The following is a 111,816-nucleotide window of genomic DNA, read 5'->3' as shown; positions in this document are numbered from 1 at the left end:
ACGCCGTCAGCGATGCGCGGACGATGCTGCGGCGCAACCTCAAGCACGCGCTGCGCTACCCCTCCATGACGATCTCGGTCGTCGTCATGCCCGTCATGATGCTGCTCCTCTTCAACTACGTCTTCGGCGGCGCCCTGGGCACCGGCATCGGCGGGGTGCCCAAGGGCGACGTCGACTACATCGACTACGTCGCGCCCGGCATCATCCTGATGGCCGCGACCTCCGGGGCCGTGGCCACCGCGGTCAGCGTCTGCGTCGACATGACCGAGGGCATCGTCAACCGCTTCCGCACCATGGCGATCTCCCGCGCCTCGTTCCTGACCGGGCACGTCGTCGGCAGCGTCATCCAGACGATGGTCAGCATCACGTTCGTCGTCGGCGTCGCGCTGCTCATCGGCTTCCGGCCGGACGCCACGCCCGTCGAGTGGCTCGCGGCCGCCGGCCTCCTGACGCTGCTCACCCTGGCGTTCACCTGGCTGTCCGCCGCGATCGGCCTGGTGGCCAAGAACCCCGAGACCGCCAGCAACATCCCCCTGCCGCTGACGTTCCTGCCCTTCCTCGGCAGCGCCGTCGTGCCGCCGGAGTCGATGCCCACCGGGCTGCGCTGGTTCGCCGAGTACCAGCCCTTCACCCCCGTCATCGAGACCCTGCGCGGGCTGCTGACGGGCACGGAGATCGGCAACAGCGGCATCGCCGCCCTCGCCTGGTGCCTGGGCCTGACCCTGGTCGGCTACCTGTGGGCGCGCGCGGCCTTCCGCCGCGGCACCCGGTAACCCCCCGTTCCGGCCGCACGACCACCGGCACTTCCACTCGCACTCCGCACTCTGCACCCGGAGGACCACTTCCATGGAACGCGAACTGCCCGGCGTCCAGCCCCTGTCGGCGCTGCCGACCACCCGCCCCGCGGGCTGCCCCTTCGACCCGCCGGCCGAGCTGGCCGCGCTGCGCGAACAGCAACCGCTGATACGGATGCGCTACCCGGACGGGCACCTGGGCTGGCTCGCCACCGGCTACGCCACGGTCCGCGCGATCCTGGCCGACTCCCGCTTCAGCTCGCGGTACGAGCTCATGCACCTCCCGGTCGAGGTGCCCGGCGTGCCCGAAGGCGGCCTGCCCGCGGCGCCCGTAGGGGACATGACGGGGATGGACGCCCCCGAGCACACCCGCTACCGGAAGCTGCTCGCCGGCAAGTTCACCGTCCGCCGGATGCGGGCCCTCACCGAACGCCTCGAAGAGATCACGGCCGACCACCTGGACGCCATGGAGCGCCGGGGCCCGTCGGCCGACCTGGTGGAGGCGTTCGCCCAGCCGATCCCCGCGCTGATGATCTGTGAACTCCTCGGGGTGCCCTACGCCGACCGCGAGCTCTTCCAGCGGCACACGACGACGCTGACCGACATGCGCTCCTCGGAAGAGGAGAGGTACGCCGCCATGGCCGGGCTGCAGGAGTACCTGCACAAGCTGGTGGCGGCCAAGCGGGCCGAGCCCACCGACGACATGCTCAGCGATCTGACCACGAGCGACCTCACCGAGGAGGAACTCGCAGGCCTCGGCGGCTTCCTGCTGGGCGCCGGCCTCGACACCACCGCCAACATGATCGCGCACGGCGCCTTCGCCCTGCTGCGCAACCCGGACCAGCTCGCCGCCCTGCGCGGCGAACCGGACCTCGCCGACCAGGCGGTGGAGGAGCTGCTGCGCTATCTGACCATCGCCCACACCGGTCTGAAGACGGCCCTGGAGGACGTCGAGCTGGACGGCCACCTGATCAAGGCCGGTGAGAGCGTCACCCTCTCCCTCCAGGCCGCCAACCGCGACCCGCTCCGCTTCCCCGGCCCCGACGCCCTCGACCTGCGCCGCAAGGCCACCGGGCACCTGGGCTTCGGCCACGGGATCCACCAGTGCCTGGGGCAGCAGCTGGCGCGCGTCGAGATGCGGGTCGCCCTGCCGGCGCTCTTCGCCCGCTTCCCGGCGCTGCGCCTGGCCGTGGCGCCCGAGGAGGTGCCGCTGCGCACGCACTCGAACATCTACGGGGTGCACAGCCTCCCGGTCACCTGGGACGCGGCGTGAGCGCGGCATGAAGCAGCCCCAGGCCACACGGGGGGCCTGGGGCTTTCGCGTACCGCGAATCAGCCGGTCAGAAGACGACGGCCGACAGCGGCGGGATGTCCGGGGTGCCCTGCCAGAAGCGGAACAGCTCCCGGCCCCAGTACGTGTCCCACGCCGTCACGTCGAGGAACCGCAGCACCGAGTCGATCATGTCGAAGAACGCGTGGTTGACCTCGGGGATCCACAGGAAGCCGAAGACGGCCAGTATCCCGAACGGCGCGAACGGCTCCACCTGGCGCCGCACCTTGTACGACAGCCACGGCTCGATCACCCCGTAGCCGTCCAGGCCCGGGACCGGCAGGAAGTTGAGGATCGCGGCGGTCACCTGGAGCTGGGCCATGAAGCCGAGCGCGTAGCGGAAGTGGTCCGGGACGCCGTCCATCGCGCCGAGCCAGAACGGGGCGGTGACGACCACGGCGAACGCGGCGTTCGTCAGCGGGCCCGCTGCCGAGATCATGCTGTGCTTCCAGCGGCCGCGGATGCGGTGCCGCTCGATGAAGACCGCACCGCCGGGCAGGCCGATCCCGCCCATGATCACGAAGATGACGGGCAGGACGATGCTCAGCAGCGCGTGCGTGTACTTCAGCGGATCCAGCGTCAGATAGCCCTTGGCGCCCACCGTGAGGTCGCCGCCGTGCAGGGCGGTGCGCGCGTGCGCGTACTCGTGCAGGCACAGCGAGACGACCCAGCCGGAGACGACGAAGAGGAAGACGGCGAAGCCGGGGCTCGCCGAGAAGTCCGTCCACACCGCCCACATGGAGACGCCCATGATGGCGACGAGGGCGAGGAAGACGGGACTCACGCGCCGTTCGCCGCGGGTCGCTGTCGGCATAGCTTCTGCTCCTGTGAGGTGGGGCGGTCCCGCCGCGGGCCGGCCCGGAGGGCGGCTGCGGCGGACGTACCGGGTGACGGTACTTCCTCCACCCTCCCGGCCCGTAACCCGGCCGGTACGGGCCCGGGGGAGAATGGGGCCGTGCGTTACGGCATCCTCGGCACCACCCAGGCCCACACCGGCGACGGCCGGCCCGCCGCCCTCGGCGGCGCCCGGCTGCGCGCCCTGCTCGCCGCGCTCGCCCTCCACCCGGGGCGCGTCCGCACCGCCGAGGCGCTGATCGGCGAGGTCTGGGGCGACGAGCCGCCCGCCGACGCGGCGGGCGCGCTGCAGGCCCTCGTGGGCCGGCTCCGGCGGGCCGTGGGGCACGACGCCGTGGCCTCGGCGGCCGGCGGCTACCGGCTCTGCGCCGAGCCCGGGGACGTCGACCTGTACCGCTTCCAGCAGCTCGCCGACGAGGGGGCGCGGGCCCTGGCCGACGGCGACCCCGCCAAGGCCGCCGGCCTGCTCGGCGCCGGCCTCGCGCTGTGGCGCGGGCCCGTCCTCGCCGACCTCCCGGGCCGGGCGGCCCTCGCCGTCCGCTACGAGGCGCGCCACCTGGACGCCCGCCGTACGCAGCTGTCCGCCGCGGTCGCCCTCGGCCGGTCGGAACAGATCCTTCCGGAGCTCTCCGCGCTGTGCGAGGCGCATCCGCTCGACGAGCCCCTGCACGCCGTGCGCCTGCGCGCCCTGCGGGCGGCGGGGCGCCCCGCGGAGGCGCTCGCCGCGTACGCGGACATCGCCAGCGACCTGGCCGGCCGCCTGGGCACGGACCCGGGCCCGGAACTCCGCGCCCTCCACGCAGAGCTCCTGAACCCGGAGCGGGGCATACGACCTGGCACCCGGCGCGGCGCCGCACCGCCACAGGGCACGCCGCCCGGCGCCCGGCACCCGTTCCCCGCCCCGAACGGCGCCGCACCGCCGCAGGGCTCGCCCTACGCACCCGCCGGGCTCGCGCCGGACGGCTCTGCCGATTCCCAGGACGCGCCCTACCCGGCGGACCGCCCCGCCGCGCACGGCACCGCCGGGACTGCGCAGGGCACACCGCGCCATCTCCCCGGATCCGCGCCGGGCGGCACCCCGGACCACCCCCAGGGCACGCCCGGCCCGCTCCCCGGCCCTGCCACGCACGGCACCCCGGCACCGCACAACGGAGCCGCGCCGGACAACACCGTGGCGCCACATGGCCGGCCGTACCCGTCCGCCGCACCGACCGCCGACGGCCCCGCGCCGCCGCACAGCACGCCCTACCCGCCCGGCGCCCCCGCCGCGCACGGCACCGCAACCCCGCACAACGGAGCCGCGCCGGACAGTTCCGTGGCGCCTGACCGGTCGTACCCGCCCACCACGCCGGCCCCGGGCGGCACCACGTCGCCGCACAACCCGCCCGCCTATCCGCCCGGCGCCCCCACCGCGCACGGCACCGTGGCGCAGCAGGGCCACCCGTACCCGCCCGCCGCCCCGGCGGCCGGCGGCACCGTGCTGTCGCCCGGGCACGGCCATGACGCCCACGGCGCTCCCGTCCCGCCCCACGCCGGAGGCGGCACCGGCACCACGCCCCCGCCCGGCAACCTCCGTGTCCGGCTGACCTCCTTCGTCGGGCGGGAGGACGACATCGCGTCCATCGGCGGCGACCTGCACGCGCACCGCCTGGTCACGCTCCTCGGCCCCGGCGGGGCCGGGAAGACCCGTCTGTCGCTGGAGGCCGCCGAGGCCGCCGCCGCGAACGGCGGCGGGTGGGCCGACGGCGTGTGGTTCGCCGAGCTCGCGCCCGTCGACGATCCGGCCACCGTGCCCGAGGCGGTGCTGACCGCGCTCGGCGGCCGCGAGACCGTGGTGCGGACCACCGCCGACGGGCTGCGGGCCGCCGGCGACGCCACCGCGACGGACCCGCTGGCGCGGCTGGCCGAGCACTGCGCACCGCGCCGCATGCTGCTCGTCCTCGACAACTGCGAGCACGTGGTCGACGCCGCGGCCCGCCTCGCCGAGACGCTCCTGGCCCACTGCCCGGGCGTCACCGTGCTCGCCACCAGCCGCGAGCCCCTCGGCGTGCCCGGCGAGGCGGTGCGGCCGGTGGAGCCGCTGCCCGACACCGTCGCGCTGCGGCTGCTGGCCGACCGCGGCGCCGCGGCCCGCCCCGGCTTCCGCATCGAGGACGACCCGGAGGCGTGTGCCGAGATCTGCCGCCGCCTGGACGGGCTGCCGCTGGCCATCGAGCTCGCCGCCGCCCGGCTGCGGCTGCTCGGCCCGCGCACCCTGGCCGACCGCCTGGACGACCGCTTCCGGCTGCTGACCTCCGGCAGCCGCACCGTCCTGCCGCGCCAGCAGACGCTGCGCGCCGTCGTGGACTGGTCGTGGGACCTGCTCGACGGCCCCGAGCGGGCCGTGCTGCGCCGCCTGTCGGTCTTCTCCGGCGGCTGTGACCTGGCGGCGGCCGAAGCGGTGTGCTCCGACGGCCCGGACGTGGCCGCCGCGCATGCCGCCGACGCCGTCGGGGCCCGCGACGTCGCCGCCCTGCTCGGCTCGCTCGTCGACAAATCCCTCGTGGTGGCCGAGCCCGCGGCGGGCGGCGAGATGCGCTACCGGCTGCTGGAGACCGTCGGGGAGTACGCCGCCGAGCGGCTGGACGAGGCGGGCGAGCGGGCGGGCGCCGAGCACCGCCACCTGCTGGCCTACCGCGAGCTGGCCCGCACCGCGGACCCCCTGCTGCGCGGCCCCGCGCAGGGCTTCTGGCTGGAGCAGCTGGAGCTGGAGCACGACAACCTGCGCACGGCCCTGCGGCACGCCGTCGCGGCGCGGGACGAGCAGGAGGCGCTGTGCCTGGTGCTGTCCCTCGGCTGGTTCTGGCAGCTCAGGGAGCACCGCGCGGACGCCTCGCACTGGGCGGAGGCGGTGGGCGCGCTGGGCCCCGACCCGTTCGCCGGGCCGGTCGCCCCGGTCCCGCCGCTGTACGTCTCCTGCACGGAGCAGCCGCCGCCGATGACGCCCGAGGTGCTGGCGGAGGCGCGGCGCGGGGTCCACCTGACGCGGCTGGTCAGCATCACGGACATGGCGCTGGTCCAGTCGCCGGAGATGCAGAGCAGACTGCGCACCATCGCCGCGGCCTACGCCGACGGGCCGCCGCAGACCTGCCGCGTGCCGGGCTACATCGTCTTCTTCGCCATCCTCATGACCGGCGATTTCGAGACGCTCTACCGGACCTTGGACGCGATCGTCACGCGCTGCCGCGAGCTGGGGTACACGTGGGAGCTCGGCCACGCGCTGCAGCTGCGCTCCAAGATATTCAACGACCACCCCGGCGGGCTGGACCAGGCCACCGCAGACGCGCAGGAGAGCGTGGAGGTCTTCCGGCGGCTCGGGGACTCCTGGGGCGTGGCCGAGGGGCTGACGGGCCTGGGCGAGGCGCACGAGCGGCGCGGGCAGTTCGACCTGGCGGCCGAGGCCTACCGGGAGGCCGTCGAGCAGGTCCGTGAGCTCGGCTCGACCGGGCAGCTGCCGGCGCTGCGCGCCCGGCTGGCCGGGGCCCTGGTCGAGGCGGGGACGGTCGGCGACGAGGAGGGCGAGCAGATGCTCCGCGACGCCATCGCGGAAGCCGAGCAGGGCAATACGGATGCCGCGGTCTTCGGCAGGCTGCAGCTCGGCGTGCGGATCGCCCGCACCGGGCGCACGGCCGAGGCCCGGGAGATCTTCGAGGAGCTGGTGACGGACTTCGGCATCCGCTCGGTGGTGATGTTCGAGGCCCTGATGTGCGGTCAGATGGCCTGGCTGGACACACTGGAGGGCCGCCCGGCGGACGCCTTGCCGAGGCTGCGGAAGGCCCTGGCGATGGCCGACGACCCGCTGTCGACGCTTGCGGTGCCGCAGCTGCCGATGACACACCTGGTATTCGCCGCCTTCGCCCACGCCGAGCTGGCCGGCGGGCCGTCCGGCGAGGAGCACGCGCTGCGCGCGGCCCGGCTGCTCGGCGCGGCCGAGGGCCTGCGCCCGGCCGACTTCCCGGTGGCGTCGGTGGAACGCGAGGTGTACGAGCGCACGGGGGCCGGAGCGCGGGAGGCGCTCGGCGACGCCGCGTACGAGCGCGCGTACGCCGAGGGCGGCGGCCTCACTCTGAAGGAGGCCACCGCCCTCGTATGACGCGGACACCGGCCCGGCTCAGGTCTTCTTGCGGAACTTCGAGACGGCCAGCGGTGCGGTCACGAGCGTGATGGCGGCGGCCCAGGCCAGCGTCATCCACAGCGAGTGGGCCACGGGGCCGCCCCGCAGCAGGTGGCGTACGGCGTCGGCGAGGTTGGACAGCGGGTTGTACTTCGTGAAGGCCTCCAGCCAGCCCGGCATGTTGGCCGTCGGCGCGAAGATCGAGCTGCCGAACTGCAGCGGCATCAGGACGATCATCGCCATGCCCTGGACGGCCTGTGCCGTCTTCATGGTGAGCCCCAGCAGGATGAAGATCCACATCAGGGAGGCGCCGAAGACCATGGCCAGGGCGACCGCGGCCAGCAGGTGCAGCGGGGAGGTGCTGACGGAGAAGCCGAGCGCGAAGCCCATGCCCAGCAGGATGGTCGTGGCGACGAGCATCCGGCCGACCTCGACCACGATCTTCGCGACGAGGACGGAGGACCGGGCTATCGGCATGGTGCGGAAGCGGTCCATCACCCCCTTCTTGAAGTCGTCGTTGACGCCGACGCCGACGGCCATCGCGATGTTCATGCCCTGCATGGCCATCAGGCCGGGCACCAGGTAGTTGAGGTACTCCTGCTCGTGGCCCTTGCCGGCCATCGAGCCGCCGAAGACGTAGGTGAAGAGCAGGATGAAGATGATCGGCATGATCACGGCGTCGAACATCGACTCCGGGTCCGCCTTGATCTGCAGGGCGTTGCGCCGCGCGAGGGCGCCGATGTGCCGCAGGTTGGCCCGCAGGCCGATGCGGCCCTCGCGGGCGGGCGCCGCCGCCGCGGGCGCGCTGACCGTAGCCGCGCTCATGCGGCGACCTCCTGGAGTGCGTCGGTGTCGGTGTCGGCGCCGTCCTGCTGCGGGGCGGACGCCTTCTGGCCGGTGACGGCGAGGAAGACCTCGTCGAGGCTCGGCAGGTGGGTGGAGATGCCGGAGATCGCGAAGCCGCGCGAGCCCAGCAGGCCGACCACGGCGGTCAGCTGCTCGTCGCTGATGATCGGGACGTTGACCGTGCCCTCGGCCTCGTCGGCGGTGGCGCCGGCGATCCCGTCGAGCCGGGCCTGGGCCAGCGCGCCGACCATGCGGGGCACCTCGGCGCGGTCCGCAGGACGGATCTGCAGGGTGCGCCCGCCGACCTTCGCCTTCAGCTCGTCGACCCGGCCGCCCGCGATGACCTGGCCGCGGTCGATGACCGTGAGCTCGTGGGCGAGCTGCTCGGCCTCCTCCATGTACTGCGTGGTGAGCAGGACGGTGGCGCCCTCGGAGACCATCCGCCGGACCTCCTCCCACACCTCGTTGCGGGTGCGGGGGTCGAGACCGGTGGTGGGCTCGTCCAGATAGAGCACGGACGGCTGGCCGATCATGGAAGCGGCGAGGTCGAGCCGGCGGCGCATACCGCCGGAGTACTGCCCGGCGGGGCGCTTGGCGGCCTCGGTGAGGGAGAAGCGCTCCAGCATCTCCTCGCCGCGGCGGCGGGCCTCCTTGCGGGAGAGATCCAGCAGCCGGCCGATCATGTACAGGTTCTCGAAGCCGGACAGCTTCTCGTCCACCGAGGCGTACTGGCCGGTCAGGCCGATCACGCGGCGCAGCTGGCGAGGCTGGGCCACCACGTCGTACCCCCCGACGCGGGCGGTGCCGGCGTCCGGCCGGAGCAGCGTGGACAGGCAGCGCACGAGGGTGGTCTTGCCGGCGCCGTTGGGCCCGAGCACGCCGAGGACGGTGCCCTCGCGCACGTCCAGATCGATGCCGTCGAGCGCCTTGGTGGCGCCGAAGTGCTTGACGAGGCCACGGACTTCTACGGCGTTCCCGCCGCTGCCCGCCCCCCGTGAGGTGTCGTTTCGCGTCATGCCCACCACGGTGCCAGGTGCCACTGACAATCCGCCTACAGGTCACCGACAGCTTGCTGTCGGTGACCTGTAGGCGGCAGGCGTCTTGCCAACGGAACCGCCCGCCCTCAGGCAGCCCGCCGACCCACGAGAGCCGCGGCAACCTCCCGCCGCGACGGCGCGCAACCCGCGCGGCGGCTACCGGCGGCACCGGACCGGCCCACAGCCGGGCTCGGCACCGCCGAACAGCACCATGGGAGCTGAGCACCGCCGCGGCGGAAGGAAGGCGCGGCACAACCCAATGCCCGCGGCGGAAGGAAAGCGCGGCGCAGCCCCGCCGCGGGCATTACTCGCCACCACGGCGGAGAAAAAGACCCGCCGCAACGGCGCGCAACCCACGCGGCGGAGCCCGGCGGCGCCGGACCGGCCCACAGCCGGGCTCGGCACCGCCGAACAGCACCATCGAGGCTGAGCACCGCCGCGGCGGAAGGAAGGCGCGGCGAGCCCGGCAGGCACCCCGCGCCGCGATGGCGACGGGGCCCCACGCCTAGTGGAAGGCGTGCTCCTCGGCCGGGTACGCGCCGTCCACCACATCCTCGGCGAAAGCCCGTGCCGCATCGCCGAGAACGTCCCGCAGCTGTGCGTACTGCTTGACGAAGCGCGGTACGCGGCCGGACGTCATGCCGGCCATGTCCGTCCACACGAGGACCTGCGCGTCGCACTGCGAGCCCGCGCCGATGCCGACCGTCGGGATGTGCAGGGTGCGGGTGACCTCGGCGGCCAGTTCGGCCGGGACGAGCTCCAGGACGACGGAGAAGGCGCCCGCGTCCTGCACGGCCTTGGCGTCGCGCAGCAGCTGCTGCGCGGCCTCCTCGCCGCGGCCCTGGACCGTGTAGCCGCCGAAGGCGTTGACGGACTGGGGGGTGAGGCCGATGTGGGCCATCACCGGGATGCCGGCCTCGACCAGCAGCTTGATCTGCTCGGCGGACCGCTCGCCGCCCTCCAGCTTGACCGCGCCCGCGCCCGTCTCCTTGATCAGCCGCGTGGCACTGCGCAGCGCCTGGACCGGGCCTTCCTGGTAGGAGCCGAACGGCAGGTCGGCGACGATCATGGCGCGCTTGGTGCCGCGGACGACCGCGGCGGAGAGGACGGCGATCTCGTCCATGGTGACGGGCACGGTGGACTCGTAGCCGAGGTGGCAGTTGCCCATCGAGTCGCCGACGAGCAGGACGGGGATGCCGGCCTCGTCGAAGACGGAGGCGGTCATCGCGTCGTACGCGGTGAGCATGGGCCACTTCTCGCCGCGCGCCTTGGCGGCGGCGATGTCGCGGACGGTGATGCGCCGGGAGCCCTTGCCTCCGTACAGCGCCTTGGGGTCGCGGCTGCTGTCGGGGCTGTTCGGGACATGCGTCGTCGTCATGGCGGTGCTCCTGTTGATGTGTCGTCTCGAGGCGCCCTGACGGCGTCCCCGGATCACCTCCATGCTGACACGCCCGCTCCGGGCAGGGAAGGGACCCCCACGCACACCTGTTCGTCGGACCGGAGTAAAGGTTTTCCAATACGAGACGGGTTCGTATCGGAAAAGATCTAGGCTGGCGGGCATGACCCCCGATCCCTCCGGCGCCCCGGGCGCCGCACCGCACCGCAAGGTCCCGGAAGCGGTGCACCGCAGACGCTGGGCGATCCTGGCGGTGCTGCTGTTCAGCCTGCTCATCGTCGTGCTGGACAACTCGATCCTGAACGTGGCGATGAAGACGATCGCCACCCCCGCTCCCACCGGCCTCGGCGCCACCCAGAGCCAGCTGGAGTGGGCCATCAACTCCTACACGCTGGTCTTCGCCGGGATACTGTTCACGGCCGGCCTGCTGGGCGACCGGCTGGGCCGCAAGAAGGTCCTGCTCTTCGGCATGGTCGTCTTCGGCGCCGGCTCCGTGCTCTCCGCCTTCTCCGGTTCGCCCACCGAGCTCATCGCCTTCCGCGCGGTCATGGGCTTCGGCGGCGCGTTCGTGATGCCCGCGACCCTCGCGATCATCGTGAACGTCTTCGAGCGCGAGGAGCAGCCCAAGGCCATCGGCATCTGGGCGGGCGCCGTGGGCCTCGCCGTGGCCATAGGGCCGATCACCGGCGGCGTCCTGCTCGACCACTTCTGGTGGGGTTCGGTCTTCCTGGTGAACGTGCCCATCGTGATCACCGCCCTGATCGCGATGTCCGTGCTCGTCCCCGACTCCAAGGACCCGCGGCCGGGCCGCCTCGACCCGGTCGGCGTGGTGCTCTCCGTCGTGGGCCTGGTCCTGCTGGTCTACGGCATCATCAAGGGCGGCCAGCTGGCCGACTTCACCGACCCCGAGGTCTTCGGCACGGCCGGCGGCGGCCTGCTCGTCCTGGCCCTCTTCGTCCTGCACGAGCGGCGCTCGGACCACCCCTCGCTCGACGTGCGCTGGTTCCGCAACCCTGCTTTCTCCGCCGCCGTCTCCTCCATCGCGCTGGTCTTCTTCGCGCTGATGGGCGTCACGTTCATGACCGTCTTCTACACGCAGAGCGTGCGCGGCTTCACCCCGCTGCAGAGCGGGCTGCTGATGCTGCCGCTCGCGGCCGCCCACATGTTCTTCGCCGTGCGCGTCCGCCGCGTCGTCGAGAAGCTCGGCGTGCGCATCGTGTGCACGGGCGGCATGGTGATGGTCGCGGCGACCATGGCCGGTTTCCTGCTGCTGGACCGGGACACCCCGGTCTGGGTGCTGGAGGTGCTGCTGTTCTTCCAGGGCGCCTCGATGGCGCACATCATGCCGCCCGCCACCGTCTCGATCATGCAGTCGCTGCCGCGCGACAAGGCCGGCTCGGGCTCCGCCGTGAACAACACCTTCCGGCAGGTCGGCGGCGCGCTCGGCATCGCCGTGCTCGGCTCCGTCCTGTCCACCGCCTACCGCGACGGCATCTCCGCCCGGCTCGACGCCCTCCCCGGCCTGACGGACGAGGCACGGCACGCGGCGGGCGAGTCCGTCGAGGCCACCCTGACCGCCGCCGCGAAGCTCGGCCCGGAGGGCAGGGCGCTCGTGGGGCCCGCCCACGACGCCTTCGTCCACGCCATGCACGTCACCGTCCTCGGCGCCAGCGCCTCGGCCCTGGTCGGCGCGGTGGTCGTCGCGCTCTTCCTGCCCAGGCGCGCGGCCGCCCGCAAGGAGCCCGGCGCGGCGCGCCCGGACGGCCAGAAGGAACAGGCGGGAGCCGGCGCATGACCCTCCCCGAAGCGGCCACCACGCCTGAGGCGGCCACCACGTCCGAAGCGGCCGCTCCCGAGCGCCGCGGCCGGCCCCGTAACGCCGCCCTCGACACCGCCGTCGTCGAGACCGTCCTGGGCCTGCTCGAAGAGGGCGTGACCCTCGGCGAGCTGTCGATGGAGCGCATCGCGCGCGAGGCGGGCGTCGGCAAGGCCACGGTCTACCGCCGCTGGCCCGGCAAGGAGGCGCTGATGCTCGACGTCATGCGCTCCCTGGAGCACGCCGCCCCCGAGCTCGCCGGGGAGTCCGTACGGGACGACCTGGTGACGCTGCTGGAGACGCTGCGCCGGCGCGGGCTGGCCAAGCGCTCCTCCGCCGTCCTGCGCACGGTCCTCGCCCAGGTCAAGGCCCATCCCGAGCTCTGGCAGGAGTACCACGACAAGGTCGTCAGGGCCCGCCGCGAGGCGGTCCACGCCGTCCTGCGGCGCGGCATGGCCACCGGCGAGATCCGCTCCGACCTGGACGTCGAGCTGATGGGCGATCTCATCGTCAGCCCCATGCTGTCGCGGGCCATGTTCCACGAGCGGGCGGAGCTGCCGGAGGACCTCCCGGGGAAGATCGTCGACACGGTCCTGGAGGGCGTGCGCCCCCGCTGACCGCCGCGCCGCGCCCCTCCCCGCCCCGGAATCCAGCGAATATGCCCGTTGTGTCACAGCACGCCCCGAGAGGCCCCTCGCCCGGAACCTCCCTCCGCCGGGCCGTCGTCCTTCCCACCGACACCCCCTCCAGGGGTGCCACGCCAGAAGCGGAAGCGGCGCATGCCGCACCCACCGGATGATCACCTATCGTCTGGTGGGCGGGGCCGCAGCGGATGAAGAGTTGAGGACGACGGATGGCGCAGGCGTACATGCAGGAGACGGGCCGAGACGGATCCGGTCCGGAGGGGACCGGATCCGGGGCCCGGCGCCTCATGGACCGGTGGCGGGACCGCGACGTCTGGCGGCGCGGCTTGGTGCTCGCCGCCCTCGCGGTCCTGCTCGGCCTGCTGATGCTCCTGCACACCCAGCTGCCCAACCGGGTCGGCAACCTCGGCAGCCTGACGGAGACCTTCCTGCCCTGGCTGGGCCTGGGTATCCCCGTCCTGCTCGTCCTGGCGCTCGTGCGCCGCTCGGCGACCGCGCTGATCGCGCTGCTGCTCCCCGTGGTCACCTGGGTGAACCTCTTCGGCGGCCTGCTCAGCGACAAGACCGGCAAGGGCGGCAACTTCACGGTGGCCACCCACAACGTGAACGCCGAGAACCCCGACCCCGCCGCCACCGCCCGGGCCGTGGCCGCCTCCGGGGCGGACGTGGTGGCCCTGGAGGAGCTCACCAACGCCTCGCGCTACGAGAAGGCGCTGGCGGGCTCGTACAAGTACCACTCCGTGCAGGGCACGGTCGGCATATGGAGCAAGTACCCCCTGGAGCTGGTCCAGCCCGTCGACATCCGGCTCGGCTGGGTGCGCGCCCTGCGCGCCACCGTCCGCACCCCCCAGGGCCCCGTCGCCGTCTACGTCGCCCACATGCCGTCGGTGCGCGTGAAGTTCAACGCGGGCTTCACCGCCGGGCAGCGCGACCGCAGCGCCGAGGCGCTCGGCCGGGCGATCGCGCAGGAGCCCGAGAGGCGCGTCGTCCTCCTCGGTGACCTCAACGGCACCATGAACGACCGCTCGCTGGCCCCGATCACCTCCCAGCTGCGCTCCGCCCAGGGCGCCGCGGGCGACGGCTTCGGCTTCAGCTGGCCGGCGAGCTTCCCCATGGCCCGCATCGACCAGATCATGGTGCGCGGCATGGACCCGGTCTCGGCGTGGACGCTGCCGGCGACGAAGAGCGACCACCTGCCGATCGCGGCCCGCGTCAAGATCTGAGCTTCCCCCTCCCGTCCCCCCGGCCGGGGAGCGGCTACCTCATGAGCCACTCCCTGGCCAGCAGCATGACCTCCTGACGGCTGCGGCCCCCGTGGTCGGCGGCGATGAAGCGGGTGCCGATCCGCGACGAGAAGGTGAGCAGGGCGCGCACCTCGACCTCGTCCTCGTCGGCGCAGAACGCGCGGTACAGCGAGCGCAGGTAGTCCATGCGCCGGTTGTCGACCCGCCGGAGCCGCTCCGCGACGGCCTCGTCCCGCCGGGCCCAGTCGCGGACCGCGAGCTCGGCCGCCACGCTGATCACCGACCCGTCGGAGGCGGCCGCGACGATCGCGAACAGCCGCGCCAGCCGCGCCCGGGCGTCTCCCCCGCCGCCCTCGGCCTGCTCGATCACCGCCTCCGTGACCTCGCGCTCCCAGGTGTCGAGCATCTCCGCGAGCAGCGCGTCCCGGTTGCGGAAGTAGCCGTAGAAGCCACCCTTGCTGACGCCGAGCGCCTGCGCCAGCGGCTCGATCCGGACGGCCTCGGGGCCGCCCGCCGCGAGCGCCCGCAGCCCCTCCTCGATCCACTTCTCTCGGGGCGTGCGAATGGCGCCCATGACTGTGTCTCCCCTCACGCGACCCCCGTCTATACGGCACCGTATAAACGGGTCTACCTTCGATCTATACGGCATCGTATAGATCGTATGGATGGGGGAACGGCCATGAGGCTGCCGAGCACCGCACACACCTCCCGACCCTGGCGGATCCACGAGATCGCGCACGACTTCCGCCTGGAGGACGTCTGGGCCCTGCCGACCCCGGGCGGCCCGGACGACCTCGCGCACCTGGTGAAGCAGGTCTCGACCGGGCAGGGGGCCTACGTCGACACCCGCGTGGGGCGCACGCTCTTCGCGCTCCGCTGGAAGCTCGGAGCGCTGTTCGGCTGGGACAAGCCCGGCACCGGCGTGGGCGAGCGGGAGGCCGGGCTGCGGGACCGGCTGCCCGCAGACCTCCGCGAGGGCCCCCGCGGACCCGACTTCCGCAAGTTCACCTCCGTCTACCAGACGCACGACGAGTGGGCGGCCGAGATGTCCAACGAGACCTGCCGGGGGGTGATGCACCTCGGCTGGGTCCCGGACGGGAACGGGGGCTACCACGCCCAGATGGCGGTCCTGGTGAAGCCGAACGGCCTGTTCGGCGCCGTGTACATGGCGGGCATCAAGGCCTTCCGGTACGTGGGGGTGTATCCGGCGCTGCTCCGGATGATCGGACGCGAGTGGGAGGCGAACGCCGGCGAGAGGAACGCGGCCGGAGGCGGCGGGACCGGACGCGGCGAGGCCTGACGCAACGGGGCCTGAGGAGCGCGGCCGGTCGCGGCGGGGCCATCCCGTAGGCTGGACGGCTTGCCCCGCACGCCCGTCCGAAAGGCCCCCTCCTCATGCCCCTGGCTCTGCTGGCGCTTGCCGTCTCCGCCTTCGGCATAGGGACGACCGAGTTCGTGATGATGGGCCTCCTGCCCAACGTCGCCGACGACCTGGGGACCTCCGTCCCCACCGCCGGCTACCTGGTCTCCGCCTACGCCCTCGGCGTCGTCGTCGGCGCCCCGCTGCTCACCGCCCTCGGCTCGCGCATCCCCCGCAAGCGGATGCTGATCCTGCTCATGGGCGTCTTCACCCTCGGGAACCTGGCCTCGGCGCTCGCCCCCACCTTCGGGACGCTCATCGCGGGCCGGGTCCTGGCCGGGCTGCCGCACGGCGCGTTCTTCGGTGTGGGCTCCGTCGTCGCCGCCCGCCTCGCGGGAGAGGGGCGGCAGGCCCGGGCCGTCGCCATGATGTTCCTCGGCCTGACGGTCGCCAACATCATCGGCGTCCCCGCGGCCACCCTCCTGGGACAGCACCTGGGCTGGCGCGCGACGTTCCTCGTCGTGGCCGCGATCGGCCTCGCGGCGATGGCCGCGCTCGCCCGCCTGATCCCCGAGCTGCCGCGCGAGCAGGGCGCGGGGCTGGGGCGCGAACTGCGCGCGCTCGGCGGCCGCCAGGTGCTGCTCGGCCTGCTGACCACGGTCTTCGGCTTCGCGGGCGTCTTCGCCGTCTACAGCTACCTCTCGGCGATGGCGGTCGAGGTCACCGGCTTCTCGGAGACCTCGGTCACCTTCGTACTGGCACTGTTCGGCACCGGCATGACCCTGGGCGTCCTGGCCGCCGGTCCCCTCACGGACCGCGCCCTGCGCCCCACGCTCTACGGGGCGCTGGCCGGGCTCGCGGCGGTCCTCGTCGTCTTCGACTTCACGGTGCACGTGAAGTGGGCGGCGCTGGTGACGGTCGTCCTGCTCGGCGCGGCCGGCTCCATGACCAGCACCCCGCTCCAAATGCTGATCATGAACAAGGCCAAGGCCGCACCGACCCTCGCCGCGGCCTCCAACCACTCCGCGTTCAACCTCGCGAACGCGGGCGGCGCCTGGCTCGGCGGCGTCGCCATCGCGGCAGGCTGGGGCTGGACGTCCCCCACGCTGGTCGGCGCGGCCCTCGCCGCGGCGGGCCTGCTGTGCGCGGTGGTGTCGGGCGCGCTGGACCGCGACGGCGGGGAGCCGTCGAAGGTGGTCGCGTCGGGCGACGCCGCCGCGGGCGACGCGGACCGGGCGCCGACGGCGGACCGGGTGTCGTAGCCGCCCGGGCCCGGCTGGTGGCGGGTCGTTGCTCTGCCGTCGGCGAATCTGCCAGGGGCAGAGAAGGCTGTGACGGGGGCGCCGACGGCCGGAGAGTGGTGGGACCACGCCGCCACCGGGCCAAGGAGGCTCCATGTCACCACTCGTCCTCGCACCGCACGCCAGCGACGGGGAGGCGTCCCCGACCCGCTTCGACGATCACCTCGCCTCGCTGCTCCTCACGCAGCGCATCGTCTTCCTCGGCACCGAAGTCAACGAGGTCTCCGCCAACCGCGTCTGCGCGCAGCTGCTCCTCCTCTCCGCCGAGGACCCCCGTACGGACATCGCCCTCTACATCAACAGCCCCGGCGGCTCGGTGACGGCCGGGCTGGCGATCTACGACACGATGCGGCTCATCCCCAACGACGTCTCCACCCTCGCCATGGGATTCGCCGCCAGCATGGGGCAGTTCCTCCTCACCGTCGGCACGGCGGGAAAGCGCTACGCCCTGCCCAACGCGCGGATCATGATGCACCAGCCCTCCGCCGGGATCGGCGGCACCGCCGCCGACATCGCCATCCAGGCAGAAAACCTCGAGTTCACGAAGAAGGCCGTCGAGCGCCTCACCGCCGCGCACACCGGCCAGTCCGAGGAGACCATCTCCCGCGACGGCGACCGCGACCGGTGGTTCACGGCCGAGCAGGCCAAGGAATACGGAATGATCGACCGCGTCGTGGAGTCCCTGGAGGACGTCCGCCCGGCCGGTACGAAGCGACGGATCGGACTCTGACGACATGAGCCAGTACACCATTCCGACGGTCGTCGAGCGCACCCCGAACGGCGAGCGGGCCTACGACGTCTTCAGCCGGCTGCTCTCCGAGCGCATCATCTTCCTCGGCACGGAGATCGACGACGGCGTCGCCAACGTCGTCATCGCCCAGCTCCTGCACCTCGAATCCTCCAGCCCGGACACCGAGATCGCCCTGTACATCAACTCCCCGGGCGGATCCTTCACTTCCCTCATGGCCATCTACGACACGATGACCTTCGTCCGCGCCCCCATCTCGACCTTCTGCGTCGGCCAGGCCGCCTCCACCGCGGCCGTGCTCCTCGCCGGAGGCGACCCGGGGCGGCGCTTCGTCCTCGAACACGCGCGGATCCTGCTGGGGCAGCCGGCGAGCGGCGGCCGACAGGGCACGGTCTCGGACCTCACCCTCCAGGCCAAGGAGATGCTCCGCATCCGCTCGGAGGTGGAAGAAGTCCTGTCCCGGCACACGGGCCACGACGTCGCGTCCCTCCGCGCCGACATGGACCGCGACAAGGTCTTCACGGCGCATGAGGCGGTGGCGTACGGGCTCGCCGACGCGGTCCTCAGCCGCAGGGAGCTGGCAGCTGCCGCCTGAGGGGGAGGGCTGTGATGGTGACGGGCGGCCGCGCTACGGGGGTGGGCGGCCGCCCTGCCGATGCGGCGGTCACGCCGCCAGGCGTACTTCACCCTGCCGCGGGGGCGCGCCCCGCCGGGCCGACGTTACGTGAGTTACGCGAGTTACGTGAGTGCGGCTCGCGAGACGGATGAGCTCCGCCTGAACCAGGGCGAGGAGCTCGGCCAGACTGAGGCCGAGGGCCTTGGCGGCGGCCGCGAGCACTTCGGAGGAGGCCTCCTTGCGCCCGCGCTCCACCTCGGAGAGATAGGGCATGGAGATCCGCCCGGCGTCGGCCACGTCCTTGAGCGTCCGCTTCTGAGCAAGCCGCTCACGACGCAGGACGTCCCCGACGATGTTCCGCCAGAGGGGTTCGGTGGCGGTGGCGGGGCACAGGGGGATAACGCGGGCGGCGGCCGCGGCTGTCTTCGACGCTTGGCTGGTCACCACTTCAGCCTAGAACGACGGCAACGGTCCGAAGGTGTTGAGCCGTTCTGCCGCCCGCGAAATCCCAGTGGGGCCGGACGCGCTACCCGCGGCTGCCGGAGGCGAGCTGGAGCTTGAGTTCATCGAGGCTCGCCACGGTGGATCGATCGGCAACGGTGGCGCAGGCACGGCTGTCGGTGAGTACGGCGTTGTCGACGTTGGCACAGGCCGGGCCCGAATTGCCGAGACTTTCGGCGGCATTGGTGGTGACACCGGCGGAGCCGAGGCTTTCGAAGGCGATGGTGCCGACACCGGTGGAGCTGATCGTGCCGACGCCCAGGGCAAGGGCCCAGCGTGGGATGACATCGAACATCATCGGGCGGGCGGCGGCCTCACCCTGACGGGCATTGCCGTCCGCCGCCACAGCTTGCGCGGAAGCGGCGGGGCCGACTGCAAGCAGGGTCAGCAGGGCGGTGGTGGTGAAGGCGCGGAAGACACGACGCAAGGCAGGTCCTCTCCGGCGGTAGGCGGGCAGGCGGCGCACGCACGTGAGGCCCTGCGGGCCAGCGGATCCGTCGTGAGACTTCCCCATCCCCCGAATGGGCTAAGCGTCACCTCACCCGAACGTGTCCCCCAGCACCCGTGTACGACTCGCCGCCCTGCCGTGCCTGTTCTGACCCGCAGTCAACCCACGGATGTAAAGACAACGAACTGGGCCCACGCGACGGCCGGAACGGCTAGCGCGGGGCCCTGCGGGCGCTTCGAGTCCCGCACGTGGACGGTGTGGGGGTGCGTGGCCACTTCAACACAATCTCCGGCCGCGCCACCGCTGTAACTCGACTTGAGCCATATGAGTTCGGTGCTCATAGTTCCTCTGCCAACTCCTTGATGAATCGTGCGGTTTCCTCGGGGCTGAGAGCATGGCGAGCGATCATTGTGTGCCGCTGGATAAGGGCAGCGACCTTCTCCGAGTTCGAGTGCATCGAACTGGTCGTCTGACCCTCCTCGTAGGCGAAATGCTCGTGTTCAGGCGTCTGCACCAGTACGAACGGCCCGTCGAGCCCCGGATGCGACGCGTTGAACGTCACGGCCTGGACGACGATGTTTCGCCGCTCACCCATCTCCAGCAAGTGCAGGAGCTGCCTCTTGTGCGCCTGGGGGGAGCCGAGCGTATTGCGCAGTGCAGGCTCCCCAATGAGGAAGGTGAACGCTTTGGTCTGGGTGGCGAGTACCGCTTGTCGATCCAGCCGGGCCTTAACTCGCTCCTCGACCGTCGCGTCGTCCACCGGCGGCCAATGCGAGCTGAACAGCGTGCGCATGGTCTCCTCCGTCTGGAGCAGACCCGGAATGAGCAGAGGCTGATAGGAGTGAAGGGCGACCGCCGCGGCCTCGTGGCGCACGAAGTCCCGGGCGTAGGGGGCCGTCCGATCCGGCTGCAGGTAGTCCTGCGTCGCGATCAGCTTCCCCCGCGCTCCGCACATCTCGTCCGCCACCCGGAGCAGCTGCGGCGTCGGCTTCCGACGCCCTTGCTCCATCGACTTCACCGTCTCCTCCCCGTACCCCGCCTCACGCCCCAGTTCCTCGCGGGTGACTCCCGCCTCCGTCCTCCACAGCTTGACCTGGTTGCCGCAGAGCCGCCATGCCATCGGCGGCTGAGAGAGCACACTGTCGTTCACGGTTCCCCGCCCTTCCCGTAAGTCGTCCGTATCAACGGACGCTACGGCGGACAAGCCCCGTACAAGCCGGGTTCGAACCCGCATCCCACGTGTGAGTGAACGACCCCGGACGGAGTCAGGCAGCCAGGCCCAAAGACCGGACCAGCTGCGCGAGTTCCTCGCGGAAGAGCTTGTCCGGGCTCAGCATCTGCGTGCGCAGGTGGCCGTAGATCTCCAGGCAGAGCAGGCCGTGCAGGTGTCCCCAGATGCGGAGCGCGAGCGCCACCGCCGCCGGGGGGAGGTCCGGGAAGGCCGGGCGGATCTTGCTGAGGAGGCCGGGGTCGAAGTCGGACCACTGGAAGTCCTCGGAGGCCGGGGAGGCCTGGGATGCCTTCGGCCAAGCCACGGCCGCCAGCGCCGTGAGCCCCGTGCAGACGCGCTGCGCAGCATCGGGGGCCGCGCCGCCTTCGGGGGCCTGGTAGCCGGGGACGGGGTCGCCGTAGATGAGGCGGAACCCGGCGGGGTTGGCGAGGGCCCAGTTACGGAAGGCGTGCGCCCAGGCCCGGATGCGGCCGGCCGGATCGTCCGCCGCGGCAGCGGCCCACGCGGCGTCGACGGCGTCGGCGAGCGCGGTGTACACGTCGTCGATGAGCGCCGTGACCAGGTCGTCGCGGGTGGCGAAGTAGCCGTAGATGGCGTTGGCGGTCATGCCCATCTCGCGGGCGATGGCCCGCAGGGTGATGGCGTCCGGGCCGCCCGAGGCCATCAGCCGCAGTGCCACGTCCTTGATTTCGGCCGTCGTCTCGGCCCGCAGCCGCTCGCGCCGCCCTCTGGTCCTCGTCTCCGCCACCCCGTCACTCTACAGCGGTCACTGGATTGATTGCCGTATCGAAACTTCACACCGTATAGTTTCGACACCGCGTCACTCAGAGACGCATTCCAAAGGGGGAGAACCATGCACATCGGAGTCATAGGAGCTACCGGCACCATCGGCAGCCGAGTCGTCACCGAAGCGCTCGGCCGGGGCCATGTCGTCACGGCGTTCAGCCGCGACGCCTCGCGGATCGAGGAGAGCCGCCCGAACGTGACGTGGGCGAGCGTCGACGTCCTCGACGCGGCGAGCATCGCCGCCGTCCTGCCCGGTCTGGACGTGCTGATCAGCGGCTTCCAGCCGGGCAACGCCGCCAAGGACATGGCGGACACCCTCCAGCGCTCCATCGCCGACCCCACCGTCCACACCACCGCCGCCCGGGCACTGCTCAAGGCCCTGGAGAGCCACCCCAGGACGCGGCTGATCGTGATCGGCGGCGCCGGGAGCCTGGAGGTGGAGCCCGGCGTGGCGCTCGCGGACTCCGGCGAGCACCTGTACCGGACGCTCGACGAGGTCGGGCTGCCCAGGGAGTACGCGGCCGCCGTGCGCGGAGCCCGGGACGGCCTGAACGTCCTGCGGACGTCGAACCGCCTCTGGACCTACTTCAGCCCGGCCGAGGACATCGCCCCCGGCGAGCGAACCGGCCGGTTCCGGATCGGCGGAGACCAGGCAGTGCGGGATGCCGACGGGCGCAGCCGGGTCTCGGCGGAGGACGCCGCGGTCGCCCTGATCGACGAGGTGGAGCTGCCCCGCTTCGTGCAGCGCCGCTTCACCATCGGATACTGATTCCCTCATACGCGCCCCGCTCATATGGGTGAGAACCCCCGTAACTCCCCCTTCCACTCCCGCCCTTGCGCGAAGCTCGGCGTATGGACGCCGTACGGGTCGCGCTGTTGCGGGAAGTGCTCGCCGGGACCGAGTGGTTGCAGGACACGCGCCGGTTCGCCGGGGCGCTGCGCGCCTCCGTGGCGCGGCGGCACGGGGGGCTGCTGCTCGTGGGGACCGAGGCGTACGAGCCCTGGCATCTGGCGGCGCATCTGGATGACGAGGCCGCGTGGTCGGGGCTGCCGGAGCTGTCGCCGACGCTCGTGCGGCACCGGGTCCCGCCGGGCGTCCCGGCCCACTTGTCGGTCGGGCTGGGCCGCCTGGAGGCGGCGCGGCGGGGCGAGACGCTGCTGGTGGTGACGGCGGACGAGGCGGGCGAGGGGTTGCTGGAGCGGGTGCACGACGCCCGGCGGGGCGGGGCGACGGTGCTGTCCCTGGACGGGGCTCCGGAGGGCGCGGGCTCCGAGATGTCGGCGCTCGCCCACGACCGGCTCGCCGTGCCCGCGCCGCCGCCGACGTCCTGCGTCTCGACGACCACTGAGCTCGACCTCGACACCGTGCAGCACCTGGTGAGCGCGGCCGCCGGGGAGAACGGGCTGCCCGCGCCGCGCGGCGGGCGGCGGCGGTTCCGGGACCGGCTGGCGCGGCTCGCGGACCAGTTGGCGGCGCCGCCTCCGCCGCGCTGGTAGGCGCGGGCGGGGCCGGATCCGGAAGTCCGCACTCGAAGGTCCGCGTTCGAAAAAGCGTTTGCTCCCGATCTTCCGCTTATGGACCATGGTCTCCCGTGACTGCGCAAGACCCCCCTTCCCCCTCCCCTGCCCCGGAACCCTCTTCCGGACGGCTCCGCGCCCTGCTGCCCGATCTGACGCCCTGGCGCTCCTCCCGTGACTTCCGCCGTATGTGGGTGGCGGGTCTGGTCACCGTCTTCGGTACCTTCCTGACCTTCATCGCGGTGCCCCTGCAGCTCAAGGAGCTGACCGGGTCCGCGCTCGCAGTCGGTGCGGTCGGGGCCGTCGAGCTGGTGCCGCTGGTGATCTTCGGGCTGTACGGAGGAGCGCTCGCCGACGCCCTCGACCGGCGGAAGCTGATCCTGTGGACGGAGGCCGGTCTCGGCGTCCTCTCCGGGCTCCTGCTGCTCAACACCCTCCTGCCGCACCCGATGATCTGGCCGCTGTACGTGGTGGCAGCGCTGGTCAGTGCGCTGAGCGGGATCCAGCGGCCGGCGCTGCAGGCGATCGTGCCGCGCATCGTCGCGCACGAGCAGCTGCCCGCGGCCGTGGCGCTGAACTCGATGCGCTGGCAGATCGGCGCCATCGCCGGCCCGTCGCTGGCCGGTGTGATCACCGCTTACGCGGGCCTGCAGTGGGCGTACGCGCTGGACGTCGTCTCGTATGCGGTCTCCGCGCTGCTGCTGCTCGGGCTGGCCCCGTCCCCCGCCGCGCACGAGGCGGACAAGCCGTCGCTGCGCGGCATCCTGGAGGGCGCGCAGTACGCGTGGAGCCGTAAGGACCTGCTCGGCACGTACGCGATCGACATGGCGGCGATGCTGTTCGCCTTCCCGACCGCGATCTTCCCGTTCCTGGCGGACGATCTGGACGCGCCCTGGGCGCTGGGCCTGATGTACGCGGCGGGCGCGGTGGGCTCCCTGGCGGTGAGCCTGACCAGCGGCTGGGTGTCGCGGGTGCACCGGCACGGCCGGATGGTGGTCTACGCGGCGCTGGGCTGGGGCGCGGCGATGGCCGTCGCGGGCTGGCTGGGGAACGTGTGGCTGGTGCTGCTGTTCCTGGCCGTGGCGGGCGGCTGCGACATGGTGAGCGGCCTGTTCCGTTCGGCGATCTGGGACCAGACGATCCCGGACGAGCTGCGGGGCCGGCTGGCGGGGATCGAGATGCTGTCGTACTCGGTGGGCCCGCAGCTGGGGCAGGTCCGTGCGGGCGGCATGGCCTCCCTGACGAACGTGCGTGCCTCGGTGTGGGCCGGCGGCCTGGCGTGTGTGGCGTCCGTGGGCCTGCTGGCGCTGTCGCTGCCGAAGCTGCTGGCCTACGACCAGCGGACGGACGAGCACGCGGTGCGGATGCGGCGTGTGAAGGCTGCCGCGGACGAAGTGGCCGAGGCCGCCTAGGCACCGCCGGTCACGCCGGTGGGGGCTTAGCGCCGTCGCGGCGGGAGTGAAAGGCGAGGCCTTTCAACCGCACTGCGTTCCTTGCCGTAGGCAAGGAGTTCCCGCCGCGACGGCGCGCAACCCCCACCAGGGGGATCGGCGGTGCCGGACCGGCCTCAGCCGGTCTTCGGGCCCTCGCCGCCGGCGCCGGCATCGTCGTTCCAGCGCGGATCGGTCCGCCATTCCTCGTTCCGCTCGCGCGCCGTCTCCATCGCGTGCGAGGCCTCCTCGCGCGTGCCGTACGGCCCCAGCCGGTCCGCGGCCCGGCACTGCGGGCCCTCCTCCACCACGCCGTGCTCCAGGCAGTAGTACCACTCGCCCGGCTTGCCGGCCGTCCGCTTCTTGAACAGTGGCATCGGGACCTCCCTCACATCCGTCGTCTCGCCCACATGGTCCCCGATGAGCGCTGGCTACACTCGCTGACATGTCTGGCCAGTCGCTTCTCGCCCCGGGGACCCTGTCCCCCACCCGCCCCGTCCCCGCCTCCATCGCGCGGCCCGAGTACGTCGGGAAGGACGCTCCCACCCCGTACTCCGGCCCGGAGATCCAGGACGAGGGGACGATCGAGCGGATGCGCATCGCGGGCCGCATCGCCGCGCAGGCGATGGAGGAGGCGGCCAAGCTGATCGCGCCGGGCGTGACCACGGACGAGCTGGACCGCGTCGCGCACGAGTACATGTGCGACCACGGCGCCTACCCGTCGACGCTCGGCTACCGCGGCTTCCCGAAGTCGCTGTGCGCGTCGGTCAACGAGGTCATCTGCCACGGCATCCCCGACTCGACCGTCCTGCGCGACGGCGACATCGTGAACCTCGACGTGACGGCGTTCATCGGCGGCGTGCACGGCGACAACAACGCCACCTACCTGTGCGGCGACGTGGACGAGGAGTCGCGCCTGCTGGTGGAGCGGACGCGCGAGGCCCTCAACCGCGCGATCAAGGCGGTCAAGCCGGGCCGCCGGATCAACGTCATCGGCCGGGTGATCGAGTCGTACGCCAAGCGCTTCGGCTACGGCGTCGTCCGCGACTTCACGGGCCACGGCATCAATTCCTCGTTCCACTCCGGCCTGATCGTCCCCCACTACGACAGCCCGCACCACGACACCCTGATCCAGCCCGGCATGACGTTCACGATCGAGCCGATGCTGACGCTCGGGACGTACGAGTACGACATGTGGGAGGACGGCTGGACGGTCGTCACGAAGGACCGGAAGCGGACGGCGCAGTTCGAGCACACGCTGGTGGTGACGGACACGGGTGCGGAGATCCTCACTCTTCCGTAAGCCTGCGGGGCGGCCGTCCGGGCGCTAACGTTTTTACCGACGGGACGTCGGGAACTCATTGACTTAGGTAAACCTAAGTAGCAAGAATGGCTTCCCGACGCCACGCCCGTCCCTCGGTCACCCGGAGGTCCGCCTTGGACGCGCCCGCCACCACGCCGTTCTCCACGCTCATCCGCACCGCCTCGCACGAGCAGCACACGCAGGCGGAGAACTCGTCGTTCATGAGCGACATGCTCGGCGGCCGCCTCGGCGTCGACGCCTACCGGCGCTACACCGAACAGCTCTGGTTCGTCTACCGCGCCCTGGAGGCGGCCTCCCCGGGCCTCGCGGGCGACCCCGTCGCCGGGCCCTTCATCCGCCCCGAGCTGGCCCGCACCGCCGAGCTGGAGCGCGACCTGGCCCACCTGGGCGGCCCGGACTGGCACAGCGGCCTTACGCCCCTCCCCGCGACCGCGCAGTACGCGGCCCGGATCGAGGAGTGCGCGCGCGACTGGCCCGCGGGCTACGTCGCCCACCACTACACGCGCTACCTGGGCGACCTCTCCGGCGGCCAGATCATCCGCGGCACCGCCGAGAAGACCTGGGGCTTCGCCCGCAAGGGCGATGGCGTCCGCTTCTACGTCTTCGAGGCCATAGCCAACCCGGCCGCCTTCAAGCGCGAGTACCGCGAGCTGCTGGACGCCCTGCCGGTGGACGATCTGGAGAAGCAGCGCGTGGTCGACGAGTGCAAGCGCGCGTTCGCGCTGAACACGGCGGTCTTCCAGGCGCTGGGGCGGGAGTTCCCGCTGAGTGCGTAGCGCGCACGCGTGTGCGCGCGTGCGCGTGCCGGCCGGGGCGGCCGCCCCGGCCGGGCCGTGCTCCCCGCCGGGGCGGCGGGGAGCACGGTCCTTCTGCGTTCAGGCCTCTGCCATCAGGCCCCTGCGATCAGCCCCGGGCCCCGCCGCGGCGGCGGGCGGCGAAGACGGCGCCGCCGCCCACGAGCACGAGCGCTCCGGCTGCGCCGAGCAGGGGGCCGGCCGGGGTGTTGGCCCCGGTGCTGGCGAGGGAGGCGGTGCTGAGGCTGCCGCCGGTGGAATCGCCGCCGGTGGTGGAGCCGCCACCGGTCGTCCCCGCACCGCCGGTGGTGGAACCGCCGGTCGTGGAACCGCCGCCGGTGGAGCCGGCATCCGAGCCGCTGCCACTGCTGCCACTGCCGGAGCCCTGGGAGCCGGAACCGGAACCCGTGCTGATGCCGGTCTCCGGGCCCGAAGGAGCCTGGTCCGTCGGGAGCTTCGCGTTCTTGTCGACAGCGACCCTGACCGTCACCGGGGCAACGGGTTCACCCTTCTCGTAGTTCATGAAGACCTTCGCCCCCTCTTCGGTGAGCGCGCCCGGGAGGGCCCAGAGGGTGACGATGCCGTCCTTGGCCTTGAGGGCGTCTGCGGTGAGCTGCAGCTCGGCGAGGGACACCCCCTGGGTGGTCTTCATCTCGCCGGACTGCATGTCCTTGGTGCTGACATCCGCGCTGAGCTTGCCGCTCTTGTCGGCCGTCTTCGCCGTCACCTTGAAGTTGCTGAACTTCACGTCCAGCTGCCCCTTGTGGCCCGTGAAGCGCACCGAGCCGGTGAAGCCGGCGTCGAGGGCGCCCGCCGTGGCGTCGTACGAGCCCTTGCCCTTGACGAAGCGGAAGTTGTCGCCGGACTTCTGCGCCTCGTCCCCGAGCTCCGTCTTGCCGCCGGTGGCCGGCTTAGCGATGTAGTCGCGGAAGCGCTTCTTCATGCCCCAGTCGAGGTTGCCGTCGACGATGACCTTGCCGGTCTTGTCCTCCGTCTGGGAGCCCTGACCGGACGTCGACCCCTGGCCCGACGACGATCCCTGGCCCGACGATGAACCCTGACCCGACGATGAACCCTGACCCGCCGACGAGCCCTCGCCCGCCGTCGAACCCTGACCCGAAGACGACCCCTGGCCCGACGTCGAGCCCTGAGACGAACCCTGACCCGACGTCGAACCTTGAGACGAACCCTGACCCGCCGACGCGCCCCCGCCCGACGTCGAGCCCTCACCGGGGGTTTCCTTCACGGAGAGCGTGACCGGGTCGAGGTCCTCGCCCTCCTTGTAGTACGGGTTCTCCCCGTCGCTGAAGACCTTCGCGCCCTCTGCCGTGATCTTCGCCGGTATCTTCGCGTAGGTCTTCACGCCGTCCGCGCCGTCGGCAGGCTTGACGCCCGACAGGTCGAGCGCAGCGATCGGCACGTCGTCCCGGGTCCCCTCGGGCGTCGTGACGTCCGCAGTGATACTGCCCTTCTTGCCGCCGCTCTGCGCGTCGGTGGAGAGCTTCAGGTCGGCGAGCTTGATGTCGAGTGTCCACCCCCCGTCCTTCTTGGGGTAGGCGAAGAAGTGCACGCTGCCCTTGAAGGTGGTGGCGATGGCCTGCGAGGAGGGGTCCTGGGTGCCCTCACCGCCGGTGAAGGTGAAGACGCCGTTCTTCTCCGGCTGCTCGGCTCCGTCCTCGACCTTGGTCTCGCCACGGGCGATCGGCTTCGTGAGGTGATCCCGGAAGGCTTCCTTCACGCCCCACTCCAGCGTGCCTTCCTTGAGCACCGTCTTCGACGCCCCGTCGGTCTTGGCCGGGGTGTCGGCCGCAAGCGCAGGCACGGTCAGCGCCGTGGCGCCGAGCACGGTCGCCGTGGCGAGCGCGGCAAGCGCCCGGCGTGAGGTGGCGGTCATCGTCAGTTGTCTCCTTGAGAGATGAGAAGAGGCCGCGCCGGCCGCGCCGTGTGAGGGGTGCGCCGCGGCCGGCGCGGAGTCGGGTGGTCTCAGTCGGCGGACCGGCGGCGGCGCAGGACGACGACGGCGGCCGCGGCCACCACGACGACGCCCGCGGCACCCGCGGCGACCGGGAGCACCGGGAAGGACGAGGAAGAGGAGGCATCGGTTGCACCGTTTGCGGCCACCTTGCGGCCGGAAGCCGCCTCTTGACCCGCACTCGGCAGCGGCGCCGGGGCCTTGCCCAGGTCCGGCAGCGACGGCAGCTTCGCCTGCGCGCCGAGGGGGACCGCGAGGGAGACCGGGTCCATCTCCGTGCCCTCCCGGTACATGTCGCCGAAGGCCTTCGCGCCGTCGGCCGTGAGGGTGGCCGGGGCCTCGGTGACGGCGGCGAGGCCGTCCTTCTCCTTCAGCCCGGAGGCGTCGAAGGTGACGAGCGGAACGTTTTTCTGCGGGCTTCCGCCGTTGCCGCTCACGTCGGCGGCGAGCGTTCCCTTACGGTCCTTCGCCGTCACCTTGACCGCGCTCAGGGTCAGGTCGAGGTGCTTGCCGGTGAAGCGGAGGGCGCCGGTGAACGCGGCGTCGAGGGTGCCCGCCTCCGCGTCGTACGTGCCCTTTCCGTCCGGGAAGCGGAAGAGTGCGCCGCCGTCCTGGGCGCCGTCGGTCAGCTTCCAGGAGCCCTGGGAGACGGGCCCGGTGACGTATTCGCGGAAGGTGCGGCGCACGCCCCAGTCGACGGCCGCGCCGGTGAAGCCGCCCTTGGGGGCGTCCTTCTTCTCCGGATCCGGCGCGCCGGAGGGCTGTGCGCCGGAGGACGGCGCTCCGGAGGCCGGCGCACCGCTCGTCGCCGCCAGGACGTCCGCCGACAGGGCGACCGGGTCCAGCGCCGTGCCCGCCGCGTAGTAGCCCGCGAAGCCCTTCGCGCCGTCGGCCGTGAGCGTCGCGGGGACGTCGGCCAGCGTCACGGCCGTCCCGGCGCCCCGCATGTTCACGCCCTTCAGGTCGAGCGCGGCGAGCGGCACCTGTGCCGCCTGCGTGACCGCGCCCGTGCCCTTGGCCTTGCTGGTCATGTCGGCGTAGAGGGTGCCGCTCCCGTTCTTGATGCGGACGGTGGGGCGGCTGAGGGTGAGGTCGAGTTCGTACGAGCCGTCGGGCTTCTTGTGGCCGGTGAAGTGCACGCCGCCCGAGAAGCCGGCCTCGAAGGCTCCGCTCCCCGCCTCGTAGCCGCCCTTGGCGGAGTGGAAGCGGAACCGGCTGCCGTCGATCGTGGCGGCCCCGCCCCGCAGCTCCCAGCCGCCCTGGGCGACGGGGCCGGTGACGTAGCTCTGGAAGGAGGACTTGACGCCCCAGTCCAGGCGGCCGCCGGAGACCGTCCGCGCCGCGCCGGCCTCTCCGTCCGCGCGGGCGACCGCCCCGGGCGCCCACCCCGCCAGCACCGCCGCCAGCAGGGCGACGACGGGGGCGCGGGCGGGTCTGGGCGGCGGCAGCATCGAAAGGGCCCCTTCCGGGCGGGACAGCGCGGAACAGCAGGCATCGCAAGACATCGCAAGACACCGCGCTATAGCGACTTAGGTAAGGCTAACCTAAGCTACGTCCCATCAGGTCGGAAACCCCCGGCCGGAGCGAAAGGCGGAACAGTGCTTCAACGGCAGTCGGCGGGCCCTCCGGTAGCTACCCCGCGCCGCACCGGCGTACGCGCCGCACTGCTCACTTGGCTCACTTTGATCGCCCTGGCCCTCACCGGCTGTGGCTCCTCGGACAGTTCGAGCAGCACAACCGCCGCGAAAAAGACGGACAAGGCGCCGGCCGCCGACCGTATCGAGCCACTCCCCGACACGCCGAAGGCCCAACTGCCCGCCACCGTACGGTCCGCGGACGGCCACGACGTCACCGTCCGCAGCGCGGACCGGATCGTTCCGCTCACCGGGGCGCTGTCCGAGATCGTCTTCAGCCTCGGCCTCGGCGAGCGGGTCGTCGCCCGCGACGTCACCGCCACCTTCGAGCAGGCGGCGAAGCTGCCCGTGGTCACCCGCGCCCACGACGTCTCGGCCGAGAGCGTCCTTTCGCTCAAGCCCACGCTCGTCCTGGCGGAGACCACGACCGGGCCCGCCGAGGCCGTCGACCAGATCCGCGCCGCCGGGATCCCCCTCGTCGTCCTCGACCCGGCCAGGAAGCTCGCCGACATCGGGCCGCGCACCGCCAAGGTGGCCGCCGCCCTCGGTGTCCGCGGCGCGGGGGACGAGCTCAACCGCCGTACGCAGCAGCGCCTGGAGAAGGCCGCGGAGGCCGTCCCGCACGACGGCGGGAAGAGCGGCAAGAGCGGCAAGGACGGCAGGAAGCCGCGCGTCGCCTTCCTCTACCTGCGCGGCTCGGCCTCCGTCTACCTCCTCGGCGGGGCCGGGTCCGGCGCGGACTCGCTCATCGAGGCGGCGGGCGGCGTGGACGCGGGCAAGGAGTCCGGTCTGAAGAAGGACTTCACGCCCCTCACCAGCGAGGCCCTCGCCAAAGCCGCGCCCGACGTCATCCTCGTGATGAGCAAGGGGCTCGCGTCCGTCGGCGGCGTGGACGGCCTGGTGAAGATCCCGGGCGTCGGGCAGACCCCGGCCGGACTGGACCGCCGCGTCGCCTCCGTGGACGACGGCGTCCTGCTGAACTTCGGCCCCCGCACCGACACCGTCCTCGCCTCCCTCATCGAGCAGATCCACGGCGGGAAGCGACCGTGACCCTCCTGCGCACCACGCCCTCCTCCGCACCCGCAGCCGGACCGCCCGGCGGCGGGCAACGGCCGCGCCGCCGCCGCACCACCGCCCTCCTCGCCGCCGGCATGGCCGCGGCCCTGCTCCTCGCCTGCCTGCTCTCCGCCGGGCTCGGCGCGTACGACATCCCCCTCGGCGACGTCGTGGGCTCCCTGCTGCACCGGGCGGGGCTCGGCGGGGCGGAGCTGGACCGCGTTCCCGAGAGCGTGCTGTGGAACGTACGGCTGCCGCGGGTGGCCCTGGCCCTGCTCGTCGGGGCGTCGCTGGGGTGCGCGGGGGCTCTGATGCAGGGCGTGTTCGGCAATCCGCTCGCCGAACCCGGCGTCATCGGCATCTCCATGGGCTCGGCGGTCGGCGCGGTCGCCGCGATCTCCCTGGGGCTGAACTTCCTCGGCAACTGGACGATCACCGCCTGCGCGTTCGCGGCCGGGCTCGTGACCGTCCTGCTCGTCTACGCACTCTCGCGCTCGGGCGGCCGTACGGAGGTGGTCACGCTCATCCTCACCGGCATCGCGGTGAACGCGTTCGGGAGCGCGCTCGTCGGCCTCGGCGTCTTCCTCGCCGACAACGCCCAGGTCACCCAGATCACCTTCTGGCAGCTGGGCTCGCTCGCGCAGGCGACCTGGCCGAAGGTGCTCGCCGTCCTGCCGTGCGCCCTGGCCGGCCTGGCCGTCGCGCCGCTGTACGGGCGGAAGCTGGACCTCCTCGCCCTCGGCGAACGGCCCGCGCGCCACCTGGGCGTGGACGTCGAACGGCTGCGCCTGACGCTGGTGCTGGTGGTCGCGCTGCTGACGGCGGCGGCGGTGGCCGTGGCGGGGGTCATCACGTTCGTGGGCCTGCTGGTGCCGCACGTGCTGCGGATGGCGGCGGGTCCGGGGCACCGGTTCCTGGTGCCGGGCAGTGCGCTGGGCGGGGCGCTGGTCCTGGTCGCCGCCGACCTCGCGGCCCGCACGGCGGCCCAGCCGGCGGAGCTGCCCCTGGGCGTCCTGACGGCCCTGTTCGGCAGCCCGTTCTTCTTCTGGCTGCTCAGGCGGACCCGGCGGAAGCAGGGGGGATGGGCGTGATCACGCAACTGCTCCGCGGGCGCGGGCGGAAGCGCCGCCTCCCCCTCCCCTCCCCCCTCGGCACCGTCCGCGCCGAGGCCCGGGCCCTGCACGTGCGCCTCGGCGGCCGCACCGTTCTCGACGGGGTCGATCTTCAGGTCGCCGCCGGTGAAGTCCTCGCGCTCGTCGGCCCCAACGGCGCGGGCAAGTCCACGCTCCTGGCCGCGCTCGCCCGCGACCTGCCCGCCGGGTCCGGCGAGGTCCGGATCGACGGCGAGCCCGCCGCCGCCTGGACGGCCGCCGAACTCGCCGTGCGCCGGGCCGTGCTGCCGCAGTCGGCGCAGCTGTCGTTCCCGTTCCCGGTCGAGGAGGTCGTCCGGATGGGGCGCGCGCCCTGGGCCGGGACCCCGGCCGAGGACGAGGACGACGCGGCCGTCCGCGCCGCCATGGCCGCCGCCGAGGTGACCGGATTCGCCTCCCGCCCGTTCGCCGCGCTCTCCGGCGGCGAGCGCGCGAGGGTCGCCCTGGCGCGCGTGCTCGCGCAGCGCACCCCGCTCCTGCTGCTCGACGAGCCGACCGCCGCGCTGGACCTGCGCCACCAGGAACTGGTGCTGCGGATCTGCCGGGAGCGGGCTGCGGCCGGGGACGCGGTGGCGGTCGTCCTGCACGATCTCGGCCTCGCGGGCGCGTACGCGGACCGGGTGGCGGTCCTGCACGGGGGGCGGATCGCGGCGGAGGGGCCGCCGGCGCGCGTCTTCGAAGCGGAGTCGCTCAGTCGCGTGTATGCGCAGCCGATCGAGGTTATTGATCATCCGCGCACCGGTGAACCTTTGGTGATCCCGAGGCGCGCGGTACGAGATTTTGCCTCGTGAGAGCAGAATCACGCACCCTCCTGGGAACAGGGTAGGCAAGCCTCAGATAAGTTAGGGCGGCCTTATCCGGACAGCCGATTTTCGGCCACACGGTTTATGGCATGAATGCCCTTTCCGTCCTCTCCGAGCACGCCTGGAGCCCCTATGCGCGCCCTCCGCTCCTCCGCCGTCGCCGCCGTCGCCGCGGCCGCGGCCCTGACCGCCGTGTCCGGCTGCGCCGAGAAGTCGGACGGCAAGGACTCCGATGCGATCAAGGTGACCGCCTCCGACGACAAGTGCGAGGTCTCGAAGACCTCGTTCCCCGCCGGTCACATAAAGATCAACATCGAGAACACGGGCTCCAAGATCACCGAGGTGTACGTATACGCCGCGGGCGACCGGATCGTGACGGAGCGGGAGAACATCGGCCCGAAGACCAAGGCCGAGATCACCGCGACGATCAAGAAGGCCGGGGATTACGAAATAGCCTGCAAGCCCGGGATGAAGGGCGACGGCATCCGCCAGAAGATCACCGTCACGGGCGACGGCAAGGCGGAGAAGGCCAACCCCGAGCTGGACAAGGCGGTCGCCGAGTACCGCAAGTACGTCCAGCAGCAGGCCGACGAGACGATCCCGGCGGCGCAGAAGTTCGCCGACGCGGTCAAGAGCGGCGACGTCGACGAGGCGAAGAAGCTCTACGCGGTCTCCCGCATCGGCTGGGAGCGCACCGAGCCGGTCGCGGAGTCCTTCGGTGACATCGACCCGAAGGTCGACGTCCGCGAGGACGGCCTGGAGAAGGACCAGAAGTGGACCGGCTGGCACAAGCTGGAGAAGTCGCTCTGGGACGAGAAGAAGATCGACGAGGACGACAAGAAGCTGGCCGACCAGCTGATGACGGACCTCAAGGACTGGCAGAAGCGCGTCGGCACCGCCGAGATCACCCCGACCAGCATGGCCAACGGCGCCAAGGAGCTGCTCGACGAGGTCGCGACCGGCAAGGTCACCGGCGAGGAGGAGCGCTACAGCCACACCGACCTCGTCGACTTCCAGGCCAACGTCGAGGGCGCCGAGAAGTCCTACGAGCTGCTGAAGCCCGTCGCCGCCAAGAGTGACGCCGCGCTCGCCAAGGAGCTCGACAAGCAGTTCGGCGAGCTGAAGAAGCTGCTCGGCGAGTACCGCGACGGCGACACCTTCAAGGCGTACGACGGCGTCGGCAAGGAGGACCGCAAGAAGCTGTCCGACGCCGTGAACGCCCTCGCGGAGCCCCTGTCCAAGCTCGCCGGCGCGGTCGCGAAGTAACAGGGGACTTCCGATGACGGACAAGACGATCAAGACGAACGAGGCCGACGGCAACAGCACCGCCGCCGGCACCACGGACTCCCCGGAGACCGCGCAGGCCTCCGCGAAGCCCTCGCGCCGCTCCGTCCTCGGCTGGGGCGGCGCGGGCCTCGCGCTCGGCGCCGCGGCCGCGGGCGGCACCGCCGCCGCGCTGCGCATCGGCGAGGACGCCGCCCCGGCCGCCTCGGCCGGGGACGCCGTGCCCTTCCACGGCGCCCACCAGGCCGGCATCGCCACCCCCGTCCAGGACCGGCTGCACTTCGCCGCCTTCGACGTGACGACGACCGACCGGGCCGCGCTGGTCAAGGTGCTCCAGGAGTGGACGGCCGCCGCCGCGCGGATGACCGCGGGCCACGAGGTGGGCGAGGGCGCCGTCCCCGGCAACGACGAGCTGCCGCCGGACGACACCGGCGAGGCCCTCGGCCTCAAGCCGTCCCGGCTGACCCTCACCTTCGGCATCGGCCCCGGCCTGTTCGAGAAGGACGGCAAGGACCGCTTCGGCATCAAGGACCGCCGCCCGAAGGCCCTGATCGACCTGCCGGCCTTCCCCGGCGACAACCTCGACGCGGCCCGCAGCGGCGGCGACCTGTGCGTCCAGGCCTGCGCCGACGACCCGCAGGTCGCGGTGCACGCGATCCGCAACCTGGCCCGTATCGGCATGGGCAAGGTCGCCATCCGCTGGTCGCAGCTCGGCTTCGGCAAGACGTCCTCGACGACGCCGGACGCCCAGACGCCGCGCAACATGATGGGCTTCAAGGACGGCACCCGGAACATCGCCGGCACCGAGACCGACCGCCTCGACAAGCACGTCTGGGTCGGCGAGAAGGACGGCCCGGCCTGGATGACGGGCGGCTCGTACCTGGTCGCGCGGCGCATCCGGATGCACGTCGAGACCTGGGACCGCACCTCGCTCGCCGAGCAGGAGGACGTCTTCGGCCGCGACAAGTCCGAGGGCGCGCCCGTCGGCAAGGAGCGCGAGCGCGACGAGCCGCTGCTGAAGGCCATGAAGCCCGACGCGCACGTGCGCCTCGCCCACCCCGACAGCAACAACGGCGTGACGATCCTGCGCCGCGGCTACTCCTTCACGGACGGCACCGACGGACTGGGCCGGCTGGACGCCGGGCTGTTCTTCATCGCATACCAGAAGGACGTCCGGGACGGCTTCGTGCCGCTGCAGATGAACCTGGCGCGCAACGACGCCCTCAACGAGTACATCCAGCACGTGGGTTCGGCGGTCTTCGCCGTGCCGCCGGGCGTCCGTGACAAGGGCGACTGGTGGGGCAAGGCCCTGTTCGCGTGACCCGACCGTCCTTCCCGAACGGAGGTGCCGCGTGTTCGGCAACTACCTGATCGGCCTGCGCGAGGGCCTGGAGGCCAGCCTGGTCGTGTGCATCCTCGTCGCCTACCTGGTCAAGACGGAGCGCCGGGACGCCCTGCGCCCGGTCTGGGCCGGCATCGCCGTGGCCGTGCTGCTGAGCATGGGCTTCGGCGCGCTGCTCCAGTACGGCTCGCAGACGATGACCTTCGAGGCCCAGGAGATGCTCGGCGGCTCGCTGTCGGTCATCGCCGTCGGTCTGGTGACGTGGATGGTCTTCTGGATGCGGCGCACCGCGCGGCACCTGAAGAAGGAGCTGCACGGCAAGCTGGACGCCGCGCTCGCGATGGGCACGACCGCGCTGGTCGTCACCGCGTTCCTGGCCGTGGGCCGGGAGGGCCTGGAGACCGCGCTGTTCATCTGGACGGCCGTGCAGGCCACCGACGACGGCGTCCGGCCGCTGGTCGGCGCGCTGCTCGGGCTGCTCACGGCCGTCGTGCTGGGCTGGCTGTTCTACCGCGGCGCGCTGAAGATCAACCTGGCGAAGTTCTTCACGTGGACCGGCGCCATGCTGATCGTCGTCGCGGCGGGCGTGCTCGCCTACGGCTTCCACGACCTGCAGGAGGCCGACGTCCTGCCGGGCCTGGGGAACAAGGCCTTCGACATCAGCGAGCAGATCCCGGTCGACAGCTGGTACGGCACCCTGCTCAAGGGCGTCTTCAACTTCCAGCCGGACCCGACGTGGCTGCAGGTGGCGGTGTGGGCGCTGTATCTGGTCCCCACCCTCCTGGTGTTCTTCGCCCCCGGTAGGGTGGCGCCGAACCGAGCAGCCACCAAGGAGTCGAAGCCCGATGAGACGACGGCGGGCCGGCAGACCGCCGCGCACGACGCAGGCGGCCGTGACGGCGGCGGCGCTGCTGCTGACGGCGACCGGGTGCATGACGGTGCACGGGGAACGGGAGATCATCCCGTCGGTGGGCAAGGCTGAGGCCGCCAAGGTCCTCAAGACCTTCACCGACGGCTACAACGAGGGTTACCGCAAGCTCGACCCGGGCGTCATCGCCCGGGTCGAGACCGGTGCCCTGGCCGAGATAGGCAAGGCCGACCTGGCGGCGCAGAGCGTCCAGACGCCGGGCGGCAACCCGCAGTACCCCTCCCTCGTCCTCGACGACGCCCGCTTCACGATCCCCAAGCAGGCCGGCTGGCCGAAGTTCTTCCTCGCCGACACCCGCAGCAACCGCGACGGCAACCGCTGGCTCGTGGTCTTCACGCGGTACGGGGTGAAGGAGCCGTGGAAGGCGGCCTACCTCTCGATCGTCAATCCGGGCAAGGTCCCGGAGTTCACGACGGACAAGGACGGCTTCGCGGAGGCCGTCCCGGCGGCCGGGGGCAAGGGCCACGGCCTGCTGGCCGACCCCGGCAAGGTGAGCACCGTCTACACCGAATTCCTGCGCACCGGCGAGGGCAGGGACTTCGTGCCGGGGCCGCGGACCACGGGGCTGCGGGAGGAGCGCGACAAGGTGCGCCGGACGGCCACCTTCTGGACGGAGTTCATCGACACCCCCGAGAAGGCGCCCGCCTTCACCGCCCCGGCGCTGCGGGTCAAGGGCGGAGGTGCGCTGGTGTTCTTCACCGCGCACCACCGGGAGAAGCGGACGATGGCCCAGGGGCTGCGGCCGGCGGTCACCGATCCGCGGACGAAGGCGCTGCTGAAGGGCGAGCTCAAGCGCTCGGTGACGTACACACGGGTCTCGGAGGCGGCGGTCGAGGTGCCTCCGCGGGGCGCGGACGGCGGGATGATCAACTTCCTCAACCGGATCGACACGATGACGGCCGCGCAAGGCGAATAGCAGGGCGGACAGCAGGCCGAACAGCGGGACGCGCAGCAGGCGGTCCGGGGTGAACGGCAGGCGGTCCGGGGCGGGTCAGCGGCCGATCGGCCAGGCCGCCTCGTGGTCCGGGCGGCCGCCCGCGTACTGGGCGCAGGCGTCGGTGAGGGTCTCCAGGAGCGTCAGCGGATCCGGCAGCGGCCGCTCGGGGCCCTGCAGCCAGGCCACGCCGGACTCCTCCGGCAGCCGCGAGGGCGGCAGCAGCACATAGCTCCCCCGGCAGTGCCAGCGCAGGCCCGGGTGCTCGTCCATCGTCTCGGGATGGCAGTCGAGCTCGCAGGGCCACCACTCGTCCTCGTCGTCCGGGGTGCCGCGGGTGGCGGTGAAGAAGAGCATGCGGTCGGGGGCGACGGTGGCCACGGGCCCCGTCTCGACCCCGGCCTTCTGCAGCCGCTCCAGGGCCTGCCGGCCGGCGTCCAGGGGGACGTCGAGCACATCGTGCGCAATGCCGGTGGCGGTGACGAAATTGGCCTCCGGCTGGCTGCGCAGCCACGCCGTGACCTTCTCGGCGTCGGTGGTGGCGAGGGTCTGCCAGGCGAAGGAGACGGGGTGGCGGCCGGGGGTGGGACAGCCGATGCGCTCACAGGAACAGCCGTACCCGGACGGGTGCGCGGCCGGAGCCAGCGGGAAGCCCGCGGCTGCCGCGGCCAGGAGCAGTTCCTCGCGGGCGGCCTCGGATGCCGCGCCCGTGCCCGTACCGCCGCCCGCTCCGCTCCTGGGACGGCGCAGCCACTGGGAGAACCTGCTCTTGCGTTCCATCTATCCCCTCACTTCGACCGCGGTCTGCGGTCAATGCTGCCACCATCCTGCGCCTGGTGTGACCGTCGGACGTATCCAGGGGGTGTGAGACCGGCCGCTCGCGCGGGCGGGGCCATCTATCCGGCCCGCCGTCCCGGCCGGTCCCGGGCCTGCGCCGGACGGGTCACGGGCGCGGCGTGAGGCCGCGCAGGGTGAGGTCGACGACGGTGTCGGCGTAGGCGTGGGTGAGCGGCAGGGTGCGGGTCTGCCAGCGGTGGAAGAGCGGGCCGACCAGCAGTTCGAGGGCGATGCGGAGGTCGATGTCCGGGTCGACCTGGCCGGCCTCCTGGGCGGCGCGCAACCGTCGGACGTACGACTGGAGCTGGGGTTCGAGGACCTTCTCGGTGAGGGCGCGGCCGAGCTCGGGATCGTTGGCGGTCTCGGCGGTCAGGGCGCGGGTGGGGGCGTCGAGGCGCTCGTTGTTGAGGTCGTCGACGGTGGCCCGCAGCACGGTCTTCAGGTCGGCGGCGATGTCGCCGGTGTCGGGGAGCTCGATGGAGGCGGGGTCGATGCCCTCGGGGACGCAGGCCTCGAAGAGGACGGCCGCCTTGGAGGGCCACCAGCGGTAGATGGTCTGCTTGCCGACGCCGGCGCGGGCGGCGATGGCCTCGATGGTGAGCTTCGCGAAGCCGTTCTCGCCGACGAGCTCCAGGGCGGCGTCGAGGATCGCGCGGCGCGAGCGCTCGCTGCGGCGGGAGGCGTCGGGGGCCTTGGGGGACGACGAGGACGGCGAGGGCGACGAGGACGGCGAGGGCGACGAGGACGGGGGCGGGGCGTCGGTCATGGCGGCATCCTAGCGAGGCATGGAGCGAGACGTATCGTCTTGACAAGACGCATCGTCTCGTTAGATGCTTCCGGTCATGCGAGACGCGGCGTCTCGCCCAACGAAGGGAGAACCCCATGAGCCGGAGCGGATCAGGCGGCATGCTCGGAGTCGGCGGCACCCGCAGCAACCTCTCCCGCAGCGCCCTGCGCGGCGGCGGCCGGGGCGGGCGCGCGGGAGGCGGCGGCGACGCGGCGGCCCAGAAGCGGGAACTGCTGCGGAAGTTGCGGGAAGGGCGAAGCGGAACCACCGGCGCGTGAGTGAGCCAGCGGTAAACCACCCGTACGGTTCATGCGCCAAAGCCCGTGGAGCGTGGACGATTTGGGCACGCACGACGATCCCGTACGTGCCCAACACCACCGTGAGGAGCACTCCTTGCGTAGTACAGCTCCACGCGCAGCCACTCCGCGGCGCTACCTGATGTGCCCCCCGGCCCACTTCCGGGTCACCTACTCCATCAACCCCTGGATGGATCCGGCCAAGCCGGTCGACATCCCGCTCGCACTCGCGCAGTGGGAGGACCTCAGGGACCGCTATCTGGCCCTCGGGCACACCGTCGAGGAGCTTGAGCCCCGGCCCGGGCTGCCCGACATGGTCTTCGCCGCCAACGGCGCGACCGTCGTGGACGGCCGGGTGCTCGGCGCGCGCTTCGCCCATCCCGAGCGGGCCGCCGAGGCCGCGGTCCACGCGGCCTGGTTCCGGGAGCAGGGCTACGCCGACGTGCTCGAACCCGAGCACATCAACGAGGGCGAGGGCGACTTCGCCGTCACCGCCTCCTGGCTGCTCGCCGGGCGCGGCTTCCGCAGCAGCCCGCTCTCCCACCCCGAGGCACAGGAGTTCTTCGGCCGCCCGGTGATCGGCCTGGACCTGGTCGACCCGCGCTACTACCACCTGGACACGGCGCTGTGCGTCCTCGACGACGGCACCGGCGGCACCGATGGATCCGGCGGATCCGACGGCGAGATCATGTACTACCCCGGCGCGTTCTCGGCCGGCAGCCGGGAAGTGCTGAGACGGCTGTTCCCCGACGCCCTGATCGCGAGCGAGGAGGACGCCGCGGCCCTCGGCCTCAACGCCGTGTCCGACGGGCGGCACGTCGTGCTGCCGCAGGCGGCGGTGGGGCTCTTCGAGCCCCTGCGCGCGCGGGGGTACGAGCCGATCGGGATGGACCTCGGCGAGCTGCTCAAGGGCGGCGGCAGCGTGAAGTGCTGCACGCAGGAGCTACGCGGCTAGCGCCGTAGCTCCTGCGTCGTGGTTCCGCGCCGGGGGAAGGTCCGCGGCCGGCAGAGCACCCGGGTCACACCCCGGCCGGAGGCCACTCGTCGCCCCAAGCGGCGTCGCGAGCCGCCTTGTACGCACCGCCGTGGCGCTTGGTCACCGTCTCACGGGTCAGGCCGTCCTCGGCCGTGCAGAGCTCGAGGAGGACCTGGCCCTTGCGGATCTGGGGCTTGCGCACGATGCGCGCGGGCGCGTCCTGCGGCACGTCGCCCCGTACCGCCGCCACGTACGAGAACTTCTCGTCCTCGTACGCCAGTGAGCCGCCCTTGACCTGCCGGTGCAGCGAGGAGCGGCTCACCCGGGCCGAGAAGTGGCACCAGTCCGTGCCCGGCTCTATGGGGCACGCCGCGCTGTGCGGGCAGGGTGCCACGACGCGGAAACCGGCCGCGATCAGGCGGTCGCGCGCCTCGATGATCCGCAGGTAGCCGTCGGGCGTGCCCGGCTCGACGATCACGACGGCCTGCGCGGTGCGGGCGGCTTCCTCCACGATCGCGGCGCGGGCCGCGTCCGTGAGCTCCTTCAGCACGTACGAGACGGTGACGAGGTCCGTGCCCTCCGGCACCTTCAGGCCGTCGCCGATGATCCCCCGCTCCCAGCGGGCCGCGCGCAGGGCCGGGTCGGAGGCCTCCCCGGCGAGTTCGGCACCGAGCGCGAGGGCGGGTGCGGCCCAGTCCAGGACCGTCGTCTCCCGGTCCTCGCCCTCCCAGGCGGAGGCCACGGCCCACGTCGCCGCGCCCGTGCCGCCGCCCACGTCCACGTGCGAGGCGGGGGTGAAGGACGGCAGCCGGTCCCGGAACGCCGCCAGCGCGGACCGCACGGCCTCGAAGGTGGCCGGCATGCGGTAGGCGGCGTACGCGGCCACGTCGGAACGGTCGCGCAGCACCGGGGCGTCGGTCGGGGTCAGGCCCCGGTAGTTGGCGATCAGCCGGTCGACGGCCTGGGCGGCCTGCCTGGGCGGCAGCCCGTCGAGAAGCCCGGCGAGCGCGGTACGCAGTTCCTCGCCGGACCGGAGGGAATGGGGGACGTGCATTTGACGAATTCTATGCGGGCACGCGCGGGCACGCCTGCGGCTGCCCCACGGCGACCCCGGCAGGTCCGGCACCGCCGGGCCGCGCCGTCGTGGTGGCTCACCGTTGCGGCGGATGCGCTGAGGCTGCCTCGGCAGATCTTTCCGCCGCGACGGCGAAAAGCCACGACGCACGTGCCCGGCGGTGCCGAACCGGGAGGCGGCCGCGGGCCGGTACGGCCGTGGGGCGGGCACCGCCGGGCCGCACCGTCGTGGCCGCTCGCCGTCGCGGCGGAAGGGTCTGCCGGGCGGCAGCCTCGTACGAGACCGGCGGTGCCGGACCGGGAGACGGCCGGGGCCCGGTGCGAGCGCGGCCGTGGTCAGGGCGCGGGCGGCGCAGCGTCCCGCCCGGCATACCCCGCCGGCAGGCTCAACCGTGGCGCTGCCACGGGCGGCACAAGCCCAGGAAGCACGCCGCCGAGGCGACCGCGCACACCAGCTGCACCACCGCCATCGGCACCGCCGTGCCCTCCCCCGCGATGCCCACGAGCGGGGAGACGAGCGCGCCCAGCAGGAACGTGGACGTGCCCAGCAGGGCCGAGGCGGAGCCCGCCGCGTCGCGGGAGCGCATCAGGGCCTGGGCGTTGGTGTTGGGCATGGCCAGGCCCATCGCGGACATCAGCACGAACAGCCCGGCCGCGATCGGCGCGAGGCCCGCCTTGCCGAAGACGCCGGAGGCCATCAGCAGCAGGGCCACGGCGGCCAGGGCGATCACCGCGAGGCCGACGGCGAGGGCCTTGTCGAGGCTGACGCGGCCGACCAGCAGCTTGCCGTTGATCTGGCCGACCAGCACGAGGCCGACCGAGTTGAGGCCGAAGAGCAGGCTGAAGGTCTGCGGGGAGGCCCCGTAGATGTCCTGGACGACGAACGGCGACGCCGAGATGTAGGCGAAGAGCGCGGCGAAGGCGAAGCCGCCCGCGAGCATGTAGCCGGTGAAGACCCGGTCGGCGAGCAGGCTACCCATCGTGCGCAGGGCCGCGCCGAGGCCGCCGGCCTGGCGCCGTTCCGGCGGCAGGGTCTCGTGCAGGAAGCGCCAGACGGCGAGGGTGAGCAGCAGTCCGACGGCGGTGAGGACGACGAAGACGCCCCGCCAGTCGGTCAGGCGCAGGATCTGGCCGCCGATGAGCGGTGCGACGACGGGGGCCACGCCGGAGATCAGCATGAGCGTGGAGAAGAAGCGGGCCATGGCCACGCCGTCGTAGAGGTCGCGCACGACCGCCCGGGCGATGACGATGCCGGCGGCGCCGGCGAGGCCCTGCACCAGGCGGAAGCCGATCAGCAGCCCGGCGGTGGGGGCCAGCGCGCAGACGGCGGTGGCCACGACGTAGACGGCCATGCCGGCGAGGAGGGGGCGGCGGCGCCCCCACTTGTCGCTCATGGGGCCGACGACGAGCTGGCCGAGCGCCATGCCCAGGAGGCACGCGGTGAGGGTGAGCTGGACGGTCGCGGCGGGGCTGTGGAGCGCGCCGGTGACCTCCGGCAGGGCCGGGAGGTACATGTCCATGGAGAGCGGTGGCAGCGCGGTCAGGCCGCCGAGGACGAGGGTGACGATCAGGCCCGTGGCGCGGGCGGCACGGGCCCCGGGTATGCCGGGGCCCGCGGGCCGGGGTTCGGCAGGCCGGGCGGGCTGCTGCTGCTCGGCCGTGTCCTGGCCGGGGTCCGTCATGCGTCGCGCTCCGTGGCTCATGGTTGTCGTCTGTTCAACCATGGTGTCATGACCGCGACCGATAGGTGGGCCTTACATGTTATTCGGGGGGCGGGTGTGACGGGATGCACTGACGGCCTCGGAAGGCATCACCAAGGCATCACCAGGCATCACCAGGCATCACCAGGCATCACCAAGGCATTCACGCCTCCCGCAGCCCCGGCGCACCCGCCTCCGAGAGGAACGACGCGGCGGTCGAGACCGGCGCGCCCGGCGTCGTGACGCCGGACACCGTCCGGAGGTCGCCCCGTACGCGCTCCGGGTCGAGCGAGACGACGACGTACCCGCGCCGGGCGTCGTAGTACTTCAGGTGCGGGTTGGCCGCGAGCGTCGTCTCCCAGTCCTCGGGGTGCTCCTGCCCGTCGAAACCGCTGGAGACGGAGGTGCCGAGGAACTCCACGCCGAGCGTGGCGGAGTCCGGGTCGTCGAAGTCCTTCTTCACGTCGAACGCGCAGTGCGTGTGGTCGTCGCCGGTGAGGACCACGAGGTTCCGGACACCGGCCTGCTCGGCGCCGGCCAGGACGCGGGCGCGCGAGGCCGGGTAGCCGTCCCAGGTGTCCATGCTGACCCGGGAGGGCTCGTCGGAGTTCTCCTTGCGCTGGGAGAAGCACACCTGCTGGGCGACGACGTTCCAGGTGGCGGTGGAGGCGCGGAAGCCGTCGAGGAGCCAGCGTTCCTGCTCCTCGCCGGTGATCGTGCGGGCCGGGTCCTGCGACTCGGGTCCGGGTATGTGCCAGCCGTCCCCGTAGGCCTGGTCGGAGCGGTACTGGCGGGTGTCGAGGAGGTCGAACTGCGCGAGCCGGCCGTACGCGAAGCGCCGGTAGAGGCGCATGTCCGGCCCGGCGGGCCGCTGGGGCCGGCGCAGCGGCATGTTCTCCCAGTAGGCGCGGTAGGCGGCGGCGCGGCGGGCACGGAAGAGGTCGACGGGGTCGTTGTGCTGGGAGATGTCGCCCGCGTAGTTGTTCTCGACCTCGTGGTCGTCCCAGGTGAGGTACCAGGGGTGGGCGGCGTGCGCGGCCTGGAGCTCGGGGTCGGACTTGTAGAGGGCGTACCGCTGGCGGTAGTCCTCCAGGGTGACCGTCCAGTGGTCGTAGAACGCCGGCAGCGGGTCCGGGTAGTTCCGGGCGCCCGCCCGGGCGTCGATGGCGTTCTCGTAGATGTAGTCGCCGACGAAGAAGACGGCGTCGAGGTCTTCGCGCGCGAGGTGGCCGAGGGCGGTGTAGTACCCCTCGTCGTACTGCTGGCACGAGAGCAGGCCGAAGCGGGCCGCGGCGACGGCCGCGTCGGCCCGGGGCGCGGTGCGGGTGCGGCCCGCGGGACTGATCCACCGCTCGGCGCGGAAGCGGTACCAGTAGACCCGGTCGGGTTCGAGGCCGCGCAGGTCCAGGTGCACGGTGTGGTTGTCGGCGGCCGGTGCGGCGGCCGTGCCGCTCTGCACGACGCGGCGGAAGGTGTCGTCCTCGGAGAGCTCCCACTGGACGGCGATGCTGCCCTCGGCGGGCAGGCCGTTGCCCGGCTCGTGGGGCCGGGGAGCCAGCCGTGTCCACAGCACGACGGAGTCCGGCAGCGGGTCGCCGGAGGCCACTCCGAGGGTGAAGGGGTTTTCGGAGAGGGGGGTCATGCCGTTCAGATTGCGCGCGGCTGGGGCGGCTGTGAAGAGTCGCGTCACGGCCTTCGCCGGCAGTTGCTCCCCACCGGCTCCGCACCCGCTCCATACCCGCCCGAACGGCTCGTTCCAGGTGTACCGTCCCAGCAGGCGAGGCCGACACCACGGGGGAGGTGGCGCGGTGAGCCACGACGGAGAGCCTCCACCACCACAACCGCCCGAGAACCGCTTCTGGTCCCACGTGTGGAAGTACTGGGTGACCGCAGGCCTGGCCGTGGTGCTGGCGGCGGTCCTTCCGGTGCTGTTCAAGGCGGGGCCCTTCGAGGCGGACGAGGCGGGCGGGCGGGATCCGGCGCCCGCGCCGCCGCCGGCCGCGAGCCCGTCCCTCACGAGACCGCCGGCCGCCGGCCCGCCGGGACCGGCGGATCCGGCGAGCCCCACCGTTCCGGGCTCGCTCCCCCGGCCGGGCACGCCCTCACCGGCCCGGACCCCGTCCTCGCCCGCGGTGTCCGCACGGGTCGTCAGCGTCCTCACCCAGGGGGCGGTCACCCCGGCGGTCACCAAGGTCCAGGTGAACGTGACCTTCAAGGGGCTCAAGGGCAGGACGGCCACCATCAGGTGGCACACCTACAACGACGTCACCAAGCAGAGCATGAGCGGCGACAGCGAGCTCGGCTCCCCGGTCCTGGCCTGGGACAGCACGGACTGGCACCCGACGTTCCTCGTCCCGACGCCGTCGGTGCGCTGGCAGCTGCAGGTCACGGCGTACGGCCCGGACGGCAGGCAACTGGCCACGAATCACTCGAATTTCACGTTCGCGGTGTAGCAAAACCCGGGAGTCGACCAGAAAGTACTTGCCATGTTGGAAAGTACTTGCCATCGTATCCATGCAACGGACAACGGACACGAGGCGACCGACGGAGGCTCATATGCCCGGTTACGAAGCGACCGCCGCGGCGACGGCACTGGCCCGGGCGCAGGCCCTGGATTCCACGGTGCGCAGCGGCTCCCGGTGGTTCGTCCGCTACCAGTGGCTGTTCGGCTGCGCGGCCGCGGTGGCCGTACTCGCCTGCGGCCTGATCGACGGACCGGCGGGCGCGATCGTCTTCGCCGTGCTCTGGGTGGCGGCGGTGACGACCCTGGCCGTCTGGGCGAACCGGCAGCCCGTCAGCCGGCACGGGCTCGGCCGCCGGCACCACGTGATGATCGCCGCCTGGGGCCTGCTCCACGCCGCCGTGATCACGCCGGGCACCATCTGGTTCCGGGGCGATCTCGCGTGGTGGGTGCCCGGGGCCGTCGTCGTCGCCCTGCCCGGGCTGGTCGGCGCCTGGCGGGAGGGGCGGCGGTGACGGCGAGCCATCCGCGGCACGGCCTGGACGAGGTGATCCACGCGCCGGTGCGGTTCTCCATCACGGCGACCCTGGCCGCCGCCGACAAGGCCGAGTTCGCGTTCGTGCGCGACACCGTCGAAGTGAGCGACTCGGTGCTGTCGAAGCAGGTCGCCACGCTGGAGAAGGCGGGCTACGTCAAGGTCACCAAGGGGTACGTGGGCAAGCGGCCGCGCACGTGGCTCGCCCTGACCGCCGAGGGCCGGGCCGCGTTCGCCGCGCACTGTGCGGCGCTGCGGGCGATCGCGGGCGGGCAGGCGGGCGATCGCGAGCACGTAGCCGGCGGGTAGCAGGCAGACGGCGGAGGCGATCCGTCAGGCAGGGGCCGCACCGGACCGCAGCCGCGCCGCCCCGCGGGCCAGTTCCGCCACCCGGCCCCAGTCGCGGCGGGCGAGGGCGTCCGGGGGGAGCATCCAGGAGCCGCCCACGCAGCCGACGTTCGGCAGGGCCAGGTAGGCCGGGGCCGTCTCCGGGCCGATGCCGCCGGTGGGGCAGAAGCGGGCCCCGGGGAGCGGGGAGGCCAGGGAGCGCAGGTACGGCGCGCCGCCCGCCGCCTGGGCGGGGAAGAACTTCATCTCGCGCACCCCGTGTTCCAGCAGGGCCATGACCTCCGAGACCGTCGAGACGCCCGGCAGGAACGGAAGCCCCGTCTCCCGCAGCGCCTCCAGCAGCGGATCCGTCCAGCCGGGGCTGACCAGGAAGCGGGCCCCGGCGCGGACCGCCGCCCGCGCGAGGGCGGGGGAAAGGACGGTCCCGGCGCCCACGACCGCCTCCGGCACCTCCGCGGCGACGGCCCGTATCGCATCGAGCGCGGCGTCCGTCCGCAGCGTCACCTCGATCGCCGGCAGCCCGCCCGCGACGAGCGCGCGGGCGAGGGGTACGGCGTCGGAGGCCTCGGAGAGGACGGCGACGGGGAGGACGGGGGCGAGGCCGAGGACGGAGGCGGGCGCCGGGACGGGCGCGGCGGCGGTCACGAGGCCATCCTGCGCACCACCGCCACCTAACGCAACGATCGTTGCACTATGTGCAACAAGAGGTCCGGCGAGGGGTCCTCAGAGCTCGGTCACCACCACGTCGAGCGCCCACGGCTTGCCGCCCTTCGCGGGAGCCCCGCCCTCCACCGCGTACCCGAGGTCGCGCAGCGCCTCCGCGAGCTCCGCGGGCCCGGCCGGCTCCGCGCCCGCCGTCAGCAGGTCCCGGACCAGCCGGCCCTTGGTGGCCTTGTTGAAGTGGCTCACGACGGACCGCTTCTCGACCCCGTCCACGATCTTCGACTGCAGCACCCGGACCGTCGCCGTCCGCTCCGCGAGCGCGCCCTTCGGCTTCCACGCGGAGGCGTACGCCGCCGACCTGAGGTCGAGCACCATGCCGTCACCCGCCTCCTGCGGCAGGTGGTCGTCCATGACGCCGCGCCAGTACGTGCCCAGCGCGCCCAGCCCCGGCAGCTTCACGCCCATCGAGCAGCGGTACGACGGGATCGCGTCACCGACCCGGACCGCGCCCCACAGCCCCGAGAAGACCAGCAGCGAGCGCTCCGCCCGCTCCCGCGCCGCGGCGTCCAGCGAGGCCAGGCCGAGCGCGTCGTAGAGGACGCCCGTGTAGATCTCGCCCGCGGGGCGGGTGCCGGCCGTCCGCAGCGCCGCGTTCTTCGCGATCTCGCCCCGCAGCCCCGGGGACAGGCCGAGCACCTCCGCGGCCTTGTCCTCGTCGCCCGAGCAGAGCTCCACCAGCTCCGTCAGCACGGTCTCCCGCGCCCCCGCCAGCCCCGGCAGCGACAGCGCGCCGGCCTCCAGCACGGCCCCGGCGCCGGATCCGACGGCGGCGGCCTTCCCTTCGGACGGCGGCAACAGCACGAGCACGGTGTCTTCTCCCATCGGTACGGATGCGTGCGGGTCGATCCGGACGAGCCTAACGCCGCGCCCGGCGCCGCACGCCACGCTCGCCGTGCCCCGCGCCCGCACCGGAAATACGCTCGTCCCATGCCCCGCCGCAAGATGCACGTGACCGACGCGGACGGCAGTCCCCTGCGGGCCGCGCTGCGCCGGCTGCGCGAGGACACCGGGGTGACCGAGGAATTCCCGGCCGACGCCCTCGCGGAGGCCGAGCAGGCCGCGCGCCGTCCCCGCCTCCCGGCGTACGACGCCACCGAGCTGCCGCTCTTCACCGTCGACCCGCCCGGCTCGATGGACCTCGACCAGGCCATGCACCTGGAGCGGCGCGACGGCGGGGGCTTCCGCGTGTACTACGCGATCGCCGACGTGGCCGCCTTCGTCCGCCCCGGCCAGGCCCTGGACGCCGAGGCGCACCGCCGTGTGATGACCCTCTACTACCCCGACGGGCGCGTTCCGCTCCACCCCGCCGTCCTCGGCGAGGGCGCGGCCAGCCTGCTCCCCGACCACAGCCGGCCCGCCCTGCTGTGGCGCTTCGACCTCGACGCGGACGGCCGGGTCGAGGCGACGGACCTGCGGCGCGCGCTCGTGCGCAGCCGGGCCCGGCTCGACTACGCGGCCGTCCAGCACGCCCTGGACTCCGGCACGGCCGAGGAGTCGCTGTGCCTGCTGCGCGAGGCCGGGATGCGGCGCGAGGCGCTGGAGCGCGCCCGGGGCGGGATCTCGCTCAACGTCCCCGAGCAGGAGATCGTGCACCGCGGCAACCGCTACGCGCTCGCCTACCGCACTCCCCTGCCCGCGGAGGGCTGGAACGCCCAGATATCCCTGATGACGGGCATGGCCGCGGCCGGCCTGATGCTGCGCGCGGGCACCGGCATCCTGCGCACGCTGCCCACCGCGCCCGAGCGGGCCGTCGACCGGCTGCGGCGCGTGGCCCGCGCCCTCGGCGTCACCTGGCCGGAGGACATGCCGTACGCGGTCGTCATCCGCGCGCTCGACCCCTCCCACACCCAGCACGCGGCCTTCCTCCAGGAGTGCACGGCGCTGCTGCGCGGCGCGGGCTACACCGTCTTCGACCGCGAGCGGCCCACGGAGCGCCCGGTACCCGCCGACCCCGGCCACGCCGCCCTCGCCGCCCCGTACGCGCACTGCACCGCTCCCCTGCGCCGCCTGGTCGACCGCTACACCGGCGAGCTGTGCCTGGCCGCCGCCGCGGGCACCGACCCGCCCGAGTGGGTACGGGCCGCGCTCGACGCCCTGCCCGGCGAGATGGAGACGGGGGCGCGGCGCGCGGCCCAGGTCGAGCGGGAGTGCGTGGACCTGGTCGAGGCGGCGCTGCTGCGCGACCGGATCGGGCAGGTCTTCGACGCGTACGTGGTGGACGTGCAGGAGGACCGCCCGACCGCGGGCACGGTCCACCTCTACGAGCCGGCGGTGGTCGGCCACGTCGAGGGCGACGGCGACGGGCCGCCGCTGCCCCTCGGGCACCGCATGCGCGTGCGGGTGATCGAGGCGGACCCGGGCCGCGACAAGGTGTGGTTCGCCCCGGCCTAGCCGGGAGCGGCGGTGACGGGCTCCGGGTTCCCGGGGCGATCGTGGCAGCCCCCGCCAGGTAGCATGGTCGGCACGGCGGACGAGCCGGCCGGGCGGCCGCGTGGGATCTTCGGATCCCCCGAGGAACGTCCGGGCTCCATACGGCAGGGTGGTGGGTAACGCCCACCCGGGGTGACCCGCGGGACAGTGCCACAGAAAACAGACCGCCGGGAGCCGCGAGGCTTCCGGTAAGGGTGAAACGGTGGTGTAAGAGACCACCAGCGCCTGAGGTGACTCAGGCGGCTAGGTAAACCCCACCCGGAGCAAGGTCAAGAGGGGCCGCTTCACGGCGGCCCTGCGCGGACGATCGAGGGCTGCCCGCCCGAGTCCGCGGGTAGACCGCTTGAGCCTGCCGGCAACGGCAGGCCTAGATGGATGGCCGCCTCCCCGAGGACCGCAAGGGCCTCGGGAGACAGAACCCGGCTTACAGGCCGACTCGTCCGCCGCCTGTCTTGCACGAGCCCCTCCGGCCGCCTGCCGATGCGCAGGCGGCCGGAGGGGCTCTTGTGCTTACCGGTGCTTCCGGCGCTTACCGGCGCTTCCGGTGCTTACCGGGTCAGAGCCAGCCGTTCTGCCGGGCCGCGCGGACGGCCTCCATGCGGTTGCGGGTCTGGGTCTTGCCGATGGCCGCCGACAGGTAGTTGCGGACCGTCGCGGGCGACAGGTGGACCTTCGCCGCGATGTCGGCCACCGTCGCCCCGTCGACCGCCGCCGCGAGGACGTCGCGCTCGCGCTGGGTCAGGGGGTTGGGGCCCGCGCTGAGGGCGGCGGCGGCCAGGGCCGGGTCGATGACGCGCTCTCCGGCCAGGACCCGCCGGATCGCCGCGGCCAGGTCCTCGACCGGGCCGTCCTTGACGAGGAAGCCCGCCGCTCCGGCCTCCATCGCGCGGCGCAGGTAGCCGGGGCGGCCGAAGGTGGTGAGGATCAGCACCTGGCAGCCGGGCATCCGGGCGCGCAGGTCGGCGGCGGCGTCCAGGCCGCTGCGGCCGGGCAGTTCGATGTCGAGGAGCGCGACGTCCGGCTTCGTCTCCAGGGCCTTGGGGACGATCGCGTCGCCGTCGCCGACCTGGGCGACGATCTCTATGTCCTCCTCCAGCCCGAGCAGCAGCGCGAGCGCACCTCGCATCATTCCCTGGTCCTCGGCGAGGAGCAGCTTGATCATGAGCGGTGGTCCTCCTCGGACTCCGAGTCCACGGGCAGTTCGGCCACGAGCCGGAAGCCCTTGCGCCCGTCCGGGCCGGCCGTCAGGTGGCCGCCGGCGGCGGCCAGCCGCTCGGTCAGGCCCTTGAGGCCGTTCCCGGGCGAGGCGGGGGCCGCGTCCGAGCCTACGCCGCCGCCGTTGTCGGTGATCTCCAGGCGTACCTGGTCGGTCTCGCCGCGCACTTCGACCGTGCAGCGGCCGGCGCCGCTGTGCCGGACGACGTTCGTGACGCCCTCCCGTACGACCCAGCCCAGCAGGGCCGCGCTCTGCGGCGGCAGCGGGGGCCCGGACTGGCGGATGTCCGGGGTGATGCCGGAGGCCTCCAGGAGGGAGCGGGCGCGGTCGAGTTCGGTGGTGAGGGTGGACTCGCGGTAGCCGGTGACGGCCTCGCGGATCTCGGTGAGGGCCTGCCGGCCCACGGCCTCGATGTCGGCCGCCTGCCCGATCGCGGCGTCCAGGTTGCGCGGGGCGAGCCGGCGCACCGCCTCCGCCTTGACGACGATGACGGACATGGTGTGGCCGAGCAGGTCGTGCAGGTCGCGCGAGAACCGCAGCCGCTCCCGCTCCACGGCGCTGCGGGCCAGTTCCTCGCGGGTGGCGCGCAGTTGGGCCACGGTCTCGAAGAGGCTGAGGATCGCGGCGGTGACGAAGCCGGAGAGCAGGGTCCCGTAGGCGACGGTCAGGGATTCCGACGGGCCGCCCCGGAAGCTCGCGATCACCCCGGCCGAGCCGGCGAGGGCGAGGACGATGACGCCCAGCCGGCGCCCGCTCTCGGTCAGCCCGCGCCGCAGCACGATGCCGGTGGCCAGCGACAGGAGCGGGAAGCACAGCAGCCAGTCGCCGCCGTAACCGATGGTCAGCGCGTACGTGGCGACGGCCATGCCGATGAGCGAGAGGAGCGGGACGCGGGTCCCCCGGTACCGCTGGTCGAGCCCGGTGAAGACCGTGAGGATGTACAGGGCGGCGAAGGCCACCACGCCCACCCAGCCGAGCCAGGGCAGCGGCACCTCGCCCCGGAGCAGCTCCTGGACGTCCCCGGTGAGCATGAAGAGCCAGGGCAGGAAGGCGAACTTCCCCGGTGGCTTGTGCCGCTCCAGCTCGGACTTGCGGCCGGCCCAGCGGCCCGCTTTGCGGCCCGCCTTGAACCCGGTCTTGCGCTCGGTCTTGCTTTCGCTCATGTTCAGAACTCTAGGGAACGCGGCTCTGAGCTGGGCAGATGCAAGTGTGGGCGACCACCCGTGACATTTGTCCCGGACCCGGCTATACAGGGGGTTCCATCGGATCGGCTAGAACGCGTTCTAGGAAGGTTCCCGATGCCCATCGACGTACGCCGGGCCGTCGCCGCCGCCCCTCGCAGCACCTCCCTGACCTGGGATCACAAAGACGTCCTGCTCTACCACCTCGGCATCGGCGCGGGCACCCCCGCCACGGACCCGGACGAGCTCCGGTACACCCTGGAGAGCCGGCTCCACGTCCTCCCGAGCTTCGCCACCGTCGCCGGCGGAGGCACCGCGCAGGCCGGCGGCCTCGCCGCCCCCGGCATCGACATCGACCTCGCCGCGGTGCTGCACGGCGGCCAGTCCCTCGACGTGCACCGCCCGCTCCCGGTCCGCGGCTCCGTCACCCTCACCTCGCGCGTCGCCGCCGTCCACGACAAGGGCAAGGCGGCCGTCATCGTGCTGCGCTCGGAGGCCGCGGACGCCGAGGGGCCGCTGTGGACGGGCGAGAGCGAGATCTTCGTCAAGGGCGAGGGCGGCTTCGGCGGCGAGCGCGGCGCCTCCACCCGCCTGGAGGCGCCCGTCCGCGCCCCCGACGCCGTCGTGGAGCGCCCCGTCCGCGAGGACCAGGCGCTCCTCTACCGCCTCTCCGGCGACTGGAACCCCCTGCACGCCGACCCCGAGTTCGCCAAGCTCGCGGGCTACGACCGGCCGATCCTGCACGGCCTGTGCTCGTACGGCATCACCCTCAAGGCCGTCGTCGACACCGCCCTCGGCGGGGACGTCACCCGCGTCCGCGCGTACCGCACCCGCTTCGCCGGCGTCGTCTACCCCGGCGAGACGCTGCGCGTGCGGATGTGGCGGGAGACCCCGGCGCCCGGCCGGATCCAGGTCTCCGTCAGCGCCGTGGAGCGCGACGACGCGCCCGTCCTCGCGGACACGGTCGTCACGCACGGGTGAGCCTCCGGCCGGTCCGGCGGACATCCGCCCGGTGCGGGCCCGCACGGCACCGCCGATAAGCCGCACGGCACTGCCGATAATCCGCACGGCACCGTCGATAAGCCGCGTCGCGCCCGCCCGCCGCCGCGGCGGCGGGGAGCCCGGCGGATTCCGCAGCCACCGCAACCGACACGCACGACGCGTCGGAAACCGCGTCAAAGGAGTGGTCATGCGCGCAGCCGTACAGCACGAGACAGGACGGCCCCGGCTCGAAGTCCGCGACGACGTCGAGGCGGTGGGCTTCGGCCCCGGCAAGGTCCGGCTGCGCATGCGGGCCACCGGGCTCTGCCACTCCGACCTCTCCGCCATGAGCGGGGTGCTCCCCCAGCTCGTGCCCTTCGTCCCCGGGCACGAGGGGGCCGGCGAAGTCGTCGAGGTGGGCGAGGGCGTCGCCGGACTGCAGCCCGGCGACCGCGTCCTGGTCTGCTGGCTGCCGCCCTGCGGCGGCTGTCCCGCCTGCAAGCGCGGGCAGAGCCAGCTGTGCCTGGCGAGCCTCATGGAGGCCGGCACCCCCAACTTCCGCCTGGGCGGCGCCGACCTCTTCGGCTTCGCCGGCACCGGCACCTTCGCCGAGGAGGCCGTCGTCGGCGCGGGCTGCGCCGTGCCCATCCCCGACGACCTGCCCTACGACATCGCCGCCCTCATCGGCTGCGGCGTCACCACCGGCCTCGGCGCCGCCCTCAACACCGCCGACGTCACCGCCGGTTCCTCGGTGGCCGTCATCGGCTGCGGCGGCGTCGGGATCTGCGCGATCCAGGGCGCGCGGGCCGCGGGCGCCGCGCAGATCGTCGCCGTCGACCCGGTCGCCTCCCGGCGCGAGGCCGGCCTGCGCTTCGGCGCGACCGAGGCCGTACCGCCCGAGGCGCTCGCCGACGCCCGGGCGCGCGTCACCGGCGGCGAGGGCTTCGACTACGCCTTCGAGGTCGTCGGCACCTCCGCCACCGCCCGGGCCGCGTACGACGCGACGCGGCGCGGCGGCACGCTCTGCGTCGTCGGGGCCGGGGCCATGGACGACCTCTTCCAGATCAACATGTTCGAGCTGTTCTTCGACGAGAAGAGGATCCTGCCGTCCCTGTACGGCGGCGGGGACGTCCTGCGCTCGTACGAACGGGCCATCGCCCTGTGGCGGGCCGGCCGCATCGACCTCGCGGGCCTGATCACGCACCGCGTCCCGCTGTCCGGCGTCAACGACGCCCTGGAACAGATGCGGACGGGCGAGGCGCTGCGCACGTGCATCGAGATCTGAGACGAGTCCGGGATGAGTCCTGAGATGAGAGGGGTGTGACGCGGCATGTTGTCCTTGCGCGGCAGGACCGCGATCGTCACCGGCGCGGGGCGCGGCCTCGGCCGGGCCGAGGCCCTCGAACTGGCCCGGCTCGGCGCGCACGTCGTCGTCAACGACTACGGGCAGCCCGGCGCCGACGGCTCCGGCGAGGCGTCGGCCGCGCCTGCCGAGGCCGTCGCCGCAGAGATCCGGGCGGCGGGCGGGCTCGCCACCGCCCACGTCGGCGACGTCGCCGACTTCGAGACCGCCCGCGACCTCGTCCGGCTCGCCGTCGCGGCCGGCGGCGGCTCGCTCGACGTCCTGGTCAACAACGCGGGCATCCTGCGCGACCGGATGGTCTTCTCCATGGCCGAGGACGAGTGGGACGCCGTGATCCGCGTCCACCTCAAGGGCCACTTCAACACCGTGCGCTTCGCCTCCGCGCACTGGCGGGAGCGGGCGAAGGCCTCCGGGCGGCCGGTGTACGGACGGATCGTCAACACCTCCTCCGAGGCGTTCCTCATCGGCTCCCCCGGACAGCCCAACTACGCGGCGGCCAAGGGCGGCATCGTCGGCCTCACCACCTCCACGGCGGAGGCCCTGCGCAAGTACGGGGTCACGGTGAACGCCATCTGCCCGCGGGCCCGCACCCGGATGACCGAGCGGATCTTCGCCGGGGTCGGCACGCCGGCGGACGGGGGAACCGACCCGCTGGCCCCCGGGCACGTCGCGCCGCTGGTCGGCTATCTCGCCGCGCCGGCGGCGGCGGGGGTGACCGGGCAGGTGCTCCTCGTGCACGGCGGCATGGTCGCGGTCATGGAGCGGCCGAAGGTCGCGGCGCGGTTCGATACGGCCAAGGACGTGTTCACCGTCGAGGAGCTGGACGGGCTCCTCACCCCGCACTTCGCCGGGCGGCCGCCCGGGGAGACGTTCGCCGCGCCGGAGGTGTGGCAGCTGGGGCCCGGCTGACGGGGCGTCGGGCCCCGGAAACGCCTCGGGCGCCGGGGGTGTCCGCTTGAGCGGGACCACCCGGCGCCCGAGGGCTGACCGGAATCGCGTCGACGACGCCGGTCAGTGGCCTTCCGGCGTACGGCGGTGCTTGCCGTGGGCAGGGGCGCTGTTGTCTTCGGGGGAAGCCGGACCACGGTGCCTGCCGGAGCCGGCGGCTGCGGCCTGGGACGCCTCAAGGGGGCGTGCCTCGGTCGTGTCGGTTCGGGCGTCGGGCATGGGGAAAGTCACTCCGTCGGATGGGGATGCGTGGCTTGCGCGTAGGGGGCTGCCACGGCAGTGGCGCACGGTGTCGGCGGACGCCGACACGCCCTCCGCGCACGGCCGTCCGGCTCACGACGGTGACCGTCCGGTACAGCTGCGCAACCCCCGCCCGGATTCTAACGGGACCTTGATCGCCCGGGCCACCCGGCCGGACCGCGAGTCGGCGGCCGCTCAGGTGCGGTGCTCCCTCCCCAGCGGGGCCTGCTGCAGGGGCACGGGCCGGGGCGGCACGCCCCCCTGCCCCCCGCCCGCGGAGGCCGCCACGGACCAGGCCCCGGGCATACCGGCCCCGGGAAGCCCGGTAGGAGGCACGGCGGTCCAGACGGAGGCGGGCGACTCCGCCCGCACCGCCTGCGGGGCCGCCTGCGGGGCCGCCTGCGGGGCCGCCTGCGGAGCCGCCTGCGGAGCCGCCTGCGGCGGGCCGGGCGGGGGCCCTTCGTGGGGGCGCTCCAGAAGGGGAGGGGCCGCCTGCGGCGGGCAGGGCGCCTGATGCGGCTGCGCCTGCGGCGGGGCGGGGCGGGGCACTTCCTGCAGGAGCGACTGCAGCTGCGGCCCGCCCGCAGACGCGGACTCCGGCACCGACCGGGCCGATTGCGGCCCCGAGCGCGGCACTTCCTCCAGCAACGACGGCACCACGGAAGCCGCCGGCTCCGCCGGACGGGGCACTTCCTGCAGCAACGGCTGCCCGGCCGGGAGAGGTGCCTCCTGCTGCGGCACGGCGGGCTCCGCCGGACGGGACGCCTCCTGCAGGGGGAGCGCCTGCGGCTGCACCGAGCGGGGCACCTCGTGCAGCAATGGCTGCGACACCCGCTGCGGCGCCGGGGAGGCCTCGTGCCCCGGCACCGAACGCGGCACTTCCTGCAACAGCGGCACCTGCACCTGCGGCGCGATGGGCGCCGTCGGCTCCGCCGGGCGGGCTGCTTCCTGCAGGAGGGGCGCCTGCGGCTGTACCGAGCGGGGCACCTCGTGCAGCAACGGCTGCACCACCCGCTGCGGCGCTACGGAGGTCCCGTACCCCGGCACCGAACGCGGCACTTCCTGCAGCAGTGGTGTCTGCAGCTGCGGTCCACCCGGAGCCGCCGGCTCCGGCCGGGGTGGCTGTGGCGGTACGAGGCGGGGGACTTCCCTCAGCAACGGCTGGGACGCGGGCGCCGCCTGCGAAGGCGGCTGCTCCGGCGCCGGGCGAGGCGCCTGCAGGAGCGGCCCCTGCGGCTGCCGCCCCATCGCCGGCGGCGGCTGGGTCCGGTGTTCCGGCCCGGAGGGCTGCCCGGGCTCCGGCCCGGAGGGCGACGGCGGCCGCTGTTCCGGCGCGGTGCGCGGCCCGCCGGGGGCCGCGTCCCGCGCCGCACCGCGCCCGCCGGTATCCCGTGTCTCCCCCCGCTCCCCTTCCGGCAGCCGCAGCCGCGCCAGCCCGCACCGCACGTACGGCGTGACGAACGGCAGCCGGAGCTCGCCGCCGGTGGTCCACAGGCCCGCGCCGACCAGCCAGCCGGCCGGTGCGGGGAACTGCTGCAGCTGACGGCCCGACGGGCGCCACACCCCCACCCAGCTGCCGGTCGCGCCCTCGACCCGGAAGGCCACGGCGCATCCTTCGGGCGTGAGCTCCTGCCCGGGCTGGGCGGCGAACGGGGTGAGCACCGCGCCCGCGGGCCGCAGGCATTCCGGGAAGCGCACGGGCCGCGCGGAGCCGAGCACGCCCCACCCGAGGCGGTCCTGGCCGGGGGCGTCCGACCGGACGAGCAGGAGACCGCTGTAGGGGTCGGCGAGCAGCAGCCGGTCGTTGCTCTCCTCGGTGATCTGCAGCAGCGGGCTGGTCTCACCGCCGCGCTCCAGGTCGACGACGACGGTCTTGGTGCGGCCGTCCAGCTCGCGGTCGAGGGCCAGGAGCCGGCCCGTCCGGTCGAGCCAGGCGCCGCCCGCGCAGCTGCCCGGCACCTCCACGACCCGCTCGGGCCCGAAGGAGCCGCCGTGCAGCCGCCACAGCGCGGTGGTGCGCTCGGCGTGCACGAGCCCGTAGGCGGTGGCGCCGCCCGGCGCGGGGGGCAGCAGGGTCAGCCGGGCGCACTCGACGGCGCCGACGGACACCTCCCCGGTGCCGGGGCCGGTGGGGTAGAGCAGCGAGAGCGTGTGCCGCTCGGCGACCCGGCGGCGGATGAGGACGCGCCCGTCGGCGAGCGGCTGCACCTCGCTGTCGGGCTCCTCGGGCTGGCTGCCGGGCAGCGGCACGGCGTACGGCTCGGGGCCGTCGAGCGTCCAGCGCTCGGGGAACCAGCCGCCCGTGCCGCCGTCGAGGGCCAGCCGGGCGGCGTACGAGCCGTTCGCCGTGACCGTGAACGCCGCGCGTCTCATGTCCATCGAGCCACTCCGCGGGGTGCTCTGTGGAGTGCTCTGGGGGGCACAGACCGTCATGAGAAACGTCACCTCCGGCACTGAACGTAGTTATCGCACTTCCAGCCGAACAATGAGAGTCGGCCCGCTTCACGCGTAAGGGTGGCTCTTGTCCGATTCGCCTGAGGAGTGCACGGAGGCTGTGCTTCACACGTTTCGCACCGTCACGTAAGGTAAGGCGTGCCTAAGTAGTCGCGGGGGGTGGCTGAAAAGGCCCCCTTGACCACCCGCCGGCCCCGACGGCCGGCCGGACCGACATGGAGTACGTGATGTCCCTTCGCCGCCGCGGCACCGCCGCAGTCGCCCTGTCCGTAGCCGCCGCGCTCTCCCTCGCGGCCTGCGGATCGTCGGGGGACGGCAAGGACGAGGCGGGCAAGGACGGCGGCAGCGGCTCCAAGGCCGTGGCGCAGGGCGGCAAGGACTTCGGCAAGGCCGCCGAGGAGACGGCGAAGATGGGCACGGACGCCGCGCCCGGTCAGTTCCCGCGCACCGTCAGGCACGCCCTCGGCACGACCGAGCTCAAGGAGCGCCCGAAGCGCGTCGTCGTCCTCGACGTCGGCGAGCTCGACAACGTGGTCTCGCTCGGCATCCAGCCGGTCGGCTGGGCCCCCAGCGAGGGCAGCCAGGAGCTCCCGGAGTACCTGAAGAAGGACGCCGGCGACCCGAAGAACGTCGGCACGATCAACAACCTCAACCTCGAGGCCATCAACGAGCTCCACCCGGACCTGATCCTCGGCAGCAAGCTGCGCGCGGAGAAGAACTACAAGGACCTCGCCAAGATCGCCCCGACCGTCTTCTCCGTCCGCCCGGGCTTCACGTGGAAGGAGAACTACCTCCTCAACGCGGCCGCGCTCGACAAGACCGCCGAGGCGAAGAAGAACCTCGACGCGTACGCCGCCAAGGCGAAGAAGCTCGGCGAGGACCTCGGCGGGAACAAGCCCACGATCTCGATGGTCCGCTACCTGCCGCAGTTCACGCGCCTGTACGCCGGCCAGTCCTTCATCGGCACCATCCTCAAGGACGCCGGCCTGCCGCGCCCGAAGAACCAGCAGGCCGACAAGCTCGCCGTGGAGATCGGCCCGGAGCAGATCGACCAGGCCGACGCCGACTGGATCTTCACCGGCGTCTACGGCTCCCCGGACAAGACCAAGCGCGACGCCGCCGAGGGCAACCCGCTGTGGAAGAGCCTGAAGGCGGTCAAGGACGGCCACGCCAAGGACGTCAAGGACGAGACCTGGTACCTGGGCCTGGGCGTCACGGCCGCGAACAGCGTCCTCGACGACCTCCGGGGCTTCCTCGTGAAGTAGCCGGTCCCCGGCACGGCCGTCGCCGACTCCTGGCCCGGCCGTGCCGGGCGCCCGGCACGGCCGTCGCCGAGCGATGGCCGCGCGGGCACGGCGGACAGGTAGCCTTTCCTCCGTGCCCGCACTGTCTGAAGTCATCGCCGCCCTCGACGCCCTCTGGCCCCCCGAGCGGGCCGAGCAGTGGGATGCCGTCGGCACGGTCTGCGGCGACCCCGACGCCCCGGTCACCCGGGTCCTGTTCGCGGTCGACCCCGTCCAGGAGGTCGTCGAGGAGGCCGTGGAGCTCGGCGCGAACCTCCTGGTCACGCACCACCCGCTCTATCTGCGCGGAACGACGACCGTCGCGGCCTCGACCTTCAAGGGCCGCGCCGTGCACACCCTGATCAAGAACGACATCGCGCTGCACGTCGCGCACACCAACGCCGACCGCGCCGACCCCGGCGTCTCCGACGCCCTCGCCGGCGCGCTCGACCTGCGCGTCACCGGCCCGCTCGTCCCCGACCCGGACGACCCCGCGGGCCGCCGCGGCCTCGGTCGCGTCTGCGAGGTCGACCCGCCCATGAATCTGGCCGAATTCGCCGAGCACGCCGCCAAGCGGCTGCCCGCCACGGCCCAGGGCATCCGCGTCGCAGGCGACCCCACGCGCACCATCCGCACGGTGGCGGTCTGCGGCGGCTCCGGCGACTCCCTCTTCGATGCGGTGCGGGCCGCCGGCGTGGACGCCTACGTCACCGCCGACCTGCGCCACCACCCGGCGTCCGAGGCCCAGCAGCACAGCCCGCTGGCGCTCGTCGACGCGGCGCACTGGGCCACCGAGTGGCCCTGGGCCGAGCAGGCGGCCGCCCAGCTGGACGAGATCTCCGACCGGCACGGCTGGGGCCTGCGCACCCACGTCTCGAAAACCGTCACCGACCCCTGGACCGCCCACGCGGCGTCCGCCTTCTCCGCCTCCTAGCCTTCTTACGACAATCACCCCAGGAGCCCCCAACTGAACGCCGCGCCCGCCGACCAGATCCGCCTCCTCGACCTCCAGGCGCTGGACACCCGCCTCGGTCAGCTCGCCCACAAGCGGTCGAGCCTGCCCGAGCACGCCGAGATCGCCTCCCTCGAGGCCGACCTCACCCAGCACCGCGACCTCCTCGTCGCCGCGCAGACCGAGGAGAGCGACACCGCCCGCGAGCAGACCAAGGCCGAGCAGGACGTCGACCAGGTCCGCCAGCGCGCCGCCCGTGACCAGCAGCGCCTGGACACCGGCGTCGGCATGTCCGCGAAGGACCTGGAGAACCTGCAGCGCGAGGTGGCCTCCCTCGCCAAGCGCCAGGGCGACCTGGAGGACGTCGTCCTCGAGGTCATGGAGCGCCGCGAGTCCGCGCAGGAGCGCGTCACCGAGCTGACCGGCCGCGTCGAGTCCGTCCAGGCCAAGGTCGGCGACGCCGTCGCGCGCCGCGACGCCGCCGTCGCCGAGATCGACGCCGAGGCCGCCTCGGTCACCAAGGAGCGCGAGATCGTCGCCGCCTCCGTCCCGGCCGATCTGCTGAAGCTCTACGACCGCCTGCGGGAGAAGCAGGGCGGCATCGGCGCGGCGCGCCTGAACCAGCGCCGCTGCGAGGGCTGCCGCCTGGAGCTGGACATCACCGAGCTCAACGAGGTCCGCGCCGCCGCCGCCGACCAGGTCGTCCGCTGCGAGAACTGCAGCCGCATCCTGGTCCGCACCTCCGAGTCCGGCCTGTAAGCCCCGTGGCCCCTCGCTTCATCGTCGAGGCGGACGGCGGTTCCCGGGGCAACCCGGGCCCCGCCGGCTACGGCGCCGTCGTGCTGGACGCGGCGACCGGCGAGGCGCTCGCCGAGGCCGCCGAGTACATCGGCACGGCCACGAACAACGTCGCCGAGTACCGGGGGCTCATCGCCGGCCTGGAGGCCGCGAAGGCTCTCGACGCCGACGCCGGGATCCTGGTCCGGATGGACTCCAAGCTCGTCGTGGAGCAGATGTCGGGCCGCTGGAAGATCAAGCACCCGGACATGCGGCCGCTCGCCGCCCGGGCGCGGGCGCTCTTCCCCGCGGGACAGGTCGCCTACGAGTGGATCCCGCGCGAGCAGAACAAGCACGCGGACCGGCTCGCGAACGAGGCCATGGACGCGGGCAAGGCGGGCCGTCAGTGGGATGCGGGCGCCTCCGCGGCGGCGTTCGCAGAGCGTACGGCCGCGCGCACGGCCCCGCGCGCAACGGAGCCCGTGGCGGAGCCGCTGGAAGAGCCGCTGGAGGAGCCCAAGCCCGCTCCCGTCGGCTGGGCCGCCCCCGCCGACCTCGGGGCGCCGACCACCTTCGTGCTGCTGCGGCACGGTGAGACGGCCCTCACTCCGCAGAAGCGATTCTCCGGCAGTGGCGGCAGCGACCCGGAGCTCTCGCCCGTAGGCCTTCACCAGGCCGAGCGCGCGGGCGCCGCACTCGCCGCGCGCGGCACGATCCAGGCGGTCGTCTCCTCGCCCATGCGGCGCTGCCGCGAGACGGCGGACGCCGTGGCCGCGCGCCTGGGCCTGGAGGTGCGCGTCGAGGAGGGCCTGCGCGAGGCCGACTTCGGCGCCTGGGAGGGGCTGACCTTCGCGGAGGTCCGCGAGCGCCACCCCGCCGACCTCGACGCCTGGCTCGCCTCCTCCAAGGCGGCCCCGACCGGCGGCGGCGAGAGCTTCGCGGCGGTCGCCCGCCGCGTGTCCCTCACGCGGGACAAGCTCCTCGCCCGGTACGCGGGCCGTACGGTCCTGCTGGTCACGCACGTGACGCCGGTGAAGACGCTCGTACGACTGGCCCTCGGCGCCCCGCCGGAGTCCCTGTTCCGCATGGAGCTGTCGGCGGCGTCGGTGTCGGCCGTCGCCTACTACGCGGACGGCAACGCGTCGCTGAGACTGCTCAACGACACGTCACACCTGCGGTAGGCGGCCGGGAACCGGCCGGGCTGCCGTAGGGCGGTTCCGCACCGGGCACGGGCACGGGCACGGGCATCACGCCCCCATAAGGGGCGCGGGGAACTGCGCGACCAGCCACGAACGACCCGCAGCCGACGACGGCACCCCAGCGAGGCACTCAGTCCGCCGCCCGCAGGGCCATCGCCGACTCCAGCGCGGCAACGGCCGCAACCCGTTGCCGCTCCCGCTCCTCGATGTCCTGCGCGCTCTCCCCCGTGGCCGCGACCCGCGGGCACCGAGGGCACTGCCACCGGTCGGGGGCGCCGAGCGGCGGCGGGGTCATGGCCACCTTGCAGTGGGGGCAGTTCACGGTCACTCCTTCGACATGGCCGCACGACGCGCAGACCCACACGGGCCCCTCCGCGTCCTGCTGCCTCCACGCGGTCCTCAGGCACTGCGCGCATCCGGTCGTGACGATCCCGGCCCGGCTCATGACAGGCGGCTCCGGGGTGGTGTCCGCGTACTCGATGATCCGCGCCCTGACCCGGTCGTCCGTGGTGTTGGCCATCCGGAGCAGGTGTGCGACGCGTGAGCGTGCTTCGTCAACGAAATCGTTCATGGCGGCAGCAGGCTATGGCGCCGGGGACCGTGCCCGGGGCCTGCAGCGCGCACGATCACCCTTGCGAGTGCCTCGTCCTATTGTTCGACGCTCACTTGAAGGGCACGTTGACACACGCCAGCCGCGCGCCCGCCATGCCCGCCCGGCCCTTGGCCGTCTCGGTGGCGTGCTCGTGGATGACGACGGAGCGGGCCTCGCCGGGGCGGAAGCGCCAGGCGACCGTGGAGGACGACGCGCCGTCACCCCGCCGGTCGGTGGTGAAGTCCAGCCAGACCTCGTTGCGCGGATTGGCGTACGCGGGGTCGGTCGAGGGCTGCTTGGGGTCCTTGACCTGCTGGTAGTGCGCACCCGAGTTCTCGGGGCGGGTGCCGCACGGGTTCGTGTGGACGTGGGCGCCGAACGTGCGTCCCGGCTGGAGGCCGTGCAGGCTCAGGCGGATGTGCGTGCCGTGCCGGCCGGTGCGCTCCACGACGGAGACGTGCGCGCCCGGCGGGACGGCGGCCTGGTCGAACGTCACAGCGCGCAGCACGTCGCCCGTGGGGTCCGCGAAGACGGCCCTCACGTCGGCCCCTTGGCAGTGGGCTCCGCCCATGGGCGGCACGACGGCCATCGAAGCGGCGAGCAGCGTTACGGCGAAGGACATCTTCCGCCCCTTTCAGCGGCTTCAGCAGCGGCTTCCCGAGAGTCCCCCGTACGTTCTTCCCAGCGTTCTCCCCGGCGTCCTCCCCACGGTATCGACCCCTCGCGCACCGCGCGCGGCGGACCGTGAGGACAATGAGCCGACCACCGCGTACCCCAGGAGGACGACACCATGCCCCCCAAGCCCGAGATACTCGCCGCCTTCGAGGCGGCCAAGGGGTTCATGCCGCTCGACGAGGGGCTCGCCCTCCACGCCGCCGCGGAGGAGGCCGCACGGCTCGCGCTGCCGCTGCTCGAAGTGGGGACGTACTGCGGCCGGTCGACGATCCTGCTGGCCGCCGCCGCGCGCGAGGCGGGGGTCACGGCCGTCACGGTGGACCACCACCGGGGCAGCGAGGAGCAGCAGCCGGGCTGGGAGTACCACGACGCGTCGCTCGTCGACGAGGCCGTGGGCCGGATGGACACGCTGCCCGCGTTCCGGCGCACGCTGCATCAGGCGGGGCTGGAGGAGCACGTGGTGGCGATCGTGGGGCGGTCGCCGCTGGCGGCCTCGCTCTGGGCGGCGCCGCTGGGGCTGGTGTTCATCGACGGCGGGCACACCGACGAGCACGCCACGGCGGACTACGAGGGCTGGGTGCCGCACCTCGCCCCGGGCGGGCTGCTGGTCATCCACGACGTCTTCCCCGACCCGGCCGACGGCGGCCAGGCGCCGTACCGCGTGTACCGCAGGGCACTGGAGTCCGGGGAGTTCACCGAAGTGTCGGTGACGCGCTCGCTGCGGGTGCTGCGGCGCGTACCGGTTGCGGCGTAGGCCCCCTGCGCGGCGGAGCGGCGGCGTAGCATCGCCGGGTGTCCAAAGGCAGCTTTCCCCGTGTGACCCGCCGTCCGGGCGGCATCCGTAGGCCCGTCGTCGTCGCGGTGGCGGCCCTGGTGCCGGCCGGCCTCGCGGGCTGGCTGCTGTGGGACGCGGAGGCGGACGGCGGGAAGAAGGCCCCGGTGGCCGCCGCGTCGTCGGCCTCGCCGGGCGGGTCGCCCTCGTCGCAGGCCCCGTCCCGGCAGCCGTCGCCGTCGGACGGCAAGCCTTCGGCGTCCGGGCCGTCCGCTCCCGGGTCGCCCGCTCCGGGGTCGCCCGCGCCGCCGAGCGCGTCGCCCGCCGCGGCCGACGACGGGCCGCTGCCGGACGGCCCCCTCAAGGGCAAGGTGGTCCTGGTCGATCCCGGCCACAACATCCGCAACAGCGAGCACACCACCGAGATCAACCGCTCCGTCGACATCGGCACCGGCCGCAAGGAGTGCGACACCACCGGGACGTCCACGGACGCCGGTTACGCCGAGGCCACGTTCAGCCTCGACGTCGCCCACCGGATCCGGACGCTCCTGCGGGCGCAGGGCGCCAAGGTGGTGTTCACGCACGACGGCGAGCGCCCGTACGGCCCGTGCGTGGACGAGCGGGCCGCGATCGGCAACCAGGCGCACGCCGACGCCGCCGTCTCGGTGCACGCCGACGGCTCGGCCGTCGGCAACCGCGGCTTCCATGTGATCCTGCCCGCTTCCGTCAAGGGGGGCCGCGCGGACACCTCGCCCATCGTCGGCCCGTCGAAGGACCTCGGGGTGCGCATCGCGGGCCACTTCGTGCGGAGCACCGGCAGCGCCCCGTCCAACTACATCGGCGGCGGCACGGGCCTGGACACCCGGGGCGACCTCGGCGGGCTCAACCTCTCCACCGTTCCCAAGGTGTTCATCGAGTGCGGCAACATGCGCGATCCCCAGGACGCCGCGTTGCTGACGGACGGTGCATGGCGGCAGAAGGCGGCGCAAGGGATCGCCGACGGCATCACGGACTTCCTGGACGGGTAGGGCTCCGCGGGCGGTAACGGGCCGTAGCGGCGCCCGCGGGCCGCGCGCTTGTCACGAGGCAGATACGAAGAGGACGCCCCGGCCGTGCAGGCGATAGGTTCACCCGTACGATGGGGGGCCACCCCCGCGCCCCCGCATGCTCGCGTGCCGGCGACAGCGACGTTAATGATCACACTGACAAAGGACTTTAGGTGAACATCCGCTCCCTCACTCGAGGCGACGGCGTGGTGATCGGAGCAGCGGTGTTGCTGTTCATCGCCTCGTTCCTGAGCTTCTACTCGTACGACTGCGCGGGGTCGGTCTGCCCCGCGGGGCCGAACGGCTGGAAGGCCGCTCTCTTCCCCGTCCTGCCGTCGATCTTCCTCGCCGGGATCATCGCCGCCGGGCTCGTCGTCGCCGCGCGCTTCCAGCCCGAGGGCCGCAAGCTCATGGGCCTGGAGCTCGGCCAGTGGGGCACCGCGTTCGCCGTGTTCGCCGCGTGGTCCTCGCTGTGGACGATCATCGGTGGCGCCCCGGGCGTGTCCCCGGGCGTCGGCCAGATCCTCGGCCTCCTCGGCAACGCGGCCCTGGCCGCGGCGGCGCTGCTCACCCCGCGCGTCCCGGCCCTGAAGGCCCCGCTGGTGAGCGCCCCGGGCCCGCAGGCCCCGTCCCCCTACGGCGCCGGCCCGAACCCGGGCTACGGCTACCCGGGCCCGGGCGGTGCCCAGCCGGGTGCCGCCGGTCCGTACGGCGCCCAGGCCCAGCAGCCCTTCGGCGCGCAGCCGGGCCAGCCGGACGCGAGCCTGGGCGGTGCCGCCGCGGCGCCGCAGCCGGCCGCCGGCCAGGCCGCGGCCGCCCCGGCCGGGGACTTCGCCCCGTTCTGGTTCGCGGTGCCGGTGCCCCGCCCGCTGTACGGCGAGGACGGTTCGCCGACGCAGATCGCCGAGCTCGCGCCCGGCACCTGGTACCTCGCGGTGGAGCAGCGCGGCCAGGCCCTCGTCGCCCAGACGCAGGACGGCCGCCGCGGCGTCCTGCAGGACACGACGGGGATCCAGCGCGGCTGACCGCAGTCGCCTGTGCACGATGACGGCCCGCCGGGACTTCCCGGCGGGCCGTCGCCTTTTCCGGCGGGCTTGCCGGCGGGCTTGCCGGGGCGGCGGCGCGGGCCTACGGTCAGAGGCCCGGATCCCCGGACCTGACATACCGTCAGTTCACCTGACCCGCCGGGAGGGCACGCGTGCGGCTCGGTCTCGCGCTCGGCTACTGGGGACGCGGCCCCGACCCCCGCCACCTCGGCCTCGTGCAGGAGGCGGAGCGCCTCGGCTACCACTCCGTGTGGACGGCCGAGTCCTGGGGATCCGACGCCTTCACCCCGCTCACCTGGATCGCCGCGCACACCACCCGCATCCGGCTCGGCACCGCGGTCGCGCAGATGGCCGCCCGCAGTCCCACCGCCACGGCGATGCACGCCCTCACCCTCGACCACCTCTCCGGCGGTCGGCTGCTGCTCGGGCTGGGGCTGTCGGGGCCGCAGGTCGTGGAGGGCTGGTACGGGCGGCCGTTCCCGGACAGCCCGCTCACCGCGACGCGCGAGTACGTGGACGTGGTCCGCCAAGTGCTCCGCCGCCGGGCCCCGGTGACGCTGGACGGCCGCCACCACGCCCTCCCCTACCGCGGCCCCGGCGCGACCGGCCTCGGCAGGCCGCTCCGGCCCATCACCCATCCCCTGCGCCCGGACCTGCCCGTCCTGCTCGGCGCCGAGGGACCCCGCAACGTCGCCCAGACCGCGCGCATCGCCGACGGCTGGCTGCCGCTGTACTGGTCCCCGCTGCGGACGGACCTGCACGCGGCCGCCCTCGCCACCGCGCCCGAAGGCTTCCTGGTGGCGCCGCTGGTCCGGGCGCAGGTCTGCGCCGACGTCGCCGAAGGGCTGCTCCCGGTGAAGGCGATGCTCGGCTTCTACATCGGCGGCATGGGGCACGCGCGCCGCAACTTCCACGCCGACCTCATGGGCCGCATGGGGTACGAGGAGGAGGCACAGCGGGTGCGGGAGCTGTTCCTGGCGGGCCGGCGGGAGGAGGCCGTCGCGGCCGTGCCGGACGCCTTCGCCGACGAGATCTCCCTCGTGGGGCCGCGCGGCCGCATCGCGGAGCGGCTGGAGCTGTGGCGGGCCGGGCCGGTGACGGACCTGCTGGTGACCGCGCCGGATATGGAGACGCTGCGGGTGCTGGCGGAGCTGGTGTGACCGGGGCGGCGGGGAACCGCGCGCCCGGCGGTCACGGCCGGTCCGGCCTCCCGTGCCCGTGGAGCCACGGGCCGAAGACGCCGCCGAGGTTCTTCCCGGTGCGCTCCTGCCAGAAGCGCTCGAACTCGGCGGTGTCGGCGTTGCCGTGCCGGTGCTCGCTCGCCCAGGCCCGGACGGTCTCGAAGAAGGTCTCGTCGCCGACGGCCCGGCGCAGCTTGTGCAGCACCATCGCGCCGCGGCCGTAGACGGGCGGGTCGGAGACGGTGGCCGGGGCGGGGTCGGAGGGCGGGAAGGCCCAGATGCCCTCGCTCAGCGGGTCCTTGCCGGCGTAGTAGTCCTCGAAGATCCGCTGGGCGGAACGGCCGCCGTGCTTCTCCTCCCACAGCCACTCCGCGTACGCGGCGAAGCTCTCGTTGAGCCACATGTCGCGCCAGGTGCGGGGGCTGACGGAGTTGCCGAACCACTGGTGGACGACTTCGTGCACGACGGTCACGTCGTCGGGGGCGGAGTCGAAGTACGGCTTGGTCTGGGTCTCCAGGGCGTAGTCGATGTAGGGGTTGTGGTCGACGACGGCGCCGGCGGAGGAGAAGGGGTAGGGCCCGAAGAGCTCGCTCGCCCAGGCGATGGCCTCGGGCAGGAGCTTCACCAGCCGGGGCGTGGCCGCGGCCTCCTCGGGGTGGGTGGCGATGTAGACGGGCAGGTCGCCGGCGCGGGTGGTGGTGATCTTGAAGGGGGAGACGGCCACGCTCGCCAGATAGCTCGCCATCGGCTCGGCGTTGTGCCAGGTGAAGGTGGTCCGGTCGCCCTTGGCCTGCTGTCGCTGCAGCTCTCCGTTGGCCACGGCGGTGTAGCCCTTGGGGACGGTCACCGTGAAGTCGTAGGAGGCCTTGTCGGAGGGGTGGTGGTTGCCGGGGAACCAGGCCATCGAGCCGGTCGGCTGGCCGAGGCCGACCGCTCCGTCGTCGGTCTCGACCCAGCCCTCCGCGACGTCGCCGTTCTCGTCCTTGATCTCCTTCGGTTTACCGCCGTAGACGACGACCGTCTCGAATTCGTGCCCCTTGGTGATGGACGCCCGGGGCGTCACCGTCAGCTCGCTGCCCTTCCTGGCCGTGCGCGCCGGCCGGCCGTCGACCTTGGCGCTGCGGACCGTCAGCCCCTTGAGGTCGAGGTTGAAGGCGCCGAGGTCCTGCGTCGCCCGCGAAGTGATGACGGCGGTGGCCTCCAGGCGGTTGTCCTCGGGGTCGTAGTCGAGGGTCAGGCCGTAGTGCCGGACGTCGTAGCCGCCGTTGCCCAGGCGGGGGAAGAGCGGGTCCCCCGCGCCGGGCGCGCCGGCATTGCGGGACGCGGCGTCACCGGAACCGCCACAGGCCGCCGCGACGAGCACGAAGGCGGTGGGCAGCGCGGCCTGCCACAGCCGCCGGGGCACGGAGGATCTGGGCACAACGGTCATACGGTCATGCTCTCATCAGACTGCGGGACGGCCCGTCAGGACATGACCCGGGACGGCCCGGAGGCGCCTCAGAAGACGGCACCTCGGGAGACGACACCTCAGGAGACGGCGTCTCAGAAGACGGCCCGCTCCAGCCAGAAGTCGAGCAGGCCGCGGTCGCCCAGGACCTCGATGCGGTCGGTGTCGGCGGGCAGGCGCCGGAAGAGGACGCTCAGCACGTCGGTCACCGGGCCGCGCACGGCCACGGCGGCCTTCTCGTGGGCCCGGCGCCAGGTGACGCCCTCGCCGGTGAGGTCGATGAACCACTCCGCATTGAGCTCCGCCGGGGTGTCGGTGGCGTGCAGGTGGACGGTGCGGCCGGGACCGGGCAGCTCCGCCAGCCGCGGCTTGAACGCGACGGCCGCCGGGAAGGTGAGGATGTCCAGCCACTCGTCGAGGCAGTCGGCCGCTGTCTCGGGCTCGGCCGTGAAGGGGAGGCCGAGGGCGCCCAGGGCGTCGGCGCGGTGCATGAGGGTCTCGTGCGTCATGCGGCGGGCCCAGAAGGCGGACCGCTGGTCCTCGGAGAACGTCCACACGGGGCTGTCGGTCCCCGCCTCGCGCAGGACGGCCACCAGCGCCTCGGCGCCTTCGGCGAGCCACGCCGTCAGAGCGGGCAGGTCGTCCGCGGAGGGCTGGCCCGGGGCGGGCGTGGGGACGCCGTGGCCAGCGCCGGCGGGCGGCACGAACTCCTTGACCTGCTCGCGCACGAGCGTGGTGGCCATCCGGTGGGCCTGGCCGACGTGCAGCAGGAGCTGCCCGAGCGTCCACTCCGGGCAGGTGGGCACGGTGACCGATGCGTCGGCGCCCTCGCCCAGGGCGCCCCGCAGCAGCTCGGTCTGACGGAGGATCTCGGAACAGTAGCGGTCGTGGCTGAGCATCGTCGTCGTCATGACCTCACTGTAGAGCGGCCCACTGACAACGCCCTTGACAGGCCCGGAAGTTCAGACTCCGGTTCACCGTTCCGGCCAGCCGCCCGCCACGCGGAGGGACCCGTTCAGAGGCGCTACGCGCAGCAGTCCGGCTCCAGCCCCGCAGGGAGCCGTTCCCCGCCGAACACCGCGGTCGTCGCCTCGTCGCCCCCGAGCGCGGCCGCCGCGAGCAGCAGCGAACCCGCCGTCCACGTGGTGCGCTCCTCGGGCCAGACGGCGTCGTCGTCGTAGACGTAGCCCGTCCAGTACATGCCGTCCGCGGCCCGCAGGTGCTGGATCCACTGCAGGATCTGCACGGCGCGGTCCGACTCCCCCATCACCCACAGCGCGAGGGCGAGCTCACAGCTCTCGCCGCCCGTCACCCACGGGTTGGGCAGCACGCAGCGCACGCCCAGGCCCGGGACGACGAAGCGGTCCCAGCCCTCCTCTATGCGCTCCTTGGCGGCGACGCCGGTGACCGCGCCGCCGAGGACGGGGTAGTACCAGTCCATCGAGTAGCGGCTCTTGTCGAGGAACCGCTCCGGGTGCCGGCGTATCGCGTGCGCGAGCAGGCCCGTGGCCAGCTCCCAGTCCGGCTGCGGCTCCTCGCGGTGCTCGGCGATGGCCAGGGCGCAGCGCAGGGCCTGGTGGATGGACGAGGAGCCGGTCAGCAGCGCGTCCGTGACGGGGGTGCCGTCCTCCTCGCGCTTCCAGCCGATCTGCCCGCCGGCCTGCTGGAGCGCCAGGACGAACTCCACGGCCGCGTAGACGGTCGGCCACATGCTGTCGAGGAAGGCGTCGTCGCCGGTGGCGAGGTAGTGGTGCCAGACGCCCACGGCCACGTAGGCGACGAAGTTCGACTCGCGGGAGCGGTCGGTGGGCTCGTCGGCGGCACCGTCGGCGTAGGCGGCGTACCAGGAGCCGTCGGAGTTCTGGTGGCGGGCGAGCCAGCGGTAGGCGGCCTCGGCGCGGTCGTGCTCGCCCGCGGCGTCGAGGGCCATGGCGGCCTCGGTGTGGTCCCACGGGTCGAGGTGGTGGCCGCGGAACCAGGGGATGGCGCCGTCCTCGCGCTGGACGGCGGCGATGCCGGCGACGGTGCCCGTGACCTGTTCGGCGGTCAGGACGCCGGGCAGCACGAGGCGCTCGGTGCGGCCGGAGCCGCGGCTGAAGAGAGTCACGCGTCCGTCCCGGTGGCGGGCAGGTGCGGCTTGGTCGCGTACGCCACGAAGCTCTTGCCGATGAGCGGGTTGAGGGCCTGCTCGGCGACCCTGGTGGCCAGGGGCTTCTTCATGATGTCCCAGACCAGCAGCTTGTGGTAGGCGCGGACGGGCAGCGCCTTGTCGTTGTCGACGCCGAAGGCGCACTTGAGCCACCAGTAGGGGCTGTGCAGGCCGTGGGCGTGGTGGGTGCCGTACGGGACGAGGCCGGCCTCGCGCATGCGGTCCAGGAGCTCGTCGCCGCGGTAGATGCGGATGTGGCCGCCCTCGACCTCGTGGTAGGCGTCCGAGAGCGCCCAGCAGATCTTCTCCGGGCCGTAGCGCGGGACGGTGACGGCGATCCGGCCGCCCGGCTTGAGGACGCGCACCATCTCGGCGAGCACGCCCTTGTCGTCCGGGATGTGCTCCATGACCTCGGAGATGATGACGACGTCGAAGCTGTCGTCGGGGAAGGGCAGCGCGAGGGCGTCACCCTCCATGGCGGTGGCGGTGGCCCCGGGTGGCGCCTCACCGGCCTCCTTCATGGCCGCGAACCACTTGGCGACTTCGCGTATCTCCTCGCCGTTGCGGTCCAGCGCGACGACGCGCGCTCCGCGCCGGTAGCACTCGAAGGCGTGCCGCCCCGCGCCGCAGCCCAGGTCGAGGACGCGGTCGCCTGCGGCGAGCGGGAAGCGGGAGAAATCGACGGTCAGCACGGGTATTTGCCTTCGGCCGGCGGGACGGGGTGGTTGATTGCGGAAACGGAGGGCCTCCGGCCCGGGTCACCGGAGCGGGACGCCACCGGGTGGCCCCGGTCGGGCACCGCCGGGCTGCGCCGATGCGGCTGAGCACCGCTGCGGCGGGAGATTTCCGCCGGTGGCAGGGCGTGGCCTGCGGCGCTGCGGCCGCGCCCGGAGAACCCTCCGGCGCAACGGCGAGCAAGCCCCGCAGCCGTGTCCGGCGGTGCCGAACAGGCCCGGCCCGGCACCGCCGGGCTGCGCCGATGCGGCTGAGCACCGCTGCGGCGGGGGGTTTCTGCCGGCGGCAGGACATAGCCTGCGGCACTGCCGCCGCGCCCGAAGAACCCTCCGCCGCAACGGCGAGCAAGCCCCGCGGCGGTCTCCGGCGGTGCCGAACAGGCCTGGTCCGGCGCCGCCGGAACGCGACGCTGCAGCTGAGCGCCGCTACGGCAAGCGCTTGTCGTCGGCAGCGCAGTCGTGCCCGACCGGCGGTGCCAAGCCGCCCGCCGCGTGGCGTGCGGTGCCGCGCCCGGCATCAGGCGGGCCGTCCGGCGCTTCGGGCGCCGCCCGCGAGGGCGATCGCCTCGCGGTAGTGCCGCGCCGTACCGATCGCGGCCTCGCGCCAGGTGAAGCGGGACAGGACGCGTTCGCGGCCCGCGGCGCCGAGGCGGCGGCGGAGTCCGGGGTCGTCGAGGAGCCGGCCCAGGGCGGAGGCGAGCGCCCCGGGGTCGCCCGGCGGGACGGCGAGGCAGGTCTCCCCGTCGGGGCCCGCGACCTCCGGTATGGCGCCGCCGGTGGTGGCCGCCAGCGGCGTGCCCGTGGCCATGGCCTCGGCGGCCGGCAGCGAGAAGCCCTCGTACAGCGACGGCACGCAGGCGACCTGCGCCGACCGCACGAGGTCGACGAGTTCGGCGTCGGTGATGCCCTTGACGAACTCGACGGCGTTCTCCAGCCCGCAGCGCCGGATCGCGGTGGCGACCGGCCCGTCCTCGGCGCGCTTGCCGACGACGACGAGGTGCGCTGCGGGGTGCCGGCGGCGGACCACGGCCAGGGCCTCGATCAGGTGCACCAGGCCCTTGAGGGGCACGTCCGCGCTGGAGGTGGTGACGATCCGGCCCGGCACCTCGGGCACGGACGGGTCCGGCGAGAACAGGTCCGTGTCGGCGCCGATGGGCACGACGTGCACTCGCTCGGCCCGGACGCCGAGGTGGTCGACGATCTCCTGGCGCGAGGAGCCGGAGACGGTGAGCACGGACGGCAGCCGCCGGGCGACCCGCTTCTGCATCCGGGTGAAGCCGTACCAGCGCCGCACGGAGGCCCGCCGCTTCCAGTCCGCCGCGGCGGCGAGGTCGAGCTGCCGGTCGACGGTGATGGGGTGGTGGACGGTGGTCACCAGCGGAGCGCCGATCGCGGCGGGGCCGCCGAGGAGCCCGTAGCCCAGGGTCTGGTTGTCGTGGACGACGTCGAACCGGCCGCGCTGCGCGGCGAGATGACGCCGCGCGCGCAGGCTGAAGGTGAGCGGCTCGGGGAAGCCGCCCGTCCACATGGTGGAGACCTCCAGCGCGTCGATCCAGTCGCGGTACTCGTCGCGGCCGGGCGTACGGAAGGGGTCCGGCTGGCGGTAGAGGTCGAGGCTCGGGAGCTCGGTGAGGGTCACGCCCTCGTCGAGGACGGGGTACGGCTGGGAGCCGATGACCTCCACGCTGTGCCCGAGGCGGGCGAGTTCACGGGAGAGGTGGCGGACGTAGACGCCCTGGCCGCCGCAGAACGGGTTGCCCTTGTAGGTGAGCAGCGCGATCCGCAGGGGGCGGTCGCCGTCCCCGTCCCGGAGGCCGTCGTTCCGTGCGTCCTGCCCCGCGCGCGCCTCGCGCGCCGCCGCATCTGCGAGAGCTGCCTCAGTGGCCTCAGCGGTCACTCCCCCGGCCTCCTTCTGGCTGCTGTTCCGGCCGGAGCGTAACCGGTCGCGCTAATCTAGAACAAGTTTCAGACTGGGTCGTCCAGAAGCCTCGAATCTACCGGCCGGAAGGGCGGTCTCCAGGACCGGATCGGGTGATTCGCGCCACGGCCCGGCCCCTGCCATGCTGTGCCGTCCGGGCCGGACAGACACCCCTGGATGGATTGCCACGGAATGGGACATATGACGACGGAACCCAAGTCGCCGACCGCGCGGGCCGTGCCCGCCGGGCCCAGCCTTCCCCTGACCGAGCGTCAGGAGGCCCGCCGCCGCCGGATCCTGCAGGCCACCGCGGAGCTCGCGAGCCGCGGCGGCTTCGACGCCGTGCAGATGCGGGAGGTCGCCGAGGCGGCGGGCGTCGCGCTCGGCACGCTCTACCGCTACTTCCCCTCCAAGATCCACCTGCTGGTCGCCACCATGCAGGACCAGCTGCAGCGGCTGCACGGGACGCTGCGCAAGCGCCCGCCGACGGACGCCGACCCGGCCGCGCGCGTGGCCCAGACCCTGATGCGGGCCTTCCGCGCCATGCAGCGCGAGCCGCACCTGGCCGATGCGATGGTGCGCGCCCTCACCTTCGCCGACCGCTCGGTGAGCTCCGAGGTCGACACCGTCTCCCGGCTCACCACGACGATCATCCTCGACGCCATGGGACCGGCCGGGCCGCCCACCCCCGAGCAGCTCTCCGCCGTCCGCGTCATCGAGCACACCTGGCACTCGGCGCTCATCACCTGGCTCTCGGGGCGCGCTTCGATCGCACAGGTGCGGATCGACATCGAGACCGTCTGCCGGCTCATTCGGCTCACTACCCCACAGCAGGCCTGACGCGCTACCCCCGGCACCCGATTCATGGGGGGCGCTTTCGAGTGAACTTGGGGCGCACGTGGCGGAATTCATGCGCCCTTGCGCCCCCTCCATGTCCGGTATACGCGCCCGGAGCGGTGGCACACGCCGGTATGAATGAGCGTCGTGTCCGGCGCAGCACTCGCTGCGCGGGGGAGCGGGAAGGCGGGGACCGTGATCCGGGTGCTTCTGGTGCATGACACCTATCTGCTGCGGGCGGCACTGGCGGCTCTCCTCGGCAGAGAGCCGGACCTGGAGGTCTCCTCGGCATCGTGGCAACGCGCGGTGGTCATGTCGGACTCGCTGCGGCCGCACGTGTGCGTGGTGGACATGGACAGCCCGGAGGCGGGCGGGCCGGGCGGCCTGCGGGAGCTGTCCGGGCACGGTGACGCGCGCGACGACAGGGCGGCCCTGCTCGCCCTGGCCAGCGCGGGGCGGCCGGGGCCGCTGCGCCGGGCGTACGAGGAGAAGGCTCTGGGGTACTTGAGCAAAAACGCTTCTCCCGACCGGTTGGTCGAGGGGATAAGGCATGTGGCGAAAGGCGAGCGGTACATCGACGAGACGCTCGGCTTCGGCTTCCTGGAGGCCGCTGAGATCCCGCTGACGAGACGGGAGCTGAGCGTGCTGTCACTCGCGGCGGAGGGGGCGTCCGTCGGGGAGATCGCCAGCAGCCTGCACCTGTCCAACGGGACGGTGCGCAACTACATGGCCGCGATCACCCGGAAGACCGGGGCGCGGAACCGGGTCGACGCGATCCGTATCTCGCAGGGGGCGGGGTGGGTATGAGGGGCTGTCTCGGCATGAAGAGCCGTCCCGGTGTGCCGGGTTCCGGGGCTCGGGGCCTCGGTGGGCCGGGTCGGCGGCGCCCATGAGGTCGCGGTAGAGCGGGGACCGCGCCAGCAGCTCGTGGTGCTCCCCGCAGACCGTGTCCGCGCCGTCCATCACCAGGATGCGGGTCGCACGGCGGGCGGAGGCGGCCCGGTGCGCGATGACGACGAGGGTGCCGCCGGGGCGGCTCGCGAAGGCCCGTTCTGCGCGGGCCTCCGCGACGGGGTCGAGGTGGCTGGTCGCCTCGTCCAGCACGGCGAGGGGGGCGGGCGACAGATAGGCCCGTGCCAGGGCGATCTGCTGCCGCTCCCCCGCCGAAAGCTCCGCCGGGGCGAGGGGGGCGGCGAAGCCGCCCACACGGCGGACGAGTTCCGCCATGCCGAGCGCCTCCGCAGCGGCCCGCAGCTCCTCCTCCGGGACGGGGTCGTCCCGGAGATAGCCGAGGTTGTCGGCGACGGTCCCCGAGAACACGTACGCCTCCTGCGGAATCAGCACCCGCCGTGCGGCGGCGGCCGCCGTGCCGGCCCGGGCGCCGCCCACGGTGACCTCGCCGCCGCCCGGGCGCAGGAGGCCTGCGACCAGCCCGGCCAGCGTCGACTTCCCGACGCCGCTGGGGCCGACGACGGCCAGGTGCGCGCCCCGGGGCAGGGTCAGGTCCAGATCGCGTACGACGGGGTCGGCGCGGTCGCCGTAGGCGAAGGTGAGGCGGCGCAGGGCGAGCGCGGGGGCTGGGGCGTCCTGTGGTGCGGCTGTTGCTGTGGCTGCCGGTTCGCCCGGCGGGCCGTCGGGCAGACCCGGCGCCGTGAGCCTGCGCACCACCACGGCGAGGCGGGAGCCGCTCGTACCGAGGCCGTGGACGAGGTTCTGCAGCGCGGGCATGAGGGACTGCGTCAGATAGGCGAGCGCGCCCACGAGGCCGCCCGCGGTGACGCCGTGGTCCAGCAGCCACGGCGCCCCCGCCAGCAGGAGCACCACCGGCAGCTGCCCGGCCAGGGCGAGCGCCACGACCCGTACGACGGACCAGCGCGCGAGCGAGCGGGAGGCGTGCAGCGTGGCATCGGTGAGGGCGCCGGTCTCCGCGCGGACGCGGGGCTCGGCGCCGGCCGCCGTGACGTCGCGCAGGCCGGCGAAGACGTCGCCGAGCCCGGCGGCGAGGGTCTCGTCCGCGGCGAGGTACGCCTCCTGGCGGCGGGCGAGCGGGCGCAGCGTCGCCAGGAACAGGCCGAGCCCCAGGACGAGGGGCGGTGCGACGACCGCCAGCAGCGGGGGTGCGAGCAGGAACAGGCCCGTCAGGGCGCCGGCCGCGGTGAAGACGAACGACCGCGAGACCATGACCAGGCCGGCGAAGGCGTCACGGGCGATCTCCACCTGGTGCGTCAGCCGGGACACGGCCGCGGTGTCGCTGCCGCCGCCGCGGTGCAGGGCGCGGGAGACGACCGTCCGCACGAGCCCGTCCCGGAAGGGCTCCACGAGTCCGGCGACGCCGCCGTACGTACGCCCCGTCCCGTACGCCCCGGCGACCACGGCGACGGCGGCCAGGCCGAGCCAGGCGAGGCCGGTACGGGGGCGCCCGGCGAGAAACCCTTCGTCGAGCGCCTCGGCCAGCGCGTACCCCAGGGCGAAGGTGTGCCCGGCCTCCACGACGGACCAGGCGAGCAGCGCCGCGACGACGCGTCGCCGCCGGGCGAGATAACGGACCCCTCGCCGGGCGAGCCCGGGCTCAACGGGTGTCACGGGGACCTCCAGGGTGAGCGCGGAAGCGTGCGGTCCGCCCGGCAGGGACGGTTCGGCTCGCCGCCGCGGCGGAAGGAGCGGGCCGACGCCCCCGCAGCCGGCCGGCTCGGCCGGTCCGTCCGGTCGGCACCGCCGGACTCCACCGTGGAGCGACTCGCCGTCGCGGCGGAGGAGGGCGGCTGCGGCCCAGCTGCTTTCGGCAGCCCGTCCGGCATCGCCGGATGACACCCGCCGCCACGAGAAGGGCCGACTCGGCACCGCCGGGACGCGCCGCGGGACGACTCGCCGTCGCGGAGGAAGAGGAGTGGCTGACACCCGGCCGGCTCCAGCCACCGGGTCGACACCGCCGGACAACTCCCCCGGTGACAGCCGAGACCGGCCCGGCACCGCCGGGAACCGCCGCGGGACGACTCGCCGTCGCGGCGGAAGAGGAGTGGCTGACACCCGGCCGGCTCCAGCCACCGGGTCGACACCGCCGGACAACTCCCCCGGTGACAGCCGAGACCGGCCCGGCACCGCCGGAAGCCGCCACGGGGCGGCTCGCCGTCGCGGCGGGAAGGGCAAGCCCGCGGCCCCGTAGCCGGACAGGCCGTCCTGCGCCCGCGGGCTCCGCCGCGGAGCGGCTTGCCCACGTCGGCCGGGCCCGCGGTCATGACGTCGCCTCACGCATCGAAGACCGCCCGGTAGTCCGGGTCGTCCCACAGTTCGGCGTGCGGGGCCACCGCCCGCACTCTTCCCTCGTGGAGCCACAGGACGCGGTCCGTGCTCGCGGCCGTCGTCACGCGGTGGGCTATCAGTACGCGCGTGGGGGCGGACGACGCGTGGAGGGCTGCCGTGACGCGGCGTTCCGTCGCAGTGTCCAGGCTGGACGTGGCGTCGTCCAGGATGAGGAGGCGGCCCGCGTGGGCGAAGGCGCGGGCGAGGCCCAGGCGCTGGGCCTCGCCGCCCGAGAGGGGGGCGTCCGCGCAGGGCGTGTCGTAGCCGTGCGGGAGGCGCCGTACGAAGTCGTCCGCGCACGCCGCCCGCGCCGCGGCCTCCCGCACCTCGCGCCCCGGCGTGACCGCCCCGAAGCCGATCGTGCCTCCGACCGTGCCGCCCAGCAGCGCGGGCCGGGCGAAGGCGTAGCCGACGGCGCGGCGCAGGTCGTGGTGGCGGAGGGCGGAGAGGGGGACGCCGTCGAGGAGGACGGTGCCGGCGTCGGGGTCGGCGAGGCGGCCTGCCACTTCCGCGAGGACCGACTTGCCGCTGCCGGATCGTCCGACGACCGCCAGTGAACTCCCCCCGGGCACCGTCACGGTGACGTCCTGCAGGACCGTCCGGCCGCCGCGCGCCGCCCGCACGCCCCGCAGTTCCAGGGTGCCGGGCCCGGGCGGCAGCAGCCGCTCGCCGTACGGGGCTGCGGGCACGGCGAGGACTTCCGCGGCGCGGGCGGCCGCGGCGCGGGCGCGGGCCGCGGCGTTGAGGTGGCCGACGAGCATGCCGACGCCGGTGGCGAGCACGGCGTAGCGGGATGCGGCGAGGAGGTCCCCGACGCTGAGGAGGCCCTGGGAGAGCCGGAGGCCGGCGACGGCGAGGACGGTGATCTGGAGCAGCGGCACGAGCGTGCCGGCCTGGGCCGTGGAGCGGCCCTGGACGCGCCACATGCGGTGCCCCTCGCGGGAGAGCCCCGGCAGCGGTCCGAGGATGCGGGCCTCTTCCCGGGCTGTGGTCCCGGCGGCGGCGATGGTGCGCGCCCCGCCGAGCGCTTCGACCAGGCGCCCGGCGATGTCCCCCTGGAGCTGCTGGTAGCGGGCGACGCAGTCCGTGGAGGCGCGGGTGAAGGCGCGCAGGAGGACGGCGAGCAGTGGCGCGCCGGCGAGGAAGGCGAGCGCGAGCCGGGGGTCGATGAGGCCGAGGGCGACGATCCCGCCGACGGGGCCCGCCACGGACGCGGCGGCGTGGGCGAGCGTGGCGGGAGCGGTGCCGGTGTCGGCGGCGTTGCCGACGAGGCGGGTGACGAGGTCGCCGGGCGGGAAGCGGCCGGTGGCCTGCGGGCCCGTGGCGAGGACGTGGCCGAGGAGCCGGTGGCGCAGCCGGGCGGTGGCGTGGGCGGCCGTGGTGCCGGTGAGGAGTTCGGCGAGCGCGTCGAGGGCGGCGGGGCCGGCGACGAGGAGCGCGCACAGGCCGACCCAGCGGCCGGTGTCGGCGCCGCGGCGGGCGAGGAGCAGGTCGAGGGTGTGGCCGAGGGTGACGGGCAGCAGCAGGGCCGCCCCGGTGGACGCGACCGCGAGGAGGGCGAGCGCGGCGGCCCGGGCGGCGCTGTGCCGGGCGGTGCCGAGCAGCAGCCGGTCTCCGGTGGAGGCCGTGGCGGTGCGGGTGTGTGCCATGGATCGGTGGCCCTCGCGTCCGTACCATCCGTAGGGAAAGTGTCCGCAGGCGAATGCGGACCCGGGCGGGCCCCTCGTCGCAGGAGGGGCCCGCCCGGTGCCTGCTCAGCGTCCGGTCCGGTGCCGGACCGGAGACGGATCCGGGTGCCGGATCAGAGACAGATCAGCACGCTGGCGGTGCTGACACAGGAGAGCAGGCTGACCGTGCTCTGGCCACCGCCACCGTGACCGGTGTTCTCGTCGGACTCCATGTTCTGCAGGTCGAGAAGCGCCATGGTCGTGTTCCTTTCGTGGGGTTCCCGTGGGGACGGGGTTCGGTTTCTTTGTGTGCGTCTTACTGTTCTTGCCGGTGTTGCCGGTGTTGCTTTTCTTGCTGGTGTTGCTTTTCTTGCTACGGCTCCACAACGGCATGGAGCCGGCTCCGGGGCCCCCGCAGGGGCGGAAGGAACGGCAGCTGCGCGGGCGCGGCCCCTGCGGGCCGGGCGCCGTCGTCGTCGAGGGCGGCGGCGAGGGCGAGCAGGCAGCCGGCCGTTCCGGTGGCGAGGTCCATGGACAGCCGCATCATCTGGCTTCCGGGGTAGGCGAGTTCGCCCTGGTAGGACATGGCGTACCAGGACAGCCCGCGGACCTGGGCGGCCAGGTGCCCGGGGGTCGCGCCGGGCGCGGTGGTGCGGGCGAGGTGCAGGATCATCCCGGCCCGGCCCTGGAACAGCCCGGGCTGGGCGTAGAAGCGCGACCGGGCGGCGGTGAGGATGCCGTCGCGGGCATCGGTGAAGTACGGGTCGGGGTCCGGGTGGTGGGCGAGGAAGTCGTCCAGGACCATGCCGATCCCGGCGCTGCCGTCACCGAGGTAGGGCATGGTGCGCCAGCCCTCGTCGACTTCGAGGGTGCCGCCCGCCGTGCGGGTGCAGCGGGCGAGGTCCGTGCGCAGGGCCTGCTCGGCGAGGTCGAGGAGGGCGGGGGCGCCGGTGCGCTCGTACAGCCGCAGGAAGAGCAGGGCGGGCCCGCTCGCGCCGCGCATGAGGCCGGCGCGCCGGCGGGGGCCGCTGCCGTCCTCCCCCTGGCCGGAGGAGTCGGCGGCGAGCCGGTCGGCGAGGAGCTGGGCGGCTTCGACGGCCTGGTCGTGCAGCTGGCGTTCGCCGGTGGTGCGGGCGAGGTGGTCGAGGGCGAGGCCGACGCCCGCCAGGCCGCTGCGCAGGTCGGAGGTGAGGCGCTGCCACTGCTCGCCGAGCATGAGCCCGGACAGCTCCAGGGCGCGCCGGGTGTGGCCCAGCCGGTCGAGGGTGCAGGCGACGCCGGCGAGGCCGTCGTAGAGGCCGAGCGGGGTGCCGGACGGCACGGGGTCGGTGTGGCGCAGCAGCCACTGCTCGCCCTCTTCGTAGCGCTCGGCGCCGGCTTCGGCGAGGGCGTGCAGGACCCCGGCGGCGCCGTGGGCGAGGCCGAGGCCGCCGCCCTCGGAGAACTGGGCGATGTCCCCGGGGAAGAGGCGGTCGTCCCGCCCTGGCGTGGCGGAGGCGAGGAGGGCGCGGACCATGGACGCGCGGGCGCCGGGCCAGTCCTCGGCGGGGTCGGGAAGGTCGTGCAGGGGCAGGGCGTGTCCGGCGCCGGGAGCGAGGGTGCGGGTGCGGCGCCCGGGCGGTCCGGAGGCCGCGGAAGGAGCGGGCTCGGCCGCCTCCCGGACGGCCTCCTCGGCCTCCACGGGCTCAGCGGCCTCCGCGGGCTCCGTCCCGCGCGTGATCTCCGCCACCGCCTCGTCGAGGAACTCCCGCGGCACCGGGAACTGTTCGGCGATCACGTCGGCCAGGTGCGCCGCCTTGGCCCGGTCGATCACGAACAGCGTGGTGATCGGCAGGAAGAGCGCGAGCCGCAGACAGGCCAGGGCGTAGCGGTCGACGTCCGCGCCGCGGCGGTCCGGCGGGGCGAAGAAACCGGGATGGGCCACGACCTGCCGGCCGTGCTCGGATTCGGGGGCGGCGGCCTCGAAGTCGATGAGGACGACGGAGTCTTCGTCGGGCGCGACCATGATGTTGAACATGTGGAGGTCGTTGAAGACGACGCCCCGCGCGTGGACCTTCTCGACGGCCTCCTCTACGGCGCGGTGGATGCGCAGCGCCCACGCGGTGTAGTCGGCGGTGGCGGTGGGCTCCGGGTCCGCGGCGAGCAGCGGGTGGCGGTGGGCGAAGAAGGAGTTGAGGGGCTTTCCCTCGACGAAGTCCATGACGAGGAAGCGGTGGTCGCCGATGGTCAGCCAGTCCCGCGCCTCGGGGGCGACACCGAGGCCGGCGAGCCGCTCCAGGGCGTCCTTCTCGCGCTCCAGCCGGGCCACGGCGTCGGCCCCGTCGGCGGCGAGCCCGGCGTGCGGGCGGCCTTCCTTGAGGACGACCTTGCGGCCGTCGCGCGTGTCGGTACCGGCGTAGACGCCGCCGCCGTTCGAGAAGTGCAGGGCCTTCTCGATGCGGTAGGGCAGGTCGCCGACGGTGGTGGCGTTGCGCGCGGCGAGGTGCGGGGCGAGGAAGGCGGGCAGCGTCACCCACGAGGGGACCTGGAAGGCCGGGTTGCGGGAGTCGGGGACGAGCTTGCCGTCGCCGTCCTCGACGGCGGGCACGAGGGTGCCGCGGCCGTCGATGCAGAAGCGGCGGGCGAAGGCGCCGTAGCGCACGTAGAGCGGGCCTTCGTGCCAGCGCAGGTCGGTGAGGATGTACGGGCCGGGGCGGCCGCCGAGGATCTCGTGCAGCCCGGCCAGGGTGGAGTGCAGCTGCTCCTCACCGGACGGATAGATGGTGACGAACTTCCCGCTGTGGCCGCGCTCCGCGTATTTGTTGTTGCGCAGGTGCAGCAGGTGCGGGCCGGGGACGAACTTGAACGGGATGTCCCGGGCGACGCAGTAGTCCCAGACGTCGGCGGCGGTCTTGTCCGCGGTGTCGGCGGTGGCGGAGACGTGGATCTTCCAGCCCTGGAGGGGCTGCCCGGGGCGCGGGCCGCCGTCCTCCCCGGCGGGGAAGACATGGAGCCAGTCGCCGTGGCGGGAGGTGCTCCAGCCGCCGGGGGCAGGGCGGCGGGCGGTCTCGTACAGGCCCGCCTCCCGGGCTCCCTCGCCGCCCGCCCCCGGGACGGACAGGCGGTCCGGGGTCTCGTAGAAATGCCTGTCGGCCAGGCAGTAGACCTCGTACCGCGCGTCCATCGTCGCCCCCCTCGGCTTTGTTGCCTAGAGATTTCCACGCCGTGAGGGGCCCGGCCAGTCACATGTGTCATCAAGGAAGCGTGCGGAACGCATGAGTAACAACGCGCATGCGTACGAAGGGCGTTGCTGCACACGCGCCCGCTTCACTCGTCCGGAGGGAAGACGGGCTCTCCCGTGTCCAGGACGCTGATCGTGATCGCCTCCACCGGGCAGCTCTCGGCGGCCGCGAGCACCGGACCGGATGCGTCCGTCTCCTCGGCGACCTCCTCCGCGATCTCCTCCGCGACCGGGCGCGAGCGCCGGCCGGCGTCGAGCGCGAAGGCCTCCGGCGCGCTCCCCACGCACATCCCCGAGCCCACGCACAGCCCCTGGTCGACCTGCACGCGCCAGCGCCCGCTCACCGCAGTCACACCTCTCCCCCGGCGTGCTCCCCGGGCGCCCCGGGTGCCTCAGGCGCCTCGGGCGCCCCGGGCACCTCCCCGTGCCCCGCCGGCAGGTGGATCGTCTTGTGCTCCAGGTATTCGGCGAAGCCCTCGGGCCCGAACTCCCGCCCCAGGCCGGAGTTCTTGTAGCCGCCGAAGGGGCCGAACATGTCGAGGGCGAAGGTGTTCACCGAGTACGTGCCGGTGCGCACCCGGCGGGCGACCTCGATGCCGCGTTCGGCGTCGCGGGTCCAGACGCTGCCGGAGAGCCCGTAGTCGGAGTCGTCGGCGATGCGCACGGCCTCCTCCTCCGTGTCGTAGGGCAGCAGGCAGATCACGGGGCCGAAGATCTCCTCGCGGGCGATCCGCATGTCGTTGGTGACGTCGCCGAAGAGGGTGGGCTCCACGTACCAGCCGGTGTCGCGGTCCGCCGGCCGCCCGCCTCCGGCGAGCACCTTGGCGCCCTCGCGCTGCCCGAGCGCGATGTACTCCAGGGAGCGCCGCCGCTGCCGTTCGGCGACGAGCGGGCCGACCTGGGTGGCGGGGTCGAGGGGGTCGCCGACGACGAGGGCGGAGGCGGCCGCGGCGAAGCGCTCGGCCAGCTCGGCGTAGTGGGCGCGGGGCGCGAGGATGCGCGTCTGGGCGACGCACGCCTGCCCGTTGTTCATCCAGGCGCTGGGGACGATGCCGGCGACGGCCTCCTCCGGGTCGGCGTCGGGCAGGATGATCGCCGCGGACTTCCCGCCGAGCTCCAGGGTGACGCGGGTGAGGTGGCGTGCGGCGACCTCCATGACGCGCTTGCCCGCCGCGACCGAGCCGGTGAAGGCCACCTTGTCGACGCCCGGGTGGCCGACGAGGTACTCGCTGACCTCCCGCTCCGCGGGCAGGATCGACAGCACGCCCTCCGGCAGGCCCGCCTCGGTGACGATCTCCGCCAGCAGGTAGGAGTCCAGGGGCGTCTCGGGCGAGGGCTTGAGCACCACCGAGCAGCCGGTCAGCAGCGCGGGCGCGAGCTTCGCCGCGGCCACCAGCTGCGGGACGTTCCACGGCACGACGGCCGCGACGACGCCGACGGGCTCGCGCCGCACCAGCAGCGGCCCGAGGGCGCCCGCCCGCCGCTCCTCGTAGGACAGCTCGCGGGCGACGGCGATGGCGCAGTCCCACACCATCATCGCGCCGAGGGCCTGCGCGAGCACGCTCCAGGAGTACGGGGAGCCGTTCTGGGCGGAGACGGTGCGGGCCAGCTCCTCGTGCCGGGCGGCGATGCCGTCCTTGATCCGCGTGACGACCTCGATGCGCTCGGCCGGTGGCCGGTCGGCCCAGATGCCGGAGTCGAAGGAGGTGCGGGCCGCGGCCACGGCGCGGTCGACGTCCTCGCGCGAGGCGTGCGGGACGCGGCCGATGACCTCCTCGGTGTGCGGCGACACGACGTCGATGACGGCGCGGCCGGCCGGGTCGGTCATGGTGCCGCCGATGAAGAGCTGCCCGTGCTCGATCAGTCCGTTCTTGTTCCGGTTCAGCCCATTCTTGTCCTGGTTCGTATGCCGATTCGCATCCCGGTTCATGTCGATGCCTCCCGCGCGTCTGCGGAGCGAGCCGCGAGCGTCGGATCTGACGCTGTATCAGACAGTTAGCAGCTCCTCCGGCGCCGGGGCAACGGGGTCGGCGGGCTCGCCGCACGACCGGGCCGCACGACCGGGCCACACAACCGAGCCGCACGACCGAGCCGCACGACCGGACCCCGACCCGGCCCCGACCCGGCCGGTTAAAGTGTCCGTGACAACTTCATCCCGCCTCGGAACGGGGGAAGCCGGTGCAAATCCGGCGCTGACCCGCAACCGTGACTACGGCCCGCCGCCCGGCGCCGCCGTACGAGCCGGACCACCCGGGCCAGGCGGCAGGCTTCCGGAGCCGGTCGTACCGCATGGCGGTGCCGCCCGGTCCACCGGCACCGTCGAGGTATGCGGAGCCGAGCCCGGTGCCACCGCGCGGAGCCGACGGAGCTCGCGGGGCGGCGGCCGTGCGCGGCTGCGCGACCGCGTACCCCGGCATGCCGGCCACCGCAGTGACACCCACCCGAGAGGCACGACCCCATGGCCCCCTCCCTCGTCGTCCACGCGCGCCGCGGCGCCGCGGTCCTGGCCACCGCCGCCGCCCTGAGCACGGCCGTGGCCCCCGCCGCCTTCGCCGACGGCTCCCCGTCCCCGGCCGCCCCGGGGCTCTACGGCACGGCGGACCCCAAGTTCGACGGCGTCTTCCGGCAGTCCCTGGCCTTCATGGCGCAGAGCGCGGTGAGCGTCAGCCCGGCCAAGCAGGCCGTCGACTGGCTCGCCGGCCAGCAGTGCGCGGACGGCGGCTTCCCCGGCTACCGCGCCGACACCGGCAAGGCGTGCGACCCCAAGAAGGACGAGTTCACGGACGCCACCGCCGCGGCCGTGCAGGGCCTCGCCGCCGCCGGCGGCCGCTCGGACGCCGTCAAGAAGGGCCTCGACTGGCTCAAGGCCCACCAGAACGACGACGGCGGCTGGGGCTACCAGGCGGGCAGCCCCAGCGACGCCAACTCCACCTCCATCGCCCTCGGCGCGTTCGCGGCGGCCGGCCAGGACCCGGCCAAGGAGGCCGCCAAGGGCGGCAAGAACCCCGCCGAGACGCTGCTGACCTTCCAGCTCGGCTGCGACGCCAAGGAGGAGGGCGAGCGCGGCGCGTTCGCGTACCTCAAGGACGACAAGGGGCTGCGCGCCGACAACCTCGCCAGCGCCGCCGCCGCGCTCGCCACGCGCGGCAAGGGCTACCTCGTCGAGCCCCTGAAGAAGGACGCCGACCGGCCGGTCAAGCCGCTGGAGTGCTCCGGCGACAACCAGGCGAAGCCCAAGGACGCCGCCGCGTCCGCCGAGGCCGTGGACGGCTACCTCGTGGCCGCCATGGACAAGAACGGCGGCTACCTGCTGCCGTCCATGCCCGGCGCCCCCGCCAAGCCCGACCAGGGCAACACGGCCGACGCCGCCCTCGCCCTCGCCGCGGGAGGCCACCGCGCCGCCGCCGAGAAGCCCCTGAAGTGGCTGCAGTCCAAGGAGAGCGGCACCGCCGAGTGGGCCAAGGGCCAGCCCGGCCGGCTCGCCAAGCTGATCCTGGCCACCGACGCGGCGGGCGGCAACCCGCACGACTTCGCGGGCACCGACCTGGTGGAGCAGCTGAACGCCACCGGCCCGGCCCCGGAGAAGAAGGCCACCGGCGGCATGGACAAGAAGGACGAGGAGAAGGACGACGACTCCGTCACGATCAACGTGTGGTGGATCGTCGGCGTCGGCCTGGCCTTCGGTGCCGGCATCGGCTTCCTGATCAGCGGCCGCAAGAAGAAGCAGCAGCTGTGACGCGAGCTGCCGGGATGCGAGCTGCCGGGATGCGCGGCGGCGCCGTCGCCGCGCCCACCGCCGTACTCCTCGCCCTCATCACCCTCCTCACCTTCCTCGGCACTGCCCCGGCGCACGCCGCCGGGTACCGGTACTGGTCGTTCTGGCAGGGCTCCGGCGGGCAGTGGGCGTACGCCACGCAGGGGCCGGCCACGGCGCGGCCCGGCGACGGGGAGGCCGTCGGGTTCCGGTTCGCCGTCAGCGCGGACTCCTCCGACGCCGCGAAGCCGCGTGCCGCCGCCGGCTTCGGGGCGGTCTGCGACCGTACGCCCGCCAAGGACGGCACGAAGCGCGTCGCCGTCGTCCTCGACTTCGGCACGGCCGCGGACGCCCCCGAGGGCGAGACGCCGCCCGCGGCCCGCTCCGCCTGCGCCCAGGTGGGCGAGGACGCGACGGCGGGCGAGGCCCTGGCCGCCGTCGCCAAGCCGCTGCGCTACGACTCCTCCGCACTGCTGTGCGCCATCGCCGGCTACCCGCGGACGGGCTGCGGCGAGCAGGTCGGCGGCGGGAAGAAGAGTTCCCAGGGCGCGGGGAGCGCACAGCCGAGCCCGGCCGGGAGCGACGCCGCCGGGGGCGGGGACTCCGGCGACGGCGGCCCGTCGGCCGGCCTGATCGGCGGCGTCGCCGCCGTGGTCGTCCTCGGTGCCGCGGCCTTCTGGCAGGCCCGCCGACGCCGCGGATGAACGACAGGAAGAAGCCGCTGCGGGGCGGGGTCGGTGCCGACAGCGGCACCGGAGCCGAGACCGGGGGCGGCGGGGGCGGCGGCGGAGGAGGCGCGCCGCTGACCTCGCGCGCCTCCGCGCTGCACGCGGGCGCCTGGTGGGTGTGGGCGCTCGGTCTGGCCGCGGCCGCCTCCCGCACCACCAACGTCCTGCTGCTCGGCCTGCTGATCGCCGTCGCCGGCTACGTCGTGGCCGCGCGGCGCACGGACGCGCCGTGGGCACGCTCGTACGGGGCTTTCCTCAAGCTCGGCCTCGTCGTCATCGGCATCCGGCTGGTCTTCGCGATCGTGCTGGGCTCCCCGATCCCGGGCACGCACACGCTCTTCACCCTGCCGGAGGTGCCGCTCCCGGACTGGGCGCGGGGGGTGCGGCTCGGCGGCCGGGTGACGGCCGAGGGAATGCTCTTCGCGTTCGCCGACGGCATGAAGCTGGCCACGCTGCTGGTGTGCGTGGGCGCGGCCAACGCGCTCGCCAGCCCGGCGCGGCTGCTGAAGTCCCTGCCGGGGGCGCTGTACGAGGCGGGCGTCGCGGTCGTCGTCGCCATGACGTTCGCGCCGAACCTCGTCGCCGACGTCCAGCGGCTGCGCGCCGCCCGCCGCCTGCGCGGGCGCCCTGACCGCGGCTTCGCCGCCCTGCTCCAGGTGGGGCTGCCGGTGCTGGAGGGCGCGCTGGAGCGATCCGTGGCGCTGGCGGCGTCGATGGACGCACGGGGCTACGGCCGTACGGCCCGGGTGCCGCGCTCCGTCCGCCGCACCACGAGCGTGCTGACGCTGGGCGGCCTGATGGGCGTCTGCGCCGGCACGTACGGGCTGCTCGCCGACCAGGGCGCGGGCTACGGGATGCCCGTCCTGCTGGCCGGCCTCGCCGCCGCGCTGGCGGGCCTGTGGCTGGGCGGCCGCCGCTCGGTCCGCACGCGCTACCGGCCGGACCGGTGGGGCGTACGAGCGTGGCTGGTGTCGGGCTCGGGCGTGGCGGTCGCGGCCCTGATGATCCGGGCGGGCTCCTACGCGCCCGGCGCACTGCACCCGCAGGCGGTCCCCCTGACGGTGCCGCAGCTGCCGCTGTGGCCGGCGGCGGCGGTCCTGATCGGCCTGCTGCCGGCGTTCGTGGCGCCGGCGCCTTCCGGCGGGGGCTCGCGGGATGCGACCGCCGGGCCGGGGCGCGCGCAGCGAGGCGCCGGGACGGGCCCTGCCGAGCGGGGGGCAGCCGAGCCGGAGGCTGCCGGGCACCGCCGAACAGGCCGGTGGGGGCGGAGCACCGCTGCGGCGGGAGATCTTCCCCGGTCCCGCCCCTTCCCGGATCCGGGGGCGGGCCCCCGACTTCCCGGGAGCCGGGGCGAAGCGTCCGCCACCCCGCCGGGGGCCCGGGGCGCAGCCGCCGCCCCACGGCCCGGGCCCGGGGCCGGGGACGGGGCCTCCAGCCCACGGCCCGGGGCCCGGGGCACAGCCTCCACCACCCCACCCCCCGGGGCCCGGGGCACAGCCTCCACCACCCCACCCCCCGGGGCCCGGGGCGCAGCCTCCACCACCCCACCCCCCGAGGTCCGGGGCACAGCCTCCACCACCCCACCCCCCGAGGTCCGGGGCACAGCCCCGGGAAACGGTGAAAGGGTGGGACCGGGGCATCCCTCTCCGCCGCGACGGCGCTCAGCCCCCGCCGGGGAGCCCGGCGGTGCCGAAACGACCCGCATGCCCCACCCCGAGGAGCCCAAGTGATCCGCTTCGATCAGGTGTCGGTCACCTACGACGACACCGAGGCACCCTCGCTCCACGAAGTGGACCTCACCGTCCCCGAGGGCGAGCTCTGCCTCCTCGTCGGCCCCTCCGGCGTCGGCAAGTCCACCCTCCTCGGCACCGTCAGCGGCCTCGTCCCGCACTTCACCGGCGGCACCCTGCACGGCCGCGTCACCGTCGCCGGCCGCGACACCCGTACCCACAAGCCGCGCGAACTGGCCGACGTCGTCGGCACCGTGGGCCAGGACCCGCTCGCGCACTTCGTCACCGACACCGTCGAGGACGAGCTCGCCTACGGCATGGAGTCCCTCGGCATCCCCCCGCACACCATGCGGCGCCGCGTCGAGGAGACCCTGGACCTGCTGGGCCTCGCGACCCTCCGCGACCGCCCCATCGCCACGCTCTCCGGCGGCCAGCAGCAGCGCGTCGCGATCGGCTCGGTGCTGACCACCCACCCGAAGGTGCTGGTCCTCGACGAGCCGACGTCCGCCCTCGACCCGGGCGCGGCCGAGGAGGTGCTCGCCGTCCTGCAGCGCCTGGTCCACGACCTGGGCACCACCGTGCTGATGGCGGAGCACCGGCTGGAGCGGGTCGTGCAGTACGCGGACCGCGTCATCCTGCTGCCGGGCCCCGGGCAGGCCCCCGTCATGGGAGAGCCGGCCGAGGTCATGGCCGTATCGCCCGTCCACCCGCCGGTGGTCGACCTCGGCCGCCTGGCCGGCTGGTCGCCGGTCCCCCTGTCCGTACGGGACGCGCGCCGCAAGGCGGCACCGCTGCGGGAGCGGCTGGCCCCGCTGGCGCCGCAGGCCGCGGCCGCCCCGGCGGACGGGGAAGGCCTCGCGGCCCGCCCCCGCCGCCGTACCGGCTTCCTGCGCAAGGCCCGCCGCGCGGCGGGTCCCGGCCCCGGTCCCGGCCCCGCCGCGATCGCAGCGGCCGCCGCCGGGCTCGCCGTCCGGCACGGCCGGCTGGTGGCGCTGCGCGACGTGGACCTGTCCGTACGGGCCGGGGAGACGGTCGCCCTGATGGGCCGCAACGGGGCGGGCAAGTCCACGCTGCTGCGTACGCTCGTCGGCATGCACAAGCCCGCCGCGGGCTCCGTACGCGTGGGCGGCGTCGCCCCGCAGAGCACGTCCCCGGCGGAACTGCTGCGCCACGTGGGCCTCGTACCACAAGAGCCGCGCGACCTGCTGTACGCGGACACGGTCGCGGCCGAGTGCACGGCGGCCGACGGCGACGCGGCCGCGGAACCGGGCACCTGCCGCGCGCTCGTCTCCCGGCTCCTCCCGGACGTCGCCGGTACGACGCACCCGCGCGACCTGTCGGAGGGCCAGCGTCTCGCGCTCGCCCTCGCGGTCGTGCTGACGGCGCGCCCGCCGCTGATCCTCCTCGACGAGCCGACCCGCGGCCTCGACTACGCGGCCAAGCACCGCCTGGTGGAGATCCTGCGCGGCCTCGCCGCCGACGGGCACGCGATCGTCCTGGCGACGCACGACGTGGAACTGGCCGCGGAGCTGGCCCACCGGGTCGTCGTCATCGCCGACGGCGAGATCGTCGCGGACGGCCCGACGGCCGAGGTGGTGGTCTCCTCGCCGGCCTTCGCACCACAGGTCGCCAAGGTGCTCGCGCCACAGCCGTGGCTGACGGTGGGACAGGTGCGGGACGCGCTGGGGGCGGGGTCATGAACGACGCCGCACCCGACCACAAGGACACCGTCCCCGACCGTCAGGACACCGTCCCCGACCGCAAGGGCCTCGCCCCCGACCGCCAGGCGCGGGCGATCCGCCTCGGCAGACGCTCGATCGCCGCCCTGCTCCTCGTCTCCGCGGTCGGGGTGGCGGCGTTCGGCTGGCCCCTGCTCGCCGACTCCGCGTCGGGGCTCGCGCACTCCCAGGACGCCCCGTGGCTGTTCGCGGCGCTGCTGCCGCTGCTGCTGGCCGTCGTGGTGGCGGCCATCGCCGACTCGGGCCTGGACGCGAAGGCCGTCGCGATGCTCGGCGTCCTGGCGGCGGCGGGCGCGGCCCTGCGCCCGCTGGGCGCGGGGACGGCCGGCATCGAGCCGATGTTCTTCCTGATGGTGCTGTCGGGCCGCGTCCTCGGCCCCGGCTTCGGCTTCGTGCTCGGCTCGGTGTCGATGTTCGCGTCGGCGCTGCTGACGGGCGGCGTCGGGCCCTGGATGCCGTTCCAGATGCTGTCGATGGGGTGGGTGGCCATGGGCGCGGGTCTGCTGCCCGGCCCCGACCGCCTGCGCGGCCCCCGCGAGGTGCTGATGCTCGCGGGCTACGGCGCGGCGGCGTCCCTCTGCTACGGCACGGTGATGAACCTCCAGGGCTGGCCCTACATCGGCTCGCTCGCCACGGGAGTCTCCTTCGTCCCCGGCGACCCCGTCCAGGAGAACCTCGCCCGCTTCGTCGCGTACTGTCTGGCGACGTCCCTGGGCTGGGACGTGCCGCGCGCGATCGTGACCGTCACCGCGACCCTCACGCTCGGCCCGACGGTCCTGAAGGCGCTGCGGCGGGCGACGCGGAGGGCGGCGTTCGACGCCCCGGCGACATTCACCGAGCCGCCCCGCCGCTGACGAGCCGCCCCGCCGCTGAGCCGGTCAGGCCTGCAGCGACTCAGGCCTGCAGCTCCTTGCCCATCCACACCTCGGCGTACGGGTTCTCGTCAACGGTGTTGTACCGGGGTACGGGGGTGAATCCGTGCCTCGTGTACAGCCTGATGGCCTCCACAAGGTCCTTCCGCGTATCCAGGACGATCCGCTCCGCGCCCCACTCCCGGGCAAGACCCTCGGCCGCGCCCAGCAGCGCGGGCGCAAGCCCGTTCCCCCGCGCGGCGGGCCGCACGTACATCCGCTTCAACTCGGCGGTCCCCCGCTCCCGGTCGAACCACCGCAGCCCCACACACCCCATCGGGTCCCCGTCCCGCCGGGCGACGAGCAGCACGCCCGCGGGCGGGTCGAGAGAGTCGCTCGGGTCCTCGGCGAGGTAACCGTCGATCTCTTCGGGCGTACAGCGGCGGCCGTCGTGCATCAGGTGCCACCGGTCGGCGACGTCCGTCAGGTACTCGCGCAGCAACGCAGCGGCCTCGGCGGAGCCGACGGGCTGCGGGGCGATGGTCCAGGACACGGAGAGCGGGGTGGTGCCGGTCATGGCGGCATGGTCGCACGGGGAATTCCGGGCGCGCGCCCGAATTATGGAGGCCCCGGCCCCACCCCGCGCTCAGACGAGGCCGACGCCTGCTTGGGCCTTGATGGTGTCCACGGCTTCATCAGTGAGCCATCGCAGGGGAACCACGGTCCACCGGTCGCGCCTGCGCATGACCACGGCTTTACCGTCCGAGGTGGTCTCGCACCGCATGAAGCCCTGCTCTCGCAGGTCCTGGATCAGATCCTCGCCCCGCTTCATCACCCGTCCCGGTCCTTGTCGTCAGCCGCTGATACGGCGTGGTCCAGCCGCCAGTGGTTACGAAACCTGCTCAGGGCATCGACGGCCTCGTTCGTGCGCTCCCCGGCTGCGGATGCCGCACGCCAGGCCCCATCCAGCTCGGAGCATCTGCCGCAACCCGACCAGTGCGTGCCGTCACTGTTGGCCAGCGCCCGGAACGCCTCCCGCTCCTGGCCCATGGCCAGCCGCAGCGCGGACGTGGACACCTCCCATTCGAGCCCGCCACCGGGCGTACGCACCTGCACACGCGAACCCCGGTGCCCGATCACCTGGGCGACCCTGTCCTCCCGGGTGTCCACTACAAACGCGCCCACTCGATACGTCACTGTTCCGCGCCTCCACGCTCGGATCAGGGAATCAGATGTCGGCCTCGGCGCCCGCGGGGCGGGCCGGCGGGGCCCTGCCTGCGTTCGTTTCGCGACTACTCCCGAAGCAGGTCTAGCAGCACAACTGCGAAGCTACTAGCAGTATTTCTGTGAGTCAAGAAGTTCTGCGACTACCTCCATCGCTCACCTTCTGGAAGTCTTGGTGCGACCGAGAGGAGGGCGGAGATGGCCGCAGGCTTTGGTCTGGTCGTGCGCTTCACGCTGCGGAGCCCCGAAGCCGCGGAGGGCTTCGACGAGTTGGCGTCCCGGACCCTGGAGGGGATCAGGCGGCATGAGCACGGCACTGTCGTGTACGTGAACCACCGCGTGCCGGGCGAGCCGCATGTACGGCTGTTCTACGAGTTGTACGAGGACCGTGCTGCGTTCGACGCCCATGAACAGCAGCCGCATACCAGGAACTTCCTCGAAGCTCGTGAGAAGTTCGTGGCCAAGACCGAGGTGACCTTCCTGGAGCGCCTCGACGGAAAGGCGTGAAGAGAAGAGTGGATCCCGAAGGGCGGCGCGCGTTCGGTGCACGGGTCGCGAACCTGCGAATACAGCGCGGACTGACCCAGAAGGCGCTGGCAAGCTCCGTGGGCCGCACGACGAGCTGGTTGTCACAGGTGGAGCGCGGGGTCCAGCCGGTCAACCGGCTCGATGTTCTGCGCCTCCTCGCAGACGCTCTCGGGGTTCCGGTCAACGAGCTGCGCCCCGACGCACCCCAGCCGGAGTCCGCCGAACCTGCACCCGAGCCCAACGACCTCGATCAGGCGAGGCTGCTCATTTCCGGGCATGCCGCTCTTGGCGCTCTCCTCGCTGCGGAGGAGCCGGAGGAGCGTCCGTCACTGGCGGATCTCCTGGTACGAGTCGACCTCGCGTGGTCTCTTGCGCACGACGGCCGGCTTTCGCAGCTGAGTGCAGAGATGAACACGCTCGTGCCGCAGCTGGAGCGCGCCACGCGAACAGTGGCGGAACGTGAGCGTGCCCAGGCGTTCAGTCTGCTCGCGCGTGCCTATCAGGCGCTGTCGGCGGCCTTCACCCGCCAGAACGAGGCGGATGCAGCCTGGGTGGCGGCGGACCGGTCCATTGCGGCCGCCGAGAGGTCGGGCCGGCCACTGGAGGTTTTCGCGGGTACTTTCCGGTTGGCTCACGCCTTCGTCCGTCTCAGACGGTACGACCAGGCCGACCACACGGCACGCACCGCTGCGAGCGCACTCGCTCGGCACCTGAGCCGCACGGGGGAGACTCCGGAGTCGCTGTCCGTCCTGGGCTCGCTTCACCTTGCGCTCGCGGTCGTCCACGCGAGATGCGGGAGCCGCACGGAGGCCCGGCAGGAGATCGCGACCGCCCGTCGGCTGGCCGCTCGACTGGGCGGAGACCGGAACGATCTGCATCTGGAATTCGGTCCGACGAACGTCGAGGTCCAAGCGGTCGCCATCGCCGTGGACCTCGGCGACGCAGGCGAAGCCCTGGAGGCCGGTGAGTCCCTGAACGCATCGGGCCTGTCCACCGAACGACAGGCCCGCTTGGCACTGGACCTCGGGAGGGCACACGCCCAGCTGCGCCACTCGGGCGAAGCCCTCTCGTACTTCCTCAGAGCCGAGCACCTCGCTCCCGAGATGATGCGTTCACACACTTCGGCACGTTCGGCGATCCGGGATCTGGTGCTGGTGGCCGGCCGTTCCGCCTCCGCCGAACTGAAGGAGCTGGCACGGCGAGCAGATGCGATGCCCTGAGGGGAAAGAGAGCGAGGACCGCGACCTCGTCGTGGCCCGCATCGAGGTCACCAAACAGCCGGCGCCCGAGCATGTGGCCGCGGCCTTGGGCCTGGCTTCGGAAAGCGTCGTTTGCGTGGCTGGCCGAGCGGCAGCTTCAGGTCGGGCACCTGGAGGCGGCCTGCGCGACGTGGCACCGGGTGGTCTTTCCCGTTCTGGAAAGCCCGTCCCCTTGACCTTGATCCCACGCGGTCGGGAGCATCGACGAGACGCGACCGACACCGAGGGGAAGCCATGGGCGCACCGCTGCGGAAGCTGTCCGGAGACCCTGACTGCAAGAACGGCACGTGCCCGGCCTTATGGGGCACGGAGACCAAGGAGAGCTACGTCGTCCAGGGGTACATCGAGACCGACCCGGAGCGGCTGGCGCAGCTCGACCTGCCTGAGGGAGAAATGGCCGTCATCGTCCCGGCTGCTGTGCTTGAGGAGTACTTCCGTGCTCGCCGGTGAGGAGTTCGGCCGTCTCTTCGAGACCTTCGAGCGGACGGCGTTCCGGCTGGAGACGCGGGACGAGTACGACATCGAGGAGGAGCGCGAGGAGTTCGCGCGGTTCCTCGCGGGTGAGGACATGGGACCCGAGTGGGCGGACAACCCTTGGGTGCGGTCGATGACCGGCAAGGGCAAGCGGGTGTCCCGCGTTCACGTGCTCCGGTCCCCGCTGACCGACTATCTGCTTTACGAGCTGTCCGCGTACCCGGGCAACATCAAGGCCGGAGAAGAGATCAGCATCATCGATCTGTCGGAGCAGACCGTCACCGGCCTGCCTGATCATGACTTCTGGCTTTTCGACGACCGGGACGTGTACCGGATGCACTACACCGAGGCCGGTGGGTTCGCCGGCGCCGAGCTGCTGCCCGCAGAACGGCTCCCGGAGTACAGGGACTACCGCGACCGGGTCGTCACCGCCGCTGTGCCGTTTGCTTCCTACTGGGAACGGCACCACTGACCACTGACTCCCTTGGGACAGCCCTGCGGGCGCTGCGCGACGCATCCGGACAGACGGGTGACGCGGTGGCCCGTAGGGCTTCCATGTCTGCGGGCAAGCTCTCGAAGATCGAGAACGGGAAGGTCCGGCCGACCGTCCAAGACGTCGACCTGATCTTGACCGCCCTTGGCGTCGCCGGGGAAGCCAAGGAACAGTTCCTTGCCGCTGCTCGGGCAGCGGCCACAGAAGAGACCGCATGGCGCGTCCTGCGGCGCATGGGCCCGTGGAAACACCAGCGGACCATCCAGGCCATCGAAGCCGGCACGCAAACGCTCAAGCTGTTTCAGGGACAGCTCATTCCCGGGCTGCTCCAGACACCGGAGTACGCATCGGCGGTGCTCAGCCTGCCCCCGGAACTCCCCGCAGAGTCCCGGGCCAGGACCGTAGCCGCCCGGATTGAGCGTCAGGCGACCCTGTACGACCGTGACCGGTCCTTCCACTTCCTGGTCTGCGAGCACGTGCTCCGGTGGCTGATCAGTGAGCCCGTGATCATGGCGCTACAGCTCGACCGCCTGGTGTCGGTGTCCCGGCTGCCCAATGTCTCCTTGGGAGTTGTTCCGGTCGGCCCTCGGATGCCGGACTTCCCCATGACGTGCTTCAGCCTCCATGATGACCGCCTGGTGATCGTGGAGACGTTCCATTCCGAGGTCACCACACGAGACCCGAGGGACGTTCGGCTCTACGCCGACACCTTCGAACGCTTCTCCGCTGTCGCCCTGTACGGCGACGGCATGAGAGCCCTCACGGAGAGCATCCGGAACGAGTTCTTGCCTCAACAGGAAACACGCTAGAACCACCCTCACCGCGAGGCCACGATGTGCCAATGTCCACGGACAACGAAGCAGCCGCACAGCCGACGGCCGGCTCGGTGTTCGTAGCCCACCTCGATCAGGAAGGCACATCATGCCCGACCTGTACAGCCTCACCCTCGACGGCGCTCGGTTCTCCAAAGCATGCGGGGGCAACACGCACCCCGACGGCGAAGCGTGCGTGACGCTCGCCCGCATCGGTGACGACGCCTGGGCCATGGGCGACAGCAAGCGGCCCGGCGCGGAACCGCTGCGCTTCACCACGGCGGAACTGGACGCGGCCGGTATCGACCCGGCCCGCTTCGACCTCACGGCCTGACCCACGGCTTTCACTGCCGTTCGCTGACCGGCGGCCTCCGCTCCCCGGAGAGGACGGAGGCCGCCTTTCCTTTGCTCCGGAACGGGAAGACCAGTTGCACGTTCACGGGTACCTCTGGACCGGCGAGAAGACGACGTTCGACAAGGAGAGCGTCCGCCGTCCGGCGCCCTCGTCGGCACCGACGGCCACCAGCCCCGACGAAGTACAGCAGCGGTACCGGGAAGCAGCGGCGGAGTGGAAGACGACCGACGTTCCGCCGATCGAAACGGCGTACTGGCTGCTGAAGCCGGCCCGGCTGATCCGGGGCACGTGGGAGGAGCCGAAGGAGGCCGCGGACTGGTTGGGGCAGCAGCTCGCCGAGCACGCGTCCCGGTTCGCGTCGGAGCACGACCGGGACGCCACAAGGATGGTTGTCCTCGTTGCCTCCGCCGCCGAGCGTCTGACCCGGGGTGGGGATGTCTCGCTCGGGTTGTACCTGCGAGGGGCCTTGTTCCTGTCGGTGGCGCTGGTGACGTGCTCCCCGAACCGCGCCGAGCCGGAGCTGTCCTGCCCTCTTGGCCCAGGCAGCCTGTCCGCCTCTAGGCTCGCCCCATGAATGCAGCAGACCCGGCTCCCGGCTCCCTGCCCCTGCACTCGGTCGCGGTCGCCGGGGCTGTCATAAGGAACGACGGGCGCATGCTGGCCATCAAGCGTGCAGACAACGGCCAGTGGGCGCTCCCCGGCGGGGTTCTGGAGATCGACGAGGCTCCGGAGGAAGGCGTGCGCCGGGAGGTGCTGGAGGAGACCGGCATCGAGGTCGAGGTGCAGCGGCTGACCGGCGTCTACAAGAACATGGCGCGTAGTGTCGTCGCCCTCGTCTTCCGATGCGTCCCCGTGGGCGGTAGTGAACGCACCTCCGACGAGTCGCTCGCCGTGTCCTGGCTGACCCCCGACGAGGTGACCGCGAGGATGGCGGAGGCCCAGGCGGTGCGGCTGATGGACGCCCTCAGTGACGACGGGCCGCACGTACGCATCCACGACGGCCGGCAGCTGATCACCCCCGGCTGACGCGTCGCGTTCCCTGGCCCGATGGCCCGGTGGCCCGATGGCCCGATGGCCCGATCAGCACGGTCCCCCGCCCCCTGACCGGTTCCCGCCGATGCGGTCTCCCGAACGGTCGCTGTACGTTCGCCAGCGTCCTTCCGGCGGTTCCCGTTCGCGGGGGCCGGGCTCGATGAGGAGCGAGGTCGAGGTCATGGCTGCTGTCGTCACGGCACAGGAACTGCACGCGCGTTACCAGAGGACGTTCGGGCGGGTGGGCGGCTATCTGCCGCGCAACCCCCTCGCGATCGACGAGTTCCAGAAGGGCCTCGCCCAGCGGGCGGCGGACCTCAAGGACGACCTCGACCCCTCCGTGCGGGAGTTCGCGGAGCTCGTTCACTCCGACGGCATCGTCCGGATGTACGTGTCGCAGATGCTCCAGGAGGTTCCGGAGGAGCACCGGCACGTCCGCAGCGTCGACGAGCTGATCCAGCACCTCAACGTCATCGTCGGCTGGGCACCGTCCTACAACCGGGATCCCCTGAAGCAGATCTTCCTGCCGATGTCGGCGCTCTTCGGCTACATGCGGCTGACGCCGTCGGGCGAGGTGGTGTTCCGCAACCAGGCGTTCGGCGAGAGGATCGATGCGATTCTCGGGAAGTGGTGTACGTACCTGGACAGCCGGGAGAGCGCGCACGTGCTCAACGCGCGGGACTGGTTCTCCCAGCCGGCCGTCGAGCTCAACAAGCTCTACGAGTACGAGTGCTGGGACCACCGCGGCGAGGAGCACTGGGGCTTCCAGTCCTTCAACGACTTCTTCCACCGGGCCATCAAGAAGGACTTCAGGCCGCTCGCCGGCAAGGACGACCCCTCGGTCATCGTCGCCTCGAACGACGGCACGGTCTACAACATCGAGCGCGACGTGCCCAGGAGCTCCGACTTCTGGCTCAAGGGCCAGCCGTACTCGCTCGAGAACATGCTCTACGGGCCGGAGTGCAGGTCCGAGTACGTCAGCGCATTCGTCGGCGGCGACGTGTACCAGGCGTTCCTGTCCGTCAGCACCTACCACCGGTGGCACGTGCCGGTGGACGGGACGATCGAGCACCTGGAGATCGTGAAGGGCTATCCGTTCAGCCACGTCGAGTCCGAGAGCCCCGACCCGACCACCTTCAGCCACTCCCAGGGGTATCAGGCGAACATCAGCACCCGCGGCCTGGCGTTCATCAGGACCGGCCCCGAGCTGGGCCGTCGCATGGTGTGCGCCGTGGTGATCGGCATGGAGGAGGTCTCCTCGATCACCTGGGCTCCGGGCATCGAGGTGAACGCCACCGTCACGCGGGGCCAGGAGCTCGGCTGGTTCAGCTACGGCGGCTCCAGCATGGCCCTGGTCTTCCAGCAGGGCATCGTCGACGAGTTCACCGTCCCGTTCAACAACCCGGACCAGCACCCGGACGACGGCCCCGCCGTCTTCGTGAACTCGCAGATCGCACGCGCCCGCTAGCAGCCGACAGCCAGCCAGCACGCACGGTCCGGGCCGTCACCCCAGCGCGAACACCAGCTCCGGCCGTTCCCACGTGACCCCCGGCAGCGTCGCCGGCACCGTCCCCACCCGCACCGCACCCACGCTCCGGTAGAAGCCCTCGGACGGCGGGTGGGAGACGACGCGTACGCGGGACAGCCCTGCGGACCGGGCCCGGTCCTTCATGTGGGCCGCCAGGCGGCGGCCCACACCCCGTCCCTGGGCCGCGTCCGCGACGAACATGAGGTCCAGTTCGGCGGGCGGGCCGAGGAGCAGGGCGTAGAAGCCGAGCAGCGTCCCGTCGTCCCCTTCGGCCGCGAAGACGTCGTGGGCCGCTATGTACTCCGCGGTGACCTCGTAGTCCTCGACCATGGCCGCGTAGCCGCCCCGGTACGCGCCCGAGCCGCGTACCAGTTCCGTGAGCCGTCCCGCGTCCGCTGCCGTGGCGCGTCTGATGATCACCTGTGCCCCCGTACGGGTGAAGTAATAGATCTACTGAGGCAGAGACTATTACCGCACCGGGCGAGAGCCCATGACCGCCGTCACAGCCGCTGAATGATCGTCCCCGTCGCCTGCGCCCCGCCCGCGCACATCGTGATCAGCGCGAACTCCTTGTCCGCCCGCTCCAGCTCGTGCAGCGCGGTCGTGATGAGCCGGGCCCCCGTCGCACCGACCGGGTGGCCGAGGGCTATCGCGCCGCCGTTGACGTTGATCTTCTGCAGGTCCTGTTCGAAGACCTGGGCCCAGGACAGGACGACCGAGGCGAAGGCCTCGTTGATCTCCACGAGGTCGATGTCGCGGAGCGACATGCCCGCCTTGCCGAGGACGGCGCGCGTGGCGTCGATCGTGCCGTCGAGGTGGAAGTGCGGGTCGGCCCCGACGAGCGCCTGGGCGACGATACGGGCCCGGGGGCGCAGCTTCAGCGCGCGGGCCATCCGCTTCGACGCCCACATCAGCGCGCACGCGCCGTCCGATATCTGCGAGGAGTTGCCGGCGGTGTGGACGGCGGTGGGCATGACGGGCTTGAGCCCGCCGAGCGCTTCGGTGCTCGTGTCGCGCAGCCCCTCGTCGCGGTCGACGAGCCGCCACATGCCCTGCCCCGCGTACTGCTCCTCCTCCGTCGTCGGCACCTGGACGGCGAACGTCTCGCGCTTGAAGCGCTCCTCGGCCCAGGCGCGGGCGGCCCGCTGCTGGGAGAGGAGGCCGAGTTCGTCGACGTTCTCGCGGGTCAGGCCGCGCTTGCGGGCGATGCGTTCGGCGGCCTCGAACTGGTTGGGCAGGTCGACGCTCCACTCGTCGGGGAAGGGCTTGCCCGGCCCGTGCTTGGAGGCGCTGCCCAGCGGGACGCGGGACATGGCCTCCACGCCGCACGCGATGCCGACGTCGACGACGCCGCCCGCGATCATGTTGGCGACGAGGTGGTTGGCCTGCTGCGAGGAGCCGCACTGGCAGTCGACGGTGGTGGCCGCGGTCTCGTACGGCAGGCCCATGGCCAGCCAGGCGGTGCGCGCGGGGTTCATGGACTGCTCGCCGGCGTGGGTGACCGTGCCGCTGACGATCTGCTCGACGCAGTCGGGCTGGATCCCGGTGCGGGCGAGCACCTCCCGGTAGGTCTCGCCCAGCAGGTAGGCGGGGTGGAGATTGGCGAGCGTGCCTCCGCGCCGGCCGATGGGGGTGCGTACGGCTTCGACGATGACGGGTTCCGCGGCCATGGTTCGTCCTCTCGTGGCATCCGCTGGGCGTCCCGGCGCCCCCGGCAAACAAGAACACGTTCTTATTCCGCTCGTTCGCTCGCAGTCTTATGAGCGCTACCCCCGGTACGCAAGAGTCGCGCACGTGCTGCGCCCGCGACAGATGGCCTCGCGCCCTCCCTTGCCGCCCGCCGGGCGCCGTCACTACCTTCAGGACATAGCTGATGGACCGTCAGAGACGGTCAGGCACGCACCGTCAGACATGGAGGGGCCGATGCCCTGTCCCGCGCTCCCCGACGGCTTCGACTTCACCGACCCCGACGTCTACCACCACCGCGTTCCCCTCCCGGAGTTCGCGGCGCTGCGGCGCACCGCACCGGTGTGGTGGAACGCCCAGCCCCACGGCATCGCCGGCTTCGACGACGACGGCTACTGGGTGGTCACCCGCCACGCGGACGTGAAGGAGGTGTCCACGCGCCCGGACCTCTACTCCGCCGCCCTCAACACCTCGATCATCCGCTTTAACGAGCACATATCCCGCGACCAGATCGACGTCCAGCGGCTCATCATGCTCAACATGGACCCGCCCGAGCACACCCGCGTCCGCCAGATCGTGCAGCGCGGCTTCACGCCGCGCGCGGTCCGCTCCCTGGAGGCGGCCCTGCGTGGGCGCGCGGCCGCGATCGTGGCCGCGGCACGGGAGCGCGGCAGCGGCGACTTCGTCACCGACGTCGCCTGCGAGCTGCCGCTGCAGGCGATCGCCGAGCTCATCGGCGTCCCGCAGGAGGACCGGGCCCGCATCTTCGACTGGTCCAACAAGATGATCGCCTACGACGACCCCGAGCTGGCGATCACCGAGGAGGTCGGTGCGAACTCCGCGATGGAGCTCATCTCGTACGCGATGAACCTGGCCGCCGCACGCAAGGAGTGCCCGGCGAAGGACATCGTCAGCCGGCTGGTCGCCGCCGAGGACGAGGGCAACCTGGCCTCCGACGAGTTCGGCTTCTTCGTGCTGCTGCTGGCCGTCGCCGGCAACGAGACCACGCGCAACGCCATCAGCCACGGCATGCACGCCTTCCTCACCCACCCCGGCCAGTGGGAGCTCTACAAGCGCGAGCGCCCCGCGACCGCGGCGGAGGAGATCGTCCGCTGGGCGACGCCCGTCGTCTCCTTCCAGCGCACGGCCACGCGCGACACCGAGCTCGGCGGCGCCCGCATCCGCGCAGGTCAGCGCGTGGGCATCTTCTACGCCTCCGCCAACAACGACCCCGAGGTCTTCACGGACCCCGAGGTCTTCGACATCACCCGTGACCCCAACCCGCACCTCGGCTTCGGCGGCGGCGGGCCGCACTTCTGCCTCGGCCGGTCGCTGGCCGCGCTGGAGATCGACCTCGTCTTCAACGCGGTCGCCGACACGCTCCCGGACATCCGGCTGGAGGGCGAGCCGCGGCGGTTGCGGTCGGCCTGGCTGAACGGGATCAAGGAGCTGAAGGTCCGCTACGGGTGACCTGCGGCCGGCGGCCGACGACCCGTAGCCGGTAGCCGGTAGCCGGTAGCTGATTCATCGTCAATTTCCTTTGCCTGCAGGGGAATAGTCCGTACCGGAACCTTGTACGGCGACGGCCGCGGACTTACTCTCGGGTACACCTTCCGGGCAGGCCGTTCGTCACGCCCCACGCCCGTCACAGCACCGACCCGCGCGATGCGGCGGGACACGGCGGCCACCCGTCCGGCAGCTCTCATCCGAGGCTCTCCGAGGGGACGATCAGCATGAAGGACGCTCAAGGCAGACCGGTCACGGGACGGGTCAGGTGGCGCAGGTTCGCCGTCCTGGCCGTGCCCGGCTTCGCGGCCACGGCGGCGCTGGCCGTCGCGCTCGCCGAAGGGGCCCTCGCGGCCTCGTTCGCCGTGTCGGGCCAGCAGTTCAAGGTCTCGGCCGACAGCCTGGAGGGCAAGGGTTTCGCGCAGTACGGCGGCGTGGACACCAACGCGCGCGGCGACCTGCTGCCCGTGGCGGTCACCGCGATCAAGGAGGCCGAGCTGACGAAGCTCTGCCAGTCCGTGGTCACCCACCTGCCCGTCATCGGGGACATCTCCCTCAACCTGACGGCGGGCGGGAGCGGCACCCCGGTGCAGGCCCGCAACCTCTTCATCGACGCCACCCAGCTGGGCGGCGACGCCGAGTTCACGAACATCGAGATCGGGCGCGACGCCTCCACCCTCGACAAGGGCCCGGACAGCGCCCAGGGCATGCAGGACCTCTTCGCCCAGCAGGCCGACCGCGTCAGCATGAAGAAGGTCCGGCAGGTCGCCTGGGCGACCAACGCAGGAACGTTCAAGCTCGCCGGCCTGCACATGAGCATCTTCAAGGGCAAGCAGGAGTGCTTCTGACGTGGCGGCCGGCACCGAGCCCGCCGCCACCCGCCCCCGGCGCCGCCCGTGGGCCGCGTGGCGCCGGTGGCGCAAGGCGCGGCCCTTCTGGGGCGGCCTCGCCGCCGTGCTCGCAGGGGCGGAGATCGCCGCCATCCCGCTGGCGCCGCTGAAGATCATGCTCCATCAGGGGATCGCGGGCATCCCCTCGGTCCTGATGGGCCTGGTCATGGTGCTGATGGGCCTGAGCGCGTGGTTCGCGCCGCAGTACCGGACCCTCGCCGGGGTGGTGACCGTGATGCTCGCGGCCGCGGCGCTGGTGATGTCGAACCTGGGCGGGTTCCTCTTCGGCACGATCCTCGGCGTGATCGGCGGGGCCATGGTCTTCGCCTGGCAGCCGGTACCGGCGTCGGCGGCGCCGGCGGGCCCCGTACAGGACGGGCCGCCTCCCGTACCCCCCATGCCTCCCGTACCGCCGGAGCCGCAGCCGCAGCCACAGCCGGAGCCGGGGCCACAGCCCCCGCCTGTGCAGGCGCCCTCCGATCCCCCCGCGCACCTCCCACACAAGGAGACCCGATGACCTACGCGACCTCTCGCAGACTCCGTCCCCGCGCCCTCCTCGCCTGCGGTGCCGGGCTGGCCGCCACCGCCGCCCTCACCCTCACCGGTGCCGCGGGCGCCCAGGCGGGCCCGTCCGCCGGTCCGGCCGTCGCCGCGGGCCCCACCACCGTCACCCCGGCCGGCCACTCCTTCGCGGCCACGCTCAACGGGAAGGCCACGTTCAAGGCCGGTTCGGTGACCGCCACGTGTACGGTCTCCAGCTCGCAGCCGTCGGACGGCTCCGGCAACAACCGGATACCGGACGCGCCCGGCAACCAGAACCCCGCAGGCCCGGTCTCCAGCAGCATCAACCCGCCCACGTACTCCGGCTGCACCGCCAGCATCGCCGGGGTGACCGCGACCGTCACCACGTCCGGCACGTGGGGCGTGGCCATGCAGTACGGGTCGCCGGCCACCGCCACCCTGACCATCCCGTCCGGCGGCTTCGTCCTGGAGTCCAAGGGCCTGGCCAACTGCACCATCACGGCCGCACCGACCGCGCCCGCGGACATCGTCACGACCTACACCAACGGTGCTCCGTCCCAGCTCACGGTCGCCAACGCCGCGGTCCCGGTGAAGGTCACCGGCGGATTCGGCTGCCCGACCAGCGCGACGTCGTCGGTCTTCAACGCCGTCTACGACGTCACCGACACCACCGACCCGGGCTCCCAGATCACCGTGAGCGGCTGAGAGCGCCGGGGGGCTCCGTGCCCTCTGCAGGCAGCGGATCGCTCTCCCTGCGCGCCGCCGGCACCTTGCCGAAGGCCCGCCGCCCCGGACCGCTCAGCGCGTACTGGATGGCGAACCCGCACAGCACGACGAGCGCACCGCCGACCGCGTCGAGCACGTAGTGGTTGGCGGTGCCGACGATCACCGAGAACGTCAGCAGCGGGTAGAGCATGCCGAGGCACTTCATCCACAGCCTGGGCGCGACGACGGCGATCACGGTGCCGCACCACAGCGACCAGCCGATGTGCAGCGACGGCATCGCCGCGTACTGGTTGGACAGCTCCGTCAGCGCCCCGAAGTCGGGGTTGTCGAGGTCCTGCGGTCCGTTGACCGTGTCGACGAAGCCGAGGCCGGGCATCAGCCGCGGCGGCGCCAGCGGATAGGACCAGAAGCCGGCCAGCGCGAGCAGCGTGGCCAGGGACAGCGCGGTCCTGGCCCAGCGGTAGGTGCCGGGGCGGCGCACGTAGAGATAGACCAGCAGGGACACCGGCACCAGGAAGTGGAAGGTGCCGTAGTAGTAGTTCATGCCGTCGGTGAGCCAGCCGGTGCGCGCCACGAAGCGGTTGAAGCCGTGCTCGACGTCGAGGTGCAGGAACTCCTCCAGGCCGAGGATCTGCCGGCCGTGGGACTCGGCGAGGGAGCGCTCGTCCGGGGCCTGGCCGCGGATGAACGCGTAGGCGAAGTAGCCGACTCGTATCAGCATCAGCTCCAGCAGGACGTTCGGCCGGGTGAGCGGGCGCCTCCAGAAGCGGAGGAGCGGCACCCAGGCGAAGCGGCCCTGCTGCGGCTCGGTCACCGGCGTCGGTGCGGGCCGCGCCCAGTCCTCCGCGGTGCGGGGGAGGAAGGGCACCGCGCAGGCGGCGAGGAGCGCGGCGAGCAGCGGGGCGTTGTCGCCGAGGGGGCGCAGGAACGGGTTGTCCGGCATCAGCACGGTGCTCGTGAGCGTCATCACCAGGACGACGAGTACGGGCCACACCAGCCGGTCGGCGCGGCGCTTGCCGACCCGGCCGGCGACCGCGAGCAGGATCCACAGCTGCTGGTGCTGCCAGGCGGTCGGCGAGATCGCGACGGCGGTGCAGCCGGCGACGGCGGTCGCCAGCAGGATCTGCCCGTCGAGGGCGTAGCGCGCGGCGCGGCGCAGGCCGAGCACGGCGACGGCCGCGGCCAGCAGCCCGTACAGCGCCGGCTCGGCCGGGCCGCGCAGGCCGAGGCGCAGCAGCAGGCCGTGCAGGGACTGGTTGGCGAGCCCGTCGGGCGCGTGGCCGAGGCCGGCGCCGGCGATGTGGTGGACCCAGTACGTCCACGAGTCGTCCGGCATGAACACCCACGTGAGCACCGAGCAGGCCACGAAGGTGACAGCGGTGGCGGCGGCCGCGCGGCGGCGGCCCGTCAGCCACAGCAGGACGGCGAAGAGCAGCACGGCGGGCTGCAGCGCCGCGGCGAGCCCGATGAGCAGGCCGCTCGTACGGCCGGAGCCCTGCGCGAGGCGGGGCAGGCAGCAGCCGAGGAGCACCAGCAGGACGGGGATGATGCTCGTCTGCCCGAGCGTGAAGGTGTTCCGCACGGGCAGCGAGAGCACGGTGAGGATGACGGCAACGGGCGCGGCGAGCAGGGCGGTACGGCGCGGGACCGGCCCGGGGAGGGAGCGGGCGGCGACGAGCGCGAGGACCACGACCAGCAGGAGCGTGCCCAGCGTCCAGAAGATGCCGAGGCTCTGCTCGGCGGCCTTCGTCAGCGGTTTGAGCACGAGCCCCGAGAAGGGGGTGCCGGTGAACCGGTCCGTGTCGTAGAGCGAGCCCCGGATGCGCAGGACACCGTTGTCACCGATCCATCGCCCGAGGTCGGTGAAGCGCCGCTCGGGAGGCAGCCGCAGCACCACGGCGGCCTGACGCACGGCCAGCAGCCCCGCGAGGAGCCACAGCGCACCCAGGACGAGACCGGTCCTCGACCCCGCTCCCGGCGGACTTCCCAGCCCGCCTCTCTGTGCATTCGCCACGCCCCGCAGCTCCTCCTCCAGTCGCCTGTCGCGGTCACCTTCGTAGAGCTCTTTGAGACCTTACTGAGTCCGGAAGAAGAGACGCAGGTCACTGTCGAGACACCTGACAACTTCCTTCGGGTGGCGGGATGACACGGGTGGGCGGGCGGCCGCGCGGGTAATCTCTCCGGCCCCGAACGGCCCGAACGGCCCCAAGGGCCTCAGCGGCCCGACGTGACGAGAGGGACGACCGGTGGCGGCAAGGGCATGCGGAGGCACCGCACCGCAATGTCCTACGGCCGTGCACGGCCCGAATGTACGGGCGGCTGCCCGGGCGTCACGTCCCGCTCTTCCCCCGGTCCCGTCGCGCGTCGTGGTCCCGTCTGGGGAGCGCGTCCCCGTCGTGGGGCTGTTCCGCGTCCGAGCCGCACAGTTCGGTGGTGAGTTCGCGGACGAGGGCGTCGAGGTCCGTCGGGCGGTCCGGGGTCCACCAGTTGCCGAGGAGGTCGGCGAGGGACTCCTCGCGGGCCCGGAAGAGCAGGCCCGCGACGCGCCGTCCCTCGTCGGTGAGGACCAGGGGCAGGCCCTCGCGGCGGGCGAGGCCGCGGACCTCCAGCTGGACGGCGGCCTCGGTGACGGCGCGCAGGGGGATGTCGACGCGCTCGGCGAGCAGGGACGGTTCGACGGACCCGTAGCGGTTCATGCGCAGGAGCATCCAGCTCGCGGCGGGCCGCAGGTCGAGCCCCGCCCGCTCGGTGATCACCTCGTAGATCTTCTTGCGGCCCTCGCGGCTGCCGAGCAGGGACAGCGCGCGGGCGACCTCGTCGCGCGAGGAGCGCTCGACGGGGTTGCTGGAGATGACCTCGCTGGTGTCGGGCGCGGTGACGCTGCCCCGCAGCGGCTCCTCCCTGAGCAGCCAGGCGAGGGCGAAGGCGACCAGCGCGGCGGGCACCGCGTAGAGGAAGACGTCGGTGATCGACTCGGAGTAGGCCGCGAGGACCCCCGCCCGCTCCCCCGGCGGGAGGGCGGAGACCGCCCGCGGGTCGGCCTGGAGCCTGCCGGGGCTGACGCCCGCGGGGAGCCGCGCGCCGGAGAGGGCGTCGGCGATGCGCGGCCCGAGCTTGTTGGCGAAGATCGTGCCGAAGATGGAGACGCCGAAGGAGGCGCCGATGGAGCGGAAGAAGGTGGCGCCGGAGGTGGCCACGCCGAGGTCGCGGTAGGCGACCGCGTTCTGCACGATCAGGACGAGGACCTGCATGACGAGGCCGAGCCCGAAGCCGAAGACGAAGAAGTACGCGCTCATCTCGCCGGTGCCGCTGGCCGTGTCGAGCCGGTGCAGCAGGAGCAGGCCCACGGTCATCACGGCCGTGCCGGCGATCGGGAAGACCTTGTAGTGGCCGGTGCGGCTGACGATCTGGCCGGAGGCGGTCGAGGCGATCAGCAGCCCGGCCACCATCGGCAGCATGTGCACCCCGGACATGGTCGGCGAGACACCCTGTACGACCTGCAGGAACGTCGGCAGGTAGGTCATCGAGCCGAACATCGCGAAGCCGACGACGAAGCCGATCACCGAGCAGAGCGCGAAGGTGCGGATCCGGAAGAGCTTCAGCGGCAGGACGGGCTCCGCCGCGCGCCGCTCCACCCGTACGAAGGGGACGAGCAGCGCCACACCGAGCACGCCGAGGCCGATGATCTGCCAGGACGACCAGGGGTAGGTCGTGCCGCCGAGCGAGGTCATCAGGACCAGGCAGGTGGCGACGACGGCGATGAGGAACGTGCCGAGGTAGTCGATGCGGTGCGGGGTGCGGCGGGCCGGGATGTGCAGGACGGCGGCGATGGTGAAGAGGGCGACGATGCCGATGGGGACGTTGATGTAGAAGACCCAGCGCCAGCTGAGGTGGTCGACGAACAGGCCGCCGAGGAGCGGGCCGAGCACGCTCGTACCGCCGAAGACCGCGCCGAACAGGCCCTGGTAGCGGCCGCGGTCCCGGGGCGGCACGAGGTCGCCGACGATCGCCATCGACAGCACCATCAGCCCGCCGCCGCCGAGGCCCTGCAGGGCGCGGAAGCCGATGAGCTCGCCCATGTTCTGGGCGATGCCGCACAGCACGGAGCCGGCGAGGAAGATGACGATGGCCGTCTGGAAGAGCTTCTTGCGCCCGTACTGGTCGCCGAGCTTGCCCCACAGGGGGGTCGCGGCGGTGGAGGCGAGCAGGTACGCGGTGACGACCCACGAGAGGTGTTCGAGCCCCCCGAGGTCGCTGACGATCGTGGGCAGGGCGGTGGAGACGATCGTCTGGTCCAGGGCGGCCAGCAGCATGCCGAGCAGCAGGGCCCCCATCGCGACGAGGACGGTGCGCCGTGGCTGCCCCTCGCCGGGCGCGGGCAGGGGCTCGGGCTCCGCGGCCACGGTGGGGCCCGGGGTGTCGTCCACCATGGGCGCTCCTCGGGTCTCCTGGGAGGTCTGGGGGATCTGGGGTTCGGGGGTCTGGGGGGTGCCGGGGTGACGCGCACTCCCATCGTGGTCCGGATCGCCCCGTCCGGCCCGCCGGGATAGGCCATTGGCTTTCCGGGTGGGACTTTTTGTATCGTTAGGAAACAAAGTGGTCCCGCCCGTATTCCCTGACCGGCGGGCGGGACCGCCTTGCCTTTCTCCCGCGCCCTGGAGCCGTCGATGCAGGCCTTCGCCCCCACCACGACCACGCTGACCGCCCGCGCCCTGCTCCTGGACATGGACGGGACGATCGTCAACTCCGATGCCGTCGTGGAGCGCTGCTGGCGCGGCTGGGCCGCCGAGCACGGCCTCGACGGCGACGCGGTGATGAAGGTCGTCCACGGCCGCCAGGGCTACGCCACGATGGCCGTGCTGCTCCCGGACCGCCCGATGGAGCAGAACCACGCCGACAACCGCCGGATGCTCGCCGCCGAGACCGCCGACGTCGACGGCGTCGTCCCGGTCGCCGGCGCCCCGGCCTTCATGGCGGCCCTCGCCGCCCTCCCCCACGCGCTGGTCACCTCCGCCGACCGCGCCCTGGCCGAGGCCCGCATGGGCGCGGCGGGCCTGCCCATGCCGGAGGTCCGCGTGACCGCGGAGTCCGTCGGCGCGAGCAAGCCGGACCCGGAGGGCTTCCTCAAGGGTGCCGCGGCCCTGGGCTTCGCCCCCGCGGACTGCATCGTCTTCGAGGACTCCGAGGCGGGCATCGCGGCCGGCAAGGCGGCGGGCATGCGCGTGGTGGGCGTCGGCCCGCGCGCGGCGGCCCACGGCCCGGACGTCCACGTCGCGGACCTGACCCGGATACGCGTGGAGGCGGCCGCGGACGGCGGCATCACGCTCCACGTCTCGGCCTGACCCGCACTACCCGCACCACCCACACCTGCCTGCGCCGAAGGGCCCCGCACGCGGTCGTGCGGGGCCCTTCGGCGCAGGCAGGGCGGGAGCCGGGCGGCTCAGCCCGCGACCGCCTCGTACAGGCTGAAGCCCGCCAGGCCCAGCATCACCACCGCCGCCACCTTCGTGATCAGCGCCAGCGGTACGTGCTTCATCAGGGTGCGGCCGCCGACGATGCCCAGGCCCGCGACGGCCCACAGGGCCAGCACCGCACCCAGGCCCACCGACAGGGGGTCGTCGTAGCGGGCGGCGAGGTTGGCGGTCATGATCTGGGTGAGGTCGCCGAACTCCGCGACGAGGATCAGCATGAAGCCGGCCCCCGAGACCTTCCAGAAGGACTGGTCGGCGGGCTTGCGCAGCTCCTCGTCGTCCTCGTCCTTCTTGAACAGGAGCATGATCGCGCCCGCGAGGAAGAGCAGGCCGACCACGCACTGGACGAGGCGGTGCGGCAGCAGCGTCAGGACGCTGCCGGCGGCGATGGCGAGCGCGACGTGCACGGCGAAGGCGGCGGCGACCCCGGCGAAGACGTAGCTCGCGCGGTAGCGGGTGCCGAGCATGAGGCCGGCCAGGGCGGTCTTGTCGGGCAGCTCGGCGAGGAAGACGACGCCGAAGGCCAGGGCGGCGACGGTGATGCTGAACACGGAAGGCATTCCCTCAGTCGGTGGGGTGCTGCCGCACCGAGGGGACCTGAGTCATTCAGGGGTCGCTTCGGCACGGCAGCGTCGTGGACACTGCGGCCGAAGGTCTCGCTGGCGGGCGTGAACGCCTGCCTCCGGGCGCCGGCCGAGGCGAGCTCGGCAGTATGTCGACGGTCCGGCGAAGAGCTACTCCCCTTCTGCTCCGTACAGGGTACGCGACCGGCGGACGAATCGCCTCGGCCTGCGGATCACCCGGCCGCCGCCTGCACACCCGGCCGACCGCCCACCGCCCGCACGCCCGGCAGCATGCCCACGAACGCGCCCGGCGGCGTGACCGGCGCGCCCCGCACGGCCCGGACGCCCCGCCCCCGCCCGAACGACCCGCACCGCCCGAACGACCCGAACGACCGCTTACCGACGGTCACATGGCGACCTGTCAGGAATCCGCCGGAGCTCCGCACCGATCGCGGTCAAGGTCACGTGAACGGACCCTTGCCTTGTCATGATCGCGTCGTCACCCTGTTACCTGGCGACCACCCCCAGGAAACCGGGCGCCGCGATCCTGGCCGCTCGCGACGGCCGAAGACCCCCCACTCCACAGGGAGTTCCCATGTCCGGAACCGCAATACGCATCCCCTCCGCCGCGCGCGGTCTCTACGCGCGTCGCACCGCCGTGGCGTGCAGCCTCGCCGCGCTGGTCGGCTCGCTCGCCCTCGGCGGGGGCACCGCCCACGCCGCCCCGCCCACCCCGCCCGACGCCGCGACCGTGCGCGGCTACCTCGGCGAGCTGCAGGTGAGCCCCGAGGGCTCCATGGACGGCTACAGCCGTACGAAGTTCCCGCACTGGATCACCCAGTCCGGGCAGTGCAACACCCGCGAGGTCGTCCTCAAGCGCGACGGCGAGAACGTGCAGCAGGACGCCAAGTGCGCCGCCGTCTCCGGCACCTGGAACTCCCCCTACGACGGCGCCACCTGGCACGACGCCCAGGACATCGACATCGACCACATCGTGCCGCTCGCCCAGGCCTGGCGCTCGGGCGCCAACACCTGGACCACGGCGCAGCGCCAGGCGTTCGCCAACGACCTGACCCGGCCGCAGCTGATCGCGGTGACCGACCGCGTCAACCAGGCGAAGGGCGACAAGGACCCGGCGCAGTGGATGCCGCCGCTGAACTCCTACGCCTGCACGTACGCGCGGATGTGGGTCACGGTGAAGCACTACTACAAGCTGACCGTCGACTCCGCCGAGAAGGACAAGCTGACGGCCGTCCTCAACGGCTGCTGAGGCGGCCGCTGAGGCGGATTTCACACAGTGGGGCGGTCCGGATCGATATCCGGA

104 protein-coding genes, 1 other RNA gene and 2 pseudogenes (1 of these 107 only partly in view) are annotated in these 111,816 nt (G+C 73.1%); 63 read left to right on the top strand and 44 right to left on the bottom strand.

What is annotated here, in order from left to right; all coding sequences use genetic code 11:
- Both IE241_RS08465 and IE241_RS08460 read left to right on the top strand, forming a co-directional pair.
- On the top strand, positions 1-773 hold the 3' portion of the coding sequence (locus IE241_RS08465; protein WP_190020977.1) for an ABC transporter permease. It extends 16 nt beyond the left edge of the window; 773 of the gene's 789 nt are visible here — the last part of the coding sequence; its start codon lies beyond the left edge, outside the window; the stop codon is at positions 771-773.
- 73 nt (positions 774-846) lie between these two features.
- Positions 847-2,067 (top strand): cytochrome P450, encoded by a 1,221-nt coding sequence (locus IE241_RS08460; protein WP_190020976.1) that lies wholly within the window; start codon positions 847-849, stop codon positions 2,065-2,067.
- Positions 2,068-2,134: 67 nt separating this feature from the next.
- Here IE241_RS08460 and IE241_RS08455 read toward each other — a convergent pair whose 3' ends face one another.
- The gene (locus IE241_RS08455) at positions 2,135-2,938 is read right to left on the bottom strand and encodes a site-2 protease family protein (RefSeq protein WP_190020975.1); all 804 of its coding nucleotides are present in this window, start codon (positions 2,936-2,938) and stop codon (positions 2,135-2,137) included.
- Positions 2,939-3,079: 141 nt separating this feature from the next.
- On the opposite strand from IE241_RS08455, the gene IE241_RS08450 reads away from it, so the two are divergent.
- Entirely contained in the window at positions 3,080-7,111 is a 4,032-nt protein-coding gene (locus tag IE241_RS08450) for an AfsR/SARP family transcriptional regulator (RefSeq protein WP_190020974.1), read from the top strand.
- Between the two features lie 18 nt (positions 7,112-7,129).
- Here IE241_RS08450 and IE241_RS08445 read toward each other — a convergent pair whose 3' ends face one another.
- From IE241_RS08445 to panB, 3 genes are all read right to left on the bottom strand, one after another.
- Complete coding sequence (locus IE241_RS08445; RefSeq protein WP_190020973.1) at positions 7,130-7,957, bottom strand: ABC transporter permease; 828 nt, start codon at positions 7,955-7,957, stop codon at positions 7,130-7,132.
- A complete protein-coding gene (locus tag IE241_RS08440) occupies positions 7,954-8,994 on the bottom strand; it encodes an ATP-binding cassette domain-containing protein (protein WP_190020972.1) in 1,041 nt (346 codons plus the stop codon). The genes IE241_RS08445 and IE241_RS08440 overlap by 4 nt, the downstream gene beginning before the upstream one ends.
- 526 nt (positions 8,995-9,520) lie before the next feature.
- Positions 9,521-10,393 (bottom strand): 3-methyl-2-oxobutanoate hydroxymethyltransferase, encoded by an 873-nt coding sequence (gene panB / locus IE241_RS08435; protein WP_190020971.1) that lies wholly within the window; start codon positions 10,391-10,393, stop codon positions 9,521-9,523.
- A gap of 181 nt (positions 10,394-10,574) precedes the next feature.
- Here panB and IE241_RS08430 point away from each other — a divergent pair, with 181 nt between their 5' ends.
- The 3 genes from IE241_RS08430 (at position 10,575) to IE241_RS08420 (ending at position 14,094) form a co-directional block, all read left to right on the top strand.
- Positions 10,575-12,206 carry an MFS transporter gene (locus tag IE241_RS08430; protein WP_190020970.1) on the top strand — a complete coding sequence of 544 codons (1,632 nt, stop codon included), beginning with the start codon at positions 10,575-10,577 and terminating at the stop codon, positions 12,204-12,206.
- A complete protein-coding gene (locus IE241_RS34600; protein WP_190020969.1) occupies positions 12,203-12,844 on the top strand; it encodes a TetR/AcrR family transcriptional regulator in 642 nt (213 codons plus the stop codon). Before IE241_RS08430 ends, IE241_RS34600 begins: the two co-directional genes overlap by 4 nt.
- A gap of 314 nt (positions 12,845-13,158) precedes the next feature.
- Entirely contained in the window at positions 13,159-14,094 is a 936-nt protein-coding gene (locus IE241_RS08420; RefSeq protein ID WP_373300621.1) for an endonuclease/exonuclease/phosphatase family protein, read from the top strand.
- A gap of 34 nt (positions 14,095-14,128) precedes the next feature.
- Here IE241_RS08420 and IE241_RS08415 read toward each other — a convergent pair whose 3' ends face one another.
- Positions 14,129-14,689, bottom strand: coding sequence for a TetR/AcrR family transcriptional regulator (locus IE241_RS08415; protein ID WP_190020967.1), 561 nt, complete (start codon positions 14,687-14,689; stop codon positions 14,129-14,131).
- A gap of 105 nt (positions 14,690-14,794) precedes the next feature.
- Here IE241_RS08415 and IE241_RS08410 point away from each other — a divergent pair, with 105 nt between their 5' ends.
- From IE241_RS08410 to IE241_RS08395, 4 genes are all read left to right on the top strand, one after another.
- Positions 14,795-15,415, top strand: coding sequence for a DUF2867 domain-containing protein (locus tag IE241_RS08410; RefSeq protein ID WP_190020966.1), 621 nt, complete (start codon positions 14,795-14,797; stop codon positions 15,413-15,415).
- 95 nt (positions 15,416-15,510) lie between these two features.
- A complete protein-coding gene (locus tag IE241_RS08405) occupies positions 15,511-16,737 on the top strand; it encodes an MFS transporter (protein ID WP_190020965.1) in 1,227 nt (408 codons plus the stop codon).
- Between the two features lie 133 nt (positions 16,738-16,870).
- Positions 16,871-17,506, top strand: coding sequence for a ClpP family protease (locus IE241_RS08400; protein ID WP_190020964.1), 636 nt, complete (start codon positions 16,871-16,873; stop codon positions 17,504-17,506).
- 4 nt (positions 17,507-17,510) lie between these two features.
- Complete coding sequence (locus IE241_RS08395) at positions 17,511-18,119, top strand: ClpP family protease (RefSeq protein ID WP_190020963.1); 609 nt, start codon at positions 17,511-17,513, stop codon at positions 18,117-18,119.
- 69 nt (positions 18,120-18,188) lie between these two features.
- Here the strand turns inward: IE241_RS08395 and IE241_RS08390 are convergent, their stop codons facing one another.
- From IE241_RS08390 to IE241_RS08370, 5 genes are all read right to left on the bottom strand, one after another.
- Positions 18,189-18,584 carry a helix-turn-helix domain-containing protein gene (locus tag IE241_RS08390; RefSeq protein ID WP_190020962.1) on the bottom strand — a complete coding sequence of 132 codons (396 nt, stop codon included), beginning with the start codon at positions 18,582-18,584 and terminating at the stop codon, positions 18,189-18,191.
- Between the two features lie 82 nt (positions 18,585-18,666).
- Positions 18,667-19,068 carry a hypothetical protein gene (locus IE241_RS08385; protein WP_190020961.1) on the bottom strand — a complete coding sequence of 134 codons (402 nt, stop codon included), beginning with the start codon at positions 19,066-19,068 and terminating at the stop codon, positions 18,667-18,669.
- Positions 19,069-19,247: 179 nt separating this feature from the next.
- Positions 19,248-19,430, bottom strand: coding sequence for a DUF397 domain-containing protein (locus tag IE241_RS08380; protein WP_190020960.1), 183 nt, complete (start codon positions 19,428-19,430; stop codon positions 19,248-19,250).
- On the bottom strand, positions 19,427-20,239 hold the full coding sequence (locus IE241_RS08375) for a helix-turn-helix domain-containing protein (protein WP_308433647.1): 813 nt from the start codon (positions 20,237-20,239) through the stop codon (positions 19,427-19,429). Before IE241_RS08375 ends, IE241_RS08380 begins: the two co-directional genes overlap by 4 nt.
- 115 nt (positions 20,240-20,354) lie before the next feature.
- Entirely contained in the window at positions 20,355-21,068 is a 714-nt protein-coding gene (locus IE241_RS08370; RefSeq protein WP_190020959.1) for a TetR/AcrR family transcriptional regulator, read from the bottom strand.
- Positions 21,069-21,173: 105 nt separating this feature from the next.
- Here IE241_RS08370 and IE241_RS08365 point away from each other — a divergent pair, with 105 nt between their 5' ends.
- From IE241_RS08365 to IE241_RS08355, 3 genes are all read left to right on the top strand, one after another.
- Positions 21,174-21,875 (top strand): NAD(P)-dependent oxidoreductase, encoded by a 702-nt coding sequence (locus IE241_RS08365; protein ID WP_190020958.1) that lies wholly within the window; start codon positions 21,174-21,176, stop codon positions 21,873-21,875.
- An 83-nt stretch (positions 21,876-21,958) separates the two neighbouring features.
- The gene (locus IE241_RS08360; protein ID WP_190020957.1) at positions 21,959-22,603 is read left to right on the top strand and encodes a hypothetical protein; all 645 of its coding nucleotides are present in this window, start codon (positions 21,959-21,961) and stop codon (positions 22,601-22,603) included.
- 95 nt (positions 22,604-22,698) lie between these two features.
- Positions 22,699-24,036, top strand: coding sequence for an MFS transporter (locus IE241_RS08355; protein WP_190020956.1), 1,338 nt, complete (start codon positions 22,699-22,701; stop codon positions 24,034-24,036).
- Positions 24,037-24,191: 155 nt separating this feature from the next.
- On the opposite strand, the gene IE241_RS08350 is transcribed toward IE241_RS08355, so the two are convergent.
- A complete protein-coding gene (locus IE241_RS08350; RefSeq protein ID WP_190020955.1) occupies positions 24,192-24,431 on the bottom strand; it encodes a hypothetical protein in 240 nt (79 codons plus the stop codon).
- A 68-nt stretch (positions 24,432-24,499) separates the two neighbouring features.
- On the opposite strand from IE241_RS08350, the gene map reads away from it, so the two are divergent.
- Both map and IE241_RS08340 read left to right on the top strand, forming a co-directional pair.
- Complete coding sequence (map, locus tag IE241_RS08345; RefSeq protein WP_190020954.1) at positions 24,500-25,357, top strand: type I methionyl aminopeptidase; 858 nt, start codon at positions 24,500-24,502, stop codon at positions 25,355-25,357.
- Between the two features lie 134 nt (positions 25,358-25,491).
- The gene (locus tag IE241_RS08340) at positions 25,492-26,154 is read left to right on the top strand and encodes a biliverdin-producing heme oxygenase (protein WP_229898919.1); all 663 of its coding nucleotides are present in this window, start codon (positions 25,492-25,494) and stop codon (positions 26,152-26,154) included.
- 127 nt (positions 26,155-26,281) lie between these two features.
- On the opposite strand, the gene IE241_RS08335 is transcribed toward IE241_RS08340, so the two are convergent.
- Both IE241_RS08335 and IE241_RS08330 read right to left on the bottom strand, forming a co-directional pair.
- Complete coding sequence (locus IE241_RS08335; RefSeq protein ID WP_190020952.1) at positions 26,282-28,066, bottom strand: HtaA domain-containing protein; 1,785 nt, start codon at positions 28,064-28,066, stop codon at positions 26,282-26,284.
- A gap of 89 nt (positions 28,067-28,155) precedes the next feature.
- Entirely contained in the window at positions 28,156-29,592 is a 1,437-nt protein-coding gene (locus tag IE241_RS08330) for an HtaA domain-containing protein (RefSeq protein WP_229898970.1), read from the bottom strand.
- A gap of 150 nt (positions 29,593-29,742) precedes the next feature.
- On the opposite strand from IE241_RS08330, the gene IE241_RS08325 reads away from it, so the two are divergent.
- From IE241_RS08325 to IE241_RS08295, 7 genes are all read left to right on the top strand, one after another.
- On the top strand, positions 29,743-30,828 hold the full coding sequence (locus IE241_RS08325) for a heme/hemin ABC transporter substrate-binding protein (RefSeq protein WP_373300610.1): 1,086 nt from the start codon (positions 29,743-29,745) through the stop codon (positions 30,826-30,828).
- Between the two features lie 5 nt (positions 30,829-30,833).
- Positions 30,834-31,925, top strand: a complete 1,092-nt coding sequence (locus IE241_RS08320; protein ID WP_229898966.1) for a FecCD family ABC transporter permease — start codon at positions 30,834-30,836, stop codon at positions 31,923-31,925.
- On the top strand, positions 31,922-32,776 hold the full coding sequence (locus tag IE241_RS08315) for a heme ABC transporter ATP-binding protein (protein WP_373300609.1): 855 nt from the start codon (positions 31,922-31,924) through the stop codon (positions 32,774-32,776). The genes IE241_RS08320 and IE241_RS08315 overlap by 4 nt, the downstream gene beginning before the upstream one ends.
- A gap of 144 nt (positions 32,777-32,920) precedes the next feature.
- Positions 32,921-34,054: an iron uptake system protein EfeO gene (efeO, locus tag IE241_RS08310; RefSeq protein WP_190020949.1), complete on the top strand. Its 1,134-nt coding sequence runs from the start codon at positions 32,921-32,923 to the stop codon at positions 34,052-34,054.
- Positions 34,055-34,067: 13 nt separating this feature from the next.
- The gene (efeB, locus tag IE241_RS08305) at positions 34,068-35,393 is read left to right on the top strand and encodes an iron uptake transporter deferrochelatase/peroxidase subunit (protein ID WP_190020948.1); all 1,326 of its coding nucleotides are present in this window, start codon (positions 34,068-34,070) and stop codon (positions 35,391-35,393) included.
- A 31-nt stretch (positions 35,394-35,424) separates the two neighbouring features.
- Entirely contained in the window at positions 35,425-36,396 is a 972-nt protein-coding gene (gene efeU / locus IE241_RS08300; protein ID WP_190020947.1) for an iron uptake transporter permease EfeU, read from the top strand.
- Positions 36,308-37,258, top strand: a complete 951-nt coding sequence (locus IE241_RS08295; RefSeq protein ID WP_506004932.1) for an SCO2278 family lipoprotein — start codon at positions 36,308-36,310, stop codon at positions 37,256-37,258. Before efeU ends, IE241_RS08295 begins: the two co-directional genes overlap by 89 nt.
- Positions 37,259-37,333: 75 nt before the next feature.
- Here IE241_RS08295 and IE241_RS08290 read toward each other — a convergent pair whose 3' ends face one another.
- Positions 37,334-38,056 carry a bifunctional DNA primase/polymerase gene (locus tag IE241_RS08290; protein WP_190020945.1) on the bottom strand — a complete coding sequence of 241 codons (723 nt, stop codon included), beginning with the start codon at positions 38,054-38,056 and terminating at the stop codon, positions 37,334-37,336.
- A gap of 163 nt (positions 38,057-38,219) precedes the next feature.
- Positions 38,220-38,879, bottom strand: coding sequence for a TetR/AcrR family transcriptional regulator (locus IE241_RS08285; RefSeq protein ID WP_190020944.1), 660 nt, complete (start codon positions 38,877-38,879; stop codon positions 38,220-38,222).
- 116 nt (positions 38,880-38,995) lie between these two features.
- Here IE241_RS08285 and IE241_RS08280 point away from each other — a divergent pair, with 116 nt between their 5' ends.
- Entirely contained in the window at positions 38,996-39,178 is a 183-nt protein-coding gene (locus tag IE241_RS08280; protein WP_190020943.1) for a DUF6243 family protein, read from the top strand.
- Positions 39,179-39,293: 115 nt separating this feature from the next.
- A complete protein-coding gene (ddaH, locus tag IE241_RS08275; protein ID WP_373300608.1) occupies positions 39,294-40,151 on the top strand; it encodes a dimethylargininase in 858 nt (285 codons plus the stop codon).
- Between the two features lie 64 nt (positions 40,152-40,215).
- Here the strand turns inward: ddaH and IE241_RS08270 are convergent, their stop codons facing one another.
- The 3 genes from IE241_RS08270 to IE241_RS08260 all read right to left on the bottom strand — a co-directional run bounded on the left by IE241_RS08270 (position 40,216) and on the right by IE241_RS08260 (position 44,588).
- Positions 40,216-41,226 carry a small ribosomal subunit Rsm22 family protein gene (locus IE241_RS08270; RefSeq protein ID WP_190020942.1) on the bottom strand — a complete coding sequence of 337 codons (1,011 nt, stop codon included), beginning with the start codon at positions 41,224-41,226 and terminating at the stop codon, positions 40,216-40,218.
- 406 nt (positions 41,227-41,632) lie between these two features.
- Complete coding sequence (locus IE241_RS08265) at positions 41,633-42,928, bottom strand: multidrug effflux MFS transporter (RefSeq protein ID WP_190020941.1); 1,296 nt, start codon at positions 42,926-42,928, stop codon at positions 41,633-41,635.
- 181 nt (positions 42,929-43,109) lie between these two features.
- Positions 43,110-44,588: an alkaline phosphatase D family protein gene (locus tag IE241_RS08260; protein ID WP_190020940.1), complete on the bottom strand. Its 1,479-nt coding sequence runs from the start codon at positions 44,586-44,588 to the stop codon at positions 43,110-43,112.
- A 166-nt stretch (positions 44,589-44,754) separates the two neighbouring features.
- Here IE241_RS08260 and IE241_RS08255 point away from each other — a divergent pair, with 166 nt between their 5' ends.
- The 3 genes from IE241_RS08255 (at position 44,755) to IE241_RS08245 (ending at position 46,251) form a co-directional block, all read left to right on the top strand.
- Positions 44,755-45,399: a hypothetical protein gene (locus tag IE241_RS08255; protein WP_190020939.1), complete on the top strand. Its 645-nt coding sequence runs from the start codon at positions 44,755-44,757 to the stop codon at positions 45,397-45,399.
- Between the two features lie 103 nt (positions 45,400-45,502).
- Positions 45,503-45,922, top strand: a complete 420-nt coding sequence (locus IE241_RS08250) for a hypothetical protein (protein ID WP_190020938.1) — start codon at positions 45,503-45,505, stop codon at positions 45,920-45,922.
- The gene (locus IE241_RS08245; protein WP_229898916.1) at positions 45,919-46,251 is read left to right on the top strand and encodes a winged helix-turn-helix domain-containing protein; all 333 of its coding nucleotides are present in this window, start codon (positions 45,919-45,921) and stop codon (positions 46,249-46,251) included. Before IE241_RS08250 ends, IE241_RS08245 begins: the two co-directional genes overlap by 4 nt.
- 24 nt (positions 46,252-46,275) lie before the next feature.
- Here IE241_RS08245 and eda read toward each other — a convergent pair whose 3' ends face one another.
- Positions 46,276-46,935, bottom strand: coding sequence for a bifunctional 4-hydroxy-2-oxoglutarate aldolase/2-dehydro-3-deoxy-phosphogluconate aldolase (eda, locus tag IE241_RS08240; RefSeq protein WP_190020937.1), 660 nt, complete (start codon positions 46,933-46,935; stop codon positions 46,276-46,278).
- Between the two features lie 78 nt (positions 46,936-47,013).
- On the bottom strand, positions 47,014-47,820 hold the full coding sequence (gene yaaA, locus IE241_RS08235; RefSeq protein WP_190020936.1) for a peroxide stress protein YaaA: 807 nt from the start codon (positions 47,818-47,820) through the stop codon (positions 47,014-47,016).
- 120 nt (positions 47,821-47,940) lie between these two features.
- On the opposite strand from yaaA, the gene IE241_RS08230 reads away from it, so the two are divergent.
- The gene (locus IE241_RS08230) at positions 47,941-49,404 is read left to right on the top strand and encodes an RNB domain-containing ribonuclease (protein ID WP_190020935.1); all 1,464 of its coding nucleotides are present in this window, start codon (positions 47,941-47,943) and stop codon (positions 49,402-49,404) included.
- Positions 49,405-49,484: 80 nt separating this feature from the next.
- An RNA gene (gene rnpB, locus IE241_RS08225) (RNase P RNA component class A) lies at positions 49,485-49,886 on the top strand.
- 113 nt (positions 49,887-49,999) lie between these two features.
- On the opposite strand, the gene IE241_RS08220 is transcribed toward rnpB, so the two are convergent.
- Entirely contained in the window at positions 50,000-50,605 is a 606-nt protein-coding gene (locus tag IE241_RS08220) for a response regulator transcription factor (RefSeq protein ID WP_190020934.1), read from the bottom strand.
- The gene (locus tag IE241_RS08215) at positions 50,602-51,822 is read right to left on the bottom strand and encodes a sensor histidine kinase (protein WP_190020933.1); all 1,221 of its coding nucleotides are present in this window, start codon (positions 51,820-51,822) and stop codon (positions 50,602-50,604) included. The genes IE241_RS08220 and IE241_RS08215 overlap by 4 nt, the downstream gene beginning before the upstream one ends.
- A 135-nt stretch (positions 51,823-51,957) precedes the next feature.
- On the opposite strand from IE241_RS08215, the gene chsH3 reads away from it, so the two are divergent.
- The 3 genes from chsH3 (at position 51,958) to IE241_RS08200 (ending at position 55,093) form a co-directional block, all read left to right on the top strand.
- On the top strand, positions 51,958-52,821 hold the full coding sequence (chsH3, locus tag IE241_RS08210; RefSeq protein ID WP_190020932.1) for an enoyl-CoA hydratase ChsH3: 864 nt from the start codon (positions 51,958-51,960) through the stop codon (positions 52,819-52,821).
- Between the two features lie 208 nt (positions 52,822-53,029).
- Positions 53,030-54,106: an alcohol dehydrogenase catalytic domain-containing protein gene (locus tag IE241_RS08205; protein ID WP_190020931.1), complete on the top strand. Its 1,077-nt coding sequence runs from the start codon at positions 53,030-53,032 to the stop codon at positions 54,104-54,106.
- Positions 54,107-54,151: 45 nt separating this feature from the next.
- The gene (locus IE241_RS08200; RefSeq protein ID WP_190020930.1) at positions 54,152-55,093 is read left to right on the top strand and encodes a 3-oxoacyl-ACP reductase; all 942 of its coding nucleotides are present in this window, start codon (positions 54,152-54,154) and stop codon (positions 55,091-55,093) included.
- A gap of 474 nt (positions 55,094-55,567) precedes the next feature.
- Here IE241_RS08200 and IE241_RS34775 read toward each other — a convergent pair whose 3' ends face one another.
- On the bottom strand, positions 55,568-57,751 hold the full coding sequence (locus IE241_RS34775) for a hypothetical protein (protein ID WP_190020929.1): 2,184 nt from the start codon (positions 57,749-57,751) through the stop codon (positions 55,568-55,570).
- Positions 57,752-58,053: 302 nt separating this feature from the next.
- Between IE241_RS34775 and IE241_RS08190 the strand changes: the two genes are divergently transcribed.
- From IE241_RS08190 to IE241_RS08175, 4 genes are all read left to right on the top strand, one after another.
- Positions 58,054-59,091 (top strand): ABC transporter substrate-binding protein, encoded by a 1,038-nt coding sequence (locus tag IE241_RS08190; RefSeq protein WP_190020928.1) that lies wholly within the window; start codon positions 58,054-58,056, stop codon positions 59,089-59,091.
- A 112-nt stretch (positions 59,092-59,203) separates the two neighbouring features.
- Positions 59,204-60,043, top strand: coding sequence for a Nif3-like dinuclear metal center hexameric protein (locus IE241_RS08185; protein WP_190020927.1), 840 nt, complete (start codon positions 59,204-59,206; stop codon positions 60,041-60,043).
- A 33-nt stretch (positions 60,044-60,076) separates the two neighbouring features.
- On the top strand, positions 60,077-60,820 hold the full coding sequence (locus IE241_RS34770; protein WP_190021097.1) for a zinc ribbon domain-containing protein: 744 nt from the start codon (positions 60,077-60,079) through the stop codon (positions 60,818-60,820).
- A gap of 5 nt (positions 60,821-60,825) precedes the next feature.
- Positions 60,826-62,019: a bifunctional RNase H/acid phosphatase gene (locus IE241_RS08175; protein ID WP_190020926.1), complete on the top strand. Its 1,194-nt coding sequence runs from the start codon at positions 60,826-60,828 to the stop codon at positions 62,017-62,019.
- A gap of 148 nt (positions 62,020-62,167) precedes the next feature.
- Here IE241_RS08175 and IE241_RS34050 read toward each other — a convergent pair whose 3' ends face one another.
- Positions 62,168-62,608 (bottom strand): hypothetical protein, encoded by a 441-nt coding sequence (locus IE241_RS34050; RefSeq protein WP_229898911.1) that lies wholly within the window; start codon positions 62,606-62,608, stop codon positions 62,168-62,170.
- 91 nt (positions 62,609-62,699) lie between these two features.
- On the bottom strand, positions 62,700-63,251 hold the full coding sequence (locus tag IE241_RS08165) for a superoxide dismutase family protein (protein WP_190020925.1): 552 nt from the start codon (positions 63,249-63,251) through the stop codon (positions 62,700-62,702).
- A 168-nt stretch (positions 63,252-63,419) separates the two neighbouring features.
- On the opposite strand from IE241_RS08165, the gene IE241_RS08160 reads away from it, so the two are divergent.
- The 4 genes from IE241_RS08160 (at position 63,420) to IE241_RS08145 (ending at position 67,328) form a co-directional block, all read left to right on the top strand.
- A complete protein-coding gene (locus IE241_RS08160; protein ID WP_190020924.1) occupies positions 63,420-64,058 on the top strand; it encodes a class I SAM-dependent methyltransferase in 639 nt (212 codons plus the stop codon).
- Positions 64,059-64,120: 62 nt separating this feature from the next.
- A complete protein-coding gene (locus IE241_RS08155) occupies positions 64,121-65,104 on the top strand; it encodes an N-acetylmuramoyl-L-alanine amidase (protein WP_229898909.1) in 984 nt (327 codons plus the stop codon).
- A 191-nt stretch (positions 65,105-65,295) separates the two neighbouring features.
- A complete protein-coding gene (locus tag IE241_RS08150; RefSeq protein ID WP_190020923.1) occupies positions 65,296-66,147 on the top strand; it encodes a hypothetical protein in 852 nt (283 codons plus the stop codon).
- Positions 66,148-66,320: 173 nt separating this feature from the next.
- Complete coding sequence (locus IE241_RS08145; protein ID WP_190020922.1) at positions 66,321-67,328, top strand: LLM class F420-dependent oxidoreductase; 1,008 nt, start codon at positions 66,321-66,323, stop codon at positions 67,326-67,328.
- Positions 67,329-67,359: 31 nt separating this feature from the next.
- Here IE241_RS08145 and IE241_RS08140 read toward each other — a convergent pair whose 3' ends face one another.
- From IE241_RS08140 to IE241_RS08120, 5 genes are all read right to left on the bottom strand, one after another.
- Positions 67,360-68,778, bottom strand: a complete 1,419-nt coding sequence (locus IE241_RS08140) for a M1 family metallopeptidase (RefSeq protein WP_190020921.1) — start codon at positions 68,776-68,778, stop codon at positions 67,360-67,362.
- A gap of 113 nt (positions 68,779-68,891) precedes the next feature.
- Positions 68,892-69,707: a maleylpyruvate isomerase family mycothiol-dependent enzyme gene (locus tag IE241_RS08135; RefSeq protein ID WP_190020920.1), complete on the bottom strand. Its 816-nt coding sequence runs from the start codon at positions 69,705-69,707 to the stop codon at positions 68,892-68,894.
- Positions 69,708-69,820: 113 nt separating this feature from the next.
- The gene (locus IE241_RS08130; protein ID WP_190020919.1) at positions 69,821-70,903 is read right to left on the bottom strand and encodes a prenyltransferase/squalene oxidase repeat-containing protein; all 1,083 of its coding nucleotides are present in this window, start codon (positions 70,901-70,903) and stop codon (positions 69,821-69,823) included.
- On the bottom strand, positions 70,900-71,637 hold the full coding sequence (locus IE241_RS08125; protein WP_190020918.1) for a class I SAM-dependent methyltransferase: 738 nt from the start codon (positions 71,635-71,637) through the stop codon (positions 70,900-70,902). The genes IE241_RS08130 and IE241_RS08125 overlap by 4 nt, the downstream gene beginning before the upstream one ends.
- Positions 71,638-72,196: 559 nt before the next feature.
- Positions 72,197-73,576: a glycosyltransferase family 4 protein gene (locus IE241_RS08120; RefSeq protein WP_373300607.1), complete on the bottom strand. Its 1,380-nt coding sequence runs from the start codon at positions 73,574-73,576 to the stop codon at positions 72,197-72,199.
- Positions 73,577-73,798: 222 nt separating this feature from the next.
- Here IE241_RS08120 and IE241_RS08115 point away from each other — a divergent pair, with 222 nt between their 5' ends.
- A complete protein-coding gene (locus IE241_RS08115; RefSeq protein WP_190020917.1) occupies positions 73,799-74,437 on the top strand; it encodes a TetR family transcriptional regulator in 639 nt (212 codons plus the stop codon).
- A 192-nt stretch (positions 74,438-74,629) separates the two neighbouring features.
- A complete protein-coding gene (locus IE241_RS34765) occupies positions 74,630-75,241 on the top strand; it encodes a response regulator transcription factor (RefSeq protein ID WP_373300620.1) in 612 nt (203 codons plus the stop codon).
- Between the two features lie 336 nt (positions 75,242-75,577).
- Here IE241_RS34765 and IE241_RS34925 read toward each other — a convergent pair.
- Positions 75,578-76,162: pseudogene (locus IE241_RS34925) on the bottom strand (ATP-binding cassette domain-containing protein); the annotation flags it as partial.
- Positions 76,163-77,044: 882 nt separating this feature from the next.
- Here IE241_RS34925 and IE241_RS08100 point away from each other — a divergent pair.
- The gene (locus IE241_RS08100; RefSeq protein WP_190021112.1) at positions 77,045-77,242 is read left to right on the top strand and encodes a hypothetical protein; all 198 of its coding nucleotides are present in this window, start codon (positions 77,045-77,047) and stop codon (positions 77,240-77,242) included.
- A gap of 437 nt (positions 77,243-77,679) precedes the next feature.
- Here the strand turns inward: IE241_RS08100 and IE241_RS08095 are convergent, their stop codons facing one another.
- The 5 genes from IE241_RS08095 to IE241_RS08075 all read right to left on the bottom strand — a co-directional run bounded on the left by IE241_RS08095 (position 77,680) and on the right by IE241_RS08075 (position 84,449).
- Positions 77,680-79,383, bottom strand: a complete 1,704-nt coding sequence (locus tag IE241_RS08095; protein WP_190020915.1) for an ABC transporter ATP-binding protein — start codon at positions 79,381-79,383, stop codon at positions 77,680-77,682.
- A gap of 152 nt (positions 79,384-79,535) precedes the next feature.
- Complete coding sequence (locus IE241_RS08090; protein WP_190020914.1) at positions 79,536-79,658, bottom strand: SapB/AmfS family lanthipeptide; 123 nt, start codon at positions 79,656-79,658, stop codon at positions 79,536-79,538.
- A 116-nt stretch (positions 79,659-79,774) separates the two neighbouring features.
- Entirely contained in the window at positions 79,775-82,564 is a 2,790-nt protein-coding gene (gene lanKC / locus IE241_RS08085) for a class III lanthionine synthetase LanKC (RefSeq protein WP_190020913.1), read from the bottom strand.
- Between the two features lie 143 nt (positions 82,565-82,707).
- Complete coding sequence (locus IE241_RS08080) at positions 82,708-82,965, bottom strand: ferredoxin (RefSeq protein ID WP_190020912.1); 258 nt, start codon at positions 82,963-82,965, stop codon at positions 82,708-82,710.
- A 5-nt stretch (positions 82,966-82,970) separates the two neighbouring features.
- Positions 82,971-84,449, bottom strand: a complete 1,479-nt coding sequence (locus IE241_RS08075; RefSeq protein WP_229898960.1) for an aldehyde dehydrogenase — start codon at positions 84,447-84,449, stop codon at positions 82,971-82,973.
- 630 nt (positions 84,450-85,079) lie between these two features.
- On the opposite strand from IE241_RS08075, the gene IE241_RS08070 reads away from it, so the two are divergent.
- The 5 genes and pseudogenes from IE241_RS08070 to IE241_RS08050 all read left to right on the top strand — a co-directional run bounded on the left by IE241_RS08070 (position 85,080) and on the right by IE241_RS08050 (position 91,426).
- On the top strand, positions 85,080-86,357 hold the full coding sequence (locus IE241_RS08070; protein ID WP_190020910.1) for an SCO2321 family membrane protein: 1,278 nt from the start codon (positions 85,080-85,082) through the stop codon (positions 86,355-86,357).
- Positions 86,358-86,386: 29 nt separating this feature from the next.
- On the top strand, positions 86,387-87,079 hold the full coding sequence (locus IE241_RS08065) for an SCO2322 family protein (protein WP_190021094.1): 693 nt from the start codon (positions 86,387-86,389) through the stop codon (positions 87,077-87,079).
- A pseudogene (locus IE241_RS08060) lies at positions 87,076-88,239 on the top strand (energy-coupling factor transporter transmembrane component T family protein); the annotation flags it as partial. The gene IE241_RS08065 and the pseudogene IE241_RS08060, both read left to right, overlap by 4 nt.
- Positions 88,240-88,829: 590 nt before the next feature.
- On the top strand, positions 88,830-90,533 hold the full coding sequence (locus tag IE241_RS08055; protein ID WP_190020909.1) for an ABC transporter ATP-binding protein: 1,704 nt from the start codon (positions 88,830-88,832) through the stop codon (positions 90,531-90,533).
- Positions 90,530-91,426, top strand: coding sequence for an ECF transporter S component (locus IE241_RS08050; RefSeq protein WP_190020908.1), 897 nt, complete (start codon positions 90,530-90,532; stop codon positions 91,424-91,426). Before IE241_RS08055 ends, IE241_RS08050 begins: the two co-directional genes overlap by 4 nt.
- A 40-nt stretch (positions 91,427-91,466) precedes the next feature.
- Here IE241_RS08050 and IE241_RS08045 read toward each other — a convergent pair whose 3' ends face one another.
- The 3 genes from IE241_RS08045 to IE241_RS08035 form a co-directional block, all read right to left on the bottom strand.
- Positions 91,467-92,000 (bottom strand): GNAT family N-acetyltransferase, encoded by a 534-nt coding sequence (locus IE241_RS08045; RefSeq protein WP_190020907.1) that lies wholly within the window; start codon positions 91,998-92,000, stop codon positions 91,467-91,469.
- A 69-nt stretch (positions 92,001-92,069) separates the two neighbouring features.
- On the bottom strand, positions 92,070-92,255 hold the full coding sequence (locus IE241_RS08040) for a hypothetical protein (protein WP_179080715.1): 186 nt from the start codon (positions 92,253-92,255) through the stop codon (positions 92,070-92,072).
- Positions 92,255-92,620 (bottom strand): hypothetical protein, encoded by a 366-nt coding sequence (locus IE241_RS08035; RefSeq protein ID WP_190020906.1) that lies wholly within the window; start codon positions 92,618-92,620, stop codon positions 92,255-92,257. The genes IE241_RS08040 and IE241_RS08035 overlap by 1 nt, the downstream gene beginning before the upstream one ends.
- Positions 92,621-92,845: 225 nt before the next feature.
- Between IE241_RS08035 and IE241_RS08030 the strand changes: the two genes are divergently transcribed.
- The 9 genes from IE241_RS08030 (at position 92,846) to IE241_RS07990 (ending at position 99,068) form a co-directional block, all read left to right on the top strand.
- Complete coding sequence (locus tag IE241_RS08030) at positions 92,846-93,154, top strand: putative quinol monooxygenase (protein ID WP_190020905.1); 309 nt, start codon at positions 92,846-92,848, stop codon at positions 93,152-93,154.
- A gap of 8 nt (positions 93,155-93,162) precedes the next feature.
- Positions 93,163-94,395, top strand: a complete 1,233-nt coding sequence (locus tag IE241_RS08025) for a helix-turn-helix domain-containing protein (protein ID WP_190020904.1) — start codon at positions 93,163-93,165, stop codon at positions 94,393-94,395.
- A gap of 273 nt (positions 94,396-94,668) precedes the next feature.
- The gene (locus IE241_RS08020; protein ID WP_190020903.1) at positions 94,669-94,884 is read left to right on the top strand and encodes a hypothetical protein; all 216 of its coding nucleotides are present in this window, start codon (positions 94,669-94,671) and stop codon (positions 94,882-94,884) included.
- A complete protein-coding gene (locus tag IE241_RS08015; protein WP_190020902.1) occupies positions 94,871-95,380 on the top strand; it encodes a DUF6879 family protein in 510 nt (169 codons plus the stop codon). Before IE241_RS08020 ends, IE241_RS08015 begins: the two co-directional genes overlap by 14 nt.
- Positions 95,362-96,210 carry a helix-turn-helix domain-containing protein gene (locus tag IE241_RS08010; RefSeq protein ID WP_308433653.1) on the top strand — a complete coding sequence of 283 codons (849 nt, stop codon included), beginning with the start codon at positions 95,362-95,364 and terminating at the stop codon, positions 96,208-96,210. Before IE241_RS08015 ends, IE241_RS08010 begins: the two co-directional genes overlap by 19 nt.
- A 112-nt stretch (positions 96,211-96,322) precedes the next feature.
- Positions 96,323-96,547, top strand: a complete 225-nt coding sequence (locus IE241_RS08005; protein ID WP_190020901.1) for a DUF397 domain-containing protein — start codon at positions 96,323-96,325, stop codon at positions 96,545-96,547.
- 94 nt (positions 96,548-96,641) lie between these two features.
- Positions 96,642-97,142 (top strand): hypothetical protein, encoded by a 501-nt coding sequence (locus IE241_RS08000; RefSeq protein WP_190020900.1) that lies wholly within the window; start codon positions 96,642-96,644, stop codon positions 97,140-97,142.
- Entirely contained in the window at positions 97,139-97,594 is a 456-nt protein-coding gene (locus IE241_RS07995; protein ID WP_190020899.1) for an NUDIX hydrolase, read from the top strand. Before IE241_RS08000 ends, IE241_RS07995 begins: the two co-directional genes overlap by 4 nt.
- Positions 97,595-97,781: 187 nt before the next feature.
- On the top strand, positions 97,782-99,068 hold the full coding sequence (locus tag IE241_RS07990) for a phosphatidylserine decarboxylase family protein (RefSeq protein ID WP_190020898.1): 1,287 nt from the start codon (positions 97,782-97,784) through the stop codon (positions 99,066-99,068).
- A gap of 36 nt (positions 99,069-99,104) precedes the next feature.
- Here the strand turns inward: IE241_RS07990 and IE241_RS07985 are convergent, their stop codons facing one another.
- Together IE241_RS07985 and IE241_RS07980 are read right to left on the bottom strand one after the other, a co-directional pair.
- Entirely contained in the window at positions 99,105-99,548 is a 444-nt protein-coding gene (locus IE241_RS07985; protein ID WP_190020897.1) for a GNAT family N-acetyltransferase, read from the bottom strand.
- A gap of 80 nt (positions 99,549-99,628) precedes the next feature.
- Positions 99,629-100,798 (bottom strand): steroid 3-ketoacyl-CoA thiolase, encoded by a 1,170-nt coding sequence (locus tag IE241_RS07980; protein WP_190020896.1) that lies wholly within the window; start codon positions 100,796-100,798, stop codon positions 99,629-99,631.
- Between the two features lie 253 nt (positions 100,799-101,051).
- Here IE241_RS07980 and IE241_RS07975 point away from each other — a divergent pair, with 253 nt between their 5' ends.
- The 4 genes from IE241_RS07975 (at position 101,052) to IE241_RS07960 (ending at position 104,437) form a co-directional block, all read left to right on the top strand.
- Positions 101,052-102,284 (top strand): cytochrome P450, encoded by a 1,233-nt coding sequence (locus tag IE241_RS07975; RefSeq protein ID WP_190020895.1) that lies wholly within the window; start codon positions 101,052-101,054, stop codon positions 102,282-102,284.
- Positions 102,285-102,547: 263 nt separating this feature from the next.
- The gene (locus tag IE241_RS07970; RefSeq protein WP_190020894.1) at positions 102,548-103,168 is read left to right on the top strand and encodes a DUF6230 family protein; all 621 of its coding nucleotides are present in this window, start codon (positions 102,548-102,550) and stop codon (positions 103,166-103,168) included.
- Position 103,169: 1 nt separating this feature from the next.
- Entirely contained in the window at positions 103,170-103,727 is a 558-nt protein-coding gene (locus IE241_RS07965) for a DUF6114 domain-containing protein (RefSeq protein ID WP_229898905.1), read from the top strand.
- Positions 103,724-104,437: a hypothetical protein gene (locus IE241_RS07960; RefSeq protein WP_190020893.1), complete on the top strand. Its 714-nt coding sequence runs from the start codon at positions 103,724-103,726 to the stop codon at positions 104,435-104,437. Before IE241_RS07965 ends, IE241_RS07960 begins: the two co-directional genes overlap by 4 nt.
- On the opposite strand, the gene IE241_RS07955 is transcribed toward IE241_RS07960, so the two are convergent.
- Both IE241_RS07955 and IE241_RS07950 read right to left on the bottom strand, forming a co-directional pair.
- On the bottom strand, positions 104,421-106,472 hold the full coding sequence (locus tag IE241_RS07955) for a bifunctional glycosyltransferase 87/phosphatase PAP2 family protein (RefSeq protein WP_190020892.1): 2,052 nt from the start codon (positions 106,470-106,472) through the stop codon (positions 104,421-104,423). The two genes, IE241_RS07960 and IE241_RS07955, sit on opposite strands and share 17 nt — an antisense overlap.
- Positions 106,473-106,788: 316 nt before the next feature.
- On the bottom strand, positions 106,789-108,888 hold the full coding sequence (locus IE241_RS07950; RefSeq protein WP_190020891.1) for an MDR family MFS transporter: 2,100 nt from the start codon (positions 108,886-108,888) through the stop codon (positions 106,789-106,791).
- Positions 108,889-109,125: 237 nt separating this feature from the next.
- Here IE241_RS07950 and IE241_RS07945 point away from each other — a divergent pair, with 237 nt between their 5' ends.
- Entirely contained in the window at positions 109,126-109,800 is a 675-nt protein-coding gene (locus tag IE241_RS07945) for an HAD-IA family hydrolase (RefSeq protein ID WP_190021092.1), read from the top strand.
- A gap of 98 nt (positions 109,801-109,898) precedes the next feature.
- Here the strand turns inward: IE241_RS07945 and IE241_RS07940 are convergent, their stop codons facing one another.
- Positions 109,899-110,480 (bottom strand): TMEM165/GDT1 family protein, encoded by a 582-nt coding sequence (locus IE241_RS07940; RefSeq protein ID WP_190020890.1) that lies wholly within the window; start codon positions 110,478-110,480, stop codon positions 109,899-109,901.
- A gap of 607 nt (positions 110,481-111,087) precedes the next feature.
- On the opposite strand from IE241_RS07940, the gene IE241_RS07935 reads away from it, so the two are divergent.
- Positions 111,088-111,762, top strand: a complete 675-nt coding sequence (locus tag IE241_RS07935) for an HNH endonuclease family protein (protein ID WP_190020889.1) — start codon at positions 111,088-111,090, stop codon at positions 111,760-111,762.
- Positions 111,763-111,816 lie beyond the last annotated feature (54 nt).

Source organism: Streptomyces hiroshimensis (assembly GCF_014650335.1).
Taxonomy (GTDB): Bacteria; Actinomycetota; Actinomycetes; order Streptomycetales; family Streptomycetaceae; genus Streptomyces; species Streptomyces hiroshimensis.
The sequence above is the reverse complement of the archived record's forward strand: the minus strand, read 5'-3'. Positions and strand labels throughout refer to the sequence as shown.

What these genes read in the sequence shown, in the direction of transcription:
- IE241_RS08460 (WP_190020976.1), top strand. Translation starts at nt 847, where the DNA reads ATGGAACGCGAACTGCCCGGCGTCCAGCCCCTGTCGGCGCTGCCGACC.
- IE241_RS08455 (WP_190020975.1), bottom strand. Translation starts at nt 2,938, where the DNA reads ATGCCGACAGCGACCCGCGGCGAACGGCGCGTGAGTCCCGTCTTCCTC.
- IE241_RS08445 (WP_190020973.1), bottom strand. Translation starts at nt 7,957, where the DNA reads ATGAGCGCGGCTACGGTCAGCGCGCCCGCGGCGGCGGCGCCCGCCCGC.
- IE241_RS08440 (WP_190020972.1), bottom strand. Translation starts at nt 8,994, where the DNA reads ATGACGCGAAACGACACCTCACGGGGGGCGGGCAGCGGCGGGAACGCC.
- panB (WP_190020971.1), bottom strand. Translation starts at nt 10,393, where the DNA reads ATGACGACGACGCATGTCCCGAACAGCCCCGACAGCAGCCGCGACCCC.
- IE241_RS08430 (WP_190020970.1), top strand. Translation starts at nt 10,575, where the DNA reads ATGACCCCCGATCCCTCCGGCGCCCCGGGCGCCGCACCGCACCGCAAG.
- IE241_RS34600 (WP_190020969.1), top strand. Translation starts at nt 12,203, where the DNA reads ATGACCCTCCCCGAAGCGGCCACCACGCCTGAGGCGGCCACCACGTCC.
- IE241_RS08420 (WP_373300621.1), top strand. Translation starts at nt 13,159, where the DNA reads ATGGACCGGTGGCGGGACCGCGACGTCTGGCGGCGCGGCTTGGTGCTC.
- IE241_RS08415 (WP_190020967.1), bottom strand. Translation starts at nt 14,689, where the DNA reads ATGGGCGCCATTCGCACGCCCCGAGAGAAGTGGATCGAGGAGGGGCTG.
- IE241_RS08410 (WP_190020966.1), top strand. Translation starts at nt 14,795, where the DNA reads ATGAGGCTGCCGAGCACCGCACACACCTCCCGACCCTGGCGGATCCAC.
- IE241_RS08405 (WP_190020965.1), top strand. Translation starts at nt 15,511, where the DNA reads ATGCCCCTGGCTCTGCTGGCGCTTGCCGTCTCCGCCTTCGGCATAGGG.
- IE241_RS08400 (WP_190020964.1), top strand. Translation starts at nt 16,871, where the DNA reads ATGTCACCACTCGTCCTCGCACCGCACGCCAGCGACGGGGAGGCGTCC.
- IE241_RS08395 (WP_190020963.1), top strand. Translation starts at nt 17,511, where the DNA reads ATGAGCCAGTACACCATTCCGACGGTCGTCGAGCGCACCCCGAACGGC.
- IE241_RS08380 (WP_190020960.1), bottom strand. Translation starts at nt 19,430, where the DNA reads ATGAGCACCGAACTCATATGGCTCAAGTCGAGTTACAGCGGTGGCGCG.
- IE241_RS08365 (WP_190020958.1), top strand. Translation starts at nt 21,174, where the DNA reads ATGCACATCGGAGTCATAGGAGCTACCGGCACCATCGGCAGCCGAGTC.
- IE241_RS08360 (WP_190020957.1), top strand. Translation starts at nt 21,959, where the DNA reads ATGGACGCCGTACGGGTCGCGCTGTTGCGGGAAGTGCTCGCCGGGACC.
- IE241_RS08350 (WP_190020955.1), bottom strand. Translation starts at nt 24,431, where the DNA reads ATGCCACTGTTCAAGAAGCGGACGGCCGGCAAGCCGGGCGAGTGGTAC.
- map (WP_190020954.1), top strand. Translation starts at nt 24,500, where the DNA reads ATGTCTGGCCAGTCGCTTCTCGCCCCGGGGACCCTGTCCCCCACCCGC.
- IE241_RS08335 (WP_190020952.1), bottom strand. Translation starts at nt 28,066, where the DNA reads ATGACCGCCACCTCACGCCGGGCGCTTGCCGCGCTCGCCACGGCGACC.
- efeO (WP_190020949.1), top strand. Translation starts at nt 32,921, where the DNA reads ATGCGCGCCCTCCGCTCCTCCGCCGTCGCCGCCGTCGCCGCGGCCGCG.
- efeB (WP_190020948.1), top strand. Translation starts at nt 34,068, where the DNA reads ATGACGGACAAGACGATCAAGACGAACGAGGCCGACGGCAACAGCACC.
- IE241_RS08290 (WP_190020945.1), bottom strand. Translation starts at nt 38,056, where the DNA reads ATGGAACGCAAGAGCAGGTTCTCCCAGTGGCTGCGCCGTCCCAGGAGC.
- IE241_RS08285 (WP_190020944.1), bottom strand. Translation starts at nt 38,879, where the DNA reads ATGACCGACGCCCCGCCCCCGTCCTCGTCGCCCTCGCCGTCCTCGTCG.
- IE241_RS08280 (WP_190020943.1), top strand. Translation starts at nt 38,996, where the DNA reads ATGAGCCGGAGCGGATCAGGCGGCATGCTCGGAGTCGGCGGCACCCGC.
- IE241_RS08270 (WP_190020942.1), bottom strand. Translation starts at nt 41,226, where the DNA reads ATGCACGTCCCCCATTCCCTCCGGTCCGGCGAGGAACTGCGTACCGCG.
- IE241_RS08265 (WP_190020941.1), bottom strand. Translation starts at nt 42,928, where the DNA reads ATGACGGACCCCGGCCAGGACACGGCCGAGCAGCAGCAGCCCGCCCGG.
- IE241_RS08260 (WP_190020940.1), bottom strand. Translation starts at nt 44,588, where the DNA reads ATGACCCCCCTCTCCGAAAACCCCTTCACCCTCGGAGTGGCCTCCGGC.
- IE241_RS08250 (WP_190020938.1), top strand. Translation starts at nt 45,503, where the DNA reads ATGCCCGGTTACGAAGCGACCGCCGCGGCGACGGCACTGGCCCGGGCG.
- IE241_RS08230 (WP_190020935.1), top strand. Translation starts at nt 47,941, where the DNA reads ATGCCCCGCCGCAAGATGCACGTGACCGACGCGGACGGCAGTCCCCTG.
- IE241_RS08220 (WP_190020934.1), bottom strand. Translation starts at nt 50,605, where the DNA reads ATGATCAAGCTGCTCCTCGCCGAGGACCAGGGAATGATGCGAGGTGCG.
- IE241_RS08215 (WP_190020933.1), bottom strand. Translation starts at nt 51,822, where the DNA reads ATGAGCGAAAGCAAGACCGAGCGCAAGACCGGGTTCAAGGCGGGCCGC.
- chsH3 (WP_190020932.1), top strand. Translation starts at nt 51,958, where the DNA reads ATGCCCATCGACGTACGCCGGGCCGTCGCCGCCGCCCCTCGCAGCACC.
- IE241_RS08205 (WP_190020931.1), top strand. Translation starts at nt 53,030, where the DNA reads ATGCGCGCAGCCGTACAGCACGAGACAGGACGGCCCCGGCTCGAAGTC.
- IE241_RS08200 (WP_190020930.1), top strand. Translation starts at nt 54,152, where the DNA reads ATGTTGTCCTTGCGCGGCAGGACCGCGATCGTCACCGGCGCGGGGCGC.
- IE241_RS34775 (WP_190020929.1), bottom strand. Translation starts at nt 57,751, where the DNA reads ATGGACATGAGACGCGCGGCGTTCACGGTCACGGCGAACGGCTCGTAC.
- IE241_RS08190 (WP_190020928.1), top strand. Translation starts at nt 58,054, where the DNA reads ATGTCCCTTCGCCGCCGCGGCACCGCCGCAGTCGCCCTGTCCGTAGCC.
- IE241_RS34050 (WP_229898911.1), bottom strand. Translation starts at nt 62,608, where the DNA reads ATGAACGATTTCGTTGACGAAGCACGCTCACGCGTCGCACACCTGCTC.
- IE241_RS08165 (WP_190020925.1), bottom strand. Translation starts at nt 63,251, where the DNA reads ATGTCCTTCGCCGTAACGCTGCTCGCCGCTTCGATGGCCGTCGTGCCG.
- IE241_RS08160 (WP_190020924.1), top strand. Translation starts at nt 63,420, where the DNA reads ATGCCCCCCAAGCCCGAGATACTCGCCGCCTTCGAGGCGGCCAAGGGG.
- IE241_RS08140 (WP_190020921.1), bottom strand. Translation starts at nt 68,778, where the DNA reads ATGACCGTTGTGCCCAGATCCTCCGTGCCCCGGCGGCTGTGGCAGGCC.
- IE241_RS08135 (WP_190020920.1), bottom strand. Translation starts at nt 69,707, where the DNA reads ATGACGACGACGATGCTCAGCCACGACCGCTACTGTTCCGAGATCCTC.
- IE241_RS08115 (WP_190020917.1), top strand. Translation starts at nt 73,799, where the DNA reads ATGACGACGGAACCCAAGTCGCCGACCGCGCGGGCCGTGCCCGCCGGG.
- IE241_RS08095 (WP_190020915.1), bottom strand. Translation starts at nt 79,383, where the DNA reads ATGGCACACACCCGCACCGCCACGGCCTCCACCGGAGACCGGCTGCTG.
- IE241_RS08090 (WP_190020914.1), bottom strand. Translation starts at nt 79,658, where the DNA reads ATGGCGCTTCTCGACCTGCAGAACATGGAGTCCGACGAGAACACCGGT.
- lanKC (WP_190020913.1), bottom strand. Translation starts at nt 82,564, where the DNA reads ATGGACGCGCGGTACGAGGTCTACTGCCTGGCCGACAGGCATTTCTAC.
- IE241_RS08075 (WP_229898960.1), bottom strand. Translation starts at nt 84,449, where the DNA reads ATGACCGACCCGGCCGGCCGCGCCGTCATCGACGTCGTGTCGCCGCAC.
- IE241_RS08070 (WP_190020910.1), top strand. Translation starts at nt 85,080, where the DNA reads ATGGCCCCCTCCCTCGTCGTCCACGCGCGCCGCGGCGCCGCGGTCCTG.
- IE241_RS08065 (WP_190021094.1), top strand. Translation starts at nt 86,387, where the DNA reads ATGCGCGGCGGCGCCGTCGCCGCGCCCACCGCCGTACTCCTCGCCCTC.
- IE241_RS08050 (WP_190020908.1), top strand. Translation starts at nt 90,530, where the DNA reads ATGAACGACGCCGCACCCGACCACAAGGACACCGTCCCCGACCGTCAG.
- IE241_RS08045 (WP_190020907.1), bottom strand. Translation starts at nt 92,000, where the DNA reads ATGACCGGCACCACCCCGCTCTCCGTGTCCTGGACCATCGCCCCGCAG.
- IE241_RS08040 (WP_179080715.1), bottom strand. Translation starts at nt 92,255, where the DNA reads ATGAAGCGGGGCGAGGATCTGATCCAGGACCTGCGAGAGCAGGGCTTC.
- IE241_RS08030 (WP_190020905.1), top strand. Translation starts at nt 92,846, where the DNA reads ATGGCCGCAGGCTTTGGTCTGGTCGTGCGCTTCACGCTGCGGAGCCCC.
- IE241_RS08020 (WP_190020903.1), top strand. Translation starts at nt 94,669, where the DNA reads ATGGGCGCACCGCTGCGGAAGCTGTCCGGAGACCCTGACTGCAAGAAC.
- IE241_RS08005 (WP_190020901.1), top strand. Translation starts at nt 96,323, where the DNA reads ATGCCCGACCTGTACAGCCTCACCCTCGACGGCGCTCGGTTCTCCAAA.
- IE241_RS07995 (WP_190020899.1), top strand. Translation starts at nt 97,139, where the DNA reads ATGAATGCAGCAGACCCGGCTCCCGGCTCCCTGCCCCTGCACTCGGTC.
- IE241_RS07990 (WP_190020898.1), top strand. Translation starts at nt 97,782, where the DNA reads ATGGCTGCTGTCGTCACGGCACAGGAACTGCACGCGCGTTACCAGAGG.
- IE241_RS07980 (WP_190020896.1), bottom strand. Translation starts at nt 100,798, where the DNA reads ATGGCCGCGGAACCCGTCATCGTCGAAGCCGTACGCACCCCCATCGGC.
- IE241_RS07975 (WP_190020895.1), top strand. Translation starts at nt 101,052, where the DNA reads ATGCCCTGTCCCGCGCTCCCCGACGGCTTCGACTTCACCGACCCCGAC.
- IE241_RS07970 (WP_190020894.1), top strand. Translation starts at nt 102,548, where the DNA reads ATGAAGGACGCTCAAGGCAGACCGGTCACGGGACGGGTCAGGTGGCGC.
- IE241_RS07960 (WP_190020893.1), top strand. Translation starts at nt 103,724, where the DNA reads ATGACCTACGCGACCTCTCGCAGACTCCGTCCCCGCGCCCTCCTCGCC.
- IE241_RS07950 (WP_190020891.1), bottom strand. Translation starts at nt 108,888, where the DNA reads ATGGTGGACGACACCCCGGGCCCCACCGTGGCCGCGGAGCCCGAGCCC.
- IE241_RS07945 (WP_190021092.1), top strand. Translation starts at nt 109,126, where the DNA reads ATGCAGGCCTTCGCCCCCACCACGACCACGCTGACCGCCCGCGCCCTG.
- IE241_RS07935 (WP_190020889.1), top strand. Translation starts at nt 111,088, where the DNA reads ATGTCCGGAACCGCAATACGCATCCCCTCCGCCGCGCGCGGTCTCTAC.